Genomic DNA, 115,343 nt, shown 5'->3' on the forward strand with positions numbered 1-115,343 from the left:
CCAGTGTGGCCGTCCGCCCTCTCAGGCCGGCTACCGATCGTCGCCTTGGTGAGCCGTTACCCCACCAACTAGCTAATCGCACGCGGGCCCCTCTTCAAGCGCCAGGTCTTGCGATCCCCGGCTTTGATCTCCATCCGTCCAAGGACAGGATGTCATGCGGTATTAGCGTCCCTTTCGGGACGTTATCCCCCACTCGAAGGTAGGTCACCCACGCGTTACTCACCCGTTTGCCGCTCTACTCAGGGCCGAAGCCCCTTTCGCGCACGACTTGCATGTGTTAGGCACGCCGCCAGCGTTGATTCTGAGCCAGGATCAAACTCTCATGTTAAATTCGCCTGCCACGCCGAAGCCCGCGTCCGCGCCAGAGGCGCTTCAGCGGGACGAAGGCGGGCAAAACGTTTAACACAAGCGCCTTGTTGATTGGCTCTTGCGTTGTTAGTTCGTCAAGTGATGAGTGGTTCGCCGCCTCCACCAGGTCGTGAACCACACGCCTGGCCTCGGACTGCACAGCGCCACCCGCTGATACTCGACGGGCTGCCCACCTCGCCCAGGCGCCGTGAGGCGCGAAGGCGGGTGAACAAAGTGCTTGCACGTTCTATCTAGTTTTCAAAGAACCGGCTTGCGCGTATTGCTGACTGCCCCTCCGGCCGTTTCTCCGTTGGGGGAACCTTCCAATACTATCCAACCCGCGTATGGCTGTCAACCCCCTGGAACCTCTTTTTTCCGTTCAACCTGGAGATTATCGGCTTCGGATGGGCAGACCGTCAGGCGCAGAGCCGACAAAAATAGCTCCGAATCTTCTGGAGCTGTTTCCGGCGACCCGCCGGGTCACGCGCAGCGACAGCCAATATAGGCGGCGGAAGACGGAGTGTCAACCCCGGCGCTTTCCTCTAGTGACTCTTCCGCACCCGGATCAGGCGGCGGTCGCGCTGCCCCTTTCGCAGCACGAAGATCTCTCCTTCGATCGCCTGATCCAGGCCGACTCGCTCTTTCTCGCTCGAGACGCGCGCGTCGTTCACGTAAAACCCGCCTCCCTTGACGAGCCGGACTGCGGCGCTCGTGGACGGCTCGAGGCCGGAAAGCGTGATCAGCCGGGTGACCGGGAGCCCGTCGGTGCCGAAGTCGGCGGCGTCAACCGCGGTTGACGGCACGTCTTCGAAGACGGTGAGGATGTCGTCCTTGGAGGCGTTCCGCACGTCCCCCTTGAAGAGCAGCGCCGATGCCGCCTCGGCGCGCTGCCGCTGTTCGGGGCCGTGCGCGAGGTCGGTCACGTGCGCCGCGAGCGCCCGCTGCGCGTCACGGCGCTCCGGGAACGCCTCGGACGCGCGCGCGAGCTCCTCGATCGCCGTCTCATCGAGAAACGTGAAGAACTTCAGGTATCGGACGGCGTCGCGATCGTCGGTGTTCAGCCAGAACTGGTAGAAGCGGAACGGCGAGGTGCGCGCGGCATCCAGCCACACGGTGCCCACCTCGGTCTTGCCGAACTTCACGCCGGATGCGGTCGTCACCAGCGGCAGCACGATGCCGTGCGCCTTTGCGCCGCGCAGCTTGCGAATCAGATCGATGCCGGCCGTGATGTTCCCCCACTGATCGCTGCCGCCCATCTGCAGCGTGCAGCCGAAGCGATCGTGCAGCACGACGAAGTCGTACGCCTGCGTGAGCAGGTAGCTGAACTCGGTGTAGGAGATCCCCTCCTCGGACTCCAGCCGCCGCTTCACCGATTCCTTCTGCAGCAGGTAATTCACCGTGAAGTGCTTGCCGATGTCGCGCAGGAACGTCATGAGCGGGATCGTCACCAGCCAGTCCGCGTTGTTCACGATCCGCGCGGCGTTCGGGGCGCGGTCGAAATCCAGGAAGCGTTCGAGCTGCCGGCGGATCCCCACGACGTTCGCCTCCACCTGTTCGGTGGTCAGGAGCTGCCGCTCCTGCGTCTTTCCGCTCGGATCGCCGATGAGGCCGGTCCCGCCGCCGACGATGGCGATGGGCGCGTGGCCGGCGCGTTGAAAACGCGCGAGCGCCATGACTGGGAGGAGCGAGCCGACGTGCAGGCTGTCGGCGGTCGGATCGAAGCCGATGTAACCCGTAACCTGTCCGGAGCGGAGGGCGTCGCGCGCGCCGTCGGTTGCGTCGTACACCATCTCGCGCCATTCGAACTCGCGGAAGAGATCCATGCTGCGAATCAAGTTACCATAGCGGCGCATGGCCTCGCGTCTGCCCCACGCGGTGACTCGCGCGCTGGGCCTGGCGGCGTTCGTCGGGCTCAACCCACGCCAGACGTGGCTGCTCCGGCGCCTGCCCCGGTTCTGGCGCGAGGCGCGCCAGTACGCGCGCGCGGCCGGAAGAGGCCCTTTTCCGCTGGACCCGTGGGATCTGGAGCCAATCCTGCACGACTACTTCGCTGAAGCCGGCAGCGCGAGCGGGCACTACTTCCACCAGGATTTGTGGGCGGCACGCCGGATCTGCGCGAGGCGGCCGGCCAGCCACGTGGACGTCGGATCCCGCGTCGACGGCTTCGTCGCGCACGTGCTCGCGTTCATGCCCGTGACCGTGGTCGACATCAGGCCCCTGCACAGCGATGTCGCCGGGCTCCGGTTCGTGCAGGGCGACGCGTGCCGGCTCGACGCCTTCGCGGACGACAGCGTGGAATCCCTCTCGAGCCTCCACGCCGTCGAGCATATCGGGCTCGGTCGCTACGGGGACGCGATCGATCCGGACGGGTGCTTCAAGGCACTGCGCGAGTTCGCGCGCGTGCTGCGCCCCGGCGGGCGCCTGTACCTCGGCGCGCCCGTCGGCCGAGAGCGGGTCAGGTTTAACAGCGAGCGGATCTTCGACCCGCGCACGCTCATCGACGCCCTCGGAAATCTGCGGTTGCTCGACCTCCAGGCGGTGGACGACGGTGGCGCCTTGATCGAACACCCGAACCTCGCCACGCTCGCACGGGCGTCGTATTCGTGCGGGCTTTTCGAGTTCACGAAGCACTGATGGCGCGCCGCGGACTTCCTCAGGCGGCTCAACGGCACACGCGGGCCGCCCGTGGCCGGCCTGGCGGCGCATCGCTGTCGCGTCGCACCCTGCTCCAGGCGCTCGCGGTCGCCGGCGCAGGCGTGGCGACCGGATCGGCAGGCTACGGGTTCCTCTACGAGCGGCATCGCCTCGAGATCACCCGGACCCACGTGCCGGTCTCGGGGTTGCCCGATGCCCTCGACGGCCTGCGCGTGGCGCTCGTCACCGACACGCACTTCAGCTCCACGGTCCCCGCCGAAGACATCGAGCGCGCGGTCCGGGCCACGCTCGATGCGGCGCCCGATCTGATCGTCCTCGGCGGTGACTACGTGACCTGGGGGGATCGGCGCTACGTGGGCGGCGCCGCCGAACTGCTCGCGCCCCTGAACGCGCCGCACGGCGTGTTTGCCGTGCTCGGCAACCACGACGACGATCGCGACATGCCCGCCGCGCTGGCCGCCAGGGGCTTCGTCGTCCTGAAGGACGAGCGCACGCAGATCGTGATTCGCGGCGAGCGCCTGGAGATCGCCGGGATCCGGTTCTGGACCCGTCGCGTCGACCGCATCGCGAAAGTGCTGGCCGGCGCCACGGCCACGACCGTGCTGCTCGCACACGATCCAAGGCGGTTGAAGGAAGCGGCGGATCTCGACGTCTCCCTCGTGCTCTCCGGCCACACGCATGGCGGCCAGATCGTGCTGCCGGGCCTCGGGGCGGTCGCCGCACGGCCGTTCCCTGTCGTCGCGGGGCTGGGCACACGGGAGAACACGTCCATTTACGTCAGCCGCGGCGTGGGAACCGTGTACGTCCCGATCCGCCTGAACTGCCCGCCCGAGGTCGCGATCCTCACGTTAAAGCGGCAATCCGATTTCTAGGCGCGCGGATCGCTCCGGTTGCCGATGATTAACGCTCCGCGGGACGCGGAGCACCGGCAATGAAGCGCCGCCCCTCGAGCCGCCACCCGCCCGCGAGGACGCGGGCGATCGCCTCGGGATACAGGCGATGTTCCTGCTCGAGAATGCGGGCCGCGAGGGTCTCGACGGTGTCCCCTTCGAGCACGGCCACCGCAGCCTGCACGACGATGGGGCCTCCATCGAGCTCACCGGTGACGAGATGCACGGTCGCCCCCGAGACTTTCACGCCGTGCTCGAACGCCTGGCGCTGCGCCTCGAGGCCGGGAAACGCGGGCAGCAGCGATGGGTGGATGTTCAGGACCGCGTTGGGGAACGCGTCGAGCAGCGCGCGCCCCACCAGGCGCATGAATCCCGCCAGGCACACCAGTTGAACGCCGCGCAGCGTCAGCTCGCGCGCAAGCCGCGCGTCGTACTCGTCGCGCGACGCGAACGCCTTGTGATCCAGCACGAGGGTCTCGATCCCCGCCGTCCGCGCGCGTTCCAGCCCGTACGCCCCCGTGCGATTCGAGATCACCACCGCGATGCGCGCGCGCAGCCGCCCCTGCGCAATCGCGTCGATGATCGATTGCAGGTTGCTTCCCCGCCCGGAGATCAACACGCCAAGAACCGGCACTTTCGAAAATTGTAAAAAGGGGTCGGGAGCCTTTTTTTCTGACATCACTGGTACCGCGCTTGCTCAAGTCGCTCAGACACAGCCTAGTATGCCCCGTCGTCGCAGGATCTGCACCGGTGAGTTCGTCTTTCATGTGGTAAATCGTGCCTCTCGACGCGAGACCCTGTTTTTCGACAGTGGCGACTATCGCGCCTTTCTTGTGGTTCTCGATGAAGCCTGCCGTCGAGTCAATCTTCGACTGATCGCCTATTGCATCATGCCGAACCATTGGCACCTCGTCTTGCAGCCAGAAAACGGGCAACAACTGTCTCGCTTCATGCACTGGCTGACGATGACTCATACGCAGCGTTTTCACTGCTGGCATCAGACGACGGGCACGGGCCCGCTGTACCAGGGGCGGTACAAAGCGATTCCCGTCCAGGGCAACGATCACCTGTTGCGCGTCGTGCGTTATGTGGAACGTAACGCCCTCAAGGCCGGACTGGCTCTCACGGCCGAAGACTGGAAATGGGGAAGCCTGCGGCAGCGGCAGGATGGGGTCGATGCGCCTCCGCTGGCGGAGTGCCCCGTCCGATTGCCGGACGATTGGGTGACACTGGTCAACACCCCGATGGATCTCGATGAAGTGCGTGCGATCCGGAAAGCGATCCGGCGAGGTGCGCCGTATGGAGAAGAGGACTGGGTCCTCCACGCGGTTGAGACACTCGGACTGGAATCAGCGGTCAGGCCGAGGGGGCGGCCACGAAAAAAGGCTCCCGACCCCTTTTTTCAATTTTCGTAAGTGACGGCACGGTTGCCGGGAGCAAGATCGCCGATGACACGGCCTTCGGGGAGCTGCGCGAGTACGCCGGCGGCCTCCGCGGACGCGACGACGAGTATCAACCCGATGCCCATGTTGAAGGTACGCCGCATGTCGGCGTCGGGGACATTGCCGGCCCGCTGGAGCCAGCGGAAGATCGGCGGCACTTCCCAGGCAGACGTGTCGATGCGGGCGCGCACGCCCTCCGGCAAGACCCGCGGCACGTTGTCGGTGATGCCGCCGCCGGTGATGTGGGCCATGGCCTTGATCGTTCCCGACGGCAACAGAGGCCGGATCACGGGCAGATAGGAGCGGTGAGGGGCGAGCAACGCATCGCCGATGGCGGCGCCAAGCTCCTGGACGCGCGCAGAGGCGTTCAGGCCCACCTGCTCGAACGCGATCCGGCGCGCGAGCGAGTATCCGTTCGTGTGCAGCCCGCTGGAGGGAAGGCCGATCAGCACGTCGCCGGCAGCGACGCGCCGGCCGTCGATCACCCGCTCGCGATCGACGACGCCCACGATAAATCCCGCGATGTCGTACTCGCCGGCAGCGTAAAACCCGGGCATCTCCGCGGTTTCTCCGCCAAGCAGCGCGCACCCGTTTTCGCGGCATCCCCGCGCGACGCCCGCCACAATCTGCTCGGCGATATCGGGCGCGAGCGCGCCGGTCGCCAGGTAATCGAGGAAGAACAGCGGCTCGGCGCCCTGCACGAGGATGTCGTTGACGCAGTGGTTGACGAGGTCGGCACCGACCGTGTCGTGCCGGCCCGTCATGAAGGCGACCTTCAACTTCGTGCCGACGCCGTCAGCGCTCGCGACAAGCACCGGCTGGCGATACCGTGCCACGTCGAGACCGAACAGCCCGCCAAAGCTGCCGATGTCCGACAGCACATTCGACGTGAACGTTCCCCGCGCCATCTGGCGGATGCGCCGGACGACCTCGTTGCCCGCCTCGATATCGACGCCGGATTCCTTGTACTTCATTGTCAGTGGCCAGTGGCCAGGTACGCTAGAACTCCAGTTTCTGAATCAGGATCCCTGCCGCGCGCCGCGGCGGCGTGCCCTCGGCCGCCTTCCAGTATGCACGCCGCACGGTCGCGAAAAACTGTTCTTCCTCGAAATCCTCTTCGAGCATATCGAACGCCTCGCGCAGCAACTCGATCAGCGGGACCGGATCCCCCTGTGCGGCGACGACGCGCAGCATCGCCTCGGGGTTGCGAATCGCAGCCAGACCGAGGCCGAGCGCGATCGGCGCCCGGGCAGGATCCCTTGCGGGCGCACCCGCATCGACGAGCGCCTGCAGCGCCTGTTCGTCGCCACCCGCCGCGATCGCCGCAAGCCCGCCGACCGCTGGCCGAAGCAGCTCCTGGAAGCCGATATTGCCGATCGCAAAACGGACGGTTTCGACGAGATAACTCTTGTGCGTCGCGCAATTGGTCCCGAGCAAGCAGATCGCCGCGGCGATGGACGGCTGCACGTCGCGTGGCGCCGTGCGCTGCAGGGCCGCGAACGTCTCGACGGAGCGTTTGTCGCCGATCTTGCCCAGCGCGATCACCGCGTCGTCCTGGAGAGGGCCGTCGAGCCCGGCGACACGGGTCAGCTCCGGAATCGCATACGCGCCCTTGCGGTCGCCAAGCGCCTCGATCGCGACGCTGCGAAAGAAATCCTGTCCGCGGCTGACCAGGTTTTTCATCACCTCGCGGGCACGAGAATCGTCACCGTAGGCGGCCACCGCCCGCATCAGCTCGGGCCGCACGAACTCCGATTCTTCACGGTCGAGCGCTTTGAGAAGCTGAGGGAGCGCCTCCGGCGTGCGATTGTGCTCCAGCCACGAGTACGCGGTCGACCGCAGCCGATCGTTCGGATCGGCGAGCAACGGCAGGATCACGGACTTCGTGCGCGGGTCGTTGAAACCCGACAGCAACACGAGCGCCCTGAATCGCACGTATCCGTCCGCGTGCGACGTGACCGCTTCGATGAGTGCCGGTACCCCCTGCGCCGGTCTGGCTCGACGGACGGTCCGCGCGGCATTCATCCGCGTGTTGAAGTCGAGCTGCCCGAGCTGATCGATCGCGGCCCGCAGCTGCGCGGGCGTGACGTCCGTCTCCTGCGCCGCGGGCACGGTGGGGACGACGAGGAGCAGCACGGCGGCCAGCCCGGCGCTTCCCACGATCGAGAGCCGGACGCGCGTCACTGAACGAGTTTGAGCGCGAGCTGCAGGTACGCCTGCTCGTTGCGCGGAAATTCGACGGGATACTCGCCGGTGTAGCAGGAGGTGCAATACGACGTCCGCCTGGCGCCAACGGCGCCGAGCAGCCCCTCGAGACTGAGATAGGACAGGCTGTCCGCCTCGATGTACTTCTTGATCTCCTCGAGCGTGTGCGTCGCGGCAATCAGCTCCGAACGCCGCGGGGTATCTACGCCGTAGAAGCAGGGCGAGATCGTCGGCGGGCAGCTGATGCGCATGTGCACTTCGCGCGCGCCCGCCGCGCGCACCATGCGGACGATCTTGCGGCTGGTGGTGCCGCGCACGATCGAGTCATCCACGAGCACGACGCGCCTGCCCTCGAGGATGCTCCGCACGGGATTCAGCTTCACCTTCACGTTGAAGTGGCGGATCGACTGCTGTGGCTGGATGAAGGTGCGGCCCACGTAGTGGTTGCGGATGAGCCCCATCTGCATCATCACGCCAGACGTCTCGGCGAAGCCGGTGGCCGCGCAGACGCCGGAGTCCGGAATCGGCACGATGACGTCGGAATCGACCGGCGATTCCTTCGCGAGCTGCCGGCCGAAGTTCGTCCGGATCTCGTTGACGCTTTCGCCGAACACGTAGCTGTCGGGGCGAGCGAAGTACACGTGCTCGAAGATGCAGTGGGCCAGCCGTGCCGCGCCGAAGGGCTTGATCGAGCGCATGCCGTGCTCGCCGATCACAAGCACCTCGCCGGGCTCGATGTCGCGGAGGTAGGTGGCCCCGATCAGATCCATCGCGCACGTCTCGGAGCACACGATGTACGCGTCACCCAGGCGTCCGAGCGCCAACGGGCGGAAGCCGTGCGGGTCGCGCACCGCGACGAGCAGGTCCTTGGTGAGAAACAGGAGCGAGAACGCGCCGGTCGCGTGCGAGACCGAATCCACGATCGCGTCTTCGACGCTGGACGCCTTCGATCGCGCGTAGAGGTGGAGCAGCACCTCCGTATCGCTCGTGGTCTGGAAAATTGACCCGCGCCCCACGAGCTCGTCGCGCAGCTCCTGTGCATTGACCAGATTGCCGTTGTGACAGACGGCGATCTCGCCGTGCACGCAGTCGATCACGAACGGCTGCGCGTTCTGGAGGTGGCTCTCGCCCGACGTCGAGTACCGCACGTGGCCGATCGCGGCGCCACCCGGCAGGCCGGCCATGGTCCGCTCGTCAAAACTGTCAGCCACGTACCCCATCGAGCGGGAGACGTGGAGCTTCACGCCGTCAGACGAGGCGATGCCGGCGCTCTCCTGGCCGCGATGCTGCAGCGCGTACAACCCGAGATACGCCATCGTGGCAGCCTCGGGTTGGCCGTAGATGCCGAAGACCCCGCACTCCTCGTGCAGCTCGTTCAGTGCCATGTCATCACGCCACGTGCGTGGCGTCACGCCTCCGGTAATACGCTCCGAGCGCCGCGCTCCAGACACGCTCGGCGTCTGCGAGCGGGCTGTCGATCGCCCGCTCGCCATCCACGGAGATCCTAATCCGCCCGCCGCCCGTTGCACCGATGACCTTCGCGGGGACGCCGAGCTCTGCGGCGAGCGACAGCAGAGCGCCGCGCCGCGCCTCCTGTACAGACGCGACGACGCGGCTCGCGGACTCACCGAACAGCGTCGCCGCCAGCCGCGCCGCGCCGGCGACGGGCGCGGCGTCGAGGTTCACGGTGAGCCCGACGCCGCCCGAGTCGAACGCGGACTCCGCCAGCGCCACCGCGACGCCCCCCTCCGAGCAGTCGTTCGCCGATTCGACCAGGCCTTCGGCGACGGCCCGCACGAGCAGGTGCTGGAGCGCGCGCTCCCGGGCCAGATCGAGCGCGGGCGGGATGCCGCGCACCGCACCGTGCACGACCTTCTGATACTCGCTGCCCGCAAGCTCGCCGGCGTTTTCGCCGAACAGCACGATCTCGCGCCCTTCTCCGCGGAACACGCGGTCGATCGCCTTCGACGCATCCTCGATCAGCCCGACGACGCCGAGCACGGGCGTGGGGTGGATGGCGCGCCCCTCGGTCTCGTTGTAGAGGCTGACGTTGCCGCCGGTAATCGGCACGTCCAGCGCCCGGCAGGCTTCGGCGATCCCCTCGATCGCCTCGACGAGCTGCCACATGATCTCCGGGCGCTCGGGATTGCCAAAGTTCAGGCAGTTGGTCGCGCCGATCGGCATTGCCCCGGCACACGCGACGTTGCGCGCCGCCTCGGCCACGGCCAGCATCGCACCGCGCCGCGGGTCGAGGTAACAGAACCGCCCGTTGCCGTCGACCGATACGGCAAGCCCTCGCGCGGTGCCCTTCACCCGGATGACGCCCGCGCCGCGCCCGGCAAGCACGATCGTGTTGGTGCGGACCATGTGGTCGTACTGCCGGTACACCCAGCGCTTGCTCGCGATGCCGGGCGAGGCCAGCAGCGTCATGAACGCCTGCTGCGGCGTCTCGCGAACGTCGAGGTCGCCTGGCGCGAACCGCTGGCGTTCATCGAGATCTGCGGGCCGCGAGTACGGCCGGTCGTAGAGCGGCGACTCGTCCACAAGCGCGACGTTCGGCACATCGGCGACGAGCACGCCGCGGTCTTTCACGCGCAGCCGCGTGTCCGGCGTGACCTCGCCGATGCGCACCGCGTGAAGGTCCCACTTCTCGAAGATATCCTCGACCTCTCGTTCGCGTCCCTTCCGCACGACGAGCAGCATCCGCTCCTGCGATTCGGACAGCAGAATCTCGTACGGCGACATCCCCGTCTCTCGCTGCGGCACGAGCGAGACGTCGATCTCGACGCCCGTGCCGGCGCGCGCGCCCATCTCCGCCGTCGAACACGTCAGGCCCGCGGCGCCCATGTCCTGGACGCCGATGACGGCATCGGACTTCATCAGCTCCAGGCACGCCTCGAGCAGGAGCTTCTCCATGAACGGATCGCCGACCTGCACCGCCGGCCGTTTCTCCGACGACTTCTCGTCGAACTCCGCCGACGCCATCGTCGCGCCGTGGATGCCGTCGCGCCCGGTCTTCGCCCCGACGTAGTACACCGGGTTGCCGGCGCCGGCGGCGCGGCCTTTCACGAGGCCGTCGGCTGTCGCGAGGCCCACGCACAGCACGTTGACCAGCGGGTTGCCCGCGTACGCCTCGTCGAACTGGATCTCGCCGCCGATCGTCGGGATGCCGATGCTGTTGCCGTAGCCGGCGATGCCCGACACCACCCCTTCCAGGATGCGGCGCGCGAGCGGCTCGTCGATCGAGCCGAAGCGCAGCGAGTTCAGCAGCGCGACGGGCCGGGCGCCCATCGTGAAGATGTCGCGGATGATGCCGCCCACGCCGGTCGCCGCGCCCTGGTACGGCTCGATGAACGACGGATGGTTGTGCGACTCGATCTTGAACACGCACGCGAGGCCGTCGCCGATGTCCACGGCGCCGGCGTTTTCCCCGGGCCCCTGGAGGACGCGCGGTCCCCCGGTCGGCAGCTTCTTCAGGTGCAGCCTGGAGCTCTTGTAGCTGCAGTGCTCGGACCACATCACCGAGAACAATCCCAGCTCGGTGAGGTTCGGCGCGCGGCCGAGCGCCGTCTCGATGCGCCCGTACTCCTCGGGCGTCAGGCCGTGGCGCGCGATCGTCGCCGCGTCGATCGTCGTCATCGCCCCACCGGCACCGACACCGCGCCTGCCGCGCGCAGCGACGCGACGACGGATTCGAACAGGAGGAGGCCATCGGCGCTGCCGAGCGCGCGCTCGCACGCGCGCTCGGGGTGCGGCATCAGGCCGACCACGTTGCGGCGCTCGTTGCAGATGCCGGCCACGTTACGCGCCGACCCGTTCGGGTTGGCGGCCGGCGTGACCTCTCCCGCGGCCGTCGCATACCTGAAAATGACGCACCGCTGCTCGTCGAGCGCGCGCAGGACGTCCGGCTCCGCGAAGTAGTTGCCTTCGCCGTGCGCGATCGGCAGGCTGAGCACCTGCCCCTCACGGCACAGGCTGGTGAACGGCGTGTCGGCCGCCTCCACGCGGACGTTGACGTGCTCGCAGTGAAACGTCAAATCGGCGTTGCGCAGCATCGCGCCCGGGAGCAGTCCCGCCTCGAGCAGGATCTGGAAACCGTTGCAGATACCGAGCACCGGGCCACCGCCGGCCGCGAAGGCCTGTACGGCCTCCATCACCGGCGAGAAGCGCGCGATCGCGCCGGTGCGCAGGTAATCTCCGTGGGAAAACCCGCCCGGGAGGACCACCACGTCCGCCCCGCCAAGCGTCGTCTCCTTGTGCCAGACGAACTCCGCGTCCTGGCCGAGCACGTGCTTCGCGGCGTGGTAGGCGTCATGGTCGCAGTTGGATCCCGGAAACACGACGATCGCAAACTTCATTCACCCCTCACTGCCCACTGTCCACCGCGCACCGCCCGCTACTCGATCTCCACCCGATAACTCTCGATCACCGGATTTGCCAGCAGCCGGTCCGCCACCTCGGACGCCAGCGCGCGCGCCTGCTCGGCCGTCGTTGCATCCACGTCCAGCTCGAAGTACTTGCCCTGCCGGACGTCGCCGACCGAGGCGTACCCCATCGAGCGCAGCGCCTCGGCGATGGTCCGCCCCTGCGGGTCGAAGACGGACGGCTTCAACGTGACGAACACTCTCGCACGCACGCTCACGCCGTGACCTCCTGGTAGACGCGCGCGAAGATCGCGTCCACGTTTCGAAGCTGATCGTCGAGATCGAACGCGCGCTCGATCTCGGCGGCCGGCAGCACCCTGGCGATGTCGGGGTCGGCGAGCAGCAGGTCCTTGAAGTCCGCCTGCTCGTGGAAGGCCCGCATGGCGTTGCGCTGGACCCATTCGTATGCCTGCTCGCGCGAGACGCCGCGGCGGGCCAGCTCCAGCAGGACCGAGCCGGAGAACACGACGCCGCGGGAGCGCCGCAGGTTCTCGAGCATCCGCTCGGGATACACCACCATCCCCGAGACGATCCGCGTGAACCGGCGCAGCATGTGGTCGAGCGCGATGAAGCTGTCGGGCAGGATGACGCGCTCCACCGAGGAATGCGAGATGTCGCGCTCGTGCCAGAGCGCCACGTTCTCGAGCGCCGCCATCGCGTTGGCGCGCAGCAGCCGCGCCAGGCCGCAGATCTGCTCGCAGCCGATCGGGTTTCGCTTGTGCGGCATCGCCGACGAGCCCTTCTGCCCTTTCCCGAACGGCTCCTCGACCTCGCCAATCTCCGTCTTCTGCAGGCCGCGAATTTCGAGCGCGAACTTCTCGAGCGACGCCGCGGCGATCGCCAGCGCGCTCATCAGCTCCGCGTGGCGATCGCGCTGCACGACCTGCGATGACACGGGTGCCGGAACGAGCCCGAGGCGCGCGCAGACGCGCGCTTCGATCGACGGATCGAGGTGCGCGAAGGTGCCGACCGCCCCCGAGAGCTTGCCCACGCTGACGACCTCGCGCGCGCGACGCACGCGCGCGACGTTCCGCTGCACTTCGGCGTACCAGAGCGCCAGCTTCAGGCCGAACGTCATCGGCTCGGCGTGCACGCCGTGGGTCCGGCCAATCATCGGCGTCCGCCGATGCTCCTCGGCGCGACGCCGGATCGCTTCGGCCAGCGCGTCGAGATCGCCCAGGATCACATCGCACGCGTCGCGCATCTGCAGGGCGAGCGCGGTATCGAGCACGTCCGACGAGGTCAGGCCGAAATGCAGCCACCGCGCGGCCGGCCCGACTTTCTCCGCGACGGCGGTGGTGAACGCAATCACGTCGTGCTGCGTCGTCTGCTCGATTTCCTCGATCCGCGCGATGTCGAAGCCCGCCTTCGCGCCAAGCTCACGCGCCGCATCTGCCGGGACCACCCCCGCCTCGACGAGCGCGTCGGTGGCCGCCAGCTCCACCTGGAGCCAGGCCTCGTAGCGGCGCTGCTCGCTCCAGACGGCGCCCATTTCGGGGCGTGTGTAGCGTGGAATCATCTCTTGTTCTCGCGCAGGCGCGTCCTCAGCTCAGATCCAGCCTCTCGCGCGTGAGCGCATATCCGTCCCTGGGGCCGAGCACCGTGACGCTCACGTGACCGTTCACGAACAGGTCGCCGGCCACGCGCTGCAGATCCGCAGCGCTCACCTGCTCGATGCCGGCCAGCGTCTCGTCCATCGAGAAGTACCGGTCGAAGTAGATCTCCTGCCGCGCGAGGTGCGACACGCGGCTTGCGGTGTTCTCGAGCGACAGCATGAGGCTCCCCTTCAGGTGATCCTTCGCCCGCCGCAGCTCCGCCTCCGGCACGCGCGCGCTCTTCATCGCCCTCAATTCCTCGACGACGAGGTCGACCACCTGGTCGACCTCGTCGGCGCCGCACCCGGCGTAGATGGTCAGCGCGCCGGCGTCCAGGTACGCGCTCAAGCTGCTGAACACCGCGTAGGCGAGGCCCCGCTTTTCGCGGATGTTCTGGAACAGCCGCGAGCTCATCGAGCCGCCGAGCACCGTGTTCAGGATGTAGCTCACGTACCGGTCGTCGTGCCGCTGCGGATAGCCCGGCGTCCCGATACAGACATGGCTCTGCTCGATGTCCTTGGTCCGGACGACGACGTGCGGCACCACGGTGGGCGTGCTCTGCGTCACCGCCGCGCCCGAGGCCGGCAACGGCCCGAAGGCCCGCGACACCAGGTCGCGCACGCGCTCGTGCGCGACGTTTCCCGCCGCCGCAATGACGATGTTCGGCGCGACGTACGCGCCGCGGAAGTACTCGCGGATGCCGTCCTGCGTCAGCCCTTCGACCGCTTCCCGGGTACCGAGGATCGGGCGCCCCAGCGGATGCCCTTCCCAGAAATGCTGCGTGAACACCTCGTGGACGAGGTCGTCCGGCGTGTCCTCGACCATCTTGAACTCTTCGAGGATCACCTTCTTCTCGCGCTCGATCTCGTCGGCGGGGAAGGCGGGGTTCAGCACGATGTCCGAGAGCAGGTCGATGGCGAGCGGCAGGTGATCGTCGAGGACCTTGATGTAGTAGCTGGCGTACTCTTTCGCCGTGAACGCGTCGAGCTGGCCGCCGATCGAATCGATCGCCTGCGCGATGTCCTCGGCCGTCCGCGTCGCCGTGCCCTTGAAGAGCATGTGCTCGACGAAATGCGCGATCCCCGCCCGCGAGTCCGCTTCGTGCCGCGACCCGCGCGTCAGCCAGACACCGATACTGACCGACCGGACGTGCGGCATCGCCTCGGTGATGAGACGAAGACCGTGGTCCAGAACCTCACGAACGATCATCTGAACTAGAAGCGTCGGAACTTATTGGTACAGAAGGGATTACGAGAGCGCCGCCGTGAGCGATGATCATAACACGCGGGTTGCTGACCTCGCAACCGCAGCAACCGATACGTACAATGGATCGAAGGGGCTTGGCGCCTCCTGGTGGCTCATGAACATCGCGGAGCTGGAACTCGGCGAACTGGAGGACGCGCTCGAGGCGACGGGCCGGGCGCGGTTTCACGCGCGGCAGCTCTTCGGCTGGGTGCATCGCCGCGGCGTGACGGATTTCGCGGGGATGACCGACCTTTCGGTCGCGCTCCGCGAGGATCTCGCGCGCAACTTCCGCGTGTCGACGCCTCACGTGCTCCGCAGGGAGGTGTCAAGCGACGGGACGACGAAGTTCGTGCTCGAGCTGGACGATCGGCGGCAGATCGAGTCGGTGTTCATACCCGACACGCCCTCCAACACGTTCTGCGTGTCGACGCAGGTCGGCTGCGCGATGAAGTGCGCGTTCTGCCTGACCGGAAAGATGGGGCTCGATCGCCATCTCACCGCCGGCGAGATCGCGGGCCAGGTCCGGGTTCTTGCGCGCGAGCTCGGCATGCTCGAGAAGCCGTTCAACATCGTCCTGATGGGGATGGGCGAGCCGCTGCACAACTACGACGCGACGATGAAGGCGCTGCGGATGCTGCACGACCCGCACGGGCTGTCGGTCTCGCCGCGGCGCGTGACGCTGTCCACCGTTGGCGTGCTGCCGGCGCTGCAGCGGCTGGCGCACGAGCCTCTGATGCCGAACCTGGCGATCTCCCTGCACGCGACGACCGAGGACACGCGCGATCGCCTCGTGCCGGTGAACCGCAAGTATGGCCTGGACGATCTGCTGAACGCCTGCCGCGAGTTTCCGCTGAAGAAGCGGAACCGCATCACGTTCGAGTACGTGGTGATCGCCGATGTGAACGATTCGCCCCAGGATGCGCGCCGGCTCGTGAAGCTGATGCACGGCATCCGTTCGAAGATCAATCTGCTGCCGCTCAACGAGGCGGCGGGTATCCCCTTCCGGCGGCCGTCGGACGAGCGCGTGAACGCCTTTGCGAGGATCCTGGCGGACGCGGGCTTGACGGTCTCCGTCCGCAAGAGCCGCGGCCGCGACATCCGCGCGGCCTGCGGGCAGCTCATCACCGAGGTCGGCGCAAAGCGCTCGCCTGGGCAGGCGCTGGCGTCGGCGATGGCCTAGAGCCGACCGCCGCCCCGAAGGGCGGCGGCTGCACGTGCCAGCGGCGGCTACACGTGCCAGTAGCCGCCGGTCTTTAGACCGGTGGCTTCGACAACCGCTCCGCGGCCTTCTCCACCTTCTCGGCGAGCTTCTTCTTGTAGTCTTTGAGCGCCTGCGCCACGCGTGGGTCCGCGACGGCGACGATCTGCGCGGCGAGCACCGCGGCGTTGGTCGCGCCGGGCTTGCCGATTGAAACCGTGGCGACGGGCACGCCCGGCGGCATCTGCACGGTCGAGAACAGCGCGTCGAGCCCCTTCAGGTCAGATGAGGCGATCGGCACGCCGATGACCGGCAGCGTCGTGTGCGCGGCGACGACCCCCGCGAGGTGTGCGGCGGCCCCCGCGGCCGTGATGAAGACCTTCACGCCGCGGCCGGGCGCCTCCTCGACCAGCTTCATCACACGCGCGGGCGAGCGGTGCGCCGATGCCACCGTCATCTCGCACGTGAGGCCGAGCTCCGTCAGCGTGTCCACCGCTCCCTGCATGACGGGAGCGTCGGAATCGGACCCCATCAGGATCAGGACATCCATTCAAGCGCCTTCCTTCCGATGTCTCGGCGATAGTGCATGCCGCCAAACGAGATCCTCCCGATACCCTCGTAGGCCCTGCCGATCGCGTCCGCATAGCTCGCGCCGCGGCCGACAATTGTCAGCACGCGGCCCCCTGCGGTCACGAGCGCGCCGTCGCGCAGGGCCGTCCCGGCATGGAAGACGATCACGTCGTCGAGCTGCTCTGCGTCACGGACGCCGGCGATCGGTTTTCCGTTCTCGAACGTGCCGGGGTATCCACCGGAGGCGAGCACGACACCCACGTGCGGGTGGGGCGAGAATCGGACGCCCGCGCCATCGAGCGCGCCGGCGGCCGACGCCATCAGCAGCGGGGCGAGATCGCCTTCGATCATCGGGATCACCACCTGCGCCTCCGGGTCGCCGAACCGCACGTTGAACTCGACCACGCGCGGACCGGCGGGCGTGAGCATCAGCCCGACGTAGAGAAATCCGCTGTAGCCGTGCCCCTCGCGCGCGAGGCCTTCGAGCACCGGGCGGACGATCTCCTCCATCACGCGCGCCGCCACCTGCGGGGTGACGAGCGGGCTCGGCGCGAACGCTCCCATGCCGCCGGTGTTCGGCCCCTCGTCGGCGTCGAACACGCGCTTGTGATCCTGCGCGGAGGTGAGCGGCAGCGCCGTGCGTCCGTCGCACAGCACGAAAAACGACGCTTCGGTCCCCTCCATGAACTCTTCGATGACCAGTCTCGCGCCGGCCTCACCAAACCGGCGATCGATCATCGCGCCGCGCACGCCGTCTTCCGCCATCGCGGCGCCGGTGGCCACGACGACCCCTTTGCCTGCCGCGAGGCCGTCCGCCTTGAGCACGACCGGATAGCCGAAGCTCCCGCCGCGCAGGACCGAGCGGGCTTCGTCCGCCGAGCCGCAGACTCGATACCGGGCCGTCGGCACGCCATGCCGGGCCATGAAGTCCTTCGCGAAGACCTTGCTGGTCTCGAGCTGAGCGGCGAAGCGCGTGGGGCCCACAATCGCGTGCCCGGCGGCGCGGAACGCGTCCACGATGCCGCGCTCGAGCGGCACTTCGGGGCCGACGACGGTGAGATCGACGTGCTCGCGGCGCGCGAGCGCCAGCATGGCGGCCGGGTCGGCGGGATCGCCCGCCGTCAGACGCGCGCATCGGGCGATGCCGGGGTTGCCGGGGACGGCCAGAACGTCAGCGACGGTCGAATCCGAGCGGAGTTTCCAGGCGAGCGCGTGCTCGCGCGCGCCGCTGCCGATGACGAGGACTCTCACGCCAGAGTTATCCGCAGTCGAATGAGAGGGTTATGGGGAGAAAGCCCCGCACGTTCACAGATTGTCACGCACCAGACTTTTCGTTGACGCGCGCGCGGGTACTTGCAATAGAATCCGCGTTTACCTGTGGTAGCCTAGCATATTCTGGGTTCAATGCCGGGTCCTCGCAGGGACCACACCGGGCGGTGAGGGGGTGTTCGTAGTTTGGCCGAAGTCAAGATTCAGGAAGGCGAATCGATCGAAAGCGCGCTTCGCCGCTTCAAGCGGAAGGTCCAGCAGGAAGATATCATCAAGGATATCAAGAAGCACTCCTTCTATCTGAAGCCGGGAGACAAGCGCCGCGCGAAGCAAGCACTCGCGCGGAAGCGGACCCGCAAGAAGCAGCGCCGCGAGTCGGAGTAGCCGAAAGGGCGGACGAGCAATGGAGTTCCAGGACAAGTCCCTGCGGTGCGTGGATTGTGGCGCGGAGTTCGTCTGGACGGCCGGCGAGCAGCACTTTTTCGCCGACAAGAACTTCAAGAACGAGCCGAAGCGGTGCAAGGCGTGCAAAGCCAAGCGTGCCTCGCGTGGATCGGCCGGCCCCTCGGGGCAGCCGATGGCGCGCGAGCGCGTGGAGACCCATACCAGTTGCTCGGCCTGCGGGAAGGAAACGACAGTGCCGTTCCGGCCCACTCAGGGGCGTCCGGTGTTCTGCCGCGAGTGCTTCCAGCAGCGCAAGTTCATGGGCGCGGGCGGCGTCTAGTTCCTGTCAGTCAACACGTCGGGGGTCACGCGTCGCGGCCCCTCTTTCGGTTGGAGGGTATCTGGCATGCAGATCGAGGAACGAGTCGTCAACAGCGTGACGGTACTCGACCTCAAGGGCAAGATGACGCTCGGCGAGGGGGACGAACTGCTGAAGGACAAGATCAATTCCCTGCTGCAGCAGGACCGGAAGCAGATCGTGTTGAACCTCGAGGGCGTGCCCTACATCGACAGCGCGGGCCTCGGCGAAATCGTCCGCACGTATACGACCGTCAGCCGCCAAGGTGGAAAGCTGAAACTCGTGAACCTCACGAAGCGAATCACCGACCTGCTGTCGATCACCAAGCTTCTGACCGTCTTTGAAACCTTCGAGTCAGAACAGGACGCGATCCGCAGCTTCAGCTGATCCGAATGTGGCTGCCGCGAATTGAGGCGGATTGATTCGTGGCAGCCGCATCATACCTGCTCGTCTCCCTCCGGCCCCACCAGTGGACGAAGAACCTCATCGTCTTCGCGGGGCTGATCTTCGGACAGCGGCTGCTGGACGCGGAGGCGGTTGCCCGCTCCAGCGGCGCGTTCGTGATTTTTTGCGCTCTTTCCAGCGCCATCTACCTGGTCAACGACATTGTCGACCGCGACGCCGACCGGCGGCATCCCGTCAAGTCGGCGCGCCCGATTGCGTCCGGCGCGCTGCCCGTGCGGATCGCTGCCTACGCCGCCGCTCTCCTCGCCGCCGGCGGGTTGGCGGCGTCGCTGGCGCTCGGGCCGCTGTTCGCGCTCGTCGCGGCCGGCTACGTCGCGCTCCAGAGCCTGTATTCCGGCCCGCTGAAGCGGATCGTGATCATCGACGTGCTCACGATCGCGGGCGGTTTCGTCGTGCGGGCCGTCGCCGGCGCGGTCGCCATCGCCGTCCCGATCAGCCACTGGCTGCTCGTCGTCACGGTGCTGCTGGCGCTGTTTCTCGCGCTCAGCAAACGCCGGCACGAGCTCGTGCTGCTTGCCGATGGTGCGACAGACCATCGCCAGATACTGGGTGAGTACAGCCCCTATCTGCTCGACCAGATGATTTCGGTGGTCACCGCCTCCACGCTGGTGGCGTACGCGTTCTACACCATCAGCCCCGAGACGGAAGCGAAGTTCCAGACCGGCCTCCTGGGCCTCACGGTGCCCTTTCCGCTGTACGGAATCTTCCGGTACCTGTATCTCGTGCACCGGAAGGAACTGGGCGGAAGCCCGTCGGATCTGCTGCTGACCGACCGCCCCCTGCTCATCTGCGTCGCGCTCTGCGCGCTGACCGTGATGGCCATCATCTATGGCCCGCGATGAACCTCGGCGGCTACCGCGAGGTCATCGCGCCGGATGCGGACACGGCGCTCAAGATCAACATCTCCTGGCATTTCTTCTTCCCGGGCAGCTCGACCACGCCGTGGCAGCTCGAGGGGGTGATCCGGGCGATGAAGCGGGATGGCTACCGTCCCGAGTTGATCCACGGCTGCCACAACCGGACGGTCGTGATTGACGCCCACCTCGGCGAGCGCGAAAACAAGCAGCTCAACGTGATCCAGGCGCACGGGCTGCGCAACGTGCACATCTACGAGGGGGAGGACTGGATCAACGTCCGCGACGCCGTGGGGGACCTCGCGAACAAGTTCCTCGTGTTGAACCAGGTGTACCCCGACGGGTTCATGATCCCGCGGCGGTTCATCGGCGAGAACATCATCCACCTGCCCACCGTGAAGACCCACGTGTTCACGACGACGACCGGCGCGATGAAGAACGCGTTCGGGGGGCTGCTCAACGAGCGGCGGCACTGGACGCATCCGGTCATCCACGAAACGCTCGTGGACCTGCTCATGATCCAGAAGAAGGTTCATCGCGGCGTGTTCGCGGTGATGGACGGCACGTTCGCCGGTGACGGGCCCGGGCCCCGCTGCATGGTGCCGCACGTGAAGAACGTGCTGCTGGCGAGCGCCGACCAGGTGGCCATCGACGCGGTCGCGGCGAAGCTCATGGGCTTCGACCCGATGCAGATCAAGTACATCCGCGCGGCGCACGACCTCGGCCTCGGGTGCGGCGACCCGCGCGAGATTGACATCGTCGGCGACCTGGAGGCGGCAAACGAGAACTGGCGCTTCGTCGGGCCGTTCCAGAGGATGACGTTCGCCTCGCGCATGCAGCACAGGATCTACTGGGGACCCTTGCGTAAGCCGGTCGAGTGGTCGCTCAAGACGGTGCTCGCCCCGTGGGCGTACCTGGCGAGCGTGGTGTATCACGACAGCTTCTGGTACCCCGTCCACGCAAGGCGCATGATGCACGAGGTGCTGGAGAGCCCGTGGGGCCGGCTGTTCCGCAACTGGGAGCACGTCACGGCCGACGAGCAGGGCTACCCGGACGTGGGGAGCGGCGGCGCGGAGCTGCAGCTCACCGGCGCCCGCGCGCTCGGCCGATCGATCGGGATCCTGGGCACGTGCATCAGGGAAGCGCCGGAATTCGCCGCCCGGAAGCACAGGGCGGCGAGGTAAGGGTTCGATCAAGGTTCACTTATGGCTGAGTTCTCAATCCGCTCCGATGCCGTCGACGTCGAGCAGATCATGCGCCAAATCCGCGCGCGGATCCGCGAGAAGCGCGGCGCCGACTACACCGAGCAGGAGATACGGCAGCTCGCCACCGCGAAGCTCGAGACGTTTCTCGACCCGACGCGCGTGCGATCCGACCTGCTGGAACAGTTCCGCGCCGTCAGGAGCCAGCAGCCCGCGGCGCCGAATTTCGCGTTCGAGGACACCACGATTTTCGAGACGCACCGCCCTCTGCTGCGCTTCATGCGCCGGCTGCTGCGGCCCGTCCTCAAGCTGTTCTTCAATCCCAACCCGATCGCCGAGGCGCTGCACGTTCAGGCCGGGGTCAATCAGCGCACCGCCGAGTCGCTCGGCCGGGTCGAAACGCTGTATTACGAGCTGATTCACAACCTGGTCGTCGAAGTCACGCGGCTGGGGATCGAGGTCAAGAACCTCAAGATGAAGGTCGAATCGGTCTCGGGCCGCCTCGACTTCGACGAGCGCCGGGCCCGGGCGCTCGAAGGCGCGGTGCAGTACCGCCCTGCGGCGCTCCAGCAGGAGCGCCCGCCGCGTCAGGCGCGCGACGGCGGAGAACGCGCGGCGGCGCCCGACCGCGGCGGCGAAGGAGTCGAGGGCGATCGCCCGCGGCAGGGACGGGGCCCGCAGACGCCCGAGGAGGGCGAGCGCCGCAGGCGACGGCGGCGCCGCGGCCGCCGACGTCACGGCGGCGGGCAGGGCGCTGCCGGCGCGGCCGGCGAGGCGACGGTCGATGCTGGCGAAACCGGCGCGCCGGAGCATGCCGCCGAGGCCGCGGCCGACGCCGGGCATTCGGACAGCACCGGCGATCCAGCCGGGTCTGACGATCAGCCGTGAAGCTGGCGATTGTCGTTCAGCGCTACGGCGCCGACATCAACGGCGGCGCCGAGCTGCACGCGCGCTACATCGCGGAGCGGCTGTCCCGGCACGCCGAGGTGGAGGTCTACACCACCTGCGCGCGTGATTACGTCACCTGGAAGAACGAGTTGCCGGCCGGCGAGGAGCGCGTGAACGGCATCCGCGTGCGGCGGTTTCGCGTGTCGCGGCCGCGCGACACGCGCGATTTCGGCCGCCGGTCGCAGCGCGTCTTCGGCGAGGCACACTCGGTGGCCGACGAGCTGGCATGGCTTCACAGCGAGGGGCCGGCCAGCCCCGCGCTCATCTCCGCGATCAGTCGCGACGCGGCGCGCTTCGACTTCATCATCTTCTTCAGCTATCGCTATTACCACGCGTATCACGGCGCACGGGCCGTGCCTGCCAGGGCGGTGCTCGTCCCCACGGCGGAGCGCGACCCCGCCGTCGCGCTCGGGATCTTCGGCCCGCTGTTCCGCGGCGTGCGCGGGATCATGTACAACTCGTACGAGGAACGCGCGCTGATCCACCGCGTCTCCGCCAACCAATCCGTCCCCGGCGTCGTCGTGGGCGTGGGTTCCGACGTGCCGGAGCGCACGAACCCTCAGCGATTCCGCAAGAAGTTCAACCTGCGCGGCGCGTTTGCCGTGTATGTCGGCCGCGTCGACGAGAACAAGGGGTGCGTCGAGCTGTTCGAATATTTCCGGCGGTACGTGCAGGAGTTTCCGCGCGGGCTCTCGCTGGTGCTCATCGGCAGCGCCGTGATGAAGATCCCCGCGCACCCGCGGATCCGCCACCTTGGCTTCCTTCCCGACGAGGACAAGTTCGACGCGATCGGGGCAGCCGACGCGCTCATCATGCCGTCGCAGTACGAGAGCCTCTCGATGGTGGCGCTCGAGGCATGGGCGCTCGGCCGGCCCGTGCTGGCGAACGGCCGCTGCGACGTCCTGCGCGGCCAGTGCATGCGCAGCAATGCCGGTCTTTACTACGACAACTACGACGAGTTCGTCGAGACGCTGTACGCGCTCGAGTCGAACGGCCCGATGAACGGCGTGCTGGGACGCAACGGCCGCGAGTATTTCCGGCGCCATTACACGTGGCCGGTGATCGAGCGCAAGTACCTCGACATGTTCGACCGGCTCTCGCGCGAGAAGGACGGCGCGCGCATGGAGCCGCTGCCCGGCTGGTGGGCGCGCCGCGCGCGCGCGCTCCCGCCGGCCGGCGACGTGCTTGCCGGCATCCCCTCGGGGCCGGTCGTCGACAGGCAGCAACGGGCGGCCGCCGCACAGAACGACGCGCCGCGCCGCGCCTAGCGCCATGCGTAACGTTCACCAGGTGCTCGCGACGCTCAGCTACGGCGATGCCATCGGCCACGAGGTGCTGGGCATCCAGCGCGTGCTGCGCGCGCGCGGCTTCCGGTCCGAGATCTACGTGGAGACGGCGCACCCCCGTCTCGAGCACCTCACGCGGGACTATCGCGAGATGGTGGCGCAGGTCGGCACGGACGACCTGCTCATTCATCACTTTTCGATTGGCTCGAAGGCGTCGCGGATTTCCTACGCGCTGCCCGCGCGCATGATGCTCGTCTACCACAACATCACGCCGCCGGAGTACTTCACCGGCGTCAACAAGGAGCTGGCGGAGAGCTGCTTCCTCGGGCGCCGCGAGCTGGCGGGTTACGCCGGACGGTGCGAGTTGGCCGTGGGAGACTCCGAGTTCAATCGCGCGGAGCTCCAGGCGCTCGGCTTCGATCCGACCGCCGTCCTGCCCGTGGTCCCCGATTTCTCGCACCTCGATGGGGAGCCGAACGCCTTCGTGGCGCGCGCGTTCGATGATGACTGGACGAACATCCTGTTTGTCGGGCGCGTGATCCCGAACAAGCGGTTCGACGACCTCGTGCGAATATTCCACGCGTACCGCACGCGCTGCAACCGCCGCTCGCGGCTGCTGCTGGTGGGCTCATCCACCGGCTTCGAGAGCTATCGCACGCAGCTGTACCACCTGATCGCGCAGCTCGGTACGCCTGACGTGTATCTGACGGGTCACATCACGAACGAGGAGCTTGCGGCCTTCTACGACGTGGCGGACCTGTTCCTCAGCGCCAGCGAGCACGAGGGCTTCTGCGTCCCGCTCATCGAGGCGTTCTACAAGGAAGTGCCGGTGCTCGCCTACGCGGCGACGGCCGTGCCGTGGACGCTCCATGGCGGCGGCGTGCTGTTCGAGGACAAGGATCCGCGAGCCGTGGCCGCGCTGATGGACGGCATTCTCTCCGACACGGAGGTCCGCGACGCGGTGCTCGATTCGCAGGAGCGGGCGCTCGAACGGCTGCTCGCCGAGGACTTCGCCGGCACGCTCATGGGGCACGTGGAGCGGGCCTTCGCGGCGCCGAAACGCACGTGCGAGGTCGCGTTCGACTTCTGGCAGCAGGTGGATACGTACGAGCGCCTGAAGGCCCTGAAGAAGGTCCGGCCGGCGTTGTACGAAGCGCTGCCGGCGGAGGTGCCAGGGGCCGCGGGGTACCAGGGGTCAGAGGCCGGGTACCAGGGGCCAGAGGCCGGCGACGAGGGATGATCGTCAACCAGTGGGTGCCGGCGGCGCACAGGGGCGACGCGATCGGAGACAGCGCCCGTCGCGTCAGGGACATGCTGCGACAGCGGGGGCACCAGTCCGACCTCTTCGCGATGACCGTGGACGACGATCTGCGCGACGAGGTTCTGCCGTTTCCTCACGTCGCGGCGCAGCGCGGCGACATCACGATCTTTCACTTCGCGCTCCCGTCGCCCATGACCGGCGCCTTCGCCCGCGTGCCGGGCGTCCGGGTGATGCAGTACCACAACATCACCCCTGCGCATTTCTTTGCGCCCTACGCACCCGCGCTCTTCCGCCTGGCCGCGCTGGGGCGGCAGGAACTCGCCGCGCTCGCGGGCAAGGTGGACCTCGCGCTCGGCGACTCGGAGTACAACCGGCGCGAGTTGGAGCAGCTCGGGTTCACCCGGACGGGAGTCATGCCGATCGCGGTCGACCTGCGCCGCATCACCGACGCGCCGCCGCGCCCCGCGCTCGAAGAGATCCTGGACGATCGGCTGACCAACATCCTCTACGTCGGACGCATCGCACCCAACAAGAAGATCGAGGATCACGTCCGCCTTGCGGAGCACTACAAGCGCTACGTCGACGCGGAGTGCCGGTTCATCTTCGTGGGCCGCTACGACGGCGTGCCGCGGTACTATGCCATGGTCCGCGCCCTCATCGAGCGGTACAGGATGCTGCCGGAACGGTTCCTCTTCACGGGCCCCGTCCCGGATGAGGACCTGGCCACCTATTACCGGATGGCGGATGCGTACGTCTCGCTGAGCGAGCACGAGGGCTTCTGCGTGCCGCTGCTGGAGGCCATGGCGGCCGGCGTGCCGATCCTCGCCTACTCGTCCACGGCCGTGACCGACACCCTGGGCGGGGCGGGCATTGAGTTCTTTCCCAAGGACCTCGAGTTCGGAGCGGAGCTGCTCGGGTCGCTGGTGTTCGACGAAGGCGTGCGGGAGCAGGTACTCGCCGGCCAGCGCCGGCGCGTGAACGACTTCGGCGACGAGCGCACCGTGCGCGAGCTGGACAAGTGGCTGGGTACGATATGAACCACGAAGACCACCAGGAACACAAAGGAGCCCGCGAGGATCCTTGTGTACCTCTTCGTGCTCTTGGTGGTCTTTGTGGTTATCCATTATGAAGATCGGGTTCGTGATTCAGCGGTACGGCACGGAGGTCCTCGGCGGGTCCGAGTACCTGTGCCGGCTCGTGGCCGAGCGACTCGCAGCGCGCCACCCGGTCGAGGTGCTGACCACCTGCGCGCGCGATTACATCACCTGGAAGAACGAATACCCCGAGGGCCCGGACCGTGTCCGCGGGGTGACGGTGCGCCGTTTCGCCACGGCGCACACCCGCGACCTCGAGGAGTTCAATCGGTACTCCGACTGGATCTACGCCAACCCGCACACGCGGCAGGACGAGATCGAGTGGTTGAAGCAGCAGGGCCCGTGGTCCCCCGCGCTCGTCGAGTATCTCCAGCGCCAGCACGCGTCGTTCGACGTGCTGGTCTTTTACACGTACCTCTACGCGCCGACCGTGCTCGGTCTGAAGATCGATCCCGCGCGCAGCGTGCTCGTCCCGACGGCGCACGACGAGCCGGCAATCCGCCTCGACATCTTCCAGGAGGTCTTCAGCCTCCCGGCCGGCCTCGTGTACAACACGGACGCGGAGCGCCGGTTCGTGCGCGCCAACTTCCGCCTGCGGGCGCTCGCCGAGGAGGTCGTGGGGATCGGCGTCGACATCCCGCGGAGCAGCGAGGAGACGGAGCCCGCGCCCCTGGCATCGGAGGAGGAGGGACGCGTCGAGGTCGAGGTGAGCGAGGACCCGGAGCGGGACCACGTGCACGATGAGGAGTCCCCCACCTTCCGCAACCACCTCGCGCACAAGGGGGAAACGTTCCGGCGGCGGCATCGGCTGCACGGGCCGTTCGCGCTCTACGGCGGCCGGATCGACGCGGGCAAGGGCTGTGAAGAGCTGGTCGAGTACTTCAGCAGCTACGTGAAAGAGGGAGGCGAAGGATCGCTCGTGCTCATGGGCGTGAAGATGATGCCCATCCCGGATGAGCCGTTCATCCGCTTCGCCGGCCAGCTACCCGACCAGGAGCGCTCGCACGCCGTCGAGGCCGCCACGGTGGTCGTGGTGCCCTCTCCCTTCGAGAGCCTGTCAATCATCGCGCTCGAGGCCTTCGCCGCCGGCACCCCGGTGCTGGCCAACGCGCGCAGCGACGTGCTGGTGGATCACTGCCGCCAGAGCAACGCGGGGCTGTACTATGCCGACCGCGACGAGTTCGTCGAGTGCCTGCGGCTCCTGATGGGCGACGAGAAGCTGCGCCTGGCGATGGGACGCAACGGCCGCGAGTACGTCCGCCGCAACTACCGGTGGGACATCGTCATGCAGAAGTACGAGCGGGTGTTCGCGAAAGTGCGGGCCGCGGGAAAATAAGGGGGACAGTCACACTTTCCGAAGCAGCGGCCCGGGAAAGTGTGACTGTCCCCCTTATTCTCCCGCGGCCTCTGCCGACAGCTCGGCGGCCTCCTCGTCGGTGACGCCCCTCCGCGGCCTCCTCGACCGGATGTCGTGCCGCTTGATCATCTCGTTGAGCGTGGTCGGCTTGATGTGCAGCAGCTCGGCGGCGCGCTTCTGCACCCCTCCGGCCGCCTCCAGCGTGGACTCGATCAGCCGCTTCTCGAAGTCGTTGATGACGTCGCGGAACGAAATCCCCTCCGGTGGCAGCACGAACTTTGGCACCTGGAAACGTCGCGTGGACTTCACGTGATCGGGCACGAGCGACGCGTCGATCCGGGATCCTGACGAGAGCACGACGGCGCGCTCGACGACGTTCTCGAGCTCGCGCACGTTTCCCGGCCAGTCGTAGTCCATCAGCAGGTCCAGCGCGTCGGGCGCCAGCTCGAGATCCTGCCGGTTGTTTTCCTCGCCGTACTTCGCGAGAAAGTGCTGCGTCAGCAGCGGGATGTCTTCCTTGCGCTCCCTGAGCGGCGGCAGCGGCACGGTAATGACGTGCAGGCGATAGAAGAGATCCTCGCGGAAGCGCCCCTCCTCGACCATCCGGCGAAGGTCCACGTTCGTCGCGGCGATGATACGGACGTCGACGCGGATCGTTTCGACGCCGCCCAGGCGCATGAACTCGCGCTCCTGGATCACGCGCAGCAGCTTCGCCTGCGTCTCGAGCGGGATGTTGCCGATCTCGTCGAAGAAAATCGTGCCTTTGTCGGCCAGCTCGAACAGCCCCTTTTTCGGATAGATGGCGCCGGTGAACGCCCCTTTCACGTGGCCAAAGAGGTTGGACTCCAGGAGATCGGGCGGCAGGTTGCCGGAGTTGACGGTGATGAACGCACGGTCGGCGCGCGTCGAGTGCGTGTGAAACGCCCGCGCCACGAGCTCCTTGCCGGTGCCGCTCTCCCCCTGGATCAGGATCGTCGTGCGGCTGGGAGCCGCCTGGATGATCAGGTCGAAGACCTGCTTCATCCGCGAGCTGCGGCCGATGATGCCGCCGAATTTCGCCTGGCTCGCCTGCAGGCTCTGCCGCAGCGTCTTGTTCTCGGTGACCAGCTGGCGGCGCTCGATCGCGATCCGCAGCTTCGCGAGTACTTCGTCGTTCTTGAAGGGCTTTGGCAGGTAGTCGAGCGCGCCGCGCCGCATCGCGGTGACGGCGCTATCCACCGATGCGAACGCCGTGATCATCAGGACCGGCAGGTCCTCGTCTATGCGCTTGAGTTCCTCGAGCGCGTCGAGCCCGTTGCCGTCCGGGAGCATGACGTCCATCAGGACCGCGTCGACAGGCACGGTGCGGGCGAGATCGAGCCCCTCGGCGGCGGTGGAAGCCACCTTCACCGCATATCCCTCGCGCGTCAGCAGCGCGTCGAGGATTTCCCGCATGATTTCCTCGTCGTCGACGACGAGGATGGTGCCCTTGTTGGACTGCATGATTCCCGTGAGTGCCGGCGCCGCCTTCGCAGGCGGCGCGCTAGCTCTTGGCGGCCTGCTCCGCGCGGGTTGCCGCCAGTGGCAGCGACAGGGCGAACCTGGTGCCCTGCCCCTCGGCGCTTTCACACGTCATTGTACCGCCGTGTTCCTGAACGATACCGTACGTGATCGAAAGCCCCAATCCGGTGCCCTTGCCGATGGCTTTGGTGGTGAAGAACGGGTCGTAAATGCGAGACAGGTGCTCCACCGGAATCCCCAGCCCGGTGTCGGAGACCTCGATGAGCGCCGTGCCATGCTCGCGGCGCGAGATGACCGACAACCACCCGCCGCGCGGCATGGCGTCCCTCGCGTTCAGGAACAGGTTCAGGAAGACCTGCTGGAGCTTGTATTCGATCCCGTCCACGATCGGGGTCGCCGTGCAGAGTTCCTTCCTGACCTGGATCTTCGCGTTGCGCAACTGGTGGTCGAGCAGCGCCAGCACGTCGTTGATGACCGCGTTGACGTCCACCGGCCCGGTCTCCACCTGCGCCGGGCGCGCGAGGTTGAGCAGGCCATTGACGATCTTGGCGGCGCGGAAGGTCTGGCGCTCGATCTTCTCCAGCAGCTTCGTGCGGGGGTCGTCCGGGTCCGCACGGTCGAGCAGCATCTGCGTGTAGCTCGAGATCCCGGTGAGCGGTGTATTCACTTCGTGCGCCACGCCGGCCGCGAGCAGCCCGATCGACGCCATCTTCTCGGATATCTGCAGCTGCTCTTCGAGCTGCACGCGCGAGGTGATGTCCTCGATGATGACGATCGTGCCCGCCGTGTCTCCGGCGGGCGTCCTGAGCGGCGCCGCGGCCACGTTCACCAGGAGACGGCGCGGCCCATCGGCGTGCGCGCTCGCCAGCGGCACGCGGTACAACAGGGCCCCCGCCGGCGACTCGCGCCGCGCGGCGCGCAGCGACTCGACGAACGACGGCTCGAAGATCGCATCGAGCGGCCGGCCCACGGCGTCCGCGCGCGCGAGGCCGAACAACTGCTCGAGCGGCGTGTTCCAGCGAAGGACGCGGTCCTCCAGGTCGACGACGGCGAGGCCGTCGCTCAGCGACTCCAGGATGCTGTCGCTGAACTGGCGCATCCGATCGACCTCGTCCGCCTTGACACGCAGCTGGCGGTACAGCCGCGCGTTCTCCAGGGCGGTGGCGGCCTGCGCGGCGACGGCAGCGAGCAGCGCCATGTCCTCGCTGCTCAGCGGCTCGCCGCTGGCGCGCCGGCCGAGCGCCATGACGGCAATCGTGCCTTCCTTCGAGACGCAGGGCACGAAGTAGTGCACGCCGCTGTCCTTCCACGCGGCCACTTCGTCCGGCGAGTACCGCCGCGCCGTGAACGCGTCCTCGAGGGACACCGCCTGGCCGGCGAGCAGCCGCGACGCGATCTCGGACTGCCGTGCCAGATGCGGCCGCTCGTCGGGGTCGAAACCGGCCGCGGCGATCACGCCGAACGCATGCGGCGTCCGCTCGCTTCCGTCGGGAGGCGCCAGCATCAGCGCCATCCGGTCGACGACGAGGGTTTCGACGACGCGCTGCACGAGGCGCTCGCTGAGCCGCTGGAGGTCGAGATCGCTGTTCAGCTCTCGCGCGAATCCGACGAGCGCGCGGCGGTAATCGTACCGATCCCGGTAGTACACGCGGTCGAGCGCCATCTGGATGGCGTTCTTCACCGGATTGGCCAGGAGCACGACGACGAGCGTCGCCAGCAGGGCGATGACCGTGTTGTGCTCGTCGCGGCCGTCGAGGAAGACTTCTCCCGCGAAGCGCAGCAGCATGGCGTAAATCGCCGCAATCGCCGCCACGGCGGCCGCATACACGAGGCTGCGCTTGATAATCACCTCGACGTCCATCAACCGGTAGCGGACAATCGCCGAGGCGAAGGCGAGCGGCACCACGCCGACGAGCAGCGCCGTCAGCTCCACGGCCGCAGGGGGGCGCATGCCAAGGACGAACGGCACGACGTACCCGAACACGAACGGCACCGTGCCGAGCGACGTGCCCCACACGATCCAGCGCAGCTGCCGTCGTGCGGTGACCGACCGCACGCGCGCCAGCGCGCGCACCATCACGGCAAGTCCCGCGCTCAGACAGACGGCGAGATACACCAGCTCGAGCCTGTCGAGCCACTCGATCGTGGTCGACAGCGACGCCCCGTTCTCGCGTGCCAGCGCTGTCACGCGAAGGCCGCCGAGGGCGAACGCCGGCAGGTACAGGAGCGGCAGGAGGGTCCGGCCGGTATCGGTGCGCACCCACGCAGTCGGGCGCTCGGGGAACACGAGCGCGAAGTGAACGAAGAGCGGCGGGAGGAGCAGCATCGACACCGCGTCGCCCCAATAGAAGATCCGGTCGAGCGTGTCGAGACGGCCGCTGAACGAAAACGCGAGCACGCCGTAGAACGCCACCGTCAGCCAGAAGAAGTGCAGCGTCGCCTGGTCGGACGGGCGGCGGAGCCGCACCGACGTGCCCACAAACAGCGTGAACATCGCCACGCCGGCGAGCAGGTAATACAGCAGCGGGTCCCCTTCAGGGACCGGGGCCAGCACCACGTCGGCCACGCGCTCGGTGCCGGCGTGGAAGATGGTGTAGGTCAGGCCGTCCCCTTCGCGCCCGCGGTGCATCGCCTGCACCACGTCGTTGACCGATTCGATCGGCCGGCCGTCGATCGCCAGCAGCGTATCGCCGGGCTCGATGCCGGAAGCGGTCGCGGGCGAATCGGGCGCCACGGCGCGCGCGACGACATCGCTGCCCGACAGCGCCCAGAGCACGCCGTCCTCGACCTCGTGCCACGTCGTGCGGACGGCGATGTTCGCCGCGCCAAGCGACGCGAGGACCGCAGCAATGCCGACCGGCAGCACCACGCGCCAGAGAAGCAATCCGCGACGGCTCTGAGAAGTGTCCACGTGAACCGTGGAGAACGAAGCAAGAGGCATACCCCGGCCGGCGGGACTGGTCACGAGCTAAACGGCTGAAAAATAGACAATTATCCTGCGAAAAGCGCTCACAAAATTGTGCGCCATTCAACGGGACGGAACGGCGGATTCAAATTTTAGAACTTCACCTGCACGCCGCCTATGACACGCTTGGGCGGCCGGATGACGAGCAGCTCGTCATAGGTGGACGAGGCGCCATCGAGCGGGTCGCGGAACAGGTCGCGGATGCCGACCAACACCTGCCACTCGCTGCCGCGGAACGGCATGAACGGGAGTGCCTGCCGCACCTGCAGATCGAATCTCGCGCCGAGCGCGCTCAATTCGTCTTCGGCGTAACCGGTGCTGACGCGGTAGAAGAAAAAGACGCGCGTGGCGGTTTCCGAGATGTCCGCCTCGACCGACGTCGCGATGTCGTGCACGTCTTCGCGCTCGGGACGCAACGCGACGGGCGCGATGCGCTCGAGCACGATTGTATCCGGCGACGTCCAACGCGCGCGCGTGAGCGAGTAGTCAACGGCGCCGCGGAAGCGCTTCGACGCGGGCGTGCTCAACTTCACGCCCCACCCGTCCGAATCGACCGCGCCGACGCTGCCGACCAGATAGTGTCCAACGTCCGTGCGCTCGCCGGGCCTGCTCGACGCGCCGAAGATGGTGACCAGCTGGTCGTCAACGGACTCGAAGAAGCGCCGCACCGCGACCACGCCGCTCTGGAACTCACGCTCGAGCGTCAGTTCGATCGCATGGATGCGCTCGGCGCGGAAGTCCTCGCCGGGCAGCGGCGAGAACGTGCGCTCGGGCGGGAGCCACGGTCCGCCTGTCTGCGACGGGAGCAATTCCTCCGCTCCCGGCGCGCGGAACCGCTGCGAGACGGCGGCGCGCACGTGCGTGTTGCGCGCGACGTTCACCGCGAGCGCCACGCGCGGGCTCCACAGGTCGTCGCGGCTCACGTAGTCGTACCGCGCGAGCCGTGCGCCGTAGGCCAGATGCACGTACGGCGAGATCGCCCAGTTGTCGTACGCGTAGGCCGCGCCGACGCGGCGGCTGCCGTCCGACCGCACGGCCAGCGCCGCGGGATTGCCTCCCTGGTATTCCTGCGCGCCGTACGACACGCCCATGTCGAAGGCGTGCGCACGCGGGCCGCGCGCGGCGAACGAGCCGGCCACGATCCAGGACGACACATCCCCCTGGCTGACCGCGGCCTGCACCGTCCATCCGGCGCTGTCCGCATCGCCGCCGCCGAGCTGCACGTACGTGACGCCGCGCGGCAGGCCGCCGGCGAGAAGGCCGGATGAGCGATCGAATGCGCTGGTCGTCAGCAGGTTGATTTCGCCGGAGAACGGCAACGCCGCGAAGAGCGACGCGAAGGCGGGGGCGCCCCGGCTGAAATCGCCGGCCCCATCTTCGCCGAGCGTCACGACATCGGAAGCATCCTTCAACACGCTGCGCCGGGCGTGGCGCAGCCGCCAGGCGGCTTCCGTGTGCGGGTGCGGGGAATCCACGACGGCCGGCTCGCCGGCCGGGTCGACCGGCGTACCGGGCGCCTCGCCGGCGAGTCCTGCCGCGAGGATGTGCGGCTCGGTCCCCGCCGTCGCGATCGATTCTGCGCGCCTCAACTCGAGCGTCCTCACAATCCGCGCGATCGGGCGCACGTGGACGTATTCTTTCTCGGGCAGCGAGAATCCCGCGCGATGCGCGCGGAGGAGATAGCGGCCGGCCGGCAGGCTGTTGAAGCCGAACCGGCCCTTGCGATCGGTGACCGCGAAGACCATCGTCTCGCCGATGGCCGAGACGGTGGCCCCCGCGATGGCGGCTCCGTGGTCGTCGTTGACGATTCCGTGGAGGCTTCCCTGGCCGGCGCGCGCGACCTGGACGACCGCCTCCTGCACGGGCGCGGACGCGGGCTGCGCGTGTGCAGCCGGCGCCGCGCAGCCAACGAGCACGGCGGTCGTGAGCAGCCCGTTCAGGCGTGTCATACGTCCTCCCCCGACTCTGTGAATGCGCGGAGGACCAAGATCGGCCGCGCTCGCCGGCCCCTCAGGGCGCGACGATGAACGTCACGTCGCGCGTGATCGTCTTGCTGCCGAGCTTGTCGTTGATCTTGATCTCCAGCCGGTATTCACCCTCAGGGAAACTTGCAAGCGGGATCGTCTGCCCGCCCACCACCTGGTGCCCGGCCCGCACGTCGAACTGCGGCGGCAGCGTCGTCGCGTTGAACAACTGCGGCTGGGTGCGGTTGAAGAATTTCTCCGTCTCGCCGGTCTTCTGGTTGAAGCGATACTCGACCTCGAGGTCCGGCTTGCCCGTCTCGTTCACCTGCGCGTTGTAGATCAGGAAAATAAGCGAGAGCTCTTCCTTCTTCGTGAAGCTCTTGTCGGCGGCCGGCAGAATCTCCATGCCGCCGAGCACGTACGGACGCGCCATCTGCTCTTCAGGGGACAGCGGCGCGGAGAGCTGGTCGATCTTCTCGGCGAGGATGACCGGGCTCGTGGTCAGCTCGGTGCCCCAGTACTGCGGAACGGTGATCGGCTGCTTGAGAACGGCCGTGCGGCCGATGGCGGCCTTGTCCTTCGACGGCTTGCCCACCTGCTCGGCGACGGCGACATAGACGTCATAGTCGCCGGCCGGCACGGCGAACGCGCGGCTCACCGAGTAAGGCTGCCCGGCCCCGGCGGCCTTGAGCTCCACCGGCTGCAGGTCCTCGAACGGATAGATTGGCGGCGCCGCCGCCTTGTCCTGGTCCTTCGCCTTTTCGCCGGGCTGCGCCGGCGCGGCGGCGCCACGCGTCGCCACACGGATGTAGGCGACCGCGGGGCCCTCGTTCAGCTTCGACGGGTCAATCGAAACGGTGAAGGGCACGTACGTCCGGTTCTCCTGCGCCTTCAACGAGAGGTCGTTGGACCACGTGATGCCGGAGTCCGCGGATGGCTGCGCCATGGCGGCGTCCACGCTGCGCGACATCGCAAGGTACTGCGCCCGCTTGGCCTCATCCTGCTTCTTCTGGTTCTTGTCGTTCTTGCCCTGAGCGAATGCGAACACGGGCAGCGCGATCCCCACCGTCAGGACCGCTGCCGACCGCCGGATACGAGATGAAAACATCGATGACTCCGTGAACGTTTCGTGAGATTAATCGAGAATCATACCATGATATTATCCGCGGTTCGGACCCGCCCTGCCATGCCATTCATTGATATTTCCGTCCCAATTTCCTCGCGCGTACCCACATGGCCGGGAAACCCGCCGGTGGTGATCGAGCCGGTCAGACGCATCGCCGCGGGGGGCTCATCCAACCTGTCCCGACTGTCACTGGGCACGCATACCGCGACGCACGTGGACGCACCTCGACACTTCCTCCCTGACGGTGCCGGAGCGGACGAGTTGCGGCTGTGTGACCTGGTCGGGCCTTGCGAGGTCCTCGACATGGGCGAGGCAGCGCCGGGCCAGGGGGTGACGGCCGCGCTCCTGGCGCGCGTTGCGGGCGTGACCCCGCTTCCACGAGTGCTGCTGAAAACCCGCAACGCTATCCTGTGGGACGGGCGCCCGTTCTCGCAGGAGTTCGTGCACCTCACGCCAGACGCCGCCGAGTGGCTGGTGACACGTGGTGTGCGCGTCGTCGGGATCGACTATCTTTCCGTGGAACGGTTCAAATTGCCGGGCGCGCCGGTGCACCACGCGCTGCTCGGCGCGGGCGTCATCATCATCGAGGGGCTCAATCTTGCCCACGTGGCGCCGGGACGGTACGAGCTCATTTGTCTGCCGCTTCTGGTCGAGGGCGCTGACGGCGCGCCGGCGCGCGTGATACTGAGAAAGTGAGGGAGCGTTCGGGCATACGCTGGGCGCTCCTGCCGAATCATGCTGGACGACACCATTGTCATCGTGCTCGCGGGGGGCGTCGGCGAGCGCCTCTCTCCGCTGACGAAGGAGCGCGCGAAGCCGGCGGTGTATTTCGGCGGGCCGTACCGGATCATCGACTTCACGCTGAGCAACTGCATCAACTCCGGTCTGCGTCGGATCTTCATCGCGATGCAGTACAAGTCGCTCTCCCTCAGCCGCCACATCAGGATGGGATGGAGCGTGGTGGCCGAAGAGCTCGGCGAGTTCATCGAGATCCTGCACCCGCAGAAGCGGGTGCACGAGCACTGGTACCTCGGCACGGCGGACGCGGTGTACCAGAACCTGTACTCCATCGAGCGCGAGGCGCCGCGGCACGTCATCGTGCTGGCCGGCGACCACGTCTACAAGATGGACTACGCGAAGATGCTCCGCTACCACCAGGAGCAGAACGCGTCGGTGACCATCGCGACGATCGAGGTGGCGCGCGAGGAGGCGTCGCGCTTCGGCATCGTCCAGGTGGACGCGCAGGATCGGGTCACGGGCTTTCTCGAGAAGCCCCGGCCCGACGTTCTGCCGGAAGGGGAAGACGTCCTGGCGTCGATGGGGATCTACATCTTCGAGATCGACGTGCTGACGCGCGCGCTGGAGGAAGACGCGGGACGGCAGACCTCGCACGATTTCGGCAAGGACATCATCCCGTCGCTCATCGGCCGGGTGCCGGTGTCCTCGTATCGCTTCTATGACGAGAACAAGAAGGCCGCGAAGTACTGGCGCGACATCGGCACGCTCGACGCCTACTTCGAAGCGAACATGGACCTGTGCCAGGTGAGCCCGGAGTTCAACCTGTACGACCCGGAGTGGCCGCTGCGGACCTACCAGGGCCAGGCACCGCCGGCGAAGTTCGTCTTCGCGGACCACGGCAACCGCAGCGGGCAGGCGCTCGATTCGGTGATCTCGGCCGGCTGCATCATCTCGGGGAGCCAGGTCGCGGGTTGCGTGCTGTGCCCCAACGTACGGGTCCACAGCTTCTGCCGCATCGAGCAGAGCATCCTCATGCCCGGGGTGCGCGTCGGCCGGCACGCGCGGATCCGCCGGGCGATCATCGATCGTGACGTCTTCATTCCGCGTGGCGCACTGATCGGGTTCGACCACGAAGAAGATCGCCGCCGGCATACTGTGACGGAGAAGGGCGTCGTCATCGTCACGCGCGAGGACGAGCCGTTCATCGGCGACATTTCAGAGGAGGCGCTGCGCGTCGAGGCGGAAGCGGACCGCCGCGGCGCGGAGGGCCGATGACGGAGGCGCGGTGAAGATCGACCGGATCAAGGGGCGCGAGGTGCTCGACTCCCGCGGCAATCCAACCGTCGAAGTCGAGCTCACGCTGGAAGGGGGTTCGTCCGGCCGCGCGGCGGTGCCGTCCGGCGCGTCCACCGGCACGCGCGAGGCGCTGGAGCTGCGCGACGGCGAAAAGTCGCGGTACTTCGGCAAGGGCGTGCGCAAGGCCGTCAGCCACGTCAACCACGAGATCGCGAAGGCGCTGCACGCGCGAAACGCCGACCAGCGCGCCGTTGACGATTTCCTGCGGACGCTCGACGCCACGCCGAACAAGGCCAGGCTCGGCGCCAACGCCATGCTCGGCGTGTCGATGGCACTGGCGCACGCGATGGCCCGCGCCGCAGGCGTGCCGCTGCACGCGCACCTGGCGAAGCTCGCAGGCACGCGCGGCGGCGTGCTCCCGGTCCCGATGATGAACATCCTGAACGGCGGGGCCCACGCCGACAGCAACGTGGACTTCCAGGAGTTCATGGTGGTGCCGGCCGGGCTCCCCACGTTTGCCGAGGCCCTGCGCGCCGGCGTCGAGGTGTTTCACTCGCTGCGCGGCATCCTGAAGAAAAGGGGGCTCGCCACGGGCGTGGGAGACGAGGGAGGATTCGCGCCCAGCCTCTCGTCGAACCGCGAGGCGGTGGAGGTGGTGCTCGAGGCGATCCGCCAGGCCGGCTACAGGGCTGGCGAGCAGGTGTGGATTGCGCTCGACGTCGCCGCGAGCGAGTTCTGGGACGAGGACAGGCCCGGTACGTACTTCTTCAAGAAGTCGGGCGATGCGCCGAAGAGCGCCGACGAGATGATCGCGCGCTACCAGGACTGGGTGCGCCAGTACCCCATCATCTCGATCGAGGATGGCCTCGCCGAGCAGGACTGGGACGGCTGGAAGAACCTGACCGGCGCGCTCGGATCCCGCGTGCAGCTGGTCGGGGACGACATTTTCGTCACCAACCCGGAGATCTTCAGGCGCGGGATCGATCGCGGCATCGGAAACTCGATTCTGATCAAGCTGAATCAGATCGGCACGGTCACCGAGACGCTCGACGCGATCGCGATGGCGCGCGAGTCGAAGTACACCGCCGTCATTTCACATCGAAGCGGCGAGACGGAAGACACGACGATCGCCGATCTCGCCGTCGGGACCGCGGCCGGCCAGATCAAGACCGGGTCGGCCAGCCGCTCCGACCGCGTGGCGAAGTACAACCAGCTCCTGCGGATCGAGGAGGCGCTGGGGAGCGAAGCCAGGTACGCGGGCAAGGCCGCAATCGGACCACTCACCTGAAATGCCACGACGTCTTCCCCTCGTCCTCATCGTCCTTGACGGGTTCGGCCTGCGCGAGTCGCGCGATCACAACGCGATCGCGCTGGCACGGACGCCGGTCTATCGCGATCTCCTCGCGCGCTACCCGCACGTCTCGCTCGTGGCCTCGGGCGAGGCGGTCGGGCTTCCCGCCGGCCAGATGGGGAATTCCGAGGTCGGCCACATGAACATGGGCGCGGGCCGCGTGGTCTACCAGGACCTGACGCGAATAGACAGGAGCATTCACGACGGCGATTTCGCCGGCAACCAGGCGCTCATCGACGGCATGGCGCCCGCCACCGACGGGCGGCACGCGCTGCACCTGATCGGCCTCGTCTCCGATGGCGGCGTTCACAGCCACCAGAACCACCTGCACGCGCTCATCGAGCTTGCACGGCGGCAGGGAGTGACGCGCGCGTTCGTGCACGTCATCACGGACGGGCGCGACACCTCCCCCACCGGCGCGGCGCGCTACATTCCGCGGCTCGAGGCGGCGCTGGCGGAGGCTGGCGCGGGGCGCATCGCGACCGTCAGCGGGCGCTACTACGCGATGGACCGCGACAAGCGGTGGGATCGCACCCAGCTCGCGTACGACGCCATCACGCTTGGACGGGCCGCCACCAGGGACACATCGGCGATCGGGATCGTCGAACGCTCCTACGCGGCCAACGTCACGGACGAGTTCGTCCGGCCATCGGTCGTCACCGATGCGCAGGGCCAGCCGGTGGGCGTGCTCGGCGACGGGGACGCGGTCATCTTCTTCAACTTCCGCGCGGACCGCGCGCGGCAGCTCACGCGCGCGATCGCGTTCGACGACTTCGACGGCTTCGCGCGCGCCGCGCACCCGAAGGTCTCGCGCTACACGACGATGACCGAATACGACCAGACGTACCGCCTGCCGGTCGCGTTCCCGCCCCAGAGCTTCACCGGGAACTTCGCCGAGGCGCTCGTGGCCGCGAACCTCGCGAATCTGCGGCTCGCCGAAACGGAGAAGTACGCGCACGTGACCTACTTCTTCAACTGCGGCGAGGAGCGCCCGTATTCGCGCGAGAATCGCCTCCTGATCCCCTCCCAGAAGGTGGCGACCTACGATCTCAAGCCGGAGATGAGCGCGCCGGGCATCGCCGACGCGCTCGTCGCCGACATCGACTCCCGCGCCCACGACGTCGTCATCTGCAACTTCGCCAACGCGGACATGGTCGGCCACACGGGCGATCTCGCCGCCACGATCAAGGCGGTCGAGACGCTCGACACCTGCCTCGGCAGGATCCTCACGTCATTGCAGAGGGCCGGAGGCGTCGCGATCGTCACGGCCGATCACGGCAACGCCGAGCAGATGTGGGACGACGAGCTGAAGTCGCCGCACACGGCGCACACGTCGAACCCGGTGCCGTTGATTCTCGTGGACGAGGCCGCTCGCGGCATCACGCTGCGCGAAGGCGGGTGGCTGCGGGACGTCGCGCCGACGATGTTAGGGTTGTTGGAGGTGTCCCTGCCGCGTGAGATGACGGGCAGGGACTTGAGAGAGATATGACGCTATTCAACCTCTTCCTGCGTCGTCTCGTCTGCGGCAATCCGCAACGAACGCAGGAAGCGGCGGTCGTTGGCGCTCATCTCCATCGGCCGCTTCTGCGGCGCGGCCTTGGCGGGGACCCCGACTTTGGCGAGAGCGTTCGTCGCAGGACGATTCACGAACCCGACGACGGCTTCGAGCGTGACTTTCATCTCGTAGCCGGCGGCGCGTGCTTTTTCCCGGCACGCTTCAACACGGGGATCGTCACTCGCGGCGGCAGCAATCGCGTCGGCCAGCTCGCGTGCCAACCGGTTCACGACGTCTTCCATGATCGGGACCTCCTCACCGCCGCCGGACTGGGAAACCGGAAGCGCCTGCCTCTGTCCAGCTGCACTGGGGGTGTGCCGCCGGTCGGGCCGCAAATTGGGTGAAGGCTTCTCTTTCGGGGAACTCCTGTCATTGTAAACGCCGATCGCGGCAGTGTCAATGAACGCGCGGGTCCCCCGCGATACAATTCGCCGATGCCTTCACAACGTCCCTACGTCGCGCCCGACGACCTGCGCGAATGGGACCCGCGGCGCGATCTTGGACAGCCCGGCGAGTTCCCGTTCACGCGTGGCATCCAGCCCACGATGTACCGCGGGCGGCTCTGGACCATGCGGCAGTATGCGGGGTTCGGGACCGCGGCGGAGTCGAACCAGCGGTATCGATATCTCCTCAGCCAGGGCGTCACCGGCCTGAGCGTCGCGTTCGATCTGCCCACCCAGATCGGCTACGACTCCGACCATCCGCTCGCGGCGGGCGAGGTCGGGCGGGTCGGCGTGGCGATCGACACGATCGACGACCTCGCGCTGCTCTTCGACGGGATCCCGCTCGACAAGGTCTCCACGTCGATGACGATCAACGCGACGGCGATCATCCTGCTCGCGCTCTACGTCGCGGTGGCGAAGCGCCAGGGCGTCGACCCGCGGAAGCTCTCGGGCACGGTGCAGAACGACGTGCTCAAGGAGTACGTCGCGCGCGGCACGTACATCTACCCGCCGCGCGCGTCGCTGCGGATCATCACGGACATCTTCGCGTACTGCGACCGCGAGCTGCCCGAGTGGAACACGATTTCGATCAGCGGGTATCACATCCGCGAGGCCGGCTCGACCGCGGTCCAGGAAGTGGCGTTCACCCTCGCCAACGCGATCGCCTACGTCGAGGCGGCGCGGGCGGCGGGGCTCGACATCGATCGGCTGGGACAACGGCTCTCGTTCTTCTTCAACGCGCACAACGACTTCATCGAGGAAGTCGCGAAGTTCCGCGCCGCGCGGCGGCTGTGGGCCCGCCTGATGCGCGAGCGCTTCGGATCGAAGAACCCGCGCGCGCAGCAGCTCCGCTTCCACACGCAGACCGCCGGCAGCACGCTCACCGCGCAGCAGCCGGACAACAACATCGTCCGCGTCGCGATCCAGGCGATGGCCGCGGTGCTCGGCGGCACCCAGTCGCTCCACTGCAACGGCCGTGACGAAGCGCTGGCGCTCCCGACGGAGGAGTCCGCCCGCATCGCGCTGCGCACGCAGCAGATCATCGGCTACGAGACGGGCGTTCCGAACACGATCGACCCGTTTGCGGGTTCGTACGCCGTGGAGTCGAAGACGAACGAGATCGAAGCGGGGGCGCGCGACCTGATCGCCCAGATCGACCGCCTGGGCGGAACGCTGAGCGCGATCGAGGCGGGCTTCATCCAGAAACAGATCCAGGACTCGGCGTACCGCGCGCAGCAGGCGATCGACAGCCGCGAGGCGATCGTCGTGGGGCTGAACCGCCACGACACCGACGAGCCGTCACGCATCGAGCTCCTCCGGATCGACGCCGATCTCGAACAGCGGCAGGCGGCGCGCACGCGCGCGTTCCGTGCGGCGCGGAACGAGGCGGAGTGCCGCGCCGCGCTCGCCACGGTGTCCGGGACCGCCCGCGGGACCGGCAACCTCGTGCCGGCCGTCATCGCAGCCGTGGAGGCGCGCGCCACGCTCGGCGAGGTCGCCGACGCGATGCGGCAGGTGTTCGGCGAGCACCGCGAGACCGATACTGGGAGCTGATGGCCGACGCGCCGCTCCTCGGCGTCCGCAACCTGACGACGATCGTCGACCTGCCGGGCGGACCGGCCGCGGCCGTGGACCGGGTCAGCTTCGAGGTTCGCGCGGGCGAGACGCTGTGCCTCGTCGGCGAATCCGGAAGCGGCAAGTCGATGACGGCGCTCTCGATCCTCCGGCTGGCGCCGCCGGCGGCCCGCGTCGCCGCCGGATCGATCCTGTTCAAGGGGCGGGACCTGCTGGCGCTCGACGAGCGCGACATGCGGGAGATCCGCGGCGGCGAGATCGGCCTGATCTTCCAGGAGCCCGCGAGCGCGCTGGACCCGGTCTTCAGCATCGGCGCGCAGATCGCGGAGACGCTCGTGGCGCACGGCCGCGCCGCGACGAGGCGCGACGCCCGCGCCCAGGCGATTGACCTCCTCCGCCGCGTCAGCATCCCGGAACCCCAACGGCGCGTGGACGAGTATCCCCACCAGTTGTCCGGGGGGCTCCGCCAGCGCGCCACGATCGCGCTCGCGATCGCCTGCGCTCCCGCCCTGCTCATCGCCGACGAGCCCACGACGGCGCTCGATGTCACGACCCAGGCGCAAGTGCTCGACCTGCTCGAGGAAATGCGCGACGTGTTCCGGCTGGCGCTGCTCCTCATCACGCACGACCTGGGGATCGTGGCCGGGAGGGCGGACCGAGTGGCGGTGATGTATGCCGGGCGGATCGTCGAGCAGGCGCCGGTCCGCGATCTGTTCCGCGATCCGAAGCACCCCTACACCCGCGGGCTGCTGGCCTCGGTTCCCGGCGGCGCGCCGCGACGCCCGCTCGCGGCGATTCCCGGCAACGTCCCGGCGCTTGGCGCGTTTCCGATCGGCTGCGCCTTCGCGCCGCGATGCCCGGATCGGTTCGAGCCGTGCGACGCGGCGACGCCGGCGCTCACCGCGCCCGGGTTCAGTCGACTGGTGCGTTGCTACCTCCATTCGCCTGACGCGGAGCCACCCGGCCTGGAGCCGGCCGGCATCACGCGAACGGGGGCGGTGGACTGATGCCGCTCCTCTCCGTCCGCCACCTCACCAAGGACTTCCCCCGCGGAGGCGGTCTCTTCCGCGCCGGCGCACCGGTCCGCGCCGTGGACGACGTGAGCTTCGAGATCGAGGAGGGAGAGACGTTCGGGCTGGTCGGAGAGTCGGGCAGCGGCAAGACGACGGCAGCACGCTGCATCCTGCGGCTGGTGGAACCGACGTCGGGCGAGATCGACTTCCTCGGGCGCGACCTGCTCGCGCTGTCACGCGGCGAGATGCGCGCCGCGCGCCGCCGGATGCAGATTGTCTTTCAGGATCCGTACTCCTCGCTCAACCCGCGCATGCGCGCCGGCGAGACCGTCGAGGAGCCGCTCGTGATCCATCGCGTGGGAAGCGAGGCGCAGCGCCGCGCGCGCGTGCGGGAGCTGTTCTCGCTGGTGGGGCTCGACCCGGCAGACGCGGCGAAATACCCCAGCGCGTTCAGCGGCGGCCAGCGCCAGCGGATCGGGCTGGCGCGCGCGCTCGCGCTGAGCCCCTCGTTCGTGATCGCCGACGAGCCGGTCTCGGCGCTGGACGTCTCGGTGCAGGCGCAGGTCATCAACCTGCTGATGGAGCTGCAGCGCCGGCTGAACCTGACTTACCTGTTCATCGCGCACGATCTCAGGCTCGTGCGGCACGTCTGCAATCGCGTGGCGGTGATGCAGCAGGGGCGAATAGTGGAGATGGGATCGGCGAACACGGTCTTCGAGTCGCCTGAACACCCCTACACGCGGGGACTGCTGGAGGCCGTTCCCAGGCTCGATGCGCGGCGCCGTTAAGCCGCGCGTGTCACGTCCTTCTCGACTGTCCCGTCCTTGATGTGCACCACGCGGTCCGCGTGCGCGGCGATATCGGCCTCGTGTGTCACGAGGATCATCGTGTTGCCCGCCTGGTGCAGCCTGGCGAAGAGCGCCATGATCTCCTCGCCGGTCTTCGAGTCGAGGTTGCCGGTGGGCTCGTCGGCAAGGAGGATGGACGGATTGTTGACGAGCGCGCGCGCGATGGCGACACGCTGGCGCTGACCGCCCGAAAGCTCGTTCGGGCGGTGCGTGATGCGCGAGCTGAGCTCCACCCGATCGAGCGCCTCCCTGGCGCGCGTGTCCCGGACTCTTGCCGGCACGCCGGCGTAGATGAGCGGCAGCTCCACGTTGTGCAGCGCGGTGGCGCGCGGCAGCAGGTTGAACGTCTGGAACACGAACCCGATTTCCTCGTTCCTGATCCGCGCCAGCTCGTCATCGTTCATCTGCGACACGAGCTTCCCGTTCAGGAGGTAGGTTCCTTTCGACGGTGTGTCCAGGCAGCCGATCAGGTTCATCAGCGTGGACTTGCCTGACCCGGACGGCCCCATGATGGCGACGTACTCACCGGGCTCGATCGCGAGGCTGACGCCGCGCAGCGCGTGGATCTCCTCGGCGCCCATCACGTAGGTCTTCCACAGGTCGTGGGTTTCGATAAGAGCCATCGCCTACAGGATACGCGAGGTCTGGTTCGGGGGTTCCGGGTTTCAGCTTGGTTTCTTGAGCTTTGCCAGGATTTCGCGCACGCCCGAGGGCGCGTCGGTCGGAACCAGCGCCTCCCAGTCGCGCACGTCCACCGGCACGACCACCGGGCAGCGGCCGCGCGCCTTGCGGCGCAGGTCGGCGACGCGCGCGGCCAGCGCCGCGGGAGGCGCCATCCCACTGCCCATCAGAAAAACGACCGGGGCGCTTCCCGCGCTCGACCCGGCCTTGAGCGCGAGCCCCCACGCTTCGTCCACCGCCGCGGCATCAACCGTTGTGACAAACCGTGCGAGCACCCGGAGGGGCAGCCCCGGCCTGCCGAACAGTCCGCGGCGGGGCCTGGCGACGAACACATCGAAGCCGCGGGCGGCGGGCAACACGTCCACCTCTCCGAGCGCCTGCAGCATCGCGTCGCGAAAGCGGACGAGCCCCGCGCGCCGGACGAACTCGTCGCGGTTCGCGCGCTCCTCCTTGAAAGCGTGGTCGGCCGCCTTCGGCGGCGCATCAGCCGGAGGGGCTTCGGGCTCGCGAGCGGGAGCGCGCACGTCCCGCGCCGGCGGCGGCGTGAAGAACTCGCCCGGCGCCTTGCGCAGCTGCCCGTCGTACTGCGCGCGCGCCATCGGATCGGTGAGGATGCGATAGGCCTCGGTCAGCTCCGCCGCGCGTCCTTCCGCGATCTGCAGGAACTCCGGGCCGAGGTGCGCGACCTTGTCAGGATGGTAGCGCGCGATCTCGCGCCGGAACGCGCGCTTGATGTCGTCCGCGCCGGAATCCGGGGCTATCGATAGCAGCTCGTAGTAATTCTTCACGAACGCAGGTCACGCCTTCTCGGATTTCTTGAACTCCGTCACGTTCGACGCCGGCAGTTCCAGCGCGCGCCGCTGGTCGCGCAGCCGCCTGCCGGCCTTCGGCGTCGCCGAACTCGAGCAGTACGGGCAGAAGTTCCACCCGGGCTGCTGCGGCCGCCCGCACTTCGTGCAGCCGCCGGAGAGCCGGCGCCCGCAGTGCGGGCACGCGTTGAAGTCCATGGCGACGCTGCCGCCGCACCCCGGGCAGATCGTGCGCATCTCGCGCACTTCCGTCACCACGCGCAAGAGCTCCTCGGCGGTGGTGATGCCGCCCTTCACCTTCGAGAGCCCGTCCTCGCCGAGCGTCAGCATGCCGCTGCTGAGGGCCACGTCGCGCGCCGCGTCCTCGCCGCCGCGCGAGGCGATGATGCGCCGCAGCTTGTCGTTCACGCGCATCACCTCGTAGATCGCGATGCGCCCGCGGTAGCCGGTGTGGTTGCACTGCTCGCACCCCACGGCGCGGTAGAACGGGAATTGCGCCGCCTCGCCTTCCGGCATGTTGAGCGCCCGCAACGTGTCGGGCGACGGCGTGTACACACGCTTGCAGTGCGGGCACAGCCGCCGTACCAGCCGCTGCGCGACGACGCCGACGAGCGCGGAGGCGATGACGTAGGGCTCGACCCCCATGTCGGTGAGCCGCGTCACGCACGACGGCGCGTCGTCGGTGTGCAGCGTGGAGAGCACGAGGTGGCCGGTCTGCGCGGCCTGCATCGCGATCTTCGCCGTCTCCTGGTCGCGGATCTCGCCGAGCAGGATGACGTCGGGGTCCTGCCGCAGGATCGCGCGCAGCGCGCTGCTGAACGTCAGCCTGACCTTCTCGTTCACCTGCGTCTGGTTCACGCCGGGGATCTGGTACTCGATCGGATCCTCGATCGTGATGATGTTCGTCCGCCCCGAGCGGATCGACGTCAGCGCCGAGGACAACGTCGTCGTCTTGCCGCTGCCGGTCGGGCCAACGACGAGGATCATGCCGTGCTGATGGCGAAGGAAGTGCTTGAGTTCCTCGAGCGCGGGGGCGGAAAGCCCGAGCTCCTCGAGCGGCGGGGCCCCCTTTCGATGGTCGAGCACGCGCAGCACGATCTTCTCGCCGAAGAGCGTCCGCAGGGTCGAGACGCGGAAGTCCACGTCCTGGCCCTCTTCCGTCTTCACGCGCAGCCGTCCGTCCTGCGGCAGCCGTTTTTCGGCGATGTCGAGGCCGGCCATGATCTTGAGGCGCGCCACCAGCCCTTCGTGCACCCACTTCGGGAGGTCCATCACCTCCTTGAGGATGCCGTCGAGGCGGTGGCGCACGAGCACGCCCTTCTCCATCGGCTCGACGTGGACGTCGCTGGCGCGGCTGGTGATCGCGCTGTTCACGATGAGATCGACCAGGTCGATGATGGGCGCCGCGTCGCTGCTGGCTTCCTTCCCGGCCGCCGCCTGCGCGCTCTCGAACACGTCGTCGTCGCTGCGCCGCACGAGCGCACCGCCGCCCGGCGCGTGACCCACGCCCGGACCTCTCCTGGTCTGCGCGGCGAGCGCGGGACCCGATTCGCCGTACTTCGCGAGCGCCTTGTCCGGGTACCCGGTTTCGATGGCCTGGAGGATGTCGCTCCGCGTCGCGACCACCTGCCGGATGCGATAGCCAGTCTGGAACTCGAGATCCTGCACCAGGCTGAACAGCAGCGGGTCGGACATGGCGACCGTGAGCAGGTTCTTCTCCAGGCGCACGGCCACGCACACACGCTTGAGCGCAACGTCTCTCGGGATGAGGATGATCGCCGCCGGATCCGGCGGCTCGTCGGCAAGGCTGGCGTAGGGAAAGCCGAGCTGGTAGGCAAGGGCCTTCGTCACCTGCTTTTCACTCGCGAGGCCCATGCGCACGAGGACGGCCCCGAGGCGCTCGCCCGTGCGTTTGTGCTCGACGAGCGCCAACTGCAGGTCGTCTTCGGTGATGAGCCCTGCCTGGATCAGGCACTCACCAATCTTCTTGCGCACGGCTGGTCCTCGCGGTTGGAAAGAGATCGATCCTACGGTTATGGTCGGGCTTCGGCAACATCATTCCAACCCGCCTGACGACGGCCCCGAACGACTGAGCGGGGCGCGGCGCAGGCGCCCTGCCCGGTCGCGCGCGAGCACCGCGTCCGGTTGAATTTCCACGATTCGCGCCCCATCCACCGTGTCGCCGACGCCGAGTACCTGGCCATCCACGACCGCGAACTGCCGCTCCGCAGACCAGAGGATCGAGGTGACGGTGAAGGTTGCGGGGCGGACGGGTTCGACGGGTTCGACGGGTTCGATGGGTTCGACGGGTTCGATGGGTTCGACGGGTTCGATGGGTTCGATGGGTTCGCGCGTGGCTGTGGGGGCGAGTCCCGGAGGCGGTGCAGCGGCAACCATCGTCGCCGGTGCAGCCGCTTGCTGTGGCGCGGGCTGCGCGGGGCGCGAGGGGGCCGGACCGGCGGCACGCGGCGGCGAGGCTGGACGCGCCGGCGCGGTCACCCGTGCGTGCTCCTCGAGCGGGCTCGGCGCGGACCCGCCGCCGAAGCCATACAACGCAAACGCGTAGAGTGCACCGGCGGCAATCCCCGAGGGAACAGCAACGCGGAGCACTTTCCTGCCGATGGCGGGCTGGCCGTGCCAGCGGCGGCCGGCCGCGATCGCGATGCGCATGGCCGCAATCGAATCCAGGAGCACGTCAAACGCCGGCCCCTTGACGCGCACGTCGATGTTATCGGCCGAGTCGAGCGTCTCGACCTCCACGTCGAACTCGTCGGCCAGCGGCATGGTGAACGAGCGCAGTTCCGGCAGGCTGCCGCAGGTCAGGATGTCGGTGACCGGGCGTCCGGTGAGCTTCGCTGCGGCGGCAAACGATCCGCGAAGCAGCTCGGTCAGTTCGGATAGAAACGCGTAACGACGCAGCAGATCCGGGTTGCCAAGCGACGCCGCTGTCAGCGGGGACCAGGTCAGCGGCGTCTCGTGCCGCACGCGTCCGTCCTGGACGATTGCGAGAGCGCCGCCGCCGGCGTGCAACGCGATCACCGCCGTGTTCGACCCCGGAGGGGCCGAAGCCCGGTGCATCCGCTCGACGCGCGCGAGCGCCTCGCCGGGGGTGATCACCCGTTCGACGGCCAACCCTGCGCCGCGGACCGCCTCCACGCGGGCGTCGCCCGCCCAGGCAACCACCTCGGCGTTCCCGGGAAACCGGTGCTTGCGCCTGGCGCGCCGCAGGTCAGCAGCCAGCGACAGCGCATCGCCACCCGTGTCGATCAGCGCGAAGCCGCGCAGCTGGATCCGCCCGTTGCGCGTCTCGCGCACGTCGGCGAGCGCGACAACCTCGGAGGACAGATCGATCCCCAGGCGTCTGGACATCCTGATCTCCAATCTCGGCTGTGAGCGTGGATCCCATTAGAGCCGGCGGCGAGGGCTTCCGGCAAGCTGAGCGGGCTTCCGGTTATCATGAGGCATGTCGGGCGGCAGCGAAGGGGGACCCGGCGCGGTGGTGCGTCGCGAGGCCATCGAAGTCCTACGGGAGCGGAACGCGGCGCTCGTATCCGACCTCTCGAGCGAGCTGCACGCGCTCTACGCTGACGCGCTCACGCCTGAGAGCTCGCGATCGGCAGCCACGCTCCTCCTGACGTTGACGCTTTCCGCGCTCGAGCACGGGGAGGTCAGCCCGCGGGCCGGCGCCGTCCACGACCTGTACAGGATTTGCCTCGAGGCGCTGGGACCCAGACGCCTGTTCCACGCGACCGAAACCGCGGGCCGCATCATCGCCGACGAGCTCGCGCTCGACGACCGCATCGGCGCCACATCGGAGCCCTGGCCGATGGTGCTGCTCTTCGTCCGGAGAGCGGCGCTCGATGTACTTGCCGCATTCACCGCCCGTCTGCTCGACACGCCGGCGTACGGCGCGGTGCGCGATCCGCTGACCACGCTCATCGCGCGGCCGGTGTTCGACCTCGCGCTGGAGCAGGAAACGCAGCGCGCGATGCGGCACCAGGGATCCTTCGCGCTGATTCTGTTCGACGTGGACGATCTCTCCGCGATCAACCGCGAGCACGGCTACGGCGTGGGTGACCGCGTGCTCGAGCGCCTCGGCATTCTCGCGCGGCGCTTCTTCCGCACGCACGACTGGATCGCGCGCCACGACGAGGACTCGATCGTGGCGCTGCTGCCGGAAACGTCGCTCGACCAGGCGGCGCTCCTGGCGACGCGTTTCCGGGACACCGTGCGGCAGCGGCTCGTGCTGGTCGATCACAAGAGCGAGTCGCGCGCGAGCGTGACGCTCACCGCGGCGGCCGTGGCGGTCGAACGGGTGCAGGCCGCCGGCCTCGAGGCGGCGGCCGTGATGAGGGAAGCGGAGACCGCGGTGGCGCGGGCGAAGCTGGAGGGAAGGAACCGCACCGAGCGCATCGCGCTGATGCCGACCTCGGTCACGCTGCTCGCCGCCGCCACCCTCCTCGAGTGCACGTTGAGGGAGCTGCGGCGGATGATCCGATCGGGCGCGCTCAAGGCCACGCGGCGCGGCCGCCACTATCTCGTCGACCGCGCCGATATCGCCCGGCTGCAGGCGCAGTAAGGAAAGGTTCTTCTATTCGCGGTCCTGGTATTCCGACTTCAACCGCGCCACCACGCCCGGATCTGCCAGCGTCGTCGTGTCGCCGAGCGCCTTGCCTTCGGCGATGTCGCGCAGCAGCCGGCGCATGATCTTGCCCGAGCGCGTCTTGGGCAGGTCCGCGGCGAACAGGATCTCGTCGGGCCGCGCGATCGCCCCGATCTTCTTCGTCACGTGCTCGCGCAGCTCCTCGGCAAGCGCCGGGTCCGGCTTGTGCCCTTCCTTCAACGTCACGAACGCGGCAACGGCCTGTCCTTTGATCTCGTGCGGCCGCCCGACGACGGCGGCTTCCGCCACGAACGGGTGATCGACGAGCGCGCTCTCCACTTCCATCGTGCCGATCCGGTGCCCCGCCACGTTGAGCACGTCGTCGACACGGCCGAGCAGCCAGAAGTAGCCGTCGTCATCGCCGCGGGCGCCGTCGCCCGTGAAGTAGACCTTGTCCTTCCACCGGTTCCAGTACTGCTGGACGAAGCGCTCCGGGTCTCCGTAGATGCCGCGCAGCATCGCGGGCCACGGCCGCGTGATCGCGAGCAGGCCGCCGCCGCGCTCCACGCGCGCGCCGTCGTGGTTGCGGATTTCCGCGCTGATGCCTGGCAGCGGCAGCGTGGCCGACCCCGGCTTCAGGGCGGTCATCCCCGGCAGCGGCGCGATCATGATCGAGCCGGTTTCGGTCTGCCACCACGTATCGACGACGGGACAGCGCGAGCCGCCGATGTTCGTGTGGTACCACATCCACGCTTCGGGATTGATCGGCTCGCCGACCGATCCGAGCAGGCGCAGGCTCGTGAGGTCGTGCTTCGCCGGCCACTCGGCGCCCCAGCGCATGAACGCGCGGATCGCCGTCGGCGCCGTGTAGAGGATGGAGACGCCGTAACGTTCGATGATCTCCCAGAAGCGATCCTTCGCCGGCCAGTCAGGCGCTCCCTCGTACATCACGACGGTCGCGCCGAGCGCCAGCGGCCCGTAGACCACGTAGCTGTGGCCGGTCACCCAGCCGATGTCGGCCGTGCACCAGAACACGTCCTCGTCTCGCAGGTCGAACACCCAGCGTGCGGTCGTCATCACGCCGAGCAGGTATCCGGCGCTCGTGTGGACGATGCCCTTCGGCTTGCCGGTGGTGCCGGAGGTGTAGAGGATGTAGAGCAGGTCCTCCGAATCCATCGCCTCCGGCTCGCAGTGCGTCGCCACGTCCTGCACCAGGCGGTGGTACCAGTGGTCGCGCCCCTGCTGGATCCGCACGGGGAAGGTTGTGCCGCCGGGCTGGCGCTGGACCACAACGACGTGGCGGATGGAGGGGGTGTCGCTCAGCGCCTCGTCTGCCATCTGCTTGAGCGGCACGAGCTGTCCACGACGGTACCCGCCGTCAGCCGTGATCAACACGACCGCCTTCGCGTCGTTGATGCGATCGCGCAGCGACTCCGAGCTGAAGCCGCCGAAGACGACGCTGTGCACGGCGCCGATCCGCGCGCAGGCGAGCATCGCGATCGGCAGCTCCGGCATCATCGGCAGGTAGATCGCGACGCGGTCGCCGCGCTTCACGCCGAGGCTCTTCAGGGCGTTCGCGAAGCGGCTGACCTCGCGGTACAGGTCGAAGTAGGTCAGCGTCCGGCGCTCGCCCGGCTCCCCTTCCCAGATGATCGCGGCCTTGTTGCGGCGCGCCGTGCGGAGGTGGCGATCGAGGCAGTTGGCGCTGACGTTCAGCTTGCCGCCGACGAACCATCTCGCGTGGGGCGGCTCCCACTCGAGCACGCGGTCCCACGGCCGTATCCAGTCCACCTCTTTTGACAACTCGCCCCAGAACGCTTCCGGGTCCGCCGCGGCGCGGTCGTAGATCGCCGGGTCGTTCACCAGCGCGTTCTTCCGCCAGGCGTCGGAAGGGGGAAAGTTCCGCTTTTCGTCCAGGAGGGCGTGGATTTCAGGTCGCTCGGCCATAGGGAATGGAGTGTAGCGCACGGGGGGTCAGATCCCGAAAACGCACTTTTTTCTAGATCTGACCCCTTCATGTCATAGCCGTCCGCTATACAGCGCCGGAAGATCTGCAGGAGGGCTCAGGTCGGGGCGGACGCAAATGCTCAGGGCCGCGAGTGCCGAACCAAAGGATCGGTGCAGCGTCATCCACGGTTCCGAGTTGACCATCATCCGTGCGCATGCCTCCGTGCGGGCCCGGTCACTGGCGCTCACCTTCAACACGTCCATGCTTTGTGCCCCCAATGGCCCCCGACGTGGCGCTCGGTGGACGGGCAATCGTAGCGCCTCCGGCTCCACGGCGGAAGGCTCGCTGCGTGCAGGTGTTCTCTCGGCGATGCCTCAAGGGCGCGCCGGACGGCCGCGGCGCTTTGCTGCATGACTCACCATTGCCAACGGGGATTAATCTAGCGAAGGCGCGCGGACAGCGACTCGACGCGCGCGCGGACGTCCGGCGCGACCTGGGCGTGCTCGACGCCGGCGTGATCGAGGAACTCGCGATAGTGCTCCACGGCGCGGGAGACCTCGCCGGCTTCGTCGTAGAGCAGCGCGAGGTTGTAGTGCGCGGCGGCATGGCGCGGGTTGATCGTGAGCGCGCGCAGGAGCGAGGTCCGTGCCGCCTCGCCGCGCTGCAGGCCCTTCTGCGCGAGCGCGAGGTTCACGAGCGCGTCGGTGTCGCGCGGGTCGATCGAGAGCGCAACGCCAAACTCCGCGAGCGCGGCGTCGAGCCTTCCCTGCCGCATGAGCGCCACGCCAAGGTTGCTGTGCGCGCGGCCGTATCGCGGGTTGATGATGGTCGCGCGCTGAAACTCGCGGACCGCCTCGGCCAGCAGCCCCTTCTCCTGGTACAGCAGACCGAGATTGTTGTGCGCCTCGGTGTGCAGCTCGTTGCGCTCGAGCACCGCACGGTAATGCGTCAGCGCGCGCTCGAAATCGCCGCTGCGGTGGTAGTAGAGCGCGAGGGTGAAATCTTTCGACGCGGGTTCGCGCGAGGGTGCTCGCGAAGGCTCGCGCGATGGTGCGCGTGAAGGTGTGCGCGCGGGCGCACGCGAAGCTGACGCCGGCCGGTTCACCGCCACGGCCGGCGGAGTCGCCGACGCGGCCGATCGCGTCACCGACGGCGCCGGCTGAGGCGGCGCGAGCGCGGCCGGCGGCCGTGCGACCGGCGATGCAGGCTTCGGCGCAGGTGCGGGCGTCATCGTCAGCGATCCGGGCGGCGGTGACGGCCGCGTCCCGGGCGCGGGGCGCGCGGCGGACGGCGAGGGAGACGACGACGGAGACGGTGGCGCCGCACGGCGCGCCTGCCGGGACGCGGGCGCCGTTGACGGCGCCTCCGGCGCCGCGGGAAACAGCTGCGGCCACAACCACACACCGGCGGCGACGAGCAGAACGACCAGGCCCGCGAAGATGGTCAGGCGCGGTCCGCGGCCGCTTGTCGGCGGCTTCGGTGAATACCCGAGCGTCGCGAGGACGTTGTCGGCGTGCGCCGATCGCGGGGTCGTCGTGCGCCCCGACCCGCGCGACCGCCGGAGCGCATCGAGAAGCAGGCTCATCTCTGGGACTCAGTTCAGGACGACGCGCGCCGAGGAAAACGCGGCCACCTGCCGCAGGCGCCGCTCGTCGTCACGCGCCCGTTCGACATTGTCGTACGTGCCGACGAGAAGTTGCAACGACCGCGAGCCGTCTTCCCGCTCGACCGTGGCCCGGTAGGCATTAAAGCCGAGCTGCTGCAGCTCGCGGGCGCGGGCCGCGGCGTCCTCCTCGCTCTCGAACGATCCCACGAAGATCGAGAAACTCGCCCGTCGCGCCGCGGCGGGCGCCGCGTTCACCGCGGTCGTCCTGACCGGCGCAGAGGCCGGCTGCGCCGCCGGCGCGGCCGCGACCGGGGCTGGCTCCTCCCACGGAGGAATCGCGCCGACCTGCATGAGCACCAACACGGACAGCGCCGGCGCGACCGCCAGCGCGGCGCTCGCGACCAGGAACGCCGCGCGCCGGCGCAGCCACGCGGCCCACGCCACCGGCGCGAGCCGCAGATCGAGGCTCGACGCCGCGCGCTTCACCAGACTTGGCGTGATCCGGTTCGTGCGCTCCGAAAACCCGCCCAGGAGCGACCGATCGCACAACAGGTTGATCAGGCGCGGCGTGCCGCCGGTGAACCGGTGCACCAGGTCGAGCGCGCGCGACGTGAACGTCACGCTCGCGCCGCCCCCCGCGATCGAGAGCCGGTGCGCCACGTAGGCCGCGCACTCGTCGCGCGTCAGCGGCCGCAGCTCGTAGCGGATCGACACGCGCTGATCGAGCTGCCGCATGTTCGGCGAGCGCAGCACCCCCTGCAGATTCGTCTGCCCCACGAGGACGATCTGGAGCAGCTTCTCCTTCTCGGTTTCGAGGTTCGACAGGATGCGGATCTGCTCGAGCAGCCGGTTCGGGAGGTTCTGCGCCTCGTCGATGATCAGCAGCGCGCGCGCGCCGATCGGCTGGAGCGACAGCAGGAACTCGTTGAGCGTGTCGATCAGCTCCTGCTTCGTCACCCCGAGGAGCCTGCCGCGCTTCACTTCCTCGCGCGAGACCACGCCGAAGTCCTGCAGCACGATCCTGAGGAGGTCCTCCTCGGTGATGAACGGGTTCAGCACGAGCGCCGTGAACGTCCGCGAATCGAGCTGCTCGAGGATCGCCCGGCACAGCGTCGTCTTCCCGGTGCCGATATCGCCGGTGATGACGACGAAGCCCTCGCGACGCTGGATCGCGTACTGGAGGAGATCGAACGCGTTCGCGTGCGTCTCACTCTTGTACAGGTACTTCGGATCCGGCGTCAGGCTGAATGGCTTCTCAGTGAAGCCGTAGTATTCCTCGTACATCACAGCACCTTCGGCGTCAGCAGCACCGCCAGTTCCGAATAGGTCTTGCGGGCCGGCGCGCGCCGGAAGAGTCCCGCCAGCCCTCTGCCCGACGCCTCCCGCGCCTCGCGCTCCCGCCGCAGCCCGGGAAGGACGAGCGTCTCGCCGTCGCGGACGCGCACCGACGTGGTCACCTCGCTCACCGCCGTGACGGGCGCCTTCTGCCGTTCCCGCGCGCGCACGTCTCCCGTGTGCTGTACCACGCTCGGCGCCACGCTCATCGTGACCATCCCGTCGGCGGAGATGTGGGGCACGACCGCCAGCGAGAAACCGTCGAGGACCGCGGTGGTGTGCTCCTGTCGTCCCTCGGGTCCTTCGCGCTCGAATGTGATGTCCTGCAGGCCGACGCGCATCACGGCGGGCTCGTTGTGCAGCGCCTTCACGCGCGGGCTGGCGAGCACCGACACGCTGCCCTGCTCCGCGAGCGCTTTCATGAACGCGTCAAAGTCGAGCGTGACGGTGCCGGACGCGGACGTGACCTGCGCCTTCGCAATCGCCGCCGGCCAGTCCACGCCTCCGGCCGGAGGATCGGTCATCGTGACTTCCACCACGCGCGCTGCGATATCCACCTGCCGCACGAGGCGGCGCTCGACGCTCTCCAGGTACACCGCCACGCGGTCGATGCGATCCTCGTAGTCGGTCACCTGGACGACGCCCGCGCGACGATCGACGGCGAACCGCCCTTGCGGCGAGAGGAGCGACTGGATGCCGCGCGCGACTTCCTCGAACGCGTCGGCGTCCGCCGTCCACTCCACGCCGGCGCGGCTGCCGTTCCCGGCGTCGCGGCGCAGCGACGATGACGTCGAGAGCGCGCCGTTGCCGCGGCGCTTCACGGCGGAAACGTTGACATCGAAGATGCGCGTCCCGGTGCGCCGGCGGTACACGCGAATCGCGTTTCCTTCGACGCTGTATTCGAACCCGTGCGGCTGGAGCACCAGGTCGAGCGCCTGCCGCAGCGTCACGCCGGACAGCTCGCCGACGAACGTGCCCTCGACGCCCGGCTCGGTGACGAGGCTCAGGCCGGTGTCGCGCACCAGGAGGAGGAGGACGTCGCGGAGCGGCATGGGCTGGGCGAAACGGAGCGACAGCGGGCGGACCGCGTCGAGCGTCGCGTTGGCGCCGGTCGGGTCGAGGCGCGCGACGGGCATCGGCGGAAGCGGCGAGGGGCGCACCGGGCTTTGCGCCTGCGCGTCGGCACCCTGGGATCCCTGGACGCCACGCGCCCCGTCCGACAGGCGGACGACGAGCAGCGGCTGCAGCGGGCGCGACTGCCCTGCAAGGACGGCAGTGGCCGCCAGCGCGAAGCCGGCGAAAAGCAGGCGTGTCCTCAACGGGCCCTCACATCCCTCAATTCACACAATTTCTCCGGGATTATCGGTCCGGCCGGGCTGAACCCTTAGGGGGCGGGAGGGAGGTCGGCCGGCGAGACGGGCGCCGTGAACGGGGGCGGAGGCGCGCTCTTCCTGAACAGCGCGGCGCCGAGCAAGCCGCCGAGCAGCGCGAAAATCGGATAGATGATGAGCGCCATCACCAGCCCGGCGGCCGCGGCGATGAGGTTCACGGCCGGGCCGCTGCGCCGCTGCTCCATCATCTGCTCGACGATGGGAGGGACGTCGCGCATCATCTGCGACATCCGCCCCCACATGTAGAGATCGAGCTGTCGCTGGAACGGCGCCATCAGCAGCGAGACCACCGTCGCGACGAGCGCGCCGAAGACCCCGGCGAGCAGTCCGACGAGCGCGCCATCCGCGGTGGTGATCGCGTACGGATGGTTCTGCTGCATCACCCACGCCGCAAGCAGGCCGCCGACGAGCACCCACAGGCAGCAGCACGCGTTCACGTACGACACGAACGGCAGCGCGGAGAGCACGCCGATGAACGCGCCGCCGAGCAGGGCGGGCTGCAGCTTGTCGGGCGATGACGGCATCACAGCGACCTAATCGTAGTATTCGAGCCCGAGGTGCGTGATCAGCTCTTCCCCCTTCATGTAGCGCAGGGTGTTCTTCAGCTTCATGAGCTGGATGAAGAGATCGTGCTCGGGGTACAGCTCGGGCGCGTGCACCGGGCTCTTGAAGTAGAACGACAGCCACTCCTGGATGCCGCTCATGCCGGCGCGCTTCGCGAGATCGAGGAAGAGCGCGACGTCGAGCACGATCGGCGCCGCGAGAATGGAATCGCGGCACAGGAAGTTGATCTTCAGCTGCATCGGGTACCCGAGCCAGCCGAAGATATCGATGTTGTCCCAGCCTTCCTTGTTGTCGCCGCGCGGCGGATAGTAATTGATCCGGACGAGGTGGCAGATGTCCTTGTACAGGTCCGGATAGAGCTTCGGCTGGAGGATGTAGTCGAGGACGGACTTCTTACTCTCTTCCTTCGTCTTGAACGACTCGGGATCGTCCAGCACTTCGCCGTCGCGGTTGCCGAGGATGTTCGTCGAGTACCAGCCGTTGACGCCGATCAGGCGCGCCTTGAGTCCGGGCGCGATGATGGTCTTGATCAGCGTCTGGCCGGTCTTGAGGTCCTTGCCCGCCAGGGGCGAGCCGGTCTGCGCGGCCAGTTCGGTGAGGGCTGGAACATCGCCGCTCAGGTTCGGCGCCGCGTTCGCGTACGGGATGCCTTCCCTGATGGCGGCGTACGCGTAAATCATGCTCGAGGGAATCGCGTCGTCGCTCGCCTCGAGCCCCTTCTCGAATGCGGCCAGCGAGGCGTGGACCGGCGCCTCCCTCATGAAGACCTCGGTGCTGCCGCACCACACCATGACGAGGCGATCGAGCTTGTGCTCCGCCTTGAAATTCCGGATGTCGGCGCGGACCTGCTCCGCCAGGTCGCGCTTGTTCTTTCCCTTCTTGACGTTCGGGCCATCGAGCCGCTTGACGTAGCGGCGATCGAACACCGCGGGCCAGGGCTTGATCCTCTCGAGGTCGGGGCGAATCTGCTCGAGCAGTCCCGCTTCGATCACGCCGGCGGTCTTCGCCGCCTCGTAGCAGTTCTCCTCGAAGATGTCCCACGCGCCGAACACCAGGTCGTTCAGGTCGGCGAGCGGCACGAACTCCCGGATGGCCGGCGAGCGGCCTTCGGTGCGCTTCCCGAGACGGATGGTGCCGAGTTCAGTAAGAGAGCCGATCGGCTGTGCGAGGCCGCGGCGAACCGCGTGCACGCCGGCGATGAAGGTGGTGCTGACCGCGCCAAGGCCCACGAGCATGATGCCGAGTTTGCCCGACGCGGGCGCGATGTTTACTGGTGCTTTCACATGCCCAACTATATCATCAGGGGTTCATGCGCTTTCTTCGCAGGGGCGGCGATCCGCACGCGTTCGCGCTCGCCATGATCGGCCTCAAGATGGGCGACCGGCTCCTTCAGCTCGGCGCCGGCGACGGCGCGCTGCTGGCCGCCCTCGGGGGAAAAGTGGGTCTGACGGGCCGCGCCTGCGGCGTGGACGAATCCGACGAGGGGGTCGCCCGCGCCAAGCTCGCGGCGGACCGCGAGGGGGTGCTGCTGGAGCTGCAGCGCGCGTCGTACGAGGCGCTGCCCTTCGACGATGGGGCGTTCGACGTCGCGATCGTGAACGCGGTGCTGCCCGACGTGGCGCCCGAGGCACGCGTGACGATCGTCGCGCAGGTGGCGCGCCTGCTCCGCTCCGGCGGGCGCTGCATCGTCGTGGATGCCGTGCCCCGCGGCGGCCTCGGCGCGCTGCTCGGCGGGCCGAAGCCGGATCCCGCCTATCGGCCGGCCGACCTGCCCCGGGCCGCCGGCTTCAAGGCGGTGCGCTCGCTGGCCGAGCGCGACGGGGTGCGGTACGTGGAGGGGATCATCAGCCGGTAGGCGCCTTCAAGCTCAGAGGGGATTGAAGTCGGCCACGTCACCGCGCGCATGTGAGATGCCTGCCGCCGTCGATCGCGATCGTCTCGCCGGTCATCCACCCGCTCTTCGGCGACACCAGGAACGCGATCAGCTCGGCGATCTCCTCCGGGTTCCCGGCTCGTCCCATCGGGTGCGTCTCCCTCGAGCGCTCCAGGAACGCCGCGTACTGCTCCTCTCCCATCCCGGAGCGCCGGTGCAGGTTGGTCACCACCACGCCGGGGTTGACGGCGTTGACGCGGACCCCTTTCGGCGCGAGCTCCAGCGCGGCGCAGCGCGTGAGCTGATCGACCGCGGCCTTGCTCACCGCATACGCGAAGATGCCGGGGAATGACCTGGTGCCGGCGACACTGGAGACGTTGACCACCGCGCCGCGCCGTGCGGCCAGGTGCGGCACCGCCGCGCGCGTCAGGCGAAAGAGCGACCGCACGTTGATGTCGAACATGCGGTCCCACGCCTCGTCGGGGGTGTTCTCGACCGTCCCCGAGCCGATGATGCCGGCCGCGTTCACCAGCGCGTCGAGCGCGCCGAATCGGCCTGTCGCGGCGGCGACGATCCCGGCCGGCGCATCGGCGGCCACGACGTCCGCGCGGTGCGTGGCGCAGACGCCCCCCTGCTGGCGAATCGCCCGTTCGACTTCTCCAAGCGCCGTTTCGTCACGCCCGACGGCGAGCACCGCGTATCCATCGCCAGTCAGACGCAAAGCGGTTGCGCGGCCGATCCCGGACGTCGCGCCCGTGATGATTGCGACAGGTTGTGTTGCCATGACGCCAAGTTTGTACCACAGTCGTACCTGGCCCCCGACCTCTGGCCTCTGACCTCGCTCACCGCCCACTGTCCACTGCCCACTACATGTATCATTCGTCAATGCGCATCGCAGCCACCCTCGGCCTGAGCGCGCTTGGAAGCGTCGGCGGCGTGCTCGTCGCCTCGCTGTTTCTGCTCGTCGGAGAAAAGAACCGCTCGCGGGTGCTGCCCTCGCTCATCAGCTACGCGGTGGGGACGCTGCTTGGCGCGGCGCTGCTCGGGCTTCTTCCCGAGGCGCTCGAGAGCCGCACGCCGACTGCCGTCTTCGCAAGCCTGCTCGTCGGCATCTTCACCTTTTTCATTCTCGAGAAGCTGGTGTTGTGGCGTCACTGCCACGACACGGCGGACTGCCAGGTGCACAGGAGCACGGCGACGCTCGTCGTCCTTGGCGACGCGTTCCACGCGCTGGTGGACGGCGCGGTGATCGCCGCGGCCGTCGTCGTATCGCTTCCGCTCGGCATCACGACGGCGCTGGCGATCGCCGCGCACGAGGTGCCGCAGCAGGTGGGAGACGTCGCGATCCTGCTCGCGGCCGGCTATTCGCGCCGGCGGGCGCTCGCGCTGAACCTGGTGGCGGGACTGGCGAGCGTGGCCGGCGCCGGGATGATGCTGACGTTCGCCGGGGCGACGCCGTCGCTTCTCGGCTACGTGCTCGGGTTCGCGGCGGGCAACTTCCTCTACGTGGCGATGGCCGATCTCATCCCGCACCTGCACCGCGGAATGGAAGAGACGAGCGCCGTGCGGCAGATCGTCATGATTGCGGCAGGGATTGTGACGATCGTGGCGCTATAGATCTTCCGCGGCCGCGGCGCACCACCCACCAGATCGCCATCGCGAGCGCGAACATCGCGGCGCCAAACGCCCCCGCGAACAACCAGAGCGTCCGGTTCAGGATCGACTCGCTGTCCATGCGGACTTCCATCTCCACCGGGACGCCCGCCAGCCGATCGGAGAGCCGCTGCTCCCAGCGCACGATGTTGCCGCGCTCCACTTCGCCCGTCTGCCTGGTCTCGATGTCGCGCACGTTGTGGTGGAAGATGCGGCTCGGCAGGTGGAGCTTGAAGGCGACCAGCTCCGATCCATCCCAGTTCGCCTCCGGCACGCCGGCACGTTTTCCGCCGCCGACGCGCTGCCGGAAGACCGATCCGCCCTCCCGCGTCGCCAGGTCATAGCGCGCCCGGTCGAACAGCGGCGCCTCGGGCAGCCGCCGGACGTCGGGAACGTCGAGGCGGATCTGGATGAAGCGCCGGCCGCGGCGGCGCCAGGTGCGGCTCACGCGCGTGACGTCGTACACCGGCGATTCAATCTGCGCCCGCACATCGTCGCGGTCGATCCGCGTGCGGCTGTTGACCGGCAGCGCCATCCCGTGCAGCGCCACCAGCGCGGGAATGGATGCATTGATCGTGACGACGGCGGAACCGTCGAGGCTGAGCGTGACGTCTTCCTCGTATTCGTATTGCCGGCCGAAGCGCCGCCCGGCGCCGCCGGCGCAGTCGATGGTGGACGCGGCGACGAGGAGGACGAGGCAGGCGATGACGAGAGCGATCGGTGCGGCGCGGCGCGTCCTGCGCATCAGTCGAATAATATAAGAATGGACTGTTCCGGTGCCACGCATCTACCTCATTGACGGCAGCTCGCAGATGTACCGCGCGTTCCACGCGCCGATCCGCACTGCGGAGGGAGGCTTCCTCCGCAACGCGCAGGGTCGCCCCACCAACGCGGTGTACATCTTCGTGACGATGCTGCGGAGGCTCCTGAAGGAGCACGCGCCGGAATACATCGCCGCGTCGTTCGACCTGCCGGGGCGCACGTTCCGCGACGACCTGGTCGCGGACTACAAAGCCAATCGCGCCCCCATGCCCGACGAGCTGGCCGAGCAGATCCCGATGGTCCACGAGGCGTGCGAGGCGCTGGGCGTGCCGATCCTCACCTCCGAGCGGTACGAAGCAGACGACGTCATCGGGACGCTGGCGGAGAAGGCGCTCGCGGCGGGGTTCGAGGTGGCGCTCGTCACGATGGACAAAGATTTCTTTCAGCTCGTCCGGCCGGGCCTCAGCGTGTACAACCCGCGCGACGAAGGCACGTGGTACGACGCGTCGGGCGTGACGGAGAAGTTCGGCGTCGCGCCGGAGCACGTGGTGGACGTGCTCGCGCTGATGGGAGACACGATCGACAACATCAAGGGGGTGCCCGGGATCGGCGAGAAGGGGGCCCGCGATCTCATCGTGCAGTACGGTTCGCTCGAGCGCCTGCTCGAGCACGCGGCGGAGATCCCGCAGAAACGCTATCGGGAGGCGCTGCTCGCCAACGCCGAATCGGCGCGGCAGAGCAGGGAGCTGGCGAAGATCCGCACCGATGTGCCGGTGGAGTTCCGCCCGGACGACCTGCGGTACCGCGGCGCGTCGCGCGAGCGCTGCTTCGAGCTGTTCAACGCGATGGGTTTCCGCACGATCGTCGCCGAGTACGCGCCGACGGCCGCCACGATCGACAAGAGCTACCGCATCGTGAACACGCTGGAGGGGCTGGAGGCTCTCGCGAAGCGGCTGCGCGCCGCCGGGCGGTTCGCGCTGCGCGTGGTACCGGACAGGCCGTTCCCGATGTACGCCGGCGTCGCGGGCATTGCCTTCTCGACCGCGCCTCGGACCGGCGAGTACGTTCCGGTCGGGCACCAGGCGCTCTCGGACACCGCGTGCGTCTCGATGAAGACGGCCATGGGCGCGCTCGCCCGGGTGCTCGAGGACGAGAGCGTCGGCAAGGTGGGACACGACCTCAAGTTCGACGCGATCGTGCTCGCGCGCCACGGCGTCACGCTGCGGGGACTCGAGACCGACACGATGATCGCCAGCTACCTGATCGACGCGACGCGGTCGGCGCACCGCCTGGAGGACCTCGCGCTCGAGCACGCGAGCTACAAGGCGCTTTCCGAGGAAGACGTGTGCGGGAGGGGCGCGAAGTCCGTGTCGATCGCCTCGCTGCCGCCGGACGCGGCGCTCGACTACGCCGCGGAGCGCGCGGACCTGGCCGCGCAGCTCGCGCCGATGCTGCGCGGGCTGCTGGAGAAGGAATCGCTGGACGGGGTCTACAGGACCCTGGAGCTGCCGCTCATTCCCGTGCTCGTGGACATCGAGCAGGCGGGCATCCGCGTGGACGCGACGCGCCTGGCGTCGCAGGCGCAGCGGGTGGAGCAGGAGCTGGCGACGCGCAGCGCGCAGATCTTCGAGGTCGCGGGCGGCGAATTCAACATCAACTCGCCCAAGCAGCTCTCGGAAATCCTGTTCGACAAGCTGCAGCTGCCCGCGCTGAAGCGCACCGGGAAGTCGAAGACGCCCTCAACGGCGGTGGAAGTGCTCGAGGAGCTGGCGCTGGCGCACGAGCTGCCGCGCATGATCCTCGAGTGGCGCGCGCTGATGAAGCTGAAAGGCACCTACATCGACGCGCTCCCGCAGCTCATCCACCCGCACACCGGTCGCGTGCACACCTGCTTCAACCAGGCGGTGGCCGCCACGGGGCGGTTGAGCAGCAGCGATCCGAACCTGCAGAACATCCCGATCCGGACCGAGCTGGGGCGCGAGATCCGCGCGGCGTTCGTGGCCGACCCGGGGCACGTGCTCATCAGCGCCGACTACTCGCAGATCGAGCTGCGCGTGCTGGCGCACCTTTCCGGTGACGCGGCGCTGGTCGAAGCGTTCCGCAACGGCGAGGACATCCACGACCGGACGGCGCTCAAGGTGTTCGGCGCCGACAGCGGGCTCGGCAGGCTCGAGCTGCGGCGGCGCGCGAAGATCATCAACTACGCGCTGCTCTACGGGAAGACCGCGTTCACGCTGGCGAAAGACATCGGCGTGCCCCAGGCGGCGGCGCAGGCGTTCATCGACGCGTACTTCGCGGGCTTTCCGTCGGTGCGGCAGTTCATCGACGCCACGCTCGAGGAGGGGCGCCGGACGGGCGTTGTCCGCACCATGTTCGGAAGGCGCCGGCTGGTCCCGGAGCTGACGTCGCGCAACGGGCAGGTCCGGTCGGCGGCCGAGCGCGTCGCCGTGAACCTGCCGATCCAGGGCAGCGCGGCCGACATCCTGAAGCGCGCGATGATCGACGTTCACGCCGCCGTGCGCGGCGCCGGCCTGCCGGCGCGCATGATCCTCACCGTGCACGACGAGCTGCTCTTGGAGACCGCACACGGGGCCGCAGAAGAGGTCGCCGCCGTCGTCCGCGAGCGCATGGAGCACGCGGTGGCGCTCAACGTGCCGCTGACGGTGGATGTGGGAATCGGGGAGAACTGGAAGGAAGCGAAAGGCTAGCGCGGTGGTCTATTTGTTTGACCAGCGCTTCTTGAATTCTTCCCACTGATCGCGCAGCGCGGCGGCCTGTTTCTCCGGGTCCTGCCCGTTGCGGCGCGCGCGTTCGGGGATCAGCGCCTGCGTCACGATCCGCTCGAGGTCCGCGCGCAGCTCGGCGCCGCGGTCGTGCGCGAGCGGCGCGCGCACCCACGCGGCCATCGCCGCGTCCCACGCCGCATCGAGATCGCCGGCGCCCCGCGCGGCCACCACGCGCCAGTACGCGGCGGTGCCGAGCGACCCGTCGCGTTCGAGCTCCTGCTCGAGCCGCGCGTCCAGTCGCGAGTACTCGGCTTTGCGGGCGTGGCCGTCCCGCGCCTGCGCGGCGCGATCGGACGCCGTCGCCCACCAGTCCAGCAACCGCTCGCGCCCGCCCGGAACGGTGGCGGCGGCCCGGGGGTCGTCGATGAGCGTGGTGAACAGCGTGGCCGCAGCGCCGAACGCCCCCTCGAAGAACAGCGCCTGCGCCGAGCCAACCAGCCATTCCGATCTCAGAGGTTCCGCCAGCGCGGTTCCGCCCGACGTGACGAGCACCTGGCGTGCCTCGGCGAGGTCCTCTGGGCGGCCCGTCTGGCGGTACCGCTCGATCAGGGCGCGGCCGAGGACGACGCGCGCGTCGGTCGCGGATTTCTCGTCTTCCGCCGCGGCTCGGGCCGACTGGATGGCGGCGTCGTAATGGCCCTCGTTGTACGCCTGCCGCGCGGCGGCCAGCACGTCCGCGCCCCAGGCGGCCGTTGGATGAGACAGGGCCACGGCCGCCAGCAGGGCCGCTGCGCTTCTCCGCATGATCGGCATCGTACCCTATAATCGAATCCGATGGTCGATCCGCTCATCGTGCCGCGCTCCGAGCACACGATCTCGAGACGCGCCATCGATGCGGACGCGCTCAAGGTTCTCTACCGGCTCAAACAGCACAACCATCTCGCGTATCTGGTGGGCGGCAGCGTCCGCGACCTGCTCCTCGACCGGCACCCCAAAGACTACGACGTCGGCACCTCCGCGCACCCGTACGAGGTCAAGCGGCTGTTCCGGAACTGCTGGATCATCGGCCGCCGTTTCCGCCTGGCGCACGTCCGGTTCGGCCCGAACAAGGTGATCGAGGTCGCGACCTTCCGCAGGAAGGCGGAGCCGGGGGAGATGCCGATGCCGGATGCGACGGCCGCCCCCGCAGCCGATCACCGGCTGGTCCACCGCGACAACACGTTCGGAACGCCCGAGGAAGACGCGTTCCGCCGCGACTTCACCGTCAACGCTCTCTTCTATGACATCGAGACGTTCTCGATCATCGATTACGTCGGCGGGATGGCGGACCTGCGGAACCGCGTGCTCAGGAGCATCGGCGATCCGAACGAGCGCTTCCTCGAGGACCCCGTGCGCATGCTGCGCGCCGTTGTGCTCGCCGAGCGGCTGGATTTTTCGATCGACCCCGCGAGCCTCGATGCCGTCGCGAGACACGGCGCCGAGATCACCAAGGCGTCGCCGGCGCGCATGCTCGAGGAGTACTACAAGATCCTGCGCTCAGGCGCGTCGGAACGCATCTTCCGCCGGCTGGCGGACGTGGACCTGCTGCGCCACATCAGCCCCGAGCTGGTCGATCCGCCCGACGAGGTGTGGCAGTCCCTGGAGGAGCTGGACGAGTACCGCGCGCGTTTCACCTCCGCCCCCGACACGCTCACGAACCCGATTCTGATCGGGTCGCTGCTCGCGCCGCTCGGGATGATGTCCCGCCGGCCGCGCCGCCGGCACGAGGAGCCGGAAGGGGAGACCCCTCGCGCCCGGCCGCCGAAGCCGCCGCGCCTCTCGCTCGGCATGCTGCCGATCGCGCGCGGCGACGTCGAGCATCTCCGGCACATCCTGGCGCTGCAGTCGCGGCTCGCCGAGCAGCCCCCCTCGCCGCGCGCGCAGCGGTCGCTCATGCACCGGTCGACGTTCGCCGACGCGATGACCTGGATGGACATTCACGGCCAGTATCCCGAGGCCGTGCAGCACTGGCGCGGTGTCCGCGAAGCGGCCGGCGACGAGATCGTCCCCGAACAGCGCCACCGCCGGCGACGTCGCCGCAGGCGGCGACGCGGGCCGAGGCCGGGGGTGGTGCCGGAGTGGGGTTCAGGGTTCAGGGTTCAGGGTTCAGGGTTCTCGACGCGATTTCAGGGGACATAGAACCGCACGCCGGCGCGCGCGGTCCGCGGGGTGCCGATCGTCCTGACCGGCGTCCGGCCGACGTCGACCTCCGCATCGAACACGTTCTCCACGGCCACGAACGGCTGGATCCGCCGCAGCGCGACTCCCGCATACAGATCGGCGACGGTCGCGCGCCTCAGCACGAACTGGTTGCGATCATCGTCGAACTGCGCGCCCGTGGAGCGCACGTCAAGGGTGGCAACGGCGCGTCCCGGCGTCAGCCGCAACGACGCGGCCGCGACCCAGCGCGGCACCTGCGGGACGCGACGCCCCGTGAGACCGGGCTCGACGCCGCCGGTGAACCGCGAGTCGAGCAACGCCGCGCTGGCGGCGAGGGCGGTCCAGCCCGATGGCCGCCACTCGCCCTCGAGCTCAAGACCGCGCGCGCGGATATGACCGGCGTTCTGGCGCTCGCGACTGATGCGCCCGGCCGCGACGTCAAGCGTCACGTTCGTGATCGCATCGCCCAACTTGGTCCAGAAGCCCACGAGCCGCGCCGATCCGCGAGGCGCGCGCAGCAGCACTCCCCCCTCGAACGCACCCGCCCGCTCGGGTGTCAGCCGGCCGTTCGCGAAGGTGGTCGTGTTGCCGACCTGGAAGTCGCGATAGAGCTCGTTCAACGTCGGCGTGCGCCCCGGCCGCGTCCACGAGGCATGCACCGAGACGTGCTCGCCGGCCGACCATGCCGCCGATACGCGCGGCATGACATAGACCCGCTGGCGGCGCTCGACTCCCGCCGGCCCCGTGGACCACGCGCCCGCACGGGCACCCGCCGCGATCGTCAGCCGGGGCGAAGGGCGGGTGGATATCTGCGCGTACGCCGCGTAGTCGCGCTGCGACACTTCGGGCTCGCCGTGCGGCGTCGCGACCACGCGCGCCAGGTCGCCTCCCGCCGTCAGCCAGTGGCGGTTCCAGGCGGAGGTCCATTGGACAGACGCGGACTGGTGCGCACTCGCGACGCGCTGCCGCGCCGTGAGCATTTCCGCCGCGCGGCCGGCGCGTACGGCGCTGAACGACTGGTCGTAGTCCACGGTGCCGCCGGAGGCCGCGACGGCCCACGCGCCGGCAGTGCCCGTCCCGCGCGCGCGCGCCGAGACGCTCCGAAGGTTCGTGTCGTTGCGCTGAAGGGGCGTGCCGTTCGAGCGGTCCTCGTCCAGCGCGCCGGCGCGCACGGCGAGCGACCACCGCTCCGCCCGGCGCTCGATCGAGGCGAGGGCGCTCGAGTATTTCACGCCGGCATCGATGTCCACCGGGCCGCGGTCATCGGGCGCCACGACGGGAAATCCATCGAGCACGAATCGCTCGCCGGCTGCAAACGCGCTCCACGCCGCGACACGGATTCCGCCATAGACGGTGCCCCGTGCCATCCCGCCCTGTCCCGCCTCGACACCTGCCCGCAGCGTGCCGGCCGCCGGATCCACAGTGAGGACCTGGATCGTTCCCGCGATCGACTCATGGCCGTACAGCTCGGCGCTCCCGCCCCGTACCACCTCGATGCGATCGATCGCCGCCTGCGGCACGCGGTTCCAGTAGATCCATCCGCCGAACGGATCGTTCATCGGCACACCGTCGGCCAGCACGAGCGCGCGGCTGGCGCCGGAGGCCGCGAGCCCGCGCAAGCTCGCGCCCTGCGTCGTCGGGTTTGCCACGCGCGAAGAGGAGCGGCGGAACAGGGAAAACCCGGGCACGCTGCGCAGCGCGTCATCGGCGGTGAGCGCGGCAGAGGTCAGCAGGATGCTGGCGGGAAGGACGGCAGTCGCCGTCGCGGTCGCCGCGAGCCGCTCCTGCGATCGCGCCGCTGTGACGGTGAGCGATTCGGCGATGCCGGCCGGTTGCAGCACGATGCGCAGGACGGCGGGCGCGCGAACGCGCGCCGCGTAGTCGGCATAGCCCTGCGCGCGCACCGTGAGCGTGGCTTCGGGTCCGCCGGCGTCCAGGCTGAACGCGCCACGCGCGTCGGTGGCGACGCTGCGTCCGTCGGACGAGACGCTGGCCCCCGCGACAGAGGTGCCGGTCACGTCGACGATGACTCCGCGAAGCTGGGTTGGAGAAACCGGCTGCGCCGCGAATGCGGCCAGCAAGGCGACGAGCGCGGGGTTCATGCCTGAGGGGCGCCGCTCGTGCGCCTGGCGCCCCTCAGCATGTCTAGCCTTGAGCGGTAGCCTGGGCGTGCGCCTGTTCGATCGTCTTGTACGGGTGCGCGAGGCGCATCAGCGTCAGCGCCTTGATGACGGGCCACGCCGGATCGATCTCGCCGCGGCGGAAGCTGAACTTCGGGCTGCGCGGATATCCGTGATGGTTGTTGTGCAGACCCTCGCCGCCGGTCAGCCACGCGATGAATCGGATGTTGGTCGCCGTATTCGCGAAGTTGCGATAGCCGGCGTAGTGGCAGAGGCCGTTGATCGAGGAGGAGAGCACGAAGATGTACATGATCCCGTGCAGCGCCGCCGCGAAAAGCCCCCAGCCCCAGCCGATCGTGAAGCCGAGCGTCGCGATGCCGATGACCAGCCCGAGCGTGCCGTGGTCGAACAGCGCCCGATCCCAACGGTCCGGCGGCATATCGCGGGCGTACTTGGGCACGAGCTCGGGGTCCCTCAGCTCGCGCAGGTAGTAATAGATGTTGCCCAGCTGGACCTTCCAGAAGCCCTCGATCTTGGGGCTGTGCGGATCGCCTTCCTCGTCGGTAAACGCGTGGTGCTTCCGGTGCACGGCCACCCATTCACGCGGCACGATGCCGGTGGTCAGCCAGATGCACAGGCGGAACACCCACGCGGCGAGCGGATGGAGCACCACCGCGCGGTGCGTGACCGTACGGTGCAGGTAAATTGTGGTGCTGTACACCGCGATCTGGGTGACCACGGTCGACACGAATAGCGCGATAGCAAGCGAAACCAGCACTAGCTGCCCTCCAGCAGTTTGGCCGAAACTCTAATTGTAGCAGATAAGGGGGACAGTCACACTTTCCTGGGCCGCTGCTTCGGAAAGTGTGACTGTCCCCCTTATCTCCCTTACCCGTTCTGTCGCTCGAACTCCTGCATGAACGCGACGAGCGCGTCGATCCCGGCTTCGGCGAACGCGTTGTAGACAGACGCGCGGATCCCGCCCACCGAGCGGTGGCCTTTCAAGCCGTCCAGCCCGGCCGCCGTGGCCTCCTTCGCGAACTTCTTTTCGAGCTCCTCGTTCGGCAGCCTGAACGTGATGTTCATGCGCGAGCGGCTGTCTTTCTGCGCATGTCCGCGGTAGAAACCCGTGCGATCGATTTCCGCGTACAGCTTCGCGGCCTTTCGCTCGTTCACCTTCTCGATCGCCGCGAGCCCTCCCTGGCCGAGCAGCCACTTCATGATCAGCCGCATCAGGTAGATCCCGAACGTGTTGGGCGTGTTGTACAGCGACCTGTTCTCCGCATGCACGCCGTAGTTGAGCATCGTCGGCAGCGTGGCTGGGGAGCGCTTGACGAGGTCGTCGCGGATGATCACGAGCGTCACGCCAGAGGGACCGAGGTTCTTCTGCGCGCCGGCGTAGACGAGCGCGTGCCCGGCGATGTCAATCGGACGGCTGAACATGTCCGACGAGGTGTCGCACACGACGGGCGCGTCGCCAAGGTCCGGCGTGTACCGCCACTGGGTGCCGAAGATCGTGTTGTTCGACGTGTAGTGCACGTACGCCGCGCCCTTCGACAGCGCGATCTCGTCCTGCCGGGGGATGCGCGTGAAGTTCTCCGCCTCGGTCGTCGCGGCGATGTTGACGGCGCCCACGCGCCTGGCTTCCTTCACCGCCTTCTGCGACCACGCCCCGGTGACGATGTAGTCGGCGCTGCCGCCGGGAGGCAGCAGGTTCATCGGCACCATCGAGAACTGCAGGCTCGCGCCCCCCTGGAGGAACAGGACGTGGTAGTTGTCCGGGATCGAGGCCAGCGTGCGGATGTCCTTCTCGCACGACTGGACGATCTCGTCGAACGTCTTCGAGCGATGGCTGATTTCGAGGACGGACATGCCGACGCCGGGCAGCGCGATCAGATCGCGCTGCGCCTCTTCGAGCACCGGCAGGGGCAGGACGGCGGGGCCCGCCGCGAAGTTGAAGATGCGGGTGGTGGTCGTGGCCATGACTGACTCCTTACCAGGTGCTCAGGGATCTGGCGAGCTGGTATGACGCGGCGGGGGCGCCGAGCGGCACCACCTGCACGTCGAAGATGTTCGGGTTGCCGGTCCTGATGCGACGCAGCTGATCGTCGGTCGGGTGGCCGTCCAGGTTGATCCTGGCGACGGCTGCCCGCGCTCCCGTGAAGATGATGTTCTCCGTCTCCTGCACGTTGACGTGGCTGTCCCGCAGGACGTCGAAGACGTGGGCGAGCACGCCCGGCTCGTCGCGGTGGCGCACCACCATCACGTGGCTCGCCGGTGTCTGCCGCGACAGGTTCACGACGTTCAGCACGCGGCCGGTCTCGAGGTACGTCCGGATGATCCGCACCGTCTCTTCGGCGATCGCCTCCTGCGCCTGGTCGGTGGACGCGCCGATGTGGTGCGTGCCGTAGACGTTGGGCAGCTTGACGATCGGATCGTCGAAGTCGGCCTGCGCCGCCGCGGGCTCCTTGTCGTAGACGTCGAGCGCGACGCGCAGGTCGCGCTCCTTGACCGCGGTGGCGAGCGCCGCGTAGTCCACCACCTCGCCGCGCGCGGTGTTCAGGAAAAACGACCCCGGTTTGAGGCGGTTCAGCACGTTGGCGTTGATCATCCGGCGCGTGCGATCGTTCGCCGCGACGTGCACCGTGAGGATGTCGCTCTTCTCCGCCACTTCCTCCGGCGTCTCGCAGACCTCGGCGAACGGCTCCACCGGGTACCCGGAGGACGGGCGCAGCCGGACGAGCAGCGGCATGTCGACCGGCATGCCGGAGCGATCGACCTCGACGCCGATCTCGCTCCAGATCGCGATGTGCATCCCGAACGCCTGGGCGCGGCGCGCCATCTCCTGGCCGATGTTGCCAAACCCGATGATGCCGAGCCTGCGCCCGTGCAGCCCGCGCGCCCTGGAGTACTCCTTCTTGTTCCACTTGCCGGCGCGCAGGTCGATCACGTTGTCGGGGATGCGGCGGTCGAGGGCGAGGATCAGCCCGAATGCCAGTTCCGCCACCGCGAGTGAGTTCTTGCCCGGGCAGTTCGCCACGTAGATGCCGCGCGCCGATGCCGCCTGCACGTCCACGTTGTCATAGCCCGCCCCCGCGCGGACGATCAGCGAGATCTGGCCGGCGTCCATCATGGCGGCGGTGATCTTCGTGCTGCGGACGATCACGACCACCGCCTTGCTCTCGGCAACGGCAGCCGTCAACGCGTCATTCTTGAGGTCGGGGTTGTACACGACCTCGCAGCCCAGGGCTTTCAGGCCGTCGAGGCCGGATTTCTCGAACTTGTCTGCGACGAGGACCTTCATAACTGCATCTCGAGATCAAATCAGGTTGACGATGAGGCCGTCCCGGAGCTTCGGCTCGAACCACGTGGACTTGGGCGGCATGATGCCCCCCTCGTCCGCGATGGCGATGAGATCTTCGACCGTCACCGGGTGCATCGAGAACGCCACAGCGGCCTTGCCTTCGTCCACCAGCCGCTGCAGCGCGCCGGCGCCGCGCGCGCCGCCGACGAAATCGATCCGCTTGTCCGTCCGCACGTCACGGATATTCAGCAGCGGCTCGATCACCTTGTGCTGGAGGACACTGACGTCGAGCGTCTCGGCACGATCGGTCGTCGCCGCCGGGCGGACGTTCCACAGATCCAGCTCGTGCCACGTCCCCGCCAGGTACATTTCGACGAGCCCGGGCCGCGGCGGCGACGGGCGCCCGTCCTTCACCGGCACGACCGCGTTCAGCTTCTTCAGGAAGCCGTCGGGCGTGTTCCCGGCCAGGTCCTTCACCACGCGGTTGTACGGCAGGATTTGCATCTGATCGTCTGGGAACGCGACCGCGAGAAACGTGTCCGCGCCCTTGATTGCCGACCGGACGCGCGCGGCGCTTGCGGCGCGATGATGCCCGTCGGCGATGTACAGCACGGGAATCTGCGCAAAGGCCTGCACCAGGCCGTTCATCTCCGCGCCGGTCACCTTCCACACGGTGTGCCGGATCCCGTCGCCGGCGGTGAAGTCGTAGAGCGGCGGGGTGGCGGTCACCCGGGCGGCGATGCCGTTCACGGGGGCGGACGCGAGGTAAGTCAGGAACACCACGCCCGTCTGGGCCCGCGTCTGCGTGATGTGGCGCGTGCGATCGTCTTCCTTGTCGCGGCGTGTGCGCTCGTGCTTCTTAATCAGGTCGCGGTCGTACTCGTCCACCGAATAGGCGGCGGCGAGCCCGGTCTGCTCGTGCGTGCCCATGCGAAGGCGATAGAGGTAGAGCGCCGGTTCCGCTTCGATGAGCAGCGGCGCCGACCGTTTGAGCTCCTCGAGATTGCGGACCGCCTGCTCGTACACCTCTGGTGAATATGGATCGGTGTCGGGCGGCAGATCGATCTCGGAGCGTGTCACATGGAGAAAACTCAAGGGGTTGCCGTGGGCCAGCGCGCGCGCTTCTTCCGTACTGACGACGTCATAGGGGACCGACGCAACACGCGGGGCCACTTCGGGCGCGGGACGCAGCGCCCTGAAGGGACGTATGAGGGCCATAGACTGACTATTCTATCTGGCGATTTGGGAAAAGGGGGACAGTCACACTTTCCCAGTCGGCCGCGGAACGTGTGACTGTCCCCTTTACTGCGCGGCCTTGACGGCGTCGCGCGCGCGCGGCTCGGAGGCGCGCGCGAGGAGCGTCGTCGAGAGCTCGCGCATCATGCGCTCGCGCTCGGCGGCGAATGCGGCGCGCGCGCCGCCCGCGATCGGCTCGCCGGGAGGCATCCGCCGGTGGATCGTGAGCGGGTTGACGAACGCGCCGTTTCGCTTGAGGCGGTAGTCAAGGTGTGGACCGGTGGCGGTGCCGGTCGACCCCACGCGGCCGATCAGTTGTCCCTGCTCGACTTTCGTGCCGGCGCGGACACCCTTCCCGAGCGACGAGAGGTGAAGGTAATAGCTCTCGAATCCGTTCGGATGGCGCAGCCGGACCATCAGCCCCGATCCGCCGCTGTACCCGGCCGAGACGGCGATGCCCGATGCCACCGCCACGACCGGCGCGCCGTGCGGCGCGCCGTAGTCCACCGCCAGGTGCGCGCGATAGCTGCGGTGCACGGGGTGCAGGCGGCGGTACGAGAACCCTGACGTGACACGCGCTTCGAACTTCAGCGGTGACCTGAGAAAGACGCGCCGGAGCGAGCGCCCGCGTTCGTCGTAGTAGCCCGCCTTCCCGTTCTGCACGAAGCGGTAGGCGTGCAGATCGCGGCCATCGTTCTTGAGCCGCGCGGCGAGCAGGTTGCCGTAACCGGCAAATTCCCCCTCGCGGAAGATCTTCTCGAACAGCAGTTCGACGCTGTCGCCCGGCTGGAGATCGCTCTCGAAGTCCACGTCGCCGGCGAACACCTCGGCGAGCCCAATCGCGAGCTGGACCTTCCCGCCGGCCGCGTCGATCGCGGCCACGAGCGACGGGTGCTCCTTGTCGATGTCGGCGTGAATCGCGGCAACCTCGGTGGTCTTCTCGTACGCGATCACCTGGACGTCGAAGCGATTCGGCTGATCGCGATCGACGTTGGAGACCTGGAGAAACCGATCCGCGTCGATCCGGTACTCGAAGCGGCGCAGCAGGCCGTCGACCGTCCGCACGAGCCGGTACGGCTGGTCGGCGCGCAGGATACGCGGGCTCAACACGGTGCGCACGGCCTCGATCGCCGCGACCGCAACGTCGGCACGGAGCTGGTGCGTGCGAAAGATCGCCTCGAGCGTCGCGTTCGGCGTGACGCGCGCCTCGAACGTCTGGGTGTCGGGCACGAGCACGATGTCGCCGCGGCCGGCCGGTGCGGGTTCGGGCGCGCGCTCGCAGGCGGTGAGACAGGCGAACGCAGCAAGACACACAAATGCCCGCAACCTCATGAGGGTGCAGGCAATATAGCACGCCTTCGGTCAGCTCATGACGCCGGATCGGCGGGGCGCGACATGATCCACACCGACCAGGAACCGGATCGGCGGCTGTGGAACGCGAGCCGGCGACCCGTGGCGTCCCACGCAAACTCCTCGGCGGTCGGATCGGCGAGGATACGCTGCATCGATCCATCCGTCAGATCGAGCAGCCACGCGCCGTCACGCAGCACCTGGAAGGCGATGTGACGTCCGTCGGGGGACACGGCGGGCGTTCGCACGACACGCCCCGCGCGTGGTGACTGGTACAAGCGCCGCGCACCGGTGGCCAGGTCCAGCACGGTCAACCGATCCTCGTGACTGTACGCGAGCCTGCGGCCGTCGGGAAACCACGACGCGCCCCACGGCTGCCCGTAACGGTAGGAGGTCAGGCGGACGCTCGCGTTCGACGCGAGGTCGAGCACCCACAGGTTCCACACGCGACCCGCCGTGGCCGCCTCGCCGCGAACGAACGCGAGCCGGGTTCCATCGGGAGACCAGCTCGGCACCGCGGCCAATCCCGGCCCGCTGACGCGCCGGACCTCGGATCCATCCGCGTTCGCAACATAGACACCGCGCTCGCCGTCGCGATCCGAGTCGAAGGCGATACGCGAGCCATCCGGCGAGGGCTTCACGTGATAGTTCCGCGCGCCGTCCTGCAGGAGGCTGATCACGCGCAGGTCGCCGGTGGAGGCGTCGGTCTCGGCCTTGAGCAGCGCGGTCCCGGCCCCCTCGTCGCGATGATAGAAGACGGCGCTGCCTGCGCTCGAGAACGCGGGAGAGAAACTCGGCAACCCTGTCACGCTCGCCTTGCGCAGGCTCCGCGAAGGTTCCGGCTGGCGTCGCGCCGTGTTGTCGGCGGACGCTTCGGGCGGCGACGGCCGGGGCTGCACCGGCACGGCGCCGGCCGGCACCGGTGCGGACGATTCGCGCACGGGCAAATCGGTCTCGCCGCTCGCTCCTCGCGGCGCCACATCCGACGCCGTGGAACCTGGAGCGGGCGGCGGAATCGCGGTGGCGGCCCGGCGCGGCGGCGCGACCGGCGTGCTGTGCAGGCGATCGACCGCGAGGCCGCCGGCGATCACACCCGCCGTGAAGACGGCGGCCGCGGCGGCGAGACGGCCCGCTCGACGGCGCGCCCGCGGGACCGCCGGCGCGAGTGCGGCGTCCGGCGCATCGATCTGGCGCGCGCGCTCCGCCTCGACGATGGCGAGCACGCGCGCGGGGTCGAGCCCGGCGGCCGTCGCGTACGCGTCGCATACGCGACGGGTCCAACCTTCATGGTGCCACCGGCGGAAGTCTCCCCACTCGAGCTGACGCAGCACGTACCGCGGCAGCGCGGTGTCGTGCGCCAGCCGCTCGAGCGTGATCCGCGCCTCGCGACGCGCGCGGCGCACGTCTGAGATATCCACGAGGCTGGTTGAGTGAAGCATGAAACGCCGGACGGCGGCGCGAAACTCCTCGGGGGTGGCGAACCGTGGTACGTCGAGCTCCCCCTGCGCGCGCGCGAGAACGAGCTGGAGCGCGCCGGGGACGCGGGGCGGCAACACGCTGCGCAGCAGGCGCGCGCCTTCGGCGAGGTCGCTGCCGCGCCAGCGGGCACAGAACTCCGCGCACGCATCGGACACGGCACGAGCACTACCGTTTGCAGGAAAGCTGACGAGGTTATCGGGTGACACGCCGACAGGAGTGCCAGATTCGGGCCAGCAGGTATAGATGTGCTGCGTGCCAGGTGCGGCGTGCCAGGTGCCGAGTTGCCAGGTGTTAAGTGCCGAGTGCCGTGCTGAGTGCGCGTTCAGCGGCGAGCGACCGTCACGGCAATGCGCTTGCGGAACTTCACGGGCCGCCCGTCGATCGTCGCGGGCCGGTAGCGCCAGCCGGCCGCGGCGGCGACGAGCATCGCGTCGTAGGTGACGTGCACCGACGCGCGGATCGCGGCGGATTCGACGCGCCCGGCCTCGTCGATGACGACCTCGAGCACGCCGCGGTCGCGCGCCAACGCCACAATTGACGACGGCAGACGCGGCAATTCCTGGCGGACGGTGACCGGCGCGACGACCTGGGTGTCGTCCGCCGAGTAAATCATCGGCTGCGCCGGCGCGGCCGCAGGCGCGGAGATGGCGGGCTCGGGTGGAACCGGGGGCTCGGCCGCCTTCGCGGCGGCCTCGCTGAGCTCGAGGAATCCGCCCGCCAGCGTGCGCATGTCCGCCAGCCTGCCCTGCATGTCCGGGTCGTCCAGCAGCTGAATGACCTGCTTGAACTGATCGGCCGCCGCCGCGAACTCCTTGCGATCGTAGGTGGCCTTGGCGGCCGTGTATCGCTCGCCGGCAATCTCGGGCAGCATGCGGCGTCGCACGTCGGAGAATGCCGTCCGCACGCGCGGCGCGGCTTCGGCGTCGGTCGGCTGGTAAAACGGATCCGCCGTCACGACCGCTGAAATCGCCGCCTCGGCTTCCGACGCGCGCCCGAGCGCGAGCAGGCACAGCGAGCGGACCTGCTCGACCGCGCGCACGTCCTCGGGACGCACCGACACGTCCTCGGCGACCTTGATCGCGCCGAGCGTGGCAAGCGCCTCGTCGTAGCGCGCCGAGGCGTACAGCTCGCGCGCCGAGACGAGGGGGTCCTGCGCCGCGAGCGGCGCGGCGGTCACGAGCAACAGGACGACGGTGGCAAACACGGTTCGCATGGCCTACTTCCGCATGTCAACGCTGACGCGCACGGGCGCCGACGGCGTGACCGAAATCGCCTGCCGCTTCTCGCCGAACTGCGGGTGCCTGAACACCACTTCGTGAGGCCCGATGGGCAGCGACAGGTTGCCGATTGGCGTCTCGCCGACGCGGCGGTCGTCGATCCACACCTCAGCCCAGGGCAGCGCGTTCAGGTTGACGTTGCCATTCGGCAGTTCGATTCCGACGGCCGCGGTCTTCCCGGGCTGCACCTGCACGACGCGCGTGACGCGGTAACCGAGCGTCTCGTTCACAAGCTCCAGACTGTGACGGCCGGCGGGGACCATGATGCGGTCGGTCTCGGTCGAGCCAATCAGCCGGCCCTGCTCGAAGATCTGCATCGAGAAGGGCGCGGTGACCGCGACCCAGCCGGAGGCGGGTCCCGTGACCGCGGCCCCGAGCGGCGCGACGAGCGACGCCGTCATGCCCGCCTCGACGATGACGGTGTGCTGCACCGTGGCTCCCTCGTGCTCGAGCACGATGCGGTGCTCGCCGGGAGCCAGATTCTGGCCGATGGTCGGCGCGGTGCCGGCGGCTTGCCCGTCCACGGTCACGCGCGCGCCCGGCGGGTCGGAGCGCACGTCAAGCTGGCCGGTGGAGGGAACCACCGCCTCGGCAAACTCGACAAACTGCGACATCGTCGCGCCGGCGGCCATCGTGACCGGCATCACGCGCGGCAACCCCTTTCCGCGCAGCTCGAGGATATGCGCCCCCGCCTTGAGCGTCAGGCGCACCGGCGTCACGCCGCGTGCCTGGCCGTCGACCACGACGTCCACGCCCGCGGGAGAGGACTGCACGATGAGCGTGCCGGTCTCCGCCGCAGGGGGCGCCGCCGCCGGAGCGGACATGTACGTGCGTGCGCCAAACACACCGGCGGCGCCGATTGCGACAAGCACCACCAGCACGATCGCGATGCGGAGTCCGCGCGAGGTTCCGCGCGACTCTCTCGGCATGTCGATCAGCGGCACCATCGGCTCCTCCGGCTCCTCAGCGATCGGACCGGGAGCGCCAAATGACGCCTGCAGCGCGTCGAGATCGAGGGGCTCTTCACGTGCCACGTGCGACGGTGCCACGTGCGACGGTGCCACGTGCGACGGTGCGACGGGTGACGGGGCCACGTGCGGTGGCGCGGCGGGAGGCGCTTCGACCTGGGGCGGCTCGACGGGTGCCACCGCTGCCAGGGGCAGCGCGGGGGCGGGCGCCGGCGGTTCCTCCGGCGTCTGCAGCTCGATGATGGCGTCCACGCAGCGCGACATGAACGCTTCGACCGCCACGGCCGAGGCCACGTAGCGCGCATCGGCCGCGAGAATCTGGTCCAGCCCCATCTGCGCCTCGCGCGCCGAAAGGAACGGGCGTCGCGGGTCGAGCTGAAGTGCGCGCGCCAGCCATCCGCGGAGCCCCTGCGAAAGCGGCTGGCGCGCGCCGCCGGCCGAAGCCTCGGTGGACTCCGCCAGCAGGTCGTTGATGCGCCCGAACTCGTCCTCGTGGAGCGTGCGCCCCAGGATCAGCGACAGCGACGTGACGCCTGCCTGCATCACGTCGGCGCGATGATCGAAGCGCGGCGCCCCGGCCGACGGGGGCATCGGAATCCGGTAGTCCCGCCAGAGGCGGTCGTGCGAAAGTTGTAGCTGTTCGAGCGCGGAGCCGAGCACGTAGTCGGCCACCACCAGCCGGGCGTGCGGCGTGACGATCAGCCGGTCGGGCCCGATCGCGCCGTGCGCCACATCGCGCGCGTTCTCGTGCAGCAGCACGATCGCCGGCAGCAGCTGCTGGATCAGCGACAGCGCCGCGTTGGTGTCCACCGCGAGGCCACGGTCTTCGGCGATGCGCAGCATCTGCGCGAGACGAAAGCCGCCGACATGATCGGCGACCACCGACAAGCCCGTCGCGGTGCGATCCACGCGCCGCACGCGGGCAAACGCGTTCTGGCGGAAATTCGCCAGGCGCGCCGTGCGCTCGCGCAGCGCGAACTCGAAGGACGGCACGCTGGTCAGCGCCGTGCGCAGGTGAAGCACCTCGACGGTGTCACCGCTGGCCGCATCGGCCAGCAGGGTGCGTTCGCCGAGTCCGTCGACGAACTCGGGCGCATCCAGCGCGCGCGGCTCTGCCTGGGCCGGGTCCATGTCCACTCCTCTACGCGCGTGCGGGCTGCAACGCCCGCTCCAGCAGAATCGTAATCAACGGGTACGGCACGAAATGGTTGCGCCGTAACGACTTCGTCAGCATTTCGGCGTCCCGGACGTGGACAACGGTCTTACAAACCCGTGAACACCGATGACAAAAGCGTGATCGGAGCACAGTGTTATTCTGTGCAGCCAGTCCCTGGAGGGAGAAGAAATGAGAGCGACACGTCCACGCCGCGTGCTGATGGCGATTGCGCTGACCGGCGCGATCGCGATGCCGACCGGCGCGCAGCAGGCGCAGGAAAACGTTGATTACGACGCCATCTATCGCATCAAGGAAGAGGGATTCCAGCGCTCGAAGGTGATGGAGATCACCAGCTATCTCACCGACGTGCACGGGCCACGCCTGACCAACTCGCCGAACTACAAGGCGGCGGCCGACTACGCGGTGAAGAAGCTGAACGAGTGGGGCCTGGCCAACGTGACGCTCGAGCCGTGGGGCCCGTTCGGCCCCGGCTGGTCGAACGAACTCACCGCCATCCGCGCCGTGTCGCCGCAGAATTACCCGATCATCGGGTACTCAAAGGCGTGGGGCGGCGGCACCAGCGGTCCGGTCTCCGGCGAGGCGGTCGTCGTGAAGATGGACCCGAACGACCGCGAGCTGAAGGGCCTCGAGGAGCATCGCGGCAAGCTCCGCGGAAAGATCGTCCTGCTCGGGGAGCCACGCGAGCTGAAGCCGATTTTCGAGCCGGCCGCGAATCGGTTCACCGAGCGGCAGCTCGAGGAGATGACAACCGAGAACGACAACCGTCCGCGCCCCGCCGCCTACAACGAGGCGGTGCGTCGCCAGTTCATGGAAATCACCCGCAAGCGCATGCAATTCTTCAAGAACGAAGGGGTGGTTGCCGTGCTCGACGAGGGGCGGAACGGCGACGGCGGCACGGTGTTTCTGGGCGGCGTGAACCCGCGCGACCCGAAGGATCCCAATTACGTCGCCATCCCGCAGCTCACGATCGCGGCGGAGCATTACGGCCGCATCGCCCGGACGCTCGACAAGAAGATTCCGGTGACGCTCGAGCTCAACATCAGGAACACGTTCCACGAGGCCGACCCGAATTCCTTCACGATCGTCGGCGAGATTCCGGGCACGGACAAGGCCGATGAAGTCGTGATGATCGGCGCGCACTTCGACTCGTGGCACGCCGGCACCGGTGCGACCGACAACGCGGCCGGCTCGGCGGTGATGATGGAGGTGATGCGCATCCTGAAATCAGCGGGTCTCAAGCCGCGCCGCACGATCCGCATCGCCCTCTGGTCTGGCGAGGAACAGGGACTGCTCGGCTCGCGCGCCTACGTCAAACAGCACTACGCCGACCGCGAGACGATGCAGCTCAAGCCGGAACACGCGAAGTTCGCCGGATACTTCAACGTGGACAACGGCACCGGAACGATCCGCGGCGTGTACCTCCAGGGCAACGAGGCGATCGCGCCGATTTTCTCCGCGTGGATGGCGCCGTTCAAGAACCTCGGGATGACGACGCTCACCGTCCGCGACACGAGCGGCACCGATCACCTCGCGTTCGATGCCGTGGGGCTCCCCGGCTTCCAGTTCATCCAGGACGAGGTGGAGTACGACACGCGCACGCACCACTCCAACATGGACGTCTACGAGCGCATCCAGCCTTCCGACATGATGAACAACGCCGTCATCGTCGCCTCCTTTGCGTATCACGCCGCGATGCGCGACGAGAAACTGCCTCGCAAACCGCTGCCGAAGCCGGCGCCGCCGCAGCGCACGACGACGCCGTAGCGACAGAGTCCGCGAGGGGTCAGGTCGTTCACGACCTGACCCCTAGCGGCTGACGTCGATCTCCGCGATCGACCAGTAGGTCTCCAGGGATCGGCCCGTCTGGCGAAGCCTGATGAACCTGGCGGTCTGTGGCGGAAAGGACATCGTGAAGCGGGTGCGGGTGATGTCCCTGACGGCGGCGATGTAGGCGAGGCCCGCCGTCTCGCCTTCCCACGCGCGAGACCACGACCGCGCGTCGGTCGAGAGCTCGATGATGAGATGCCGCGGATAGTCGGTGACGCGCCGTGCCAGCGAGAGCGCGACGGCGCCGACGGGAGCCGAATCCTGTAATTCCACGGTGACGGCTTCCTTTCCATGCTGCCAGGTGGGGGACTCCCACCAGGTGTCGTGCCGCCCGTCGGCGGCGCTCGTCGCCGGCGCGGTCCACCCTTCGGGAACGACCCGCCGGATCGAGATCGGCGCAGCGGTTCTGTCGGCGGGCACCTGCTGGCGCTCGAACGTGTAAAAGAGGTAGTCGCGGTCGGTACCCGCCAGCCGTCCTCCCGAACTCTCGGTGAGCGCACGGGAGTCGGCGGCGAGCGGGAGTCGGCCGTCGATCACGACACAGAGCCGGCCGAACGTGGCGAGGGCGGGCAGCGCGGACCGATCCCGCTCGCGCAGCGCCGCGATCAGCATCTGGTACGGACCCGGAAAATATCCCGTGTAGCCGTTCGCCACCGGGCGGCCGTGCGACATCCCGCGCGACATCGCCGCGATATCGTCGTCAACGATCTCTCCGAGCGGCAGCTCGATCACGGAGGTGTCGCGCAGGGTCTCGGGAAGCGCGTACTGCTCGCGTGGCGCGTGCATCGGGATCGCGGTGGCCCACGAGTCTGCGAGCACGGCCGCGATGGCCGCCGCGACGGCCCCGATGGCCGCACGGCGCGGCAGCTGGCGGGTCAGGCGCGCGAACGCCAGCGAGACGGCGACGGCGAACGACAGCACGGCGACCATCATGAACCGCGTGGGCACGCGGAGGTTGTCCACGCCCGGCACTTTCATCAGCCACCAGTACGGGGGCTTGTCGACGATCGGCTCTCCCATGAGCCGCCCCGTCGGACCGAGACACATCGCGAAAGCGACGAGAGCCGCGAGCGTGTAAAAGGCCAGCGGGGAGCGCGACCTGAAGGCATGGCGGAATCGCGGATCGAACATGCCCGCCGCGAGGAAGCAGGCCAGCGCGTTTGTCAGCGGCTTGCCGGCGCGGCGACCCGTGGCGTGGATTGGCCCGAACTGGAGCTCCCATTCGCCGAACGCGAAGGAGGCGAGTGCCGCCAGCAGCCTGATGGAGACAATCGCCGCGCCGAGACCCGCAACAAGCATCAGCGCGGCGGCCGCGCCGGGATACAACTGCTGCTCCGGTCGCGTCTCCGGCCTGAACGGCCAGAACCGGACAAGCTCCGCCGCCGTCACAAATGACGAGACATCACCGCTGAACTCGGTGATTTCGTCGAAGCCGCGCGCCAGGTTCCAGTATTGATGGACCGCTTTGTACTTCAGGAGCACGGGTACGGTCAGCAATCCAGCCGCGAGCCACACCGCCGCGATGACGAGCCCCACCCGGATGGCGCTCGAGCGCGCGGTGAACCAGAGGAGCCACAAGCCGACGAGCACCGAGAAGTAGAACAGGAAGTACCCGTTCGAGAACGCCTGAAGGAGCCAGGCGGCGGCAAACAGCGCCAGCCATGGAGCCGCCTTCGCCGGCGACGAGGCCTGCAGGATGCGGTGCAGCGCCAGGAGCGCGAGGGGCATCCACCACGACGCCAGCACCTGAATATGCGGCGTCTGTCCGAGCCGATACGGACTGAAGCCGAAGACGAGCGCGCCGATGACGGCCGCGTCGTGCCGCCCGGTGAGCCTCCAGCACAGGATGTGCGCGGCGACCGCCGACAGCGGCCACGACAGCAACAGGACGAGGTTGTAGGTGAGCTGGGGGCCTGCGCCCATCCATTGCAGCGGCGTGCTGAGCACGGAGATGCCGACCAGGTGCTCCGAGAGCGCCATGAAATTCGGCAGCGGCCAGAACGCCGGCCCGTTCCACCATCGATCCGTGAACGGAATCGCCTGCGCGTTCCACCAGAGAATCCAGGCGTTCAGAATCGGATCCCCGACGTCGTGCGGGATGCCCGCGCGCAGGTCGCGCGCGAGCGGCCAGAACATGATCACCGCCAGGGCGAGATACGCCAGAAAGAAGAAGAGGAGCTTTCGTGCGTGCGGCGGCACGGATTCCCATCATAGGCGAGCCGCGCGTCGATGAGCAGGCCGTTGGGACGTGCCTGCCGAGGTAGTCAGGAGGTGGCCGCAGTGCTCGTCGTCGTGACCAGGCGGCGCGCCTCACGAATGCCGGCGCGGATCTTGTTCTGCTCGCGATCGAGCGCGGTGCGGATGAACGGCGTCAGCTCGGCGGCCGCAGTGGCGAGGTGGAGCGCGGCCTCGAGTCGCGGCAACGCCGAGTAGCGCACCGCCGGATCGTGGTCGAAGCGCTCGCCCCGAGCGTAGCCGAGGGGCACGAGCACGCGCGCGAGGCGCCGCAGCGTCGCGTTCAGCCGGCGGCGGAGGTCGCGGTCAGCAGGATCGCGCGCAATCGCCGCCTCCGCGTCCGAGCGCCACGCGCCGATCGCGCGGCGCAGTGCTCCCAGGTCCTGCGAGACGCCACCCAGGTTCACTGCCTCGCCCGCGGCCGACTGGTAGCGCTGCACGGCCGCCCCCAGCTCGAGGACGGCGGCGGTGTAATCGAACGGGTGGAGCGGCGCGTTGGCGACGCGCGCGATCGCGGTGAGATACGCGCGCAAATCGCCGTCGAAGCGTCGTCCCCCGAAGAGGCCGGTCACCCCAATCTGGTTGAACGAATAATCGCCCGACCGCGCAGGGCGCCGTCCCTTGACACCCTCCGCGCCTGAGTCCGCCATCGCGTCGAGGCAGAGTTCCGCCGCCTCCGCCATCCAAGTGGCGTCCGCCAGGCGCGCCTCGCTGCCGGCGTCGACGCACACGTGGGCCACGCACCATTCGTCGATTTCGGCGGCGAAGGCGTCCGCGTACCAGGCAGACGCGGCGTGCGCGCCGGCGATGCGCGCGGGCCACCAGACCACGCGGACGCTTCGCCGCAGATCGTCGCGGCAGCCGCACAGCGCCGACGCCATCGCGAGCAGTGCCGGGGCGTCGCCGCCGTGCACGAGCACGAACTCTTCGGCGTCGTCGGCCCCCTGGATGTCGCCAACGGGTATCTGGCACTGCCGCCATTCCTCGACGAGCCATGCCGCCACCGAAACGGGTCGCCCGGCCTGGGCTGCGCGCATCAGGCGCTCCCGCTCGCGACGGGAGACGGACACCACGGGTGTCCGCGGCCTGCGGCCAATCGTCTCGTGCGTGGGCACGCCCCATACCGTCGTGCTGACCGAGTCCGGAACGTCATCGCCGGCGGCGATGTACACCTGCGCGAGCGCTCCCCGCCGCTCGATCGCATACACGTCGTCTGGAGCGATCGGGCCGTCCAGGATCGCGATCCGGCCCGCCACGGCTTCCTCGCCGGCCGCGGTGGCTGCCACGGGAACGCCCGACACGGCATTCGCGCCGGTCGCGCGCGAGAACGCGGCGGGGCGCGAAGCGATCTCCGCACCGTCGATCACGAGCACCGAGCGGTCGGGGACGCTCAGGTAGAGCGAGGGTTCGTGCACGCGTGCCTCGAGACCTTCAGCCTGCATGCACTCGAGCAGCGCGCCCGCGGTCGTGCCGTCGTCTCCGTCGAGGGGAAACGACATCCCGGCCGGACCGAACGCGTCGAGCACGCCGGCAAGCGCGCGCTCAAGCGCGGGATCTTTGAATCCGGCCATGCACCAATGCCCACACCGCCGCGGCGGCCGCAGCGGCAAACAGGATGAGTGCCATCGCGCGCCGCGAATTCCTGCGCGCCGGCATGACGTCGACGAACTCGGGCGGGGCGGAAAGCTGCGCGACACCGCGAGGGCGTCCCGCGTCCGTGCTCCAGCGGAGATCGGGAACCGAGGCAGGCGGGATCGACGCGCCCGCGGCCAGTCGCACCTCGAGGTCCACTGGCCCCTGGTTGCGTATGGACGGAATCGCGCAACGACCTGGCGCGCGGGGCATGTAGCTCATCTCGCTTCGGCCGCCGGCGCCGCGGACGGCAATGCTGCACGTGCCGTCAGACAGGATGTCGAGCGCGATCGTCGTACGGGACTGCGCGACGAGTGTCGCGGAGAAGACGAGGGTCAGGGCCAGGGCCTGGGTCAGGGTCAGGAAACGCACCACGGCAAACCTATCACGTCCGGCGGGAGTCGTTCGCCTTGCGGAGGAGGAAGGCGGCGCGCTCGCGCGTTTCCACCTCGGCGTCCAGCCGGTCAATGGGCCAGGGCAGTCGCCAGCGCCAGTTCTCATGGTTCGTGCTCGCGGGCGTATTGATGCGATCGGGCCAGCCGAACACGTCCCCGAACGGCAGGATCAGGTACTCCGAACCTGAGTGGAAGAGCGTGTCGAGGATCGCGTCCCGGAGCGCGGGCGTGAACGGCGATTCGGGGGCGAGGCCGGGGCGCCCGAGCCGTGGCAACGCCAGGAACTGGCGCCGCTCGTCCTCCTCCGCGCTGTTCCACCATTCGGCGAGCGGCTCGGTATCGTGCGTGCCGCTCGTCGCCACCGAGCGCGCGGGCCAGCTCGCGGGGTCGCGGAACGGCCGGTTCGGCAGGTCCCACTCGCGCTCCCATCGCATGACGTGGTAGCCGGGAAGCCCGAGCCGCCGGAGGGAGGCGCGGACGAAATCGGGGATCACACCGAGATCTTCGGCGATGATGACCGGCCCCGACTCGAGGAAGATCTGCATCAGCCGCTCGCCGAGCGCGAGCTGCTCCGGCTGGCCGGACGGGGTGAAGTAGGGCTCTCCCTCCGGCGGCCGCGCGTACGTGCGATAGAACCCGACCAGGTGATCGATGCGGTACCCGTCGTACAGCGACGCGCTCCGCTCGGCGCGCTGGCGCAGCCAGGTGAAATCGTTGGCGGCCATGACGTCCCAGCGATAGACGGGCAGGCCCCAGTTCTGCCCCGTCTCGCTGAACGCGTCGGGGGGTGTGCCGACCGAGGCCTCGTGCAGGAAGTCTCCCTGGCGCGCCCACACGTCGGCGCTGTCGCGACTCACGACAAATGGATAGTCGCCGAAGATCCCGGCACCCGCCTCGGCCCGCACCGCGTGCCACTGGCCGTCGGCGACCCACTGCAGGTACTGGTGCCGCAGTATCTCCCGCGCCAGCGACACGCGCGCGTCTCTCAACGCCGGCTCCTCGCGGCGCCGCACACCGGCGTCCCACTCCCACCACGCGCGGCAGTGGTGCTCCTCGCGAAGAGCGCGGAACAGCGCGTAGTCGTCCAGCCACCAGCGCTCGCGCGCGATGAACGACCGCAGCTCCGACGCCACCTGCGTGTCGCACTTCCAGTGACGCTCGAAAAAGTGATCGAACGCCGCGGCGAGCGCCGCCGACTTCAGCTCCCGCACCTCGGCGTACTCGATGCGCGAGGAGGCACGGACGCGCGCGAGCTGCTCGCGCTGCGCCGGCCTCAGCGATCGCTCGCCTCCGATGTCGCGGAAGTCCTGCAGGTGGTCGAGGCCGATGTACACGTGGTCGATCGCCATCGCGCTGAGCGACGAGTACGGGGACGTCTCCGCTTCGGAGACGGCGGTCACCGGCAGGAGCTGCACGAAGTCCTGCCCCGCCGTACGCATCCAATCGGCGAGATGGATGAGATCTGGAATTTCACCAATCCCCCAGCTCGTGGACGACGGGATCGAGAACAGGGGGACGAGGAGCCCTGCGTGACGGCCGGAGGCGAAGCGTCGAGACATTCAGCAGGCCGCGGTCGCGCGCGCGATCACGCGTGAGAGGCCGTCGGCAAACTCGTCGGGCCGAGGCAGGAGACTGACCACGAGGAACGCTTCGTGGGCGAAGTCGAAGAAGTATCCCGGATGGACCAGCACGTGGTCTCGCAGGAGCAATTCCAGGGCCAGACGTTCTTCGCCGCAGGTGGCCGGCACCCGCAGCACGCCGTACCACCCGCCATCCGCGTTCAGCAGTTCCACTTCCGGCGTCCGCCTCGTCGTCTCGCGGAGCCAATCGCGATTCGACTGCACTCGCGCCCGGATCTGGCGGCGGATGCTGCTCGACGCGCCGAGCAGCGCGGGAGCCGCATGCTGCACCGGTGTCGCAACGGAAAGATACGTGTCGCAGATGAGCTCGAGGCGCGCGTTCGCTTCCGCCACGAGCGCAGCCGGACCTGCCAGCGCCATCCAGCCGAGTTTCACCTGGGGCAGCCCGGCCGACTTCGAGAGCCCACCGAGCGAGCACGCCAGCGCGACGTCCTGCTCCACGACGCTCGGCCCAGGCGTTCGCTCGTCAAAAGGATAGTCCGCGAACACCTCGTCGCCGATCAGTGCCAGGTCGTGGTCCACGCACAGGATGGCAAGCGCGTCAAGTTCCAGGCGGGACACGTACGATCCGGTTGGATTGTTCGGGCTCACGACCAGCACGGCGCGGGTGAGCGGCGTGATCGCACGGGCGACCGCCGCCAGGTCGATCGACCAGCGGCCGTGATACTCGAGCGGGTAGGTCGCCAGCCTCACGGCATCCAGGCGCGTCAGATGCTCGAAGAGGGGGTAGCTCGGCACCGGGACCAGCACCTCGTCGCCCGGATCGCAAAGCAGCTTGAACAGCAGCGAATACGCGTCCGACGTGCTCGCGGTGAGGACGATGCGATCGGCGGAGACGGGGACGCCACGGCGGGCATACTCGTCTGCGACCGCCTCGCGAGCCGCGGCGAGGCCGAAGGGCGCCGGCTCGTAGCGAAGCGCCGCAGGATCCGCCAGGGGTGCGAGCAGGGATGGTGGATATACGAACCCGGCGCCGGTCGGGTTGGCCTGCGTGAGGTCGAGGATCGGCACACCGCGCGCCTGGAGATCGGCGAGCGCCGCCGCATACGCGGTGGACGTCAGATCGGATGGAGGGCGGTGGGAGAACACAGGGGATAGACTAGAAGGTAAAAGGGAAAAGGCAAAAGGGAAAAGGGAAAAGGGAAAAGGGAAGACGCAGGACGGAAGACTCAACCTATGCGACGACGTTATTGCGGAATCGCTCTGGCCGTGTTGCTCGCGCCGCTCGCGGCTTCGGCGCAGCCGAAGCTCGAGGTGCCTTACACGCAGTTCACGCTCGCGAACGGCCTCACCGTCATCGTGCACGAGGATCACAGCGTGCCGCTGGTGACGGTGAACGTCTGGTACCACGTGGGGTCCGGGCGCGAGAAGCCGGGACGAACGGGCTTCGCGCACCTGTTCGAGCACCTCATGTTCGAAGGGTCCGCGCACGTGAAGGAGGGGGAGTTCGACACGCTGCTCGAAGCGGCGGGCGGCAGCAACAACGGATCGACGAACGGCGACCGGACGAACTACTGGATTGACGCGCCCTCGAACGCCGTCGAGGTGGCCTTGTTCCTCGAGTCGGACCGCATGGGATGGCTGCTGGACGTCATGTCACCCGAGCGCGTGAACGGCCAGCGCGACGTGGTCAAGAACGAGCGGAGGCAGAGTTACGAGAACCAGCCGTACGGCCTTGCGAGCATCGTCCTCGACGAGATGCTGTTTCCCAAAGCGCATCCGTATCACTGGCCCACGATCGGGTACATGGACGATCTGACGGCGGCGAGCCACGAAGACGTGGTGGACTTCTTCCAGAAGTATTACCCGCCGAACAACGCGAGCCTCGTGCTTGCCGGCGATATCGATGCCGCGCGGGCGAGGGCGTTCGCGGAAAAGTGGTTCGGCGAGATCAAGCCGCGCGATCCGGTGCCGCCGCTCGACGTGCCTCCCGCGTTCCTGACCTCCATCCAGAAGCGCACCCTGACCGATCGCGTCCAGCTGCCGCGGCTGTATCTCGCGTGGGTGACGCCGGCGCAGTACCGCCCCGGCGACGCCGCGCTGGACATCGTGAGCCAGGTCCTGGCGGGCGGCAAGAACTCGCGGCTGTATCGGCGCCTCGTGTACGACCTGCAGATCGCGCAGGACGTCACGGCGTTCCAGGCGTCGGCTGCGCTCGCCTCGACGTACCAGATCGTCGTCACCGCGAGGCTGGACCGCAAGGACGGCAGGACGGTCACGCCGCAGGCGGCCATCGAGGACGTGCATCGGATCATCGACGAGGAACTGGATCGGCTCCGCGCCGAACCGCCGGCCGAGCGTGAGATGGAGCGCGCGCTGAACCAGGTCGAGGCGTCGTTCCTCGACGGGATGGAGGCGGTCGGCGGCTTCGGCGGCAAGGCCGATCGGCTGAACGCGTACTACTTCGCCACCGGAAATCCCGATTATTTCAACGAGGATCTCGCGCGGTACCGCGCGCTGGCGCCGGGGGACATCCGCGCGGCCGTCACCAGGTTCCTTCCAAAGGAACGGCGCGTCGAGCTGACGGTGCTTCCGGAGACACAGAAATAGTCTCACGAGGAGATATGAGGACGCTCGCCATTGTTCTTTGCCTCATCCTGCCGGCGCCCGCGGCGGCGCAGCAGGCGGACCGATCCCGGCCGCCCGCGCTCGGCCCGGCGCCGCCGGTGACGCCGCCTGCGATCCAGAGGCGCGCGCTGTCGAACGGCCTGCGCGTGTGGATCGTGGAGCACCACGAAGTGCCTGTTGTGCAGGTCGATTTGATCGTGAGGAGCGGCAGCGCCGCGGACCCCTCGGGCAAGTTCGGCCTCGCAAGCCTGACCGCCGCGATGCTGGACGAAGGGGCCGGCGCGCGCGACGCGCTCCAGCTTGCCGACGCGATCGACCACCTGGGCGCGTCGCTGTCAGCGGGAATCTCCGTGGACGCGTCGAGCGTGAGACTGCATGTGCCGGTCGCACGGCTGAACGACGCCCTGCCGATCATGGCGGACGTCGCGCTCCGGCCGACGTTTCCGCAGCGCGAGCTGGACCGGCTGCGCAACGAGCGGCTGACGGACCTGCAGCAGGGTCGCGACGATCCCGGCGAGATCGTGCGCGCCGCGTTCCCGCTCGTGGTGTTCGGGCCGCAGCATCGGTACGGCACGGGCGGCGTCGGCACGACCGTCACGCTGAAGTCGTTCACCGCGGACGACCTGCGTGCCTTCCACGCGGCGCATTTCCGGCCCTCGAACGGGGTGCTCATCGTCGTGGGCGACGTCACGGCCGACGCCGTGCTGCCGCTGTTCGAGCAGGCGTTCGGCTCATGGGCGTCTGCGGGCGCCGCGTCGACGGCGGCCGCCGTGACCGCGCCGCCCCAGTTGCGCGCGCGCCGGGTGGTCATCGTGGACAAGCCGGAAAGCGCGCAGTCGCAGGTTCGCATCGGGTGGGTCGGGGCGCCGCGCTCGTCGCCGGACTTCTACATCCTCCAGGTGATGAACACGATCCTCGGCGGGTCCTTCACGTCGCGGCTGAACCAGAACCTGCGCGAGCAGCACGGCTACGCCTACGGCGCGGGTTCCGGGTTCGACATGCGGCGCGTGTCGGGTCTTTTCTTCGCGGGCGCCGGCGTCCAGACGGACAAGACCGCGGAGTCGCTGACCGAGTTCTTCAACGAGCTGAACGGGATGCTGAAGCCCATCCCGGCCGAAGAGGTCACGAAGGCGAAGAACTACCTGGCGCTCAGCTATCCGCGCGATTTCGAGACCACGCGGGACATCGCCGCGCAGCTCGCGACCTCGTTCGTGTACGACCTGCCGGAGGACTTCTTCAACACCTACGTGCAGAAGATCCAGGCGGTCACACCCGAACAGGTGCAGGCGGCGGCGAAGACATACGTGCAGCCCGGGAAGTTCGTGGTGGTCGTCGTCGGGGATCGCAAGGCGATCGAGGCGCCGGTGAAGGCGCTCAACCTCGGGCCGGTGACGTTCATGAGGGTGGAGGAGGCGCTCCGCTAGAGGTGAATAAGGGGGACAGTCACACTTTCCTGGGCCGTTGCTTCGGAAAGTGTGACTGTCCCCCTTATTCACCCCCGTGCGGTGCCGCCGCCGTACCAGACACCCACCGGGAAGAAGGGAGGAGAAACCTGAGGATTTGAGGATTGGGTGATTTGAGGATTGGGGGATGCGGCCAACAGGACGAGCGCGCAGACGATGGAGGCGGATTCTACAGGTAGAATCACCGTCTCCCGAGGTGATCGCCATGCGCAAGCTGATCGTTCCGTTCTGCTTCACCGCCATCCTCCTTCCAGTTCGTAGCCGGCAGCGACGTAGCGGTCATCGCGGGCACCTCTGGCATCCTCAGGATCGGCACGGCTGGCTTTGCCATCGGCCTCACAGCTGAAGGACTCCGGCGCATCAACCCGCGCACGAACGGCCCGCACCGCCTGCCCGGACTCGTTGGGCTGACGCTGAAATCCATCGACGGCAGCGAGCGGCCGGTCGCGCTGCCCCCGGGATCGAAGCTCATGACGATCGGCTTCTCCCCCGACGGGAGCCGGCTCGCCTTCGCGAACGTCCGCGAGCGCGGCATCGAGTTGTGGATCGCCGAAGTGAAGACTGCGCAGGCCAGAGCGGCGACCGCGCCGGCGCTGAACGCCGCGCTCGACACCCCCTGCGAGTGGCTGGACAGCAACACGGAACTGCTCTGCACGTTCGTGCCCGCCGGCCGGAGCGCCGAACCGGCGGAGCCGGCCGTTCCCGCCGGACCCAACGTGCAGGAACACTCGGGCAAGGCGGCGCCGGTGGCCACCTACGAAGACCTGAACAAGACGCCGCACGACGACGACCTGTTCGATCACTACGCGACGAGCCAGGTCGAGTTCGTGGACGCCATCACGGGCCGGCGCGTGCCGGTGGGCACGCCGGGTCTCGTGGACAGCTTTTCCGCCTCACCCGACGGCCGGTTCGTGCTCCTCGCCACGCTGCAGCGACCCTTCTCGCGGCTGCTGCCGGCGAGCGGCTATCCGAAGCACATCGTCATTCTCGACCGCGCCGGAAAGACCGTGCGCCAGCTCGCCGACCTCCCGGCCGCGGAGCACGTGCCGATCCTCGGCGTGCTGACCGGCCCGCGCGGGTACCGCTGGAACCGGGCGGAACCGGCGACGGCCGTCTGGATCGAAGCGCTCGACGAGGGAGACCCGCGCAATCAGGTCCCGTTCCGCGACCGCATCGTCGCGCTGAGGGCGCCGTTTACGGGTGAGCCGGCCGAGATGATGAAGACGGAGTACCGCTTCCGCCGCATCGCCTGGACTGAGAGGGGCGTCGCGATCGTCAGCGAGTACGACCGCCCGAAGCGGCGGACGCGCACGTGGCTGATTGACGCGCCGGGCGCGGAGGCGCGCAAGCTCTGGGACCGCAGCGACGAAGACCGCTACGGCGATCCGGGCCTGCCGCTGACGGTCACCGGCACCACCCCGTCCCCATTCGGCGGTGGCGGCGACGGCCTCGTGATGCAGCGCGGCGACTCGATCTTCCTGCGGGGTGACGGCGCGTCGAAAGACGGCGACCGCCCGTTCCTCGACCGGCTGGACCTGAAGACGCTCGCCACCGAGCGCATCCACCGCAGCGACGAGAAGAGCTACGAATACGTCGCCCACGTGCTGAGCGACGACGCGAAGACGCTCCTGACGCGATACGAGACGCGAACCAATCCGCCGAACTATCTCGTTCGCGACCTGCGCGCCGGCACCGCCCGGGCGCTCACGGCGTTCAAGGACCCGCACCCGCAGATCACCACCGCGCTCGCCAACCGCGAGTTCGTGACCTACGAGCGCAAGGACGGCGTGACGTTGTCCGGGACAATCTACCTGCCCACGAATTACCAGAAGAGCGCGCGCGTGCCGATGTACGTCTGGGCGTACCCGCGCGAGTTTGCGGACCCGGGCGCCGCCAGCCAGGTCGTCGGCTCGCCGAACCGCTTCACGGCGGTCAGCGGCGCGTCCCACCTGCTGATGCTCACACAGGGCTACGCGATCTTCGACGGGCCGACGATGCCGATCGTCGGGACGGGCGAAACGGCGAACGACACCTACGTCGATCAGCTCGTCGCGAGCGCGCAGGCGGCGGTGGACAAGGCGGTCGACATGGGGATCGCCGACCGCGACCGGATCGGGGTGGGCGGCCACAGCTATGGCGCGTTCATGACCGCGAACCTGCTCGCCCACTCCGATATCTTCCGCGCGGGCACCGCCCGCAGCGGCGCCTACAACCGCACGCTGACGCCGTTCGGCTTCCAGAACGAGCGGCGCACGTTCTGGGAAGTGCCGCAGGTGTACTCGAAGATGTCGCCGTTCTTCTACGCCGACAAGATCAACGAGCCGATCCTGCTCATTCACGGAGAGATCGACGACAACTCGGGGACGTTCCCGATCCAGTCCGAGCGCCTGTTCATGGCGCTCAAGGGCCACGGCGCGACGGTCCGGTACGTCACGCTGCCGTACGAGGCGCACGGCTACGCGGCGCGCGAATCGATTCTCCACACCGTGGCGGAGATGTTGAACTGGCTCGAGACGTACGTGAAGAACGGCGTCAAGGCAAAAGGAAAGAGCTAAAAGGCACAACGATGAACAAGACGATGACGTGGCTGGTGATCGGGCTGCTGACCGCGGTCAGCGCGGCAGCGCAGGAGAACAGGCCAAAGACGATCGCGGAGCGCACCGGAGGTCTCCAGAAGATTGACGGCTACATGCCGCTCTACTGGGACGCGAACGGCGGCCGCATGCTGATGGAGATCGCACGGTTCGATGCCGAGCTGCTCTACCAGCTGTCGCTGCCGGCCGGCGTGGGGTCGAACCCCATCGGCCTCGACCGCGGCCAACTCGGCGACAGCCACGTCGTGGTCTTCCAGCGCTTCGGGCCGAAGGTCCTGATGACGCAGCCGAACTACCGCTACCGGGCCATCAGCGACAGCGTGGCGGAACGGAAGGCAGTCGAGGACTCGTTCGCCAGGTCCGTGCTGTGGGGTTTCAAGGTGGAGGCCGCCGAGGGGGGTCGCGTGCTCGTGGACGCGACCGCATTCTTCCTCCGCGACGCGCACGGCGCCGCCGATCGCCTGCGGCAGTCGCGGCAGGGACGGTATCGCATGGACGAGAGCCGCAGCGCGTTCTACCTGCCGCGGACGAAAGGCTTCCCGCAGAACACGGAAGTCGAGACGGTCATCACGCTAACGACCGACGAAGACCCCGGCCGGCTCCTGTCGCAGGTCGCCCCGACGGCGCAATCGGTGACGGTACGCCAGCACCACTCGTTCGTCGAACTCCCGGACGACAGATACCGGCCGCGCCGGATGGATCCTCGGGTCGGCGCCTTCGGCATCGAGTACTACGATTTCGCGTCGCCGTTCCCGCAACCAATCGAGCAGAAGTTCGTCGCACGGCACCGGCTGGAGAAGAAGGACCCGGCCGCGCCCGTCTCCGAGGCGGTGAAACCGATCGTGTATTACGTGGACAACGGCGCGCCCGAGCCGATCAGGAGCGCGCTCGTCGAGGGCGCGTCCTGGTGGAACCAGGCGTTCGAAGCTGCCGGATTCCGCAACGCGTTCCAGGTGAAGGTCCTGCCCGAGGACGCCGACCCCATGGACGTGCGCTACAACATCATCAACTGGGTGCACCGCTCGACCCGCGGCTGGTCGTACGGCGGCTCGGTGGAAGACCCGCGGACCGGCGAGATCATCAAGGGGAACGTCACGCTCGGGTCGCTGCGCATTCGCCAGGACTTCACGCTCGGCAGCGGCCTGGTGCCCGTGTATGGAGAGCCCGGCCGCTACGCCTGCGAGGCGGGCGCGCTGGTCACCGATGATGAGGCGCTGGCGGCGCTGGATCCCGCAACGGATCCGGAAGCAATGTCGCTGGCCCGCATCCGCCAGCTCTCGGCGCACGAGGTGGGCCACACGCTCGGCTTCGCGCACAACTTCGCCGCAAGCACGTACGGGCGCGCGTCGGTGCTCGACTATCCGGCGCCCTGGGTCGACATCAAGAACGGCAAGCTGGATCTGTCCAATGCGTACGCCAGGGGCATCGGCGACTACGACACGTTCGCGGTCCGCTATTCCTACACGCAGTTCCCGCCCGGAACGAACGAAACCGAGGCGCTCGAAACGCTCGTCGAAGACGGCGTGGCGAAGGGCTACCTGTTCCTGAGCGACCAGGACGCGCGCCCCGCCGGGGCGGCCAATCCGCTCGCGACGTTGTGGGACAACGGCGCGGACGCGGTCGAGACGCTGAAGCACGAGATGGAGGTGCGCCGAATCGGGCTGGAGCAGTTCGGCCTGAACAGCATCCCGACCGGCACGCCGCTCTCACTGCTCGAAGCGAAGCTGCTGCCGCTGTACCTGCACCACCGCTACCAGCTCAACGCGGCGGTGAAGACGATTGGCGGCACGTACTACACCTACGCGGTGCGTGGCGCGAAGGGGCCGGTTCCCGCGACGCCGATCGAGATCATCCCGGCGGCAAAGCAGCGCGAGGCGCTCGCGGCGGTCCTCGATACCATCGAACCCGAGGCGCTGAAGGTCCCCGAGCGCATCCTGGCGCTGATCCCTCCGCGGGCGTTCGGGCACGGCGGCGGCACGCTGGAGTTGTTCGACAAGCGCACGGCGCCCGTGTTCGATCCGCTGAGCGCCGCCGGCATCGCGGCCGATCTCACGGTCTCCGGCTTGCTGCAGCACGAACGCGCCGGCCGGCTGATCGCGTTTCACGCGCGCAACCCGCAGAACCCGAACTTCGGCGACGTGCTCAACCAGCTGCTGAAAAAGGCGTGGACGCGCCCTGCCGATCCCTACGGCCAGCAGATCGCTCGCACCACGCAGTGGGTGATTGTCTCGCGCCTGATGGATCTCGCCTCCAACGCCGACGCGATGCCCCAGGTACGCTCCACCGCGACGATGGCGCTCCGGAACATCGTCACGGCGACGGGGGCGTCGCCCGATGCGATGAAGGACGAGATCGAACGGTTCCTGCGCCGGCCGGATCCGACCAACAAGAAGACGGATCCGCTGGCGACCCCGGCGGGAGATCCAATCGGAGGACAGGAGATGCCCCAGCGCTGAGCACCTGTCCCGGCCGTGCCCGTGTGATTTCGGCGTCGCGCACGACAAACTCGCCGTTCACGAGCACGAACGGGACGCCCGTGGCGTAGGCGTGCGGCCGCTCGAAGGTGGCCTGATCGGCAACCGTCGCGGGGTCGAACACGACCAGGTCCGCCGCGTAGCCCTCTCGAATCAGGCCGCGATTCGCGAAGCGGAAGTGCTGCGCCGGCAGCGACGTCATCTTTCTGACGGCCTCTTCAAGCGCGATGAGGCGGCGCTTGCGGACGTATTCGCCGAGCACGCGCACGTTGTTGCCGTAGCCGCGGGGATGCGGCACGCCGTCGCCTAAAGCGAGGACGGAACTGTCGGACGCGACGCTTACGTGCGGATGCCGCATGATGCGCTCGACATCGTCGTCACCCATGAAGTGATACACCATCGAGGCGCCGCCCTGCAGCAGCATCTCGCGCGCCACTTCGAGCTGCGCGTCGGCGGAGTCGTCGTGCCTGATCGTCGCGGCCACCTGTCTGATGGTCAGGCCGTTCAGCGACGGGTCGTGGCGGTAGGAGGCGACGGTCGCGAACGAGAAATCCTTCAGCCCCCGCGCCGCCAGCGCCTGGCGCATCTCGGTCCTGATGCGGGCCCATAGCGCCGGGTCCTTCAGCCGCTCGGCAATTTTCGGCGCGCCCCCCTCGAGCGCCCAGGAGGGAAACCGGATCGCCAGGCTGGAGCTGGCCGCGGTGTACGCGTACTGATCGGCGCGGACGTCCACGCCGCGTTTTCGCGCCGCATCGATCAGCGCGAGCGCGGCGGCGCTGGCGCCCCAGCGGCTGGGGCTGTCCACCTTCAGATGCGAAATCTGCACGCGCGCGCCCGACGTTTCGCCGATGCGGATGGTCTCGGCCACCGCCGCCTCGAGCGCCGTCCCTTCGTTCCGCATGTGCGACGCGTAAATCCCGCCCGATGTGGCGGCCACCCTGGCCAGCTCGATGATCTCGACCGCATCCGCGTAGGCGCCCGGGACGTACTCGAGCCCGGTGGACAGGCCAACGGCGCCATCCGCCATCGCCTTCCACACGAGCGACTTCATCTTCGCGAGCTCGTCCGGCGTGGGCAGCCGCCGCTCGGTGCCCATCACCGCGCGGCGCACCGTGTTGTGACCCACGAGCGTCCCGAAGTTCACCGACGAGCCGACCTGGCGGACGCGCGCGAGCGCCGCGCCCACGTCCAGCGCCGACCCACCGCAGTTCCCCGCCACGATCGTCGTCACGCCCATCCGGATGTAGTTCTCGGCAAGCGGGCGATCCGCAAGATCGTCGGCGTGGGTGTGCACGTCGATAAACCCTGGCGCGACGGCAAGGCCGGCGGCGTCCACGACCCGATCGGCCTGCGAGCGCGGCACGCGCCCGATGCGCGCGATGCGGCCGCCGGCCACCGCGACGTCCGCCACGCGACCGGGTGCGCCGCTTCCGTCGATCACCAGGCCGCCCGTCATCACGACGTCGTATGACGGCGCGCGACGGGCCGACGTCACCCACGTGGCCGCGACGATCAGGATGCCGGCGAGCAGCGCCGCGCGCCTCATGCCGGCCTCTTGCCTTCGACGAGGCTGATCGTCATACCGACGGCCACGACCACGGCGACGCCGATCACGTTGTGCCAGAGGAACGAGATGCGGCTCGTTGCAGGGTGGAAGGCGACGGTCGACACGACGGCCATGCCGGCAAGGAGGCCCCAGAATGCGCCGTTGGAGGTCGCGCGGCGAATCCCCAAGGCCAGGACGAACACGCCGAGCAGCGAGCCGTAGAAGAACGACCCGAACCGGTTCACGACTTCGATCAGCGACCCCAGCGTCGTCGCGTACATGGCCACCGCTGACGCCCACAGCGCCCACAGGCCCGTGGCCGCGCGGGACACCCTCAGGTAGTGCGCGTCGGTCGCCACCGGCTTGAGGTGCCGCCGGTACACGTCGATCACCGTGGCCGTCGCGAGCGAGTTCAGCTCGGCGGCGATGGTGGACATGGCCGCGGCGAGGATGGCTGCGATGATCAGCCCGACGAGTCCCACGGGCAGGTAGGTCGTGACGTACTGAGGAAAGATGTAGTTGACTTCGCCGGCGGGCACGTCGCCGGTGAACCGGTCGTATCCGGGGGTGCCCGTCACGTCGCTCACGATGGCGCCGGCCTTCCGGCGCACCTCCTTCAGCGTGACCTCGCTTCGCCCGAATACACCGCGCGCCTGCTCCTCGCGCGCGCGGTCTCCATCGCGCCGGGCCGCGGCCAGCACGGTCGCGGCCTCGCGCCTGGCGGATGCGGCAGCGCCGAATTCCTGTTCGAGCGACGCAAACTCGCCGGCGCGATCGCTCGCTCGCACCCGCTCCGCGATCCTGGGATTGAAGATGAGCGGCGGCTGCTGGAAGAGAAAAAAGACGAACACGAGGACCCCGGTCGCGAGAATCAGCGCCTGCAGCGGGATCTTGACGAACGCGCTCACCAGCAGCGAGTGCCGTCCTTCGTCCACTGATTTCGCCGTGAGGTAGCGCTGCACCTGGCTCTGATCGCAGCCGAAGTACGACAGCATCAGGAAGAGCCCGCCAATCAGGCCGGACCAGAACGTGTAGGTCTCGTTCACGTTGAAGGAGAAATCGATGGTCCTCATCCGCCCGGCGGCGCCCGCCACGCGAAACGCGTCCAGCGCGCTGATGTCCTCGGGCAGGCCGGCGATCAGCACGGCCACGGCGGCGAGCACGCCGGCGACGATCACGAACATCTGCTTCACGTCGGTCCACGTCACCGCCTGCACACCGCCGAGGATCGTGTAGATCGCGGTGGGCACCGCGATGAGCAGAATCGTCAGCGTCAGGTTCAGCCCCAGCACCACCGACAGGATGACGGCAGGGGCGGCAATCACGGCGCCGCACGACAGGCTGCGCAAGAGCAGGAAGAGCACCGCCGCGAGCGTCCGCGTCTTCATGTCGAAACGGTGCTCGAGGTATTCGTACGCGGTATAGACCTTCGCCCGGTAGAAGAACGGCACGAGCGTGACCGACAAAATGATCATCGCGATCGGCAGCCCGAAGTAGAACTGCACGAACCGCATCCCGTCCGCGGCCCCCTGGCCTGTCGTTCCGACCAGCGTGATCGCGGAAAGCTGCGTGGCCATCACCGACAGGCCAACCGCCCACCAGGGCAGGCTTCGATTGGCGAGGAAATAGCCTTCTACCTCGTCGGTCCTCTTCGACCGTCTCAACCCGTCCCAGACGATCCAGACCAGGTACGCGACGACGACGGCCCAGTCAAGTGGACGCATTCAGGCCTCGCGGCGCGGGCTGCGCCGGCGCCGTTGCTGTGGTGTCGTCATCAGCGGAGATAGGCACCCAGCACCCAAAGCGCCGAGACGACGATGATTTCGGTGATGATGACGGCGGTGTAGAGGCGGCCCATCGATGGGCCACCATTCTAGGCGATCGGACGTGCACCCCGCGATGCCGCCCCGCGATCGCTACGCGATCGGGGCGCCAAGCCCCTCGGTGCCGCGCGTGCTGTCGGCGGGATGTGGCCGGGCGGGCCCCGGCGCGATCTCGATGACGATGTCGCCGTCCAGAACGCTCGCGTTGATGTCGATCGTCTCGGGCGCCTTCACGATCGCCTCGCCCGGACGAAGCTCGATCTGCAGCCGGTACTTCCCGGGAGGGACCTTGACCGTGAAGCCGCCGTCCGCGCCGCTGCTCACGGACCGGCGGCTGCCCGTCGCCACGTTGACGACCTCGACGCGGCGCCCCGCGAGCCGTGAAGCATCGCCGGGAGTCATGAGGCGCCCGCTGATTGTGCCGTCGCTCGTTGGCGGCGCCGGGCCGGGATCGACCACCGGCACACCCCTCCGGCAGGCGGCCACCGACGGCAGCACTGCCGCGCTCAGCACACCCACGGCAACAATCCACGCCGCCCGACGGGCCTGTATCCCCACAAACGCCCCTTGCGACGGTTCTGCAAGATGAACGCCGCGCTCGTGGACAACGCCTCGACCGACGACACGGCAGAGGTGGCGAGCGCGTTCTGTAGAACTTGCGGCCCGGCTGCTCGACGACGATGAGGAGATCGGCCGGGGCTGGCGTTGTTGCCAGCGGGCGACTCAACGGTCAGGGCTTCCTGCCGGTGAGATTCAGCCTCCAGTAGTCGAGGACGAACGGGGGATCGTCAGCCGCCGCTCGAGACACGAGCGCGTCGGCAAACGCGGATTGCAGGTGCGGCGGCAACCGATTGAGATACGGGTGCAGACAGACGATCTCGACAAACGCCCGGAACTCGTCCGCCGCATCGAACTGGATCGGAGCGGGCTCGAGCCACGTCGAGACGTCGCGAAACCCGGCGTGTTCCATCCTGGCTCTTGTCGTCTCCGGATCGGCGTACGTCCAGGGCTCCGACCAGCCCGTCTCAAAACAGGTCAGGTAGGGTTCCTGCTGAATGAGTTGTGATGCGCGCCCGCGCAGGCGCGCGAGGTTCGGCCCGCCCCCAGCCTGGGCGTGCAGTCGCCCGCCGGAGGCGAGCGCCACGAAGAGGCTGCGGAAAAGCGCGTCATGATCGAGCACCCAATGGAACGTGGCCGTGCTGAACACGACGTCGAACGCGGCCACGAACGGCAGCGCGGCGGCATGCGCCCGGACGAGCGGCACGCCGACGTCCACAAGATGCGTCCTCGCCTGCGCCAGCATGGAGGCGGACCTGTCGACGCCGACCACCCTCCCGGCGGACACGCGGGACGCGACTTCCCGCGTCAGTCGCCCCGTGCCGCAGCCGACGTCGACGATCCGCTCGGTGCCGTCGAGCTCGAGGCGCGCGAGGACCCGCATGCCCCAGTTGAATTGAGGAGCCGATACGCGGTGGTAGACGCCGGCGTTCCAGTCAGCCATCCCAGCCGATTCTTTCATAGTCGGAACGCCGATTTTCCGTCGCCGGCACGCCGCCACCACCTGGGCGGGACCGCAAGTTACCGGCACTTTCAGCGCGATTTCGTGGCACCCCAATTGCGTCGCGTACGGATGCTCTTTACAATAGGCCTCTCTTCCTTTTCGACGCAGCGCGCCAAGGAGGTCCGTATGGCGATCGCGTCACCCATTCGCGAGTACCTGAACAGCGAAGACGTCTCGTACGTCGCCTTCACGCATCCCGTCGCCTTCACCGCCCAGGAGGAAGCGGCACGCTCGCACGTCCCCGGCTGGGCCTGGGCGAAGATCGTCGTGTGCTTTGCTGACGACGAGCCGATCCAGGCCGTCGTGCCCGCGCCGATGAACGTCGACCTCGGGCGGCTGCGCGCATTGGCGCACGCCGCGGTCCTGCGTCTTGCCCGCGAAGATGAAATGGCCGCGCTCTACCCCGGGTGTGAGCCGGGGGCCGAGCCACCCTTCGGCCCGCTCTTCCATCAGCGCGTGTTCGTGGATGAGCGTCTTGGGGGACAGGACGAGGTCGTGTTCAACGGCGGCACGCATCGCGACGCGATTCGCATGGGCTATCGTGAGCTCGTCGAGATCACCAACGCGATCGTCGGACGGTTCGGTCGGCCTGCGTAACCGAGCAGGAGGTCCCCATGATCTCCATCACCCGGATCCTGTGCCCCGTGGACTTCTCCGGCCACTCGCGGCTCGCCCTGGATTACGCCACGGCGCTCGCGCGGTGGTACGAAGCGGAAGTCGTCGCGCTCCACGCGCACTCCGTCAGCATGGTGCCCGCCACGATCGGCGCGTTTCCCGCGGCAACGTCGGTCGGCGTACCGCTCACGCGCGAAGAAATCACCGGCGACCTCGACGAGTTCGTGCGCCCCGTGCAGGCGGCACAGGTGCGCGTGCGAACGGTCGTGGCGATGGGAGGCGCCGCCCACAATATCCTCGAGGCCGCCGAGAAGCTGCCCGCGAGCCTCATCGTGATGGGTACACACGGCGCCTCGGGCTTCGAGCGCCTGATGCTCGGCTCAATTACCGAGAAGGTGCTGCGGAAGGCGAGTTGCCCCGTGCTCGTCGTCCCCCGTCGCGCGGACGCGCCGAGCGGCAGGCCGATCGTGTTCCGGCGAATCCTGTGCGCGGTGGATTTCTCCCCATGCTCGCGGAAGGCGGCGTCGTACGCGCTGTCGCTGGCCGAAGAGGCCGGCGGCGCGCTCACGTTCCTCAACGTCGTCGAGGCATTCGACGACGAGCCGCTCACGGCGGCACGCTTCGACGTGGCAGAATATCGCGAGCACCTGCGCCAGGCTGCCGGGGAGCGGCTCGCCGACCTGGTGCCCCGCGAGGCGCGGACGTGGTGTGACTGCCACACGGTGGTGCGCGCAGGCAAGCCGCACCGCGAGATCCTCGAGGCGGCCCGGGTCATGGACGCGGACCTGATCGTCGTCGGCGTCCGCGGCCGCAACGCGGTAGAACGGGCCCTGTTCGGCTCCACGACCAACCAGGTGGTGCGCCGGGCGGAGTGCCCCGTGCTGACCGTTCGCTCCTGACCGCGCGTATAATCCGGCGGATCATGCGACACGGATTCGCCGGATTCCTGCTTCTCCTCATCCTTGCCACCGGGATCGGCCTCGCGTCGTACGCCGTCACGCGCCAGCCGGAGCGGTACGACGTCCTCATCCTCAACGGCACGGTCTACGACGGCACCGGCGGCGAGGGGACTCGCGCCGACGTGGCGATTCGCGGCGATCGCATCGCGCGGGTGGGATCGCTCGAAGGGCACGGCGCGGGCCTCGTGATCGACGCGCGCGGACTCGCCGTCGCCCCGGGTTTCATCAACATGCTCTCCTGGTCCACCGAGTCGCTCCTGGTCGACGGGCGGTCGCTCGGCGAGATTGCGCAGGGTGTCACGACGCAGATCTTCGGCGAAGGGGATTCGATGGGCCCCCTCACGCCGGAGATGACGAAGCGCCGCCTCGAGGCGCAGGGGGACATCACGTTCGACATCACCTGGACGACGCTCGCCGGGTACCTGCAGGAACTCGAGCGCCGCGGGGTCTCGCAGAACGTCGCGTCGTTCATCGGCGCGACAACGCTTCGTGAATACGTCGTCGGACTGGAGGACCGAAAGGCGACGCCCGAGCAGATCCGGCAGATGCAGCGGCTCGTGCGACAGGAAATGGAGGCGGGCGCGCTGGGGATCGGCTCATCCTTGATCTATGCCCCGGCGTTCTATGCCGGCACCGAAGAGCTGATCGAGCTGTGCCGCGCGGCGGCGCCGTACCGGGGCAAGTACATCTCGCACATGCGCTCGGAAGGGAACCGGCTGATCGAGGCGGTCGAGGAACTCCTGCGCGTGGCGCGCGAGGCGAAGGTCCCGGCGGAAATCTACCACCTGAAGGCGGCCGGCCAGAACAACTGGCCGAAGATGGATCGCGTCATCGCGATGGTGGAAGCCGCGCGCGCTGAAGGGTTGTCGATCACCGCGGACATGTACACGTATCCGGCCGGCGCGACAGGACTGGACGCGGCCATGCCGCCGTGGGTGCTCGACGGCGGATACGAGGCGCTGTTCAAGCGGCTCCGGGATCCGAAGGAGCGCGCGCGAATCGCCCGGGCGATCCGCACGCCCACCGACGAGTGGGAGAACCTGTATCTCGCGGCAGGCTCGGCCGACCGCGTGCTGCTTGTGGACTTCAAGAAACCGAGCATGAAGAAATACACGGGCCTGACGCTTGCGGAAGCGGCCAAACAGCGCGGGGAAGATCCCGTGGACACGATCATGAACCTCGTGCTCGCAGACGAGTCGCGCGTGGGGACCGTGTATTTCATGATGTCCGAGGAGAACATCCGCAGGCAGATCCGCCTGCCGTGGTTGTCCTTCGGGTCGGACGCGGCATCGATGGCGCCCGAAGAACCCTTCACCCGGTCGTCGGCTCACCCGCGCGCCTACGGGAATTTCGCGCGCGTGCTCGGCAAGTACGTCCGCGACGAGCGCGTGCTGACGCTGGGCGAAGCGGTGAGGAAGCTGGCGGCGCTGCCCGCCGCCAACCTGGAACTGGAAGGGCGCGGGCTCCTGAAGGCGGGCATGTTCGCCGACCTCGCGATCTTCGATCCGGCAACGGTGGCCGACACGGCCACGTTCGAAAAACCGCACCAGCTGGCCGTGGGCATGAAGCACGTCTTCGTCAACGGCGCGCACGTGCTGCGGGACGGCGAGCATACAGGCGTCAAGCCGGGGCGCGCGCTGCGAGGCGCCGGCGCGCGGCCGTAACAGAAATCTCCCGGAGAACCCACCGCAGAAGCCGCGGAACACGCGGACGGCTCCTGTGGGGAGTGTATAATCGCCGGCCACCGTGATCGCCGACCGCTCGCAGAGAGAACTCGCCCAGCTGACGCGGCAGCTCGAGGAGCTGAATCGTGTCGGCGCGGCGCTGTCTGCGGAGCGGGAGCTGCCGAAGCTCCTCGAGCTGATCCTGACCAAGGCGCGTGAGATCACCGGCGCCGAGGCGGGCTCGCTGTATATCGTCGAGACCGTTCCCGACGCGCTGCCGCCCGCGTCCGGCGTCGACGCGCCGCGGCAGCTCCGCTTCAGGCACGCGCAGAACGACGCCGTGCAACTCCCCTTCCGCGAGGCGCCGCTCGCCATCACCGACCGGTCCATCGCCGGCCACGCGGCGCTGACAGGCGCCCTGCTCAACATCCAGGACGCGTACGACCTCCCGGCGGGGGTTCCGTACTCTCTCGACCAGTCGTTCGACGAAGCGGCGGGCTATCGCACGCAGTCGGTGCTCGCCGTGGCCATGCGCACGCCCAAGGGCGATACGGTCGGCGTGCTGCAGTTGATCAACGCGAAAGAGGACGGGCGCGTCGTCCCGTTCACGGCGCAGCACGAGGCGCTGCTGACCTCGCTCGCCGCGCAGGCGGCGGTGGCGCTCGAAAATTCGCTGCTGTACGCGGCGATCCAGAACCTGTTCGAGGGATTCGTCCGCGCGTCGATCGTGGCGATCGAAGCCCGCGATCCGACGACCAGCGGACATTCGTTCAGGGTGGCGAACCTGACGGTGGCACTGGCCGAGGCCGCGGACCGGTCCGGCGGCGGCCCGCTCGCGGGCGTCACGTTCTCGCGCGAAGAGATGCGGACGATTCGCTACGCCTCGCTGCTGCACGATTTCGGCAAGGTCGGCGTCCGCGAGGAAGTGCTCGTCAAGGCCAAGAAGCTGTATCCCCACCAGCTCAATCTGATTCACGAGCGCTTCAAGCTCGCGCGCCGCAGCCGCGAAGTCGCGGCGCTCCAGCGGCGGCTCGACTTCCTGCTCGCCAACGGCCGCGAGGCGTACCTGCAGCAGCTTCCCCAGTTCGACGTCGAGCTGGCGGACGGCTTCGGGGAGCTCGATCGGCTGCTCGCGGCGATCCTGGCCGCCAACGAGCCGACGGTGCTCGCCGAGGGAAGCTTCGAGGCCCTGCAGGAGGCCGCCGCGTTCGCCTTTCCCGACGTGGATGGCGCGAGCCGCAGCCTGCTGCAACCCGAGGAAGTGCGGCTGCTCTCGCTCCGGAAGGGATCGCTCTCGGAGGCCGAGCGCGTGCAGATTGAATCGCACGTGGTCCACACCTATCGCTTTCTCAGCCAGATCCCCTGGACCCGGGAGATCCGCGCGATCCCGGCGATCGCCGTCGGCCACCACGAGAAGCTGAACGGACAGGGCTATCCATACCGCCTGTCCGGCGCGGACATTCCGATCCAGACGCGGATGATGACGATCTCGGACATTTTCGACGCGCTCTCGGCGTCCGACCGTCCTTACAAGAAGGCGGTGCCGATCGAGCGCGCGCTGCAGATTCTCGACTTCGCGGTGAAAGACGGCGAGATCGATCCCGACCTGTTCCAGCTGTTCGTCGAAGCGAAGGTCTTCGAGCGCTGGAACGTCGAACCGGAACGGTACTGATGCGTGCCCGCGCGATCCAACGACCCCACCCCCACCTCTTCGAGATCTCCACGCTCCCCTGGCTCGAGCGGCTGTCGGCGGCGGCCGGCCGCGTCGTGACACTCGGCTCGGTGCCGGACGCCGAGTGGGACCGCCTGCGGGTGCTCGGATTCGATCTGGTGTACCTGATGGGGGTCTGGCGGCGCAGCGCGATCGGGCGGCAGATTGCGCGATCCGAGCGGCGGCTGTTCGAGGGCTACGACCGCGCGCTGCCGGGATGGACGCTGCGCGACGTCGCCGGCTCCCCGTACTGCATCGCCGAGTACTCGCCCGACCCGCGCGTGGGGACATGGGAGGAGATCGAACGGACGCGGGAGAAGCTGCACGCGCGCGGCATGGGGCTGGTGCTGGACTTCGTCCCCAACCACACCGGGTTCGACCACCCGTGGATCGCCTCGCACCCCCACCGCTACGTCACCGGATCGCTGGATCGGTTCCGCGCCGCGCCCGCCGACTTCCGGGTCGTGGAGCCGCCGGATGGCGAGCCGCGCTTCATCGCCTGCGGCCGCGACCCGTACTTCCCGGCGTGGACCGACGTCGCGCAGCTCAATTATTTCGAGCCCGACACGCGCGCGGCGATGATCGCCGAGCTAGGCGCGATCGCGGAGCGCTGCGACGGCGTCCGGTGCGACATGGCCATGCTGGTGCTGAACGACGTGTTCGCCCGCACGTGGGCCTCCTTCGCACCCGCCGACGCCCAGGCCGCCGTCCCGGGCGAGTTCTGGTCGGCCGTCCGCGCGGCGCTCCCGGGCTTCCTCCTCATCGCCGAAGCGTATTGGGACCTCGAGTGGCGCCTCCAGGAGCTGGGGTTCTCCTTCACGTACGACAAACGGCTGTACGACCGCCTGGCGCACGAGTCCTCCGGATCGGTGCGCGATCATCTGCGGGCCGCCATGGCGTACCAGAACCGGTCGGCGCGGTTTCTCGAGAACCACGACGAGCCGCGCAGCTTCGCGACCTTCGGGCCCGAACGGATCGAAGCCGCCGCGACGATCTGCGGGGCGTCGCCCGGCCTGCGCTTCTACTACGATGGGCAGTTCGAGGGCCGGACGCGTTTCGCGCCCGTCCAGTTGGCACGGTGGGCAGACGAACCGGAAGCGCCAGGGCTTCGCGGGTTCTACGATCGGCTGCTGGCAGCGACCGGCCACCGCGTGCTGCACGACGGCGACTGGTCGTTGCTCGACGTGGCTGAAGCGGGCGACGCCACAAACGCCCGGCTCGTCGCCTTCCGCTGGCGCCTCGGCGATGAGCTTCACGTGATCGTGTCGAACCCGGGCGATCAGCCGGCGCAGGGGCACGTGCTCGTCGGCGCGGACCTGCCGGGCACGGCGCCCAAGCTGATGTTCGAGGATCAGATCCGCGACGGGCGCTACGAGTGGGATCGCGAGGCGCTCGCCGAGCGCGGGCTGTACGTCAGTCTCGAGGCGGGCCGCGCCCACGTATTCCACGTCCGGTGAGATCTTCGCCGCTGAACACGCGGCGCGCGCGGAAATCCATTATGAAGAAAGCAGCCGCAGGTCTGGCAATCGGTCTGGCGGGCGCCGCGCTCGTCCTGGCGCTGAACGCGCTGTTCTCCGCCATGGCCGGCGGCGCGGGACTGACTCCGCTCGATGCGGTCGAGCTGAAGACGTACGACTGGCGAATGCGTCAGACCGCGCGCCCCGAGACCGCGCGCAAGGACATCGCGCTCGTCGAGATCGACGAGTACAGCCTCCGCAACCTCGAGACCAACGTCGGCCGCTGGCCGTGGCCGCGCCTCGTGCATTCGTTCCTGATCGACTACCTGCGGCACGGCAAGCCGCGCGCGATCGCCTACGACATCAACTTCGCCGGCGCGGACAACCGCCGTTTCGAGTTCGGCGGCGAGGAGTGGACCGGCGAGCAGTCGGACAAGGCGCTCGTGGATGCCGTCAGGGACGCCGGCAACGTGATCCTCCTGGCCGACGCCACCTTCGAGGGCAGGAAGGGGGACGCGCCGCCTCCGCCGGATGCGGGATATCGACTGGGCGGACGTGTCTACGACCGCCACGTGATCTTCACGCCGTTTGGCGATCTGGCGCGGGCGGCCGCCGCGCTGGGGCACAACCTGTTCGTGCTCGACGCCGACGGCCCGCTGCGGCACACGATTCCATTCGTGCGCTCGGAAGGACGCTATCTCCCGCTGCTCGGCGCCGCGGCCGCGCTGCGCGCCGCCGGTGTTGCGCCATCCCAGGTCCGGCTCGATCGCGAAGCGCTGACGCTGGGAGACCGCGCGATGCCCGTTTCCCTGCGCCGTCTCGACACGAGCCAGGGGACGCAGGAACACGTCTGGGCGCTGATCGACTTCCGGGGGCAGTGGCTCGAGGACCTGAAGACCCGCCCCTATCCTCACTACTCGTTCTTCGACCTGATCTACTCGAACGAGCAGATCCTGGCGGGCGTGAAGCCGAACGTCGATCCTTCCGTGTTCCGGGACAAGATCGTCTTCGTCGGCGTCAACGCCGCCAGCCTGTTCGACGCCTTCGAAACTCCATTCGCGCGCGGCAGGATGCCCGGCATCCAGATCCATGCGGCCGTCGCCGACGACATCCTGTCGAACCGCTTCATGCGGCCCGCCGGGACCGGCGTGCGCCTGTTCATCGTGCTGCTGTGCGCGCTCTCGGTCGGCGCCATCGCCACGCTCGTGCCGGCCTGGTATGCGACCGCCGCGACGATCGCCCTCGCGGCGGCGCTCGCGTGGATCGCGACGATCGCGTTCGGCAACGGGTTGTGGATCAATCTGTCGCAGCCCGTACTGGTCATGTCGCTCGCGCTGTTCGGCGGCGTCAGCTATCAGTACTTCGTCGAGGGACGCGAGAAGCGGCAGGTGAAACGGCTCTTCGGCCGCTACGTGTCGAAGGACATCTACGATCAGCTCGTGGCGAACCCGGGCCTCGCGCGCCTCGGGGGACAGCGGCGGGAGATGACCGTGCTCTTCTCGGATATCCGCGGCTTCACCACCGTGTCCGAGTCGGGCGAGCCCGAAGACGTCGTCGCCGTGCTGAACGCGTACTTCACGCGGATGGTCGACATCGTCTTCAAGCACGGGGGCACGCTCGACAAGTTCGTCGGCGACATGGTGATGGCGCTCTTCGGCGCGCCGCTCGACGACCCGGACCACGCGGACCACGCCGTCGAAGCCGCCCTCGAGATGATCGAGGAGCTGCAGCGGCTCAACGCCGAGTGGCAGACAGAGGGGCGCCCTGCGCTCGACATCGGCATCGGCATCAACACCGGACCGATGATCGCGGGCAACATCGGCTCGGAAGCGATCATGAGCTACACGGCGATCGGCGACGCGGTGAATCTCGGCTCCCGGCTCGAGTCGCTCAACAAGAACTACGGCACCCGGATTATCATCAGCGAGGCGACCCGATCCCGGCTCAAAGGCGGTTACACCTTCCGTCCCCTGGGGGACGTCGTGGTCAAGGGAAAGACCAGGGCAGTCCCGATTTTCGAAGTGGTGGCAAGGAGCGAGGCACCAGTATGAGGACAGTGGTCGTGGCAGCGGCAATCGTGGCGATCGCGTCGCCCGCCTACGCGCAGTTCGGTGCGCTGAACAAGGGGCTCAAACGCGCGCAGCAGGTCCAGGACCTGCAGATCACCGACAGCGAGGAGCACCAGATCGGCGCCGAGGTGAGCGCGCGCCTCCGCGCGCGGTTCGGCGTCGTGCAGGATAAGGAGATCCACAAGTACGTGACGAGCGTCGGGATGCTGCTCGCGCAGGAAAGCACCCGCGCGAGCCTGCCCTGGACGTTCATCGTGCTCGACACCGACGGCGTGAACGCGTTCGCCTCGCCTGGCGGCTTCATCCACGTCACGAAAGGGGCGCTCGCGCTGATCGCGAACGAGGCGCAGCTGGCCGGCGTGCTCGGGCACGAGATCACCCACGTCACCGAGAAGCACACCATCAACGCGATTCGGAAGAGCAAGGCGGTGCAGATCGGCGCCGACGAGGCGGGCGGCAACAAGGGCCTGCTCGTCAAGGCGATGGCAGGCAAGGTGTACGAGATGGTGATCGAAAACAGCTTCGATCGCGGCGACGAAGGGGAGGCCGACAAGAAAGGGGTCGCGCTCGCGGCAAAGGCCGGCTACGCGCCGGCGGGACTCGCCGACTTCCTCGCGACGCTCGCCGGGCGGAACAAGGGACAGAAAGAGCGGAACGGCCTGTTCGCGTCACACCCGGAAACACAGGACCGCATCGAGAAAATCAGAAAGGACGCCGCGTCGCTGAAGGGCAGTGCCGCGCTGGTGGCGGCACGCTATACGTCTCACGTCAAGTACCAGCCCATCGACCTGACGGAAGTGCCGCAGGCCGGCGAAGGGGCGGCAGGTCTCGCCGGCGGCTCGTCGTCGAAATCTGGTGAGACCCCCAAGGGCGAAACCAAGGCGGCCCAGGAGCAGCCCAGGAAGAAGGGCTTCGGGTTGGGCAGCCTGAAACGCGCTGTCGCGCCGGAGGGCCAGTCCGCGCAGGTGTCGGCCTCGGGAGGCGCGCGAGGAGTGGGTCCGGACAGAAACGCCAACGGGGGCCCGAACGCGGCGCTCGTGACGGTCACGGTGACCGCGGCGGAGCTTGCGGCGTTCAAGAAGGGGATCGCGTAGATCGTTGAATTTGGTGATCTGGTGATCGGCAAATTACCAAATCACCAAATTCAAGGTTTGCCTCCCGTAACGACCTCCCCTCCGCTCGTCAGCCACTTGTCGTAGCCACCAATCAACGCGCGAACATTCGGGACGCCGGCGTTCCGCATCGTGAGCGCCGCACCGGCGCTCGTGTGCTCGCTGGGTCAACTGCAGTAGGTGACGAGCGCCTGCTTTTCCTTCCGCAGTTCGGGGATGGCCGCCTCGACGCGGTCGAGCGGCAGCCAGCGGGCGCCAGCGATGTGACCTGCGAGGTACGACTGCTCACCGCGCGTGTCGAGGACGATGACCTGGCCCGCGTCGTACAGCTTCCTGAACTCGTCGTAGCTGATGCGCAGCGCGGGCGAATCCACCGTCAGCGGCTGCGCCTGGATCGCCAGCGAGAGGACACATGCGAGCAGCATCTCAACCCTTCTTGCTCAGGTAGTGCTCGGGATCTGCGTCAAACTTCCTCTTGCAGCCCTGCATGCAGAAGTAATAGGTCTGCCCCTTGTAGTCACTCTTGGCGGGCGCCGTCTTCTCGTCCACCGTCATCCCGCACACCGGATCTTTCGCCATCGTCCACCTTCCTTGTCCCTCGTGCCCCCGTGAGCCTTGTGTCTCCATGATACCGCCTCTATAATCGCGCCCCTGCCGCGGTCATGAACAGCCTGACTCGCTCACGCCTGGGCGGGCGCCGCGGCGGCTGAGCCGAGCAGCGCGATGAAGCGTTGGTCGGAGCGCAGGTTGTCGAGGTCCGGATCGACGCGCGCACGCACGGCGCTGATCGCCGGCAGAACGGCGAACGACCGCTCGAGGTGCGCGATGGCGCGGTCCGTGTTCCCGCAAAGCGCCTCGAGGTCCGCCATGTAGTACCGAGTGTAGGGGTCGTCGGCGCCCTTCGCCACGCGATCCTCGAACGCCTTCGCGGCCATGGAGAGGTAGCGGTGCGCGCGTTCGCTCTCACCCTTGCGCAGCCACGCGGCGCCGAGCTTCTGCGCGACTTCGATCGTGGAGCGCTCGCGAAGCGCGTGATCGCCGGAGCTGATAAACGCCATCTCGCGCTCGTACTCGGCGATCGCCTCGTCGTAACGTCCCTGCAGGTAGCGCACGTATCCCAGGCGCGAGTGCGCGCCGATGATCTGCATGCCCTCGCTGCCCGAAATGAACCGCTCCTGCAGATCGACGGCGGTCGCCGCGACCTGCTCCGCCTCATCGTACCGTCCGCGCAGCGACAGCAGCAGCGCGAGCTGCAGGTAGGCGTAGCCCCCCTCGGGGTTCAGCGACAGCACCTTGCGGAATTCGCCGATCGCCTCGTCGATCTGTCCTTTTCCGATCCAATATGCCCGGGCGAGCGACGCGCGCGCGGCCGCGTTGTCCGGCTCGAGCCGCACCGCCTGCCGGATCGACGCGAGCGCCTCCTCGTACCGCCCCTGGTTCAGGTACGCGTGTCCGAGCCACGCGTGGGCCCGCGCGTTGGCCGCGTCCAGCGCGAGCGCGCGCCGCTCGAACTCGATCGCGCGCTCCACCAGTTCGGGCACGGTCATGAACTGGCCCTTGTAGCCGTACGCCGCTCCGAGCGCCGCCCACGCCTCGGCGTATCCCGGGTCCAGCGTCGTCGCACGCTCGAAGAGCGTGATGGCCCGATCCATCGACTCGCGCGATGCCAGGCGCAGGTTCATCAGCCCGCGCGAGTACGCCTCATACGCGGCGAAGGATCGCGTCTCCGTTTCTTCGATGTCCTCGATCTCGCCCGAGCCCAGCTGCAGGTTGATCCCCTGCAGCAGCTCGAAGACGATGCGGTCCTGCAGCGCGAAGATGTCCTCGACCTTCCCGTCGAGCTTCACGGTCTTCTCGAGCGAGCCGGTGCGCGCGTCGATGAACTGCGCCGTGATGCGCAGCGCCGGCCCGAACCGCTGGTAGCCGCCGGTGATGATCCACGTGGCGCCGAGCCTGCGGCCGACGTCCACGGCCACGTGGTCGTCGATGCGCCCGTTCTCGGCGCCGCTCAGGTGCTTGATGGCGTCGTAGAGGCGCGCGCGGCTGATGACGCTGACGCCGTGGACGTTCTTCAGGTCCGAGGTGACGGTCTCGGCGATGCCTGACCCGATCCAGTCGTCCGATGGCTCGCGGCTGATGTTCGCAAAGGTCATGACCGCCACCGAGCAGCACTCCCCGACGACGACCCGCTGCGAACTCCGCGGCATGCGCGCGGCCGTCGACGGCCCCGGCGCGTCCCCGTTGAGCGCCCGCTCCAGCGCGTCGCGGAGCTCGGTCGCGCTCTGGAACCGCTGCGACCGGTCTTTCGCGAGCGCCCGCAGCACGACCGCGTCCATGGCGGGACTGATGCCCGGCCGCCGATCGGATGGCGCGGGAGGGCTCACGTGAAGGATCTGCTCGATGATCTCTCCCTGCGTCAGCCCGCCGAACGGCAATTCACCGGTCAGCAGCTCATAGAGGACCACGCCCAGCGAGAACAGATCCGCGCGGCCGTCGATGGCCTGCCCCAGCGCCTGTTCCGGCGCCATGTAGCTGATCGTGCCGAGGACGACGCCCGGCAGCGTGAGGCGCACGTAGGTCTGGTCCTCGCCGGCCTGCATCACGTGCGCGAGACCAAAGTCGAGCACCTTGACGAGCCCGCGCTCGGTCAGCATCAGGTTCGACGTCTTGATGTCGCGGTGGATAATCCCGTGCGCGTGGGCCTCGTCGAGCGCCTCGGCCACCTGCATGCCGATGCGCACCGCTTCATCAACGGGCAGCGCCCCCGACCGGACGCGGTCGGAGAGCACGTCGCCCTGCACGAACTCCATGGCGATGAAGGCGCGCCCGTCGTGCTCGCCGATGTCGTACGTCACCGCGATGTACGGGGACCGCAGGGCGGAGGCCGCGCGGGCCTCGTTCAACAGCCGCTTCTGGCTCTCCGGGTCGGACCGGAGCGCAGCGGACAGGAACTTCAGCGCCACCTCGCGCCGGAGCCGCAGGTCCTCGGCGAGATACACGTCGCCCATACCGCCTCCGCCGAGGCGCGACGTGATCCGGTAATGCTGAACGACGGTGCCAATCATTTCGAGTCGCTGAATTCCCAATTATATTGGACGGATGTCTCGAACTGCTGGATTCAGACGGGGCTCATGGCCGCTGCTTTCACACGTAGACCTGATCATCGCCAGACACGCCACACGCGGCGCTCGTGCCTCGACGACCGCACTCAGGCGCCGGGCTTTCGCGATGTCTGTCGCGAGCGTGTCGAGCACTGCGAGCGCCAGCCGCAGCCGGACGCTAATGCGCAGCCTTCGGCGACAGCCACGCCGCGCGGAAGTTCCGCTGCTCCGCGCTGAGCCGCGCGCCGGTCGATTCGACGGTCACCACTTCCAGCGCGGGATCTTCGGCAAGCGTCAGCTCCGCGGTGACCGGATCGCCGCGACGCAAGAACCGAATCGCCACCACGTCGCCGGGTTTCCTGGCGCCGAGCGCGGCGGCGAGGTCCGCGGCGGTCGAGACCCGCTGGCCGTCGATCGCGACAATCACGTCATCGCGGTCGAGACCCGCGTGGTAGGCCGGGGTTCCGGGCGCGGTGAGCCGCGCGAGCCGCACCCCCTGCGCCTGGGAGTCGAACGATACGTCGCCGATCCACGCGCCGCCGGGACGCTCGCGGCGAACGACGAATCCCGCGCGCGACAGCAGGCGGGCGTAGTCCGGGGCCTCGCGCCCTTCGACGAATCGCGACACGAACTCGCCGGCAAACGCGCGGTCGCCGCTCACCTCCGCGAGGCGATCGCGCACGTCGTCCAGGGTGTACGGGCGGGCGACGTGTCCAGGCGCAGATCCGCCGGGCTTGCCGTGCGCCCGCCACATCGCGCGCATGAAGTCATCGAGGCTCACGCGGCCGTTGCTGCGGTCGCGCAGCGCCAGATCCAGGGCGAGACCCAGGCCGGCGCCCCAGGTGTAATACGACAGGTGCGTGATCTCGAAGTTCGTCGGATCGACCGGCCGGGCGGCATCGACGAACGGCGCCATGCGGCTCGCCTCCACCACCGACCGCACCCGGCGCGCCGGCGTGTTGACGACCGCATCGACGAGCGCGCCAAGATCGCGCGCGGTCTCGTCGAGCGGCTGGAGGCCGGCACGCTGCATGACGAGCGCGCCGTAGTAGCTCGTCACGCCTTCGGCGAGCCACAGCTCGCCTGACATGTTCGCCCGCTCGAAGTCGAACGGCTCCAGCGAGGCGGGGCGGATGCGCTCCACGTTCCAGGCGTGGAACAGCTCGTGCGCGACGGTCGAGAGCGCGCCGCGGCGCGCGCGCGGATCCGCGAGGTCCGCCCGGCCAGTCAGCACCGTGCTGTTCCGGTGCTCCATCCCGTCGCCGGTGGCGTACGGAAGATAGTCGGCGAGGAACGTGTACGCGCCGGGCTCGTACTCAGGAAACTCGCCGAAGACGGCGGCCTCTTCGGCGGCGATCCTGCGAACGCCGCTGGCGTACTCGCGCGCGCCCGCCTCGTCGCCGGCGTGATGCAGCGCAATCCGAAACGACGCGTTGCCCGTCCCGCCGGGTTGCGGCACCGTGAAGCGGAGCTCCCAGACCGGGCCCAATTCCGTTGGGCTGTCCATGAAGTACTGGAGGTTCGGCGCCGTGAACGTCCACGGATCGTTCGTGGCAAACAGCTGCGTCGCCACCTTCCACCGCGCCCCGGCCGGCGGCGCGAACGTGATCCGGATCGGACGGTCCGCCAGCCCTCTCGCCCAGACGAAGGCCGCCGGCATGTTCATGTGGGCGTGCGTCGTGTCAATCGCCAGATACGTTCCGTCGACCTGCTCGCCGTAAACCTTGTACGCGACCCGCACCACGTCCGGCGCGGCGGGCACCTCCCAGCCGTACGGATCGGAACGCGACACCGCGATCTCGCGGCCGGTGGCGTCGAAGGCGCGCAGGTCGTGCACGTTCTTCGCGAACTCGTGCAACGCATAGCGGCCCGGGGACGACCGGCTCATGCGCAGCGCGAGCGGCGCGCGAACCGCCGTAAACGTCACCTCGACCTGCATCCACCGGTGTTCCGGCGCGGGAAAGGTCACGCGGTAGCCGACCTCCTGCGCCGGGCTGGACGCGGCGGCCGCGAGCGCGACCGCCGTCACAAGAGAGACGACCATCAATCGCCGCGTCATATCCGTTCTGTCTTCCGGAGCCACACGTACACGCCGATCAGGATGGCGAGGTGCGGAAAGAAGATTCGCGGGTCGCCCCACGTGAGCCCGTGAATCTGCCACGATGACAGCGGCCACAGCGGCTGCGTGCGGTACCGCTCGTGGGTCGGCATGTCCATGAGGATGTGCAGCGCGTACGGCGCCGCGAGCCACAACCATCGCTTGCGCCCGGTCGCCCACAGAGCGAGGCACACGACGGCGAGCAGCACGAGGCTGTGCGTCTTCACGTAGTAGCGGCCGTACGCCATGACGAGGTCCGGCGGGAGCGGCGGTCCGCCTTCGCGCCAGATCCCGGGCTCTGCGCTGAAAGGAAA

At 68.4% G+C, this 115,343-nt stretch carries 90 protein-coding genes and 1 rRNA gene (1 of these 91 running past the window's edge); 38 read left to right on the forward strand and 53 right to left on the reverse strand.

Features of this window, described 5'->3' with window-relative positions:
• Together HYU53_07570 and HYU53_07575 are read right to left on the reverse strand one after the other, a co-directional pair.
• Positions 1-330: ribosomal RNA gene (locus HYU53_07570) — 16S ribosomal RNA — on the reverse strand; the annotation flags it as partial.
• Positions 331-890: 560 nt separating this feature from the next.
• Positions 891-2,171, reverse strand: coding sequence for a tyrosine--tRNA ligase (locus tag HYU53_07575; protein ID MBI2221053.1), 1,281 nt, complete (start codon positions 2,169-2,171; stop codon positions 891-893).
• A gap of 28 nt (positions 2,172-2,199) precedes the next feature.
• Here HYU53_07575 and HYU53_07580 point away from each other — a divergent pair, with 28 nt between their 5' ends.
• The gene (locus tag HYU53_07580) at positions 2,200-2,982 is read left to right on the forward strand and encodes a DUF268 domain-containing protein (protein MBI2221054.1); all 783 of its coding nucleotides are present in this window, start codon (positions 2,200-2,202) and stop codon (positions 2,980-2,982) included.
• Positions 2,982-3,875: a metallophosphoesterase gene (locus HYU53_07585; GenBank protein ID MBI2221055.1), complete on the forward strand. Its 894-nt coding sequence runs from the start codon at positions 2,982-2,984 to the stop codon at positions 3,873-3,875. Before HYU53_07580 ends, HYU53_07585 begins: the two co-directional genes overlap by 1 nt.
• A 28-nt stretch (positions 3,876-3,903) precedes the next feature.
• Here HYU53_07585 and HYU53_07590 read toward each other — a convergent pair whose 3' ends face one another.
• Positions 3,904-4,572, reverse strand: a complete 669-nt coding sequence (locus HYU53_07590) for a phosphoribosylglycinamide formyltransferase (protein MBI2221056.1) — start codon at positions 4,570-4,572, stop codon at positions 3,904-3,906.
• Between the two features lie 43 nt (positions 4,573-4,615).
• Here HYU53_07590 and HYU53_07595 point away from each other — a divergent pair, with 43 nt between their 5' ends.
• Positions 4,616-5,308, forward strand: coding sequence for a transposase (locus tag HYU53_07595; protein MBI2221057.1), 693 nt, complete (start codon positions 4,616-4,618; stop codon positions 5,306-5,308).
• On the opposite strand, the gene HYU53_07600 is transcribed toward HYU53_07595, so the two are convergent.
• Genes HYU53_07600 through HYU53_07635 form a run of 8 tightly spaced genes read right to left on the reverse strand, consistent with a single transcriptional unit; the run spans position 5,296 to position 14,768 of the window.
• A complete protein-coding gene (locus tag HYU53_07600) occupies positions 5,296-6,309 on the reverse strand; it encodes a phosphoribosylformylglycinamidine cyclo-ligase (protein MBI2221058.1) in 1,014 nt (337 codons plus the stop codon). The genes HYU53_07595 and HYU53_07600 overlap by 13 nt on opposite strands.
• 25 nt (positions 6,310-6,334) lie before the next feature.
• Positions 6,335-7,519 carry a HEAT repeat domain-containing protein gene (locus HYU53_07605; GenBank protein ID MBI2221059.1) on the reverse strand — a complete coding sequence of 395 codons (1,185 nt, stop codon included), beginning with the start codon at positions 7,517-7,519 and terminating at the stop codon, positions 6,335-6,337.
• On the reverse strand, positions 7,516-8,925 hold the full coding sequence (locus HYU53_07610) for an amidophosphoribosyltransferase (GenBank protein ID MBI2221060.1): 1,410 nt from the start codon (positions 8,923-8,925) through the stop codon (positions 7,516-7,518). The genes HYU53_07605 and HYU53_07610 overlap by 4 nt, the downstream gene beginning before the upstream one ends.
• A gap of 4 nt (positions 8,926-8,929) precedes the next feature.
• Positions 8,930-11,179 (reverse strand): phosphoribosylformylglycinamidine synthase subunit PurL, encoded by a 2,250-nt coding sequence (gene purL / locus HYU53_07615; GenBank protein MBI2221061.1) that lies wholly within the window; start codon positions 11,177-11,179, stop codon positions 8,930-8,932.
• Positions 11,176-11,898, reverse strand: coding sequence for a phosphoribosylformylglycinamidine synthase subunit PurQ (purQ, locus tag HYU53_07620; GenBank protein ID MBI2221062.1), 723 nt, complete (start codon positions 11,896-11,898; stop codon positions 11,176-11,178). The genes purL and purQ overlap by 4 nt, the downstream gene beginning before the upstream one ends.
• A 38-nt stretch (positions 11,899-11,936) precedes the next feature.
• Entirely contained in the window at positions 11,937-12,176 is a 240-nt protein-coding gene (gene purS / locus HYU53_07625) for a phosphoribosylformylglycinamidine synthase subunit PurS (protein ID MBI2221063.1), read from the reverse strand.
• 2 nt (positions 12,177-12,178) lie between these two features.
• Positions 12,179-13,483: an adenylosuccinate lyase gene (locus HYU53_07630; GenBank protein ID MBI2221064.1), complete on the reverse strand. Its 1,305-nt coding sequence runs from the start codon at positions 13,481-13,483 to the stop codon at positions 12,179-12,181.
• 25 nt (positions 13,484-13,508) lie between these two features.
• The gene (locus HYU53_07635; protein MBI2221065.1) at positions 13,509-14,768 is read right to left on the reverse strand and encodes an insulinase family protein; all 1,260 of its coding nucleotides are present in this window, start codon (positions 14,766-14,768) and stop codon (positions 13,509-13,511) included.
• 151 nt (positions 14,769-14,919) lie between these two features.
• On the opposite strand from HYU53_07635, the gene rlmN reads away from it, so the two are divergent.
• Positions 14,920-15,984 (forward strand): 23S rRNA (adenine(2503)-C(2))-methyltransferase RlmN, encoded by a 1,065-nt coding sequence (rlmN, locus tag HYU53_07640; protein ID MBI2221066.1) that lies wholly within the window; start codon positions 14,920-14,922, stop codon positions 15,982-15,984.
• A 73-nt stretch (positions 15,985-16,057) separates the two neighbouring features.
• Here the strand turns inward: rlmN and purE are convergent, their stop codons facing one another.
• Positions 16,058-16,552 (reverse strand): 5-(carboxyamino)imidazole ribonucleotide mutase, encoded by a 495-nt coding sequence (gene purE / locus HYU53_07645; protein ID MBI2221067.1) that lies wholly within the window; start codon positions 16,550-16,552, stop codon positions 16,058-16,060.
• Entirely contained in the window at positions 16,540-17,823 is a 1,284-nt protein-coding gene (gene purD / locus HYU53_07650) for a phosphoribosylamine--glycine ligase (GenBank protein ID MBI2221068.1), read from the reverse strand. Before purD ends, purE begins: the two co-directional genes overlap by 13 nt.
• A gap of 204 nt (positions 17,824-18,027) precedes the next feature.
• Here purD and HYU53_07655 point away from each other — a divergent pair, with 204 nt between their 5' ends.
• The 10 genes from HYU53_07655 (at position 18,028) to HYU53_07700 (ending at position 27,029) form a co-directional block, all read left to right on the forward strand.
• Complete coding sequence (locus tag HYU53_07655; protein MBI2221069.1) at positions 18,028-18,225, forward strand: 30S ribosomal protein S21; 198 nt, start codon at positions 18,028-18,030, stop codon at positions 18,223-18,225.
• A gap of 19 nt (positions 18,226-18,244) precedes the next feature.
• Positions 18,245-18,565 (forward strand): zinc-ribbon domain containing protein, encoded by a 321-nt coding sequence (locus tag HYU53_07660; protein ID MBI2221070.1) that lies wholly within the window; start codon positions 18,245-18,247, stop codon positions 18,563-18,565.
• Between the two features lie 66 nt (positions 18,566-18,631).
• Positions 18,632-18,970, forward strand: coding sequence for an STAS domain-containing protein (locus HYU53_07665; protein ID MBI2221071.1), 339 nt, complete (start codon positions 18,632-18,634; stop codon positions 18,968-18,970).
• Positions 18,971-19,008: 38 nt separating this feature from the next.
• A complete protein-coding gene (locus tag HYU53_07670; GenBank protein ID MBI2221072.1) occupies positions 19,009-19,890 on the forward strand; it encodes a decaprenyl-phosphate phosphoribosyltransferase in 882 nt (293 codons plus the stop codon).
• Entirely contained in the window at positions 19,887-21,086 is a 1,200-nt protein-coding gene (locus tag HYU53_07675) for a DUF362 domain-containing protein (protein MBI2221073.1), read from the forward strand. The genes HYU53_07670 and HYU53_07675 overlap by 4 nt, the downstream gene beginning before the upstream one ends.
• 21 nt (positions 21,087-21,107) lie before the next feature.
• Complete coding sequence (locus tag HYU53_07680) at positions 21,108-21,992, forward strand: hypothetical protein (protein MBI2221074.1); 885 nt, start codon at positions 21,108-21,110, stop codon at positions 21,990-21,992.
• On the forward strand, positions 21,989-23,320 hold the full coding sequence (locus tag HYU53_07685; GenBank protein ID MBI2221075.1) for a glycosyltransferase: 1,332 nt from the start codon (positions 21,989-21,991) through the stop codon (positions 23,318-23,320). Before HYU53_07680 ends, HYU53_07685 begins: the two co-directional genes overlap by 4 nt.
• Before the next feature lie 4 nt (positions 23,321-23,324).
• A complete protein-coding gene (locus HYU53_07690; GenBank protein ID MBI2221076.1) occupies positions 23,325-24,578 on the forward strand; it encodes a glycosyltransferase family 4 protein in 1,254 nt (417 codons plus the stop codon).
• Entirely contained in the window at positions 24,575-25,636 is a 1,062-nt protein-coding gene (locus HYU53_07695; GenBank protein ID MBI2221077.1) for a glycosyltransferase family 4 protein, read from the forward strand. The genes HYU53_07690 and HYU53_07695 overlap by 4 nt, the downstream gene beginning before the upstream one ends.
• An 88-nt stretch (positions 25,637-25,724) precedes the next feature.
• The gene (locus tag HYU53_07700; protein ID MBI2221078.1) at positions 25,725-27,029 is read left to right on the forward strand and encodes a glycosyltransferase family 4 protein; all 1,305 of its coding nucleotides are present in this window, start codon (positions 25,725-25,727) and stop codon (positions 27,027-27,029) included.
• A 54-nt stretch (positions 27,030-27,083) separates the two neighbouring features.
• Here the strand turns inward: HYU53_07700 and HYU53_07705 are convergent, their stop codons facing one another.
• The 4 genes from HYU53_07705 to HYU53_07720 form a co-directional block, all read right to left on the reverse strand.
• Positions 27,084-28,532 (reverse strand): sigma-54-dependent Fis family transcriptional regulator, encoded by a 1,449-nt coding sequence (locus tag HYU53_07705; GenBank protein MBI2221079.1) that lies wholly within the window; start codon positions 28,530-28,532, stop codon positions 27,084-27,086.
• Between the two features lie 40 nt (positions 28,533-28,572).
• A complete protein-coding gene (locus tag HYU53_07710; protein MBI2221080.1) occupies positions 28,573-31,491 on the reverse strand; it encodes a PAS domain S-box protein in 2,919 nt (972 codons plus the stop codon).
• A gap of 116 nt (positions 31,492-31,607) precedes the next feature.
• Complete coding sequence (locus HYU53_07715; protein MBI2221081.1) at positions 31,608-33,464, reverse strand: TonB-dependent receptor; 1,857 nt, start codon at positions 33,462-33,464, stop codon at positions 31,608-31,610.
• A gap of 61 nt (positions 33,465-33,525) precedes the next feature.
• Positions 33,526-34,587, reverse strand: coding sequence for a hypothetical protein (locus HYU53_07720; protein ID MBI2221082.1), 1,062 nt, complete (start codon positions 34,585-34,587; stop codon positions 33,526-33,528).
• Positions 34,588-34,608: 21 nt separating this feature from the next.
• Here HYU53_07720 and HYU53_07725 point away from each other — a divergent pair, with 21 nt between their 5' ends.
• The 4 genes from HYU53_07725 to HYU53_07740 are packed head-to-tail and all read left to right on the forward strand — an operon-like array spanning position 34,609 to position 39,479.
• Positions 34,609-35,301: a cyclase family protein gene (locus HYU53_07725; GenBank protein ID MBI2221083.1), complete on the forward strand. Its 693-nt coding sequence runs from the start codon at positions 34,609-34,611 to the stop codon at positions 35,299-35,301.
• Between the two features lie 42 nt (positions 35,302-35,343).
• Positions 35,344-36,618: a glucose-1-phosphate adenylyltransferase gene (glgC, locus tag HYU53_07730; protein ID MBI2221084.1), complete on the forward strand. Its 1,275-nt coding sequence runs from the start codon at positions 35,344-35,346 to the stop codon at positions 36,616-36,618.
• 10 nt (positions 36,619-36,628) lie between these two features.
• Positions 36,629-37,927 carry a phosphopyruvate hydratase gene (gene eno, locus HYU53_07735; protein MBI2221085.1) on the forward strand — a complete coding sequence of 433 codons (1,299 nt, stop codon included), beginning with the start codon at positions 36,629-36,631 and terminating at the stop codon, positions 37,925-37,927.
• Position 37,928: 1 nt separating this feature from the next.
• Positions 37,929-39,479: a 2,3-bisphosphoglycerate-independent phosphoglycerate mutase gene (locus tag HYU53_07740; GenBank protein MBI2221086.1), complete on the forward strand. Its 1,551-nt coding sequence runs from the start codon at positions 37,929-37,931 to the stop codon at positions 39,477-39,479.
• Positions 39,480-39,481: 2 nt separating this feature from the next.
• On the opposite strand, the gene HYU53_07745 is transcribed toward HYU53_07740, so the two are convergent.
• Positions 39,482-39,787: a hypothetical protein gene (locus HYU53_07745; protein ID MBI2221087.1), complete on the reverse strand. Its 306-nt coding sequence runs from the start codon at positions 39,785-39,787 to the stop codon at positions 39,482-39,484.
• 192 nt (positions 39,788-39,979) lie between these two features.
• Between HYU53_07745 and HYU53_07750 the strand changes: the two genes are divergently transcribed.
• The 3 genes from HYU53_07750 to HYU53_07760 are packed head-to-tail and all read left to right on the forward strand — an operon-like array spanning position 39,980 to position 43,364.
• A complete protein-coding gene (locus HYU53_07750; protein MBI2221088.1) occupies positions 39,980-41,542 on the forward strand; it encodes a methylmalonyl-CoA mutase in 1,563 nt (520 codons plus the stop codon).
• Complete coding sequence (locus HYU53_07755) at positions 41,542-42,570, forward strand: ABC transporter ATP-binding protein (protein ID MBI2221089.1); 1,029 nt, start codon at positions 41,542-41,544, stop codon at positions 42,568-42,570. The genes HYU53_07750 and HYU53_07755 overlap by 1 nt, the downstream gene beginning before the upstream one ends.
• A complete protein-coding gene (locus HYU53_07760) occupies positions 42,570-43,364 on the forward strand; it encodes an ABC transporter ATP-binding protein (protein MBI2221090.1) in 795 nt (264 codons plus the stop codon). Before HYU53_07755 ends, HYU53_07760 begins: the two co-directional genes overlap by 1 nt.
• Here the strand turns inward: HYU53_07760 and HYU53_07765 are convergent.
• From HYU53_07765 to HYU53_07780, 4 genes are read right to left on the reverse strand one after another with little or no spacing between them, the layout of a single operon-like run.
• Positions 43,361-44,047 carry an ABC transporter ATP-binding protein gene (locus HYU53_07765; protein ID MBI2221091.1) on the reverse strand — a complete coding sequence of 229 codons (687 nt, stop codon included), beginning with the start codon at positions 44,045-44,047 and terminating at the stop codon, positions 43,361-43,363. The genes HYU53_07760 and HYU53_07765 overlap by 4 nt on opposite strands.
• A 42-nt stretch (positions 44,048-44,089) precedes the next feature.
• Positions 44,090-44,893 carry a J domain-containing protein gene (locus HYU53_07770; protein MBI2221092.1) on the reverse strand — a complete coding sequence of 268 codons (804 nt, stop codon included), beginning with the start codon at positions 44,891-44,893 and terminating at the stop codon, positions 44,090-44,092.
• Between the two features lie 9 nt (positions 44,894-44,902).
• Complete coding sequence (gene tadA, locus HYU53_07775) at positions 44,903-46,909, reverse strand: Flp pilus assembly complex ATPase component TadA (protein ID MBI2221093.1); 2,007 nt, start codon at positions 46,907-46,909, stop codon at positions 44,903-44,905.
• Between the two features lie 60 nt (positions 46,910-46,969).
• Positions 46,970-48,283: a hypothetical protein gene (locus tag HYU53_07780; protein ID MBI2221094.1), complete on the reverse strand. Its 1,314-nt coding sequence runs from the start codon at positions 48,281-48,283 to the stop codon at positions 46,970-46,972.
• Positions 48,284-48,377: 94 nt separating this feature from the next.
• On the opposite strand from HYU53_07780, the gene HYU53_07785 reads away from it, so the two are divergent.
• The gene (locus HYU53_07785; GenBank protein ID MBI2221095.1) at positions 48,378-49,493 is read left to right on the forward strand and encodes a diguanylate cyclase; all 1,116 of its coding nucleotides are present in this window, start codon (positions 48,378-48,380) and stop codon (positions 49,491-49,493) included.
• Between the two features lie 12 nt (positions 49,494-49,505).
• On the opposite strand, the gene acs is transcribed toward HYU53_07785, so the two are convergent.
• From acs to HYU53_07815, 6 genes are all read right to left on the reverse strand, one after another.
• Positions 49,506-51,464, reverse strand: coding sequence for an acetate--CoA ligase (gene acs / locus HYU53_07790; GenBank protein ID MBI2221096.1), 1,959 nt, complete (start codon positions 51,462-51,464; stop codon positions 49,506-49,508).
• Between the two features lie 440 nt (positions 51,465-51,904).
• The gene (locus tag HYU53_07795; protein MBI2221097.1) at positions 51,905-53,050 is read right to left on the reverse strand and encodes a tetratricopeptide repeat protein; all 1,146 of its coding nucleotides are present in this window, start codon (positions 53,048-53,050) and stop codon (positions 51,905-51,907) included.
• 9 nt (positions 53,051-53,059) lie between these two features.
• Positions 53,060-54,355, reverse strand: coding sequence for an AAA family ATPase (locus HYU53_07800; GenBank protein ID MBI2221098.1), 1,296 nt, complete (start codon positions 54,353-54,355; stop codon positions 53,060-53,062).
• Positions 54,355-55,725: a hypothetical protein gene (locus HYU53_07805; GenBank protein MBI2221099.1), complete on the reverse strand. Its 1,371-nt coding sequence runs from the start codon at positions 55,723-55,725 to the stop codon at positions 54,355-54,357. The genes HYU53_07800 and HYU53_07805 overlap by 1 nt, the downstream gene beginning before the upstream one ends.
• Before the next feature lie 65 nt (positions 55,726-55,790).
• Positions 55,791-56,321 carry a DUF5518 domain-containing protein gene (locus HYU53_07810; protein MBI2221100.1) on the reverse strand — a complete coding sequence of 177 codons (531 nt, stop codon included), beginning with the start codon at positions 56,319-56,321 and terminating at the stop codon, positions 55,791-55,793.
• A 9-nt stretch (positions 56,322-56,330) separates the two neighbouring features.
• Positions 56,331-57,596: an inositol-3-phosphate synthase gene (locus HYU53_07815; GenBank protein ID MBI2221101.1), complete on the reverse strand. Its 1,266-nt coding sequence runs from the start codon at positions 57,594-57,596 to the stop codon at positions 56,331-56,333.
• Positions 57,597-57,670: 74 nt separating this feature from the next.
• Here HYU53_07815 and HYU53_07820 point away from each other — a divergent pair, with 74 nt between their 5' ends.
• On the forward strand, positions 57,671-58,216 hold the full coding sequence (locus HYU53_07820; protein ID MBI2221102.1) for a methyltransferase domain-containing protein: 546 nt from the start codon (positions 57,671-57,673) through the stop codon (positions 58,214-58,216).
• 37 nt (positions 58,217-58,253) lie between these two features.
• On the opposite strand, the gene HYU53_07825 is transcribed toward HYU53_07820, so the two are convergent.
• On the reverse strand, positions 58,254-59,018 hold the full coding sequence (locus HYU53_07825) for an SDR family oxidoreductase (GenBank protein ID MBI2221103.1): 765 nt from the start codon (positions 59,016-59,018) through the stop codon (positions 58,254-58,256).
• 101 nt (positions 59,019-59,119) lie between these two features.
• Here HYU53_07825 and HYU53_07830 point away from each other — a divergent pair, with 101 nt between their 5' ends.
• Complete coding sequence (locus HYU53_07830; GenBank protein MBI2221104.1) at positions 59,120-59,851, forward strand: ZIP family metal transporter; 732 nt, start codon at positions 59,120-59,122, stop codon at positions 59,849-59,851.
• Here the strand turns inward: HYU53_07830 and HYU53_07835 are convergent.
• Positions 59,811-60,632 carry a hypothetical protein gene (locus tag HYU53_07835; GenBank protein ID MBI2221105.1) on the reverse strand — a complete coding sequence of 274 codons (822 nt, stop codon included), beginning with the start codon at positions 60,630-60,632 and terminating at the stop codon, positions 59,811-59,813. The genes HYU53_07830 and HYU53_07835 overlap by 41 nt on opposite strands.
• 31 nt (positions 60,633-60,663) lie before the next feature.
• Between HYU53_07835 and polA the strand changes: the two genes are divergently transcribed.
• Positions 60,664-63,357: a DNA polymerase I gene (gene polA, locus HYU53_07840; GenBank protein ID MBI2221106.1), complete on the forward strand. Its 2,694-nt coding sequence runs from the start codon at positions 60,664-60,666 to the stop codon at positions 63,355-63,357.
• A 9-nt stretch (positions 63,358-63,366) separates the two neighbouring features.
• Here the strand turns inward: polA and HYU53_07845 are convergent, their stop codons facing one another.
• Positions 63,367-64,188 carry a hypothetical protein gene (locus HYU53_07845; protein ID MBI2221107.1) on the reverse strand — a complete coding sequence of 274 codons (822 nt, stop codon included), beginning with the start codon at positions 64,186-64,188 and terminating at the stop codon, positions 63,367-63,369.
• 21 nt (positions 64,189-64,209) lie between these two features.
• Here HYU53_07845 and pcnB point away from each other — a divergent pair, with 21 nt between their 5' ends.
• Positions 64,210-65,553 carry a polynucleotide adenylyltransferase PcnB gene (pcnB, locus tag HYU53_07850; GenBank protein MBI2221108.1) on the forward strand — a complete coding sequence of 448 codons (1,344 nt, stop codon included), beginning with the start codon at positions 64,210-64,212 and terminating at the stop codon, positions 65,551-65,553.
• Here the strand turns inward: pcnB and HYU53_07855 are convergent.
• From HYU53_07855 to HYU53_07895, 9 genes are all read right to left on the reverse strand, one after another.
• Positions 65,541-67,676 carry a TonB-dependent receptor gene (locus tag HYU53_07855; GenBank protein MBI2221109.1) on the reverse strand — a complete coding sequence of 712 codons (2,136 nt, stop codon included), beginning with the start codon at positions 67,674-67,676 and terminating at the stop codon, positions 65,541-65,543. The genes pcnB and HYU53_07855 overlap by 13 nt on opposite strands.
• A 43-nt stretch (positions 67,677-67,719) precedes the next feature.
• Complete coding sequence (locus tag HYU53_07860) at positions 67,720-68,433, reverse strand: fatty acid desaturase (protein MBI2221110.1); 714 nt, start codon at positions 68,431-68,433, stop codon at positions 67,720-67,722.
• Between the two features lie 149 nt (positions 68,434-68,582).
• Complete coding sequence (gene serC / locus HYU53_07865; protein MBI2221111.1) at positions 68,583-69,677, reverse strand: 3-phosphoserine/phosphohydroxythreonine transaminase; 1,095 nt, start codon at positions 69,675-69,677, stop codon at positions 68,583-68,585.
• 10 nt (positions 69,678-69,687) lie between these two features.
• Complete coding sequence (locus tag HYU53_07870; GenBank protein MBI2221112.1) at positions 69,688-70,998, reverse strand: hydroxyacid dehydrogenase; 1,311 nt, start codon at positions 70,996-70,998, stop codon at positions 69,688-69,690.
• Positions 70,999-71,013: 15 nt separating this feature from the next.
• Positions 71,014-72,216, reverse strand: coding sequence for a DUF1015 domain-containing protein (locus HYU53_07875; GenBank protein ID MBI2221113.1), 1,203 nt, complete (start codon positions 72,214-72,216; stop codon positions 71,014-71,016).
• An 84-nt stretch (positions 72,217-72,300) separates the two neighbouring features.
• Positions 72,301-73,548, reverse strand: a complete 1,248-nt coding sequence (locus HYU53_07880; protein MBI2221114.1) for a M23 family metallopeptidase — start codon at positions 73,546-73,548, stop codon at positions 72,301-72,303.
• 53 nt (positions 73,549-73,601) lie between these two features.
• Complete coding sequence (locus tag HYU53_07885) at positions 73,602-75,218, reverse strand: PD40 domain-containing protein (protein MBI2221115.1); 1,617 nt, start codon at positions 75,216-75,218, stop codon at positions 73,602-73,604.
• A 167-nt stretch (positions 75,219-75,385) separates the two neighbouring features.
• Positions 75,386-76,276 (reverse strand): hypothetical protein, encoded by an 891-nt coding sequence (locus tag HYU53_07890; protein MBI2221116.1) that lies wholly within the window; start codon positions 76,274-76,276, stop codon positions 75,386-75,388.
• A 3-nt stretch (positions 76,277-76,279) separates the two neighbouring features.
• On the reverse strand, positions 76,280-78,439 hold the full coding sequence (locus HYU53_07895) for a PEGA domain-containing protein (protein MBI2221117.1): 2,160 nt from the start codon (positions 78,437-78,439) through the stop codon (positions 76,280-76,282).
• 244 nt (positions 78,440-78,683) lie between these two features.
• Here HYU53_07895 and HYU53_07900 point away from each other — a divergent pair, with 244 nt between their 5' ends.
• The gene (locus HYU53_07900) at positions 78,684-80,249 is read left to right on the forward strand and encodes a M20/M25/M40 family metallo-hydrolase (GenBank protein ID MBI2221118.1); all 1,566 of its coding nucleotides are present in this window, start codon (positions 78,684-78,686) and stop codon (positions 80,247-80,249) included.
• Between the two features lie 42 nt (positions 80,250-80,291).
• Here the strand turns inward: HYU53_07900 and HYU53_07905 are convergent, their stop codons facing one another.
• From HYU53_07905 to HYU53_07925, 5 genes are all read right to left on the reverse strand, one after another.
• Positions 80,292-82,511, reverse strand: coding sequence for a discoidin domain-containing protein (locus HYU53_07905; protein MBI2221119.1), 2,220 nt, complete (start codon positions 82,509-82,511; stop codon positions 80,292-80,294).
• Positions 82,512-82,576: 65 nt separating this feature from the next.
• A complete protein-coding gene (locus HYU53_07910; protein ID MBI2221120.1) occupies positions 82,577-84,118 on the reverse strand; it encodes a hypothetical protein in 1,542 nt (513 codons plus the stop codon).
• The gene (locus tag HYU53_07915; GenBank protein MBI2221121.1) at positions 84,090-84,554 is read right to left on the reverse strand and encodes a hypothetical protein; all 465 of its coding nucleotides are present in this window, start codon (positions 84,552-84,554) and stop codon (positions 84,090-84,092) included. Before HYU53_07915 ends, HYU53_07910 begins: the two co-directional genes overlap by 29 nt.
• A gap of 10 nt (positions 84,555-84,564) precedes the next feature.
• On the reverse strand, positions 84,565-86,133 hold the full coding sequence (gene malQ, locus HYU53_07920; protein ID MBI2221122.1) for a 4-alpha-glucanotransferase: 1,569 nt from the start codon (positions 86,131-86,133) through the stop codon (positions 84,565-84,567).
• Complete coding sequence (locus HYU53_07925; GenBank protein MBI2221123.1) at positions 86,134-87,303, reverse strand: pyridoxal phosphate-dependent aminotransferase; 1,170 nt, start codon at positions 87,301-87,303, stop codon at positions 86,134-86,136.
• A gap of 87 nt (positions 87,304-87,390) precedes the next feature.
• Between HYU53_07925 and HYU53_07930 the strand changes: the two genes are divergently transcribed.
• The 4 genes from HYU53_07930 to HYU53_07945 all read left to right on the forward strand — a co-directional run bounded on the left by HYU53_07930 (position 87,391) and on the right by HYU53_07945 (position 95,295).
• Complete coding sequence (locus HYU53_07930; protein MBI2221124.1) at positions 87,391-88,764, forward strand: insulinase family protein; 1,374 nt, start codon at positions 87,391-87,393, stop codon at positions 88,762-88,764.
• A gap of 14 nt (positions 88,765-88,778) precedes the next feature.
• Complete coding sequence (locus HYU53_07935) at positions 88,779-90,206, forward strand: insulinase family protein (GenBank protein MBI2221125.1); 1,428 nt, start codon at positions 88,779-88,781, stop codon at positions 90,204-90,206.
• 509 nt (positions 90,207-90,715) lie between these two features.
• On the forward strand, positions 90,716-92,800 hold the full coding sequence (locus HYU53_07940) for a S9 family peptidase (protein MBI2221126.1): 2,085 nt from the start codon (positions 90,716-90,718) through the stop codon (positions 92,798-92,800).
• 11 nt (positions 92,801-92,811) lie between these two features.
• Positions 92,812-95,295 carry a zinc-dependent metalloprotease gene (locus HYU53_07945; protein MBI2221127.1) on the forward strand — a complete coding sequence of 828 codons (2,484 nt, stop codon included), beginning with the start codon at positions 92,812-92,814 and terminating at the stop codon, positions 95,293-95,295.
• A gap of 1,560 nt (positions 95,296-96,855) precedes the next feature.
• On the opposite strand, the gene HYU53_07950 is transcribed toward HYU53_07945, so the two are convergent.
• From HYU53_07950 to HYU53_07960, 3 genes are all read right to left on the reverse strand, one after another.
• Complete coding sequence (locus HYU53_07950) at positions 96,856-98,583, reverse strand: sodium:solute symporter (GenBank protein MBI2221128.1); 1,728 nt, start codon at positions 98,581-98,583, stop codon at positions 96,856-96,858.
• A 192-nt stretch (positions 98,584-98,775) separates the two neighbouring features.
• Positions 98,776-99,201, reverse strand: coding sequence for a carboxypeptidase regulatory-like domain-containing protein (locus tag HYU53_07955; GenBank protein ID MBI2221129.1), 426 nt, complete (start codon positions 99,199-99,201; stop codon positions 98,776-98,778).
• 211 nt (positions 99,202-99,412) lie between these two features.
• On the reverse strand, positions 99,413-100,183 hold the full coding sequence (locus HYU53_07960; GenBank protein ID MBI2221130.1) for a methyltransferase domain-containing protein: 771 nt from the start codon (positions 100,181-100,183) through the stop codon (positions 99,413-99,415).
• 186 nt (positions 100,184-100,369) lie between these two features.
• On the opposite strand from HYU53_07960, the gene HYU53_07965 reads away from it, so the two are divergent.
• The 7 genes from HYU53_07965 to HYU53_07995 all read left to right on the forward strand — a co-directional run bounded on the left by HYU53_07965 (position 100,370) and on the right by HYU53_07995 (position 109,812).
• Positions 100,370-100,840 carry a YbaK/EbsC family protein gene (locus HYU53_07965; protein MBI2221131.1) on the forward strand — a complete coding sequence of 157 codons (471 nt, stop codon included), beginning with the start codon at positions 100,370-100,372 and terminating at the stop codon, positions 100,838-100,840.
• Positions 100,841-100,857: 17 nt separating this feature from the next.
• Positions 100,858-101,757 (forward strand): universal stress protein, encoded by a 900-nt coding sequence (locus tag HYU53_07970; GenBank protein ID MBI2221132.1) that lies wholly within the window; start codon positions 100,858-100,860, stop codon positions 101,755-101,757.
• Between the two features lie 23 nt (positions 101,758-101,780).
• The gene (locus HYU53_07975) at positions 101,781-103,481 is read left to right on the forward strand and encodes a D-aminoacylase (GenBank protein MBI2221133.1); all 1,701 of its coding nucleotides are present in this window, start codon (positions 101,781-101,783) and stop codon (positions 103,479-103,481) included.
• An 82-nt stretch (positions 103,482-103,563) separates the two neighbouring features.
• Positions 103,564-105,153, forward strand: coding sequence for a GAF domain-containing protein (locus HYU53_07980; protein MBI2221134.1), 1,590 nt, complete (start codon positions 103,564-103,566; stop codon positions 105,151-105,153).
• Entirely contained in the window at positions 105,153-106,649 is a 1,497-nt protein-coding gene (locus HYU53_07985) for an alpha-amylase (protein ID MBI2221135.1), read from the forward strand. The genes HYU53_07980 and HYU53_07985 overlap by 1 nt, the downstream gene beginning before the upstream one ends.
• 41 nt (positions 106,650-106,690) lie before the next feature.
• On the forward strand, positions 106,691-108,700 hold the full coding sequence (locus HYU53_07990; GenBank protein ID MBI2221136.1) for an adenylate/guanylate cyclase domain-containing protein: 2,010 nt from the start codon (positions 106,691-106,693) through the stop codon (positions 108,698-108,700).
• The gene (locus HYU53_07995; protein MBI2221137.1) at positions 108,697-109,812 is read left to right on the forward strand and encodes a M48 family metalloprotease; all 1,116 of its coding nucleotides are present in this window, start codon (positions 108,697-108,699) and stop codon (positions 109,810-109,812) included. Before HYU53_07990 ends, HYU53_07995 begins: the two co-directional genes overlap by 4 nt.
• 185 nt (positions 109,813-109,997) lie before the next feature.
• Here HYU53_07995 and HYU53_08000 read toward each other — a convergent pair whose 3' ends face one another.
• The 5 genes from HYU53_08000 to HYU53_08020 all read right to left on the reverse strand — a co-directional run.
• The gene (locus tag HYU53_08000) at positions 109,998-110,255 is read right to left on the reverse strand and encodes a hypothetical protein (GenBank protein ID MBI2221138.1); all 258 of its coding nucleotides are present in this window, start codon (positions 110,253-110,255) and stop codon (positions 109,998-110,000) included.
• A gap of 1 nt (position 110,256) precedes the next feature.
• Positions 110,257-110,409 carry a YHS domain-containing protein gene (locus HYU53_08005; GenBank protein MBI2221139.1) on the reverse strand — a complete coding sequence of 51 codons (153 nt, stop codon included), beginning with the start codon at positions 110,407-110,409 and terminating at the stop codon, positions 110,257-110,259.
• Between the two features lie 101 nt (positions 110,410-110,510).
• Positions 110,511-112,895, reverse strand: a complete 2,385-nt coding sequence (locus HYU53_08010; GenBank protein ID MBI2221140.1) for a protein kinase — start codon at positions 112,893-112,895, stop codon at positions 110,511-110,513.
• Positions 112,896-113,109: 214 nt separating this feature from the next.
• Positions 113,110-114,990 (reverse strand): M61 family metallopeptidase, encoded by a 1,881-nt coding sequence (locus HYU53_08015; protein ID MBI2221141.1) that lies wholly within the window; start codon positions 114,988-114,990, stop codon positions 113,110-113,112.
• Positions 114,987-115,343: the 3' portion of a metal-dependent hydrolase gene (locus HYU53_08020; protein ID MBI2221142.1), read on the reverse strand. It continues 186 nt past the right edge of the window; 357 of the gene's 543 nt are visible here — the last part of the coding sequence; its start codon lies beyond the right edge, outside the window — the gene reads right to left on this strand; it ends in the stop codon at positions 114,987-114,989. The genes HYU53_08015 and HYU53_08020 overlap by 4 nt, the downstream gene beginning before the upstream one ends.

This window comes from Acidobacteriota bacterium (genome assembly GCA_016184105.1).
Taxonomy (GTDB): Bacteria; Acidobacteriota; Vicinamibacteria; order Vicinamibacterales; family 2-12-FULL-66-21; genus JACPDI01.

Coding starts and splice junctions, on each gene's coding strand:
- HYU53_07945 (MBI2221127.1), top strand. CDS start 92,812: ATGAACAAGACGATGACGTGGCTGGTGATCGGGCTGCTGACCGCGGTC.
- HYU53_07830 (MBI2221104.1), top strand. CDS start 59,120: ATGCGCATCGCAGCCACCCTCGGCCTGAGCGCGCTTGGAAGCGTCGGC.
- HYU53_07585 (MBI2221055.1), top strand. CDS start 2,982: ATGGCGCGCCGCGGACTTCCTCAGGCGGCTCAACGGCACACGCGGGCC.
- HYU53_08005 (MBI2221139.1), bottom strand. CDS start 110,409: ATGGCGAAAGATCCGGTGTGCGGGATGACGGTGGACGAGAAGACGGCG.
- HYU53_07610 (MBI2221060.1), bottom strand. CDS start 8,925: ATGGCACTGAACGAGCTGCACGAGGAGTGCGGGGTCTTCGGCATCTAC.
- HYU53_07635 (MBI2221065.1), bottom strand. CDS start 14,768: ATGATCGTTCGTGAGGTTCTGGACCACGGTCTTCGTCTCATCACCGAG.
- HYU53_07760 (MBI2221090.1), top strand. CDS start 42,570: ATGCCGCTCCTCTCCGTCCGCCACCTCACCAAGGACTTCCCCCGCGGA.
- HYU53_07930 (MBI2221124.1), top strand. CDS start 87,391: ATGCGACGACGTTATTGCGGAATCGCTCTGGCCGTGTTGCTCGCGCCG.
- HYU53_07750 (MBI2221088.1), top strand. CDS start 39,980: ATGCCTTCACAACGTCCCTACGTCGCGCCCGACGACCTGCGCGAATGG.
- HYU53_07780 (MBI2221094.1), bottom strand. CDS start 48,283: ATGTCCAGACGCCTGGGGATCGATCTGTCCTCCGAGGTTGTCGCGCTC.
- HYU53_07965 (MBI2221131.1), top strand. CDS start 100,370: ATGGCGATCGCGTCACCCATTCGCGAGTACCTGAACAGCGAAGACGTC.
- HYU53_07940 (MBI2221126.1), top strand. CDS start 90,716: ATGACGATCGGCTTCTCCCCCGACGGGAGCCGGCTCGCCTTCGCGAAC.
- HYU53_07600 (MBI2221058.1), bottom strand. CDS start 6,309: ATGAAGTACAAGGAATCCGGCGTCGATATCGAGGCGGGCAACGAGGTC.
- malQ (MBI2221122.1), bottom strand. CDS start 86,133: ATGTCTCGACGCTTCGCCTCCGGCCGTCACGCAGGGCTCCTCGTCCCC.
- HYU53_07810 (MBI2221100.1), bottom strand. CDS start 56,321: ATGCCGTCATCGCCCGACAAGCTGCAGCCCGCCCTGCTCGGCGGCGCG.
- HYU53_07910 (MBI2221120.1), bottom strand. CDS start 84,118: ATGGCCGGATTCAAAGATCCCGCGCTTGAGCGCGCGCTTGCCGGCGTG.
- rlmN (MBI2221066.1), top strand. CDS start 14,920: ATGAACATCGCGGAGCTGGAACTCGGCGAACTGGAGGACGCGCTCGAG.
- HYU53_07855 (MBI2221109.1), bottom strand. CDS start 67,676: ATGAACCCCGCGCTCGTCGCCTTGCTGGCCGCATTCGCGGCGCAGCCG.
- HYU53_07715 (MBI2221081.1), bottom strand. CDS start 33,464: ATGACACGCCTGAACGGGCTGCTCACGACCGCCGTGCTCGTTGGCTGC.
- HYU53_07595 (MBI2221057.1), top strand. CDS start 4,616: ATGCCCCGTCGTCGCAGGATCTGCACCGGTGAGTTCGTCTTTCATGTG.
- HYU53_07765 (MBI2221091.1), bottom strand. CDS start 44,047: ATGGCTCTTATCGAAACCCACGACCTGTGGAAGACCTACGTGATGGGC.
- HYU53_07950 (MBI2221128.1), bottom strand. CDS start 98,583: ATGCGTCCACTTGACTGGGCCGTCGTCGTCGCGTACCTGGTCTGGATC.
- HYU53_07755 (MBI2221089.1), top strand. CDS start 41,542: ATGGCCGACGCGCCGCTCCTCGGCGTCCGCAACCTGACGACGATCGTC.
- HYU53_07800 (MBI2221098.1), bottom strand. CDS start 54,355: ATGTACGAGGAATACTACGGCTTCACTGAGAAGCCATTCAGCCTGACG.
- HYU53_07575 (MBI2221053.1), bottom strand. CDS start 2,171: ATGGATCTCTTCCGCGAGTTCGAATGGCGCGAGATGGTGTACGACGCA.
- HYU53_07835 (MBI2221105.1), bottom strand. CDS start 60,632: ATGCGCAGGACGCGCCGCGCCGCACCGATCGCTCTCGTCATCGCCTGC.
- HYU53_07680 (MBI2221074.1), top strand. CDS start 21,108: ATGGCTGAGTTCTCAATCCGCTCCGATGCCGTCGACGTCGAGCAGATC.
- HYU53_07590 (MBI2221056.1), bottom strand. CDS start 4,572: ATGTCAGAAAAAAAGGCTCCCGACCCCTTTTTACAATTTTCGAAAGTG.
- HYU53_07845 (MBI2221107.1), bottom strand. CDS start 64,188: ATGCCGATCATGCGGAGAAGCGCAGCGGCCCTGCTGGCGGCCGTGGCC.
- HYU53_07820 (MBI2221102.1), top strand. CDS start 57,671: ATGCGCTTTCTTCGCAGGGGCGGCGATCCGCACGCGTTCGCGCTCGCC.
- HYU53_07815 (MBI2221101.1), bottom strand. CDS start 57,596: ATGCTCGTGGGCCTTGGCGCGGTCAGCACCACCTTCATCGCCGGCGTG.
- HYU53_07660 (MBI2221070.1), top strand. CDS start 18,245: ATGGAGTTCCAGGACAAGTCCCTGCGGTGCGTGGATTGTGGCGCGGAG.
- serC (MBI2221111.1), bottom strand. CDS start 69,677: ATGGCCACGACCACCACCCGCATCTTCAACTTCGCGGCGGGCCCCGCC.
- HYU53_07970 (MBI2221132.1), top strand. CDS start 100,858: ATGATCTCCATCACCCGGATCCTGTGCCCCGTGGACTTCTCCGGCCAC.
- HYU53_07745 (MBI2221087.1), bottom strand. CDS start 39,787: ATGGAAGACGTCGTGAACCGGTTGGCACGCGAGCTGGCCGACGCGATT.
- HYU53_07960 (MBI2221130.1), bottom strand. CDS start 100,183: ATGGCTGACTGGAACGCCGGCGTCTACCACCGCGTATCGGCTCCTCAA.
- purQ (MBI2221062.1), bottom strand. CDS start 11,898: ATGAAGTTTGCGATCGTCGTGTTTCCGGGATCCAACTGCGACCATGAC.
- HYU53_07785 (MBI2221095.1), top strand. CDS start 48,378: ATGTCGGGCGGCAGCGAAGGGGGACCCGGCGCGGTGGTGCGTCGCGAG.
- HYU53_07870 (MBI2221112.1), bottom strand. CDS start 70,998: ATGAAGGTCCTCGTCGCAGACAAGTTCGAGAAATCCGGCCTCGACGGC.
- HYU53_07700 (MBI2221078.1), top strand. CDS start 25,725: ATGAAGATCGGGTTCGTGATTCAGCGGTACGGCACGGAGGTCCTCGGC.
- HYU53_07630 (MBI2221064.1), bottom strand. CDS start 13,483: ATGATTCCACGCTACACACGCCCCGAAATGGGCGCCGTCTGGAGCGAG.
- HYU53_07900 (MBI2221118.1), top strand. CDS start 78,684: ATGGCGATTGCGCTGACCGGCGCGATCGCGATGCCGACCGGCGCGCAG.
- HYU53_07890 (MBI2221116.1), bottom strand. CDS start 76,276: ATGCGAACCGTGTTTGCCACCGTCGTCCTGTTGCTCGTGACCGCCGCG.
- HYU53_07705 (MBI2221079.1), bottom strand. CDS start 28,532: ATGCAGTCCAACAAGGGCACCATCCTCGTCGTCGACGACGAGGAAATC.
- HYU53_07695 (MBI2221077.1), top strand. CDS start 24,575: ATGATCGTCAACCAGTGGGTGCCGGCGGCGCACAGGGGCGACGCGATC.
- HYU53_07935 (MBI2221125.1), top strand. CDS start 88,779: ATGAGGACGCTCGCCATTGTTCTTTGCCTCATCCTGCCGGCGCCCGCG.
- HYU53_07895 (MBI2221117.1), bottom strand. CDS start 78,439: ATGGACCCGGCCCAGGCAGAGCCGCGCGCGCTGGATGCGCCCGAGTTC.
- HYU53_08015 (MBI2221141.1), bottom strand. CDS start 114,990: ATGACGCGGCGATTGATGGTCGTCTCTCTTGTGACGGCGGTCGCGCTC.
- HYU53_07990 (MBI2221136.1), top strand. CDS start 106,691: ATGAAGAAAGCAGCCGCAGGTCTGGCAATCGGTCTGGCGGGCGCCGCG.
- HYU53_07740 (MBI2221086.1), top strand. CDS start 37,929: ATGCCACGACGTCTTCCCCTCGTCCTCATCGTCCTTGACGGGTTCGGC.
- HYU53_07675 (MBI2221073.1), top strand. CDS start 19,887: ATGAACCTCGGCGGCTACCGCGAGGTCATCGCGCCGGATGCGGACACG.
- HYU53_07580 (MBI2221054.1), top strand. CDS start 2,200: ATGGCCTCGCGTCTGCCCCACGCGGTGACTCGCGCGCTGGGCCTGGCG.
- HYU53_07795 (MBI2221097.1), bottom strand. CDS start 53,050: ATGAGCCTGCTTCTCGATGCGCTCCGGCGGTCGCGCGGGTCGGGGCGC.
- HYU53_08000 (MBI2221138.1), bottom strand. CDS start 110,255: ATGCTGCTCGCATGTGTCCTCTCGCTGGCGATCCAGGCGCAGCCGCTG.
- purE (MBI2221067.1), bottom strand. CDS start 16,552: ATGGATGTCCTGATCCTGATGGGGTCCGATTCCGACGCTCCCGTCATG.
- HYU53_07985 (MBI2221135.1), top strand. CDS start 105,153: ATGCGTGCCCGCGCGATCCAACGACCCCACCCCCACCTCTTCGAGATC.
- HYU53_08010 (MBI2221140.1), bottom strand. CDS start 112,895: ATGATTGGCACCGTCGTTCAGCATTACCGGATCACGTCGCGCCTCGGC.
- HYU53_07690 (MBI2221076.1), top strand. CDS start 23,325: ATGCGTAACGTTCACCAGGTGCTCGCGACGCTCAGCTACGGCGATGCC.
- pcnB (MBI2221108.1), top strand. CDS start 64,210: ATGGTCGATCCGCTCATCGTGCCGCGCTCCGAGCACACGATCTCGAGA.
- HYU53_07825 (MBI2221103.1), bottom strand. CDS start 59,018: ATGGCAACACAACCTGTCGCAATCATCACGGGCGCGACGTCCGGGATC.
- HYU53_07875 (MBI2221113.1), bottom strand. CDS start 72,216: ATGGCCCTCATACGTCCCTTCAGGGCGCTGCGTCCCGCGCCCGAAGTG.
- HYU53_07720 (MBI2221082.1), bottom strand. CDS start 34,587: ATGTTTTCATCTCGTATCCGGCGGTCGGCAGCGGTCCTGACGGTGGGG.
- HYU53_07995 (MBI2221137.1), top strand. CDS start 108,697: ATGAGGACAGTGGTCGTGGCAGCGGCAATCGTGGCGATCGCGTCGCCC.
- HYU53_07665 (MBI2221071.1), top strand. CDS start 18,632: ATGCAGATCGAGGAACGAGTCGTCAACAGCGTGACGGTACTCGACCTC.
- HYU53_07710 (MBI2221080.1), bottom strand. CDS start 31,491: ATGCCTCTTGCTTCGTTCTCCACGGTTCACGTGGACACTTCTCAGAGC.
- acs (MBI2221096.1), bottom strand. CDS start 51,464: ATGGCCGAGCGACCTGAAATCCACGCCCTCCTGGACGAAAAGCGGAAC.
- HYU53_07975 (MBI2221133.1), top strand. CDS start 101,781: ATGCGACACGGATTCGCCGGATTCCTGCTTCTCCTCATCCTTGCCACC.
- purL (MBI2221061.1), bottom strand. CDS start 11,179: ATGACGACGATCGACGCGGCGACGATCGCGCGCCACGGCCTGACGCCC.